Here is a 115,343-nt window from a genome sequence, read left to right on the forward strand (position 1 = left end):
CGAAGCTAGTTTGCGTGATGCAGAAGCTTTAGAGCGAGCTGGGGTTGGTACGCGGTTTGATGTGTTGCGATCGCAGGTGACTTTAGCAAATGCCCAACAAGATTTGACTAATGCTAGATCGCAGCAGGCAATTGCCCGTCGTCAATTAGCAACTCGGATAAGTTTGGCGCAGACGATAAATATCAGTGCAGCCGATCCTGTACAATTAGCTGGTCTTTGGAACCCAACATTAGAACAAACCATTTTGCTGGCTTTTCAAAACCGTTCGGAATTGCAACAGCAATTGGCACAACGTAACATTAGCGAACAACAGCGACGGCAAGCACTTGCAGCTTTAGGACCTCAAGTTAGTTTGGTAGCCAGCTACAGCCTACTAGATCAGTTCAATGATAATGTCAGCGTGACTGATGGTTATTCAGTAGGAGTTAGGGCAAGCCTGAATTTGTATGACGGGGGAGCTGCAAGAGCACAGGCAGCTCAGGCAACAGCTAATATTGCGATCGCAGAAACTCAATTTGCTGAACAGCGCAACCAAATTCGCTTTCAGGTAGAACAAGCCTATTCTACCCAGCAATCTAATTTGACCAATGTTCAAACCGCTAATACTGCTTTAGAACAGGCTAGGGAAGCTCTACGTTTAGCGCGTTTGCGATTCCAAGCTGGTGTAGGCACTCAAACTGATGTCATTAACTCTGAAAACGACCTCACAATAGCTGAAGGTAATCGCGTAACAGCAATTTTGAATTACAACCGTGCTTTAGCTCAGTTACAACGGTCTGTTACCCTCAGAGCACTACGCTAGTTAGCCCAAACTCAATCGTCAATACTTTTGAGCGCTGTTGTATTTTTTAATATACTTCGCACCTATGCTCAGGGCATCACACAGTCCTGTAGTATTTTTCATGAAAAGCTCCAAGAAGCCTCATTTCTCAGTAATTACACTGAATAATGAGGCTTTCTTGGTAATAAAAGCTATGCTAAAACAAGTCTTGGCGCTAATTGTATAAATTCAATACAGTCCCGTGGGTAACAAGAGATGTTGCATTGCAACGTCTCTTATTAGGTCATTGGTGGTGCAAATGATTTTACCTAAACCGTATTGGGATAAAAGCAGCTTATCTTCAGGTAAAGTCTCGCCCCCGGAAACTGTCTGAGTCAACACAGCGCTTCTACCGTGTGTGGTTCTAAGAGATATTATTATATGTCAATTTCCGATGTGCTTCGTACAGTCTCATTCTTCCACGATTCCAGAGGCAAACAGTTAAAAGTCGGCGGTTATCGACCAGATCCTATTGATTCAAGAGATAAAAAATACAGTGTTGGACGTTATCAACCACAACAGTTACCGCCAATGGTCGATTTACGTCCCCACATGACAAAAGTGGAACAGCAGGGAGAATTGAACAGTTGTACAGCTAACGCGATGGCGGGAGCTTACGAGTATCTGGCGATGCGTCAATTTGGCTCGGCAGAGGATGTGAGTCGCTTGTTTATTTATTACAATGCCAGATTGTCTGATGGAACCGTTGAGCAGGACGAAGGAACTTATTTACGCACCTGTATTAAGGTACTGCGAAAATACGGTGCTTGTATAGAGAAAACTTGGCCTTATAGTCAAAATAGGGTGTTTGAAAAACCCCACGAACAAGCTTATGAGGAAGCAGAAAGCTTCTTGATCGATGAGGCTGAACGAATTGACTTGGATTTGTACGCAATGCGCCACTGTTTAGCAGAAGGTTATCCTTTTGCCTTTGGTTTGCAGCTGTTCAGTTCCTTTGAGCAAGTTAAAGATACTGGACGAGTACCAATACCAAATTCAAGTAACGAGAAACTTTGTGGCGGACACGCAATGCTGTGCGTGGGATATTCTGATCAAGACCGCATGTTTTTGGTTCGTAACTCTTGGGGGCCAAACTGGGGAGACAAAGGCTACTGTTATATTCCTTACGATTACATTACCAATTCTGAGTTAAACGGTGATTGCTGGACTATTAAAAGTGTAACCGACCTCGACTTAAGTCAGGATGTATGGTGCGATGAAGGCTCCTTCTTTGATATGGTTCTCTCTCGGGCTATTAGTCAACTAGGGTTTGCACAGGACGAGGATGAAGATGAATCTGAGGACGAGGATGAAGATGAATCTGAGGACGAGGATGAAGATGAATCTGAGGACGAGGATGAAGATGAATCTGAGGACGAGGATGAAGATGAATCTGAGGACGAGGATGAAAATGAATCTGAGGACGAGGATGAAGATGAATCTGAGGACGAGGATGAAAATGAATCTGAGGATGGGGATGAAGATGAATCTGAGGACGAGGATGAAAATGAATCTGAGGACGAGGATGAAAATGAATCTGAGGACGGGGATGAAGATGAATCTGAGGATGGGGATGAAGAATACTGAAGGCAGCTAAAGCCACTACCGACTTATCCATTCGTCTAAATCCATTGGCTCTGCATCTAGTTTTTGGGTCAAAATTGGACTAACATAACTGAGTGTTCGCTGGCCTTGTCAAACACTCATGACTAAAGTAACATCTCAAGAGATTGCACAGTTTCGCTCTCAATTGGCAGATGATCCCAGCGATATGGAAGCGCTGGATTTGATTGAAGACTGTGATGGAGATTTAGAAGATGCGGCGATGACGCTAGCTATCCGAGCCGGACAACAACCAGAAAGAGCAAATTCCGAGTGGTTAGACGCCTTGGCTAGAAAATGGCGTGTGGTGATTTGCGAACAAGAATATCGGGAAGATTTGCTTAATACTTCACTTCAAAAGATGATGGAACATCTAAAAGCAACACCGACTTTTCCGAAGATTTTGGCAACGCCAGTTTTGATATATGTCCTCAAGCAAGGCGTGAACAATTTTTGTGAGCCACTAGATTCCCTAAAGTGATCAGCCCATGTAGATTTAACTTGTGCGCTGCGGCGCTTTGCGATCGCGGTTTGCAATTGATTCGACCAGGACTGATACGCTGTTAGTTAAGGCAAAACTTCTATTAGACAAATTGTAAAATCAATGAATTACCTTGTTGCCGTATTACCAGATCGCATTCAAGCCGAAGCTGCTTATTTAGCTTTAGAAAAAGATGGCATAAACAGTACTATCCTGGGGAGGGGGTATAAAACGGCTGACGAGTTTGGCTTAATTGACCCCAAAGATCAAGCTAAAAAGCAAGCAAAACTAATGGCAACCTGGCTGATACCATTTGGCTTTTTTGCAGGTTTTACTTTCAGCCTGATCACTGGTTTAGATACTTTTGCCTGGGCGGGTGAAGTTGGTAATCACATCGTTGGTGGACTGCTAGGTGCTGCTAGTGGTGCTATGGGTGGTGTAGTTGTCGGTGGTGGAGTCGGTTTACTCGTAGGTAGTGGTGATGCTTTGCCTTATCGCAACCGCTTGGATGCGGGGAAATACTTAATAGCTGTTGAAGGCTCTGAAACTCTCACTCGCCAAGCAACCCGAATATTACGTCAGTTTGATCCAGAAAATATCCAAGGTTATGCTGACACAAATACCGTGTATTGAATAAATCATAGTTTACACGTCAGGACACAGCGACTTGAGTTGCTTCACTGTTCTTTGGAAGTGGCGCAAGATGAAAACCTGTTGAAATGGGAATTAAAGTTAGAATCAAGACAGTTATAGCAGATTAATTCTCAATTCATAACTCATAATTTTTAAGAATGTTGCCACGAGAAGAACTTTTAAAAGGTGTTGAAAATCGAGATAGTGTAGCTCGTGTAATTGACCAAGCCGAACAAGCCATCAAAACTTGGGAAGTGGTTTTGACTGATTTTCTATCTCCCCCAGAATTGGCGGAAATTCAACGGGTATTTAACCGATTAACAGAAGTACAATTGGCGGCGTGGGGTGGATATCCGCAAGCTGAACGCCAAAGAATAGCGATCGCTCGTTCGGAACTTCCCTTAGATCAATCTCAAGTCAGTCTTGTCGCCGTGGAAATTGCTGGTAATTTCCTGTTTGATACCGCCTCTCACCGCGACTTTTTAGGCGCAATGTTGGGTACAGGAATTGTTCGTGAAAAGACGGGAGATATTATAGTTTTGGGAGAACGAGGGGCGCAGGCGATTGTCGCACCAGAGTTAGTGGAATTTTTGTCAATCAGTCTTAAACAGGTGCGATCGGTTCCTGTGAAAACTCAGCAGATTGAGGTAACTGAATTAAAAGTCCGGGAACCCAAGAAAAAAGAATTAACTACTGTGGAGGCTTCTTTGCGATTAGATGCGATCGCATCTGCTGGTTTTGGCATGTCCCGCAGCAAAATGGTTGATTTCATTGATGCTGGTGATGTCCGCGTCAATTGGAAGGAAGTTACCCAAGCTAGTTCTCAATTGAAATCAGGCGACTTAATCGCCATTCGCTCTAAAGGACGTTTAGAAGTTGGGGAAATCGCCGTTACAAAAAAAGACCGTTACCGAGTTCAATTAACAAGGTATATCTAATAAGTGAGGAGTGAGGAATGACGAGTTAAGAGTTTTAAATTCATCAGTTTCTTTAACCCCTAACTCCTGTACAGACGCGATTAATCGCGTCTCTCCTGTACAGACGCGATTAATCGCGTCTCTCCAAACTCCTAACTATATAATTAGGCTCCAAAGTGTTTTGCTAACATATTCAGCAGAAGTTTGCGCGGTACGAGCCGAGATAATTTGCTTCTAATTTGAGTGTTAGTATCAGAACTAATAACAGTTGGATACCCTTTTTCCAAAGCCTCTAAAGATTCCCAAACCACTTTTTCACAAGAATACACTTTATCTGTAGTGCTTGCCAGCGCTGGAGGAAAATTAGCTTCTGCAAAAAAGTTTGTTTCTATTGGGCCTGGACAAGTGACTAAAATACGGACACCATACTGACGATTTTCTGCCCATAATGCTTCACTAAAGCTGAGAATAAAAGCTTTACTGGCAGCATAAACAGAAAGGTATGGTATCGGTTGAAATGCGGTAATAGAAGATACATTAATAATACTTCCTGAACGACGTTGCCGCATCAAGGGTAGAAATTTATGAGTTAAATCTACCAATGCTAAAATATTTAATTGTACGATTTTAAGTTGTCTTTCTCCATCCCCTTCAGCAAAGTCGCCATAGTAACCAAAACCAGCATTGTTGATTAATAAGTCAATGGTTAATCCCTTTTCTTTAGTGACATCAAATACAGCAGATGCTGCATTAGGTTCTGTGAGGTCTTTTACTATAACGTCTACTTGAATTTTGTGTTCTTCTTGTAGTTGTTTAGCTAATTCGCTTAGTTTTTGTTCAGAACGAGCAACGAGTACAAGATTTGTCTTGCGGGCAGCTAGTTCCTGGGCAAAAGCTTTTCCAATACCACTAGATGCACCAGTAATTAAAGCAGTTGGCATTCTACATATTAAGATAGTTTTGAACCACCATTAAAATATTAACTATCCTAGCTATAAGTTTTAACTACCCAAAGTGATATACCCAAAAGAGTAATTAAATTGCCAATTACCATTTTTCAGACCAATAAATAATTTCTGAGGCTGAACTATTAATTGCGACACCGTAGCTATCTCCATGATTCCACTTGAAGCCAGGTCTACCTTTGTCTTCTGCATTTAATACCAATATTTCATAAGTAGCTGGAAAAGATTCTGTATGAGAGTCACTGGTGTAGAAGAAAGTTGTCGGCACACCGTCAGGCTGGTTTATATGGTCGTTTGTGTTACCACCCTTATATTTGTGCTTTGCACTATTTCTGTATTGTGACAGTAATTTTTCTATTTTTTTTTGTGGCTCTTTCAGCCTAATTTGAAAAAAACTACCTGCTGGCAAAATTTCGGGAGAGTAAGCAATATGAACGTCTTGGGCATCAGTGGGAATCTCATTAGGAAAATGTTTTACTTGGTCATTATTAGACCAGAGTTGATTACGAATTTCTTTGTAGCGTGATGTATCAGTTATTATTTTAGGTTCGTTAGTATTGCTAAAAGTTGTTCTCAGAAAAAAGCTTCCTCCGACAATACTAAGGCTAGCAAGGGCTAATATAAATTGCGATCGCTTCATCAAGTTGGGTGCGTCTAACTTTCATAGTCATATACCCAACTAATAAACTAAATTCGTACTATTGCGGATATTTCATCAGAGATATTAACAGAAACTTTGCGTATCCAAGGAAAATTCGGGTTGATTGTAAAATTACTGTGAAGTTTGTCAATGATTACCTAGTTAAATACCGCAGGCTATCCTCCGGTAAGCTAGGGTAGTTATTGTTACTAAAGAAGCAAGCTACGCAAAGCGTTAACCACAGGAGAAGACAGACTTTCGACCATCAAACTTCAAAGAGGTAGAAGGAATACCGCTTGTATAGTAAGCTTTTTAATAGACTATATAGTTATTTTCGCTAACCTCCACTAGTACTAATGTTGTATATAAAAAAACAATCCTACAGCCATCCATTTTTTTTCAATTCTTCCTGATACAGCAATAACTAAGGCGGATATATAAATAGTAGATGCACCTTAATTAAATTACAGCCCTCAGCTTTTAGTTGGGGGCTTTTTTTATTGCTGATATTTTTTAATTTGGAAATAAAATAAATTTGCTTATAAGTCTAATTTTCCCGGATATGGCAATCAATAAAGCGGATTATTAAATGGTAGATGCACCTTAATAAATTACAGCCCTCAGCTTTTAGTTGAAGGCTTTTTTATTGATGATATTTTTTAAAGGGTGAATAAAATCATTTTCTACACAATTTAAATATTCCCGGATATGGCAATCAATAAAGCGGATTAATAAATGGTAGATGCACCCTAATAAATTACAGCCCTCAGCCAAAAGCTGGGGGCTTTTATTATTTAAATATAGATGGCAGCAAACTGGGAGCTAACCATACTGCATAACCAAGAAATCCAAACAACAAGGTAATCAGGACAGTAATGCCGTAGCTGATGCAAATTAATAAACCATCAGATTCGATGGTGGCAACAGTCAAAAGTAAAATACCGACAGTGGGGATGGGATTTGTAAACGGAATTGGTAATATTAGTAATATTGTTAATAAAGAGATGCAAAACCCATTAATTCGCCAAATCAAAGGATTATGGGCTATTTTTGCCAATCGGGGACGGGCGATTTTCTGTAAAACTTTGGTAAAACGTCCCAAATTTTGCAAAAGTAACTGGGCGAAGGGACGAGGAAATTTGTAGTTAGCGATTCTTTTCGGTAGCCAAGGCGATCGCTTCCCTAAAACCATTTGCATTGACAACAGTAAACAAGCACCACCAAAAGGGCCAGTTAATCCCGGTGGCATAGGAAATAAAAAGGGCAAAACTAATAATGTAATTACCAGACAGAACCCTCGTTCTGAGGTTTCTGCCAGAATATCACCTAGAGTTAGCGGTTGTTCAGCTAGGCGTTGCAACAGGGACTTTATATCTTGAGAAAATCTCAGATGCATTTGGCGTGAGTTGATACGAGTTCCCACATTTTTAGCAGAGGGAGAAATCAATCAATTTTAGATTTTGAATTTTGGATTGAAGGAAAATCTAAAATCTAAAATTTAATAATTACGCGATCGCATAACTAGCAGCTTGGGTTATTATAGCGGTTCTCGCTTGAGTGAGGTACAAGAACCCCACCCCCAACCCCCTAAGAGCAAGCGAGGAGGGGACTATGATGTACCTCATGTGATTAGGAAACGCTATATCAATACTCGACATTAGGAATCCTCGACGCAGGCACTAGAACAGTATTATTCCAGTCAAGGTTAAGAGGTAGCCAGGCTAGCTGCTGATTTGAATAAAATTGAGATTTATCAGAATATTTTCGATTTTAGATACCCTAGCGTTGCTTTTTCAACTCATTGCGTCTTATCTCTAAGCTTTCCGTCTTAAAATCACGATTTTTTCTAGGACTTACGCACTGTACAAATTTATTATCTTGTGCATCAACGAGAATACGTCGTTTCAGGCTTTTAGATATCATCCTTTGATAAATAGCGTAGGCGTAGCCCAACCCAGGCATCGCCTAAAAAGTGTCGAAAAATCTAGGTTTAATGGCTGAAATCCATACTGCATATTTAGTTTTTCCTGTCAATGCGTAAGTCCTAACCAAACAAACATTCTCGCGTGATTATTTGGTAAGTTCCCCGTTCACGTCCAAGACCTAAACCAATTTCCGGCATCCAGATTTTATCGCCTGGTTGTAAAATATATTCACCATTAACTAAGGGAAATTGGCTCTATCGCTGATAGCGATCGTTGGTTACTCATAGCCCGTTCACCTAATGTTCGGATTTTCAGTCGTTCCCACGAAGATTTCTAGTTTGTGGCAGATGCTGAGTTGACAAGAGAAAGGGAAAAACCAAAAACGATTATTTTCAAGAATGGTAACAGAGCAACTACCCAGTCCGCAATCTAAAATCTAAAAATCGCTACGGCAATTAGCTGGTTTCTGCCACGAACTATGAAGCTTGGTTGTAGGCGCATAAGCCGTTAGTACAATCTCTCCTTTTGCATTTCTCACCCACCCTTGCGCTTCCACAATCGGCGCTGGTGTCGGGCTGGTTGCCTGATTAGAAACATCTGTACTAACGGGGTTTTCACCCCTTGGGTCGAGAGTTACCCAATCTACCAGAACTGCATTAGGAGAAAGAAGATCATAGGGATTGCGGGGTAAACCGCCACGTCCAGTGATCGTAAAACTGTTTTGATTTTGTGTTGTGCGTGCTTGACAGACTTGCGACACTTGAGTATCAACTGGTACGGCTGGTAAGTTTATTAATAATCCTCGATAGGGGTCAACATCGACGGTGTTAATTTCTACAATGCCGCTTAAATTAGGACTTATTTGAGAAATTGCCGTAATATCATTTGTCTGAAGTTTACCCGGGTCTGAATCATTAGGGCGCAACCTTTTAAGGTCTTCGCTAGTTAGTGACGCAATTCCAAAAATCTTAGTAGCGTTGATTGTGACTGTTCCCCCTTTACCAGCGTAGGCATTGGCGGTGATGTCGCTGTTTTCATTTGGTTTGGCGACGATGAAGCCGTCAGGGGCATTGATGGTGATATTACCGCCATTTCCACCCTCTTGATTAGTGCCTGCGGTAGCAGATATCTGGCTGTTGCCGCTTAGTAACAATAAATCTAGGTCGTGGAGTGTAATATCACCGCCATTACCGGATGCGGTTTCAGCAGTGATTTCCCCTTGATTGTCTAAGCGAATGAAACGAGATCCTACCTGAAGGTTGCCTGCCCTCCCTGACCCTTGAGAGCGAACAAACAAGCCACTGTTAAGAGACTCATCCTCAACAAGACTCCCACGAATTCGGACACGCCGTTTGAAGGAAGCACTGCCAGATATAGTCACCTTATCAGTAGCATTAACTGTGATATTACCTGCAAACCCACTGCTGCCTTTAAAAGCATTAGCAAGGATTTGTCCACCATTAACCGCTTCCAAAGTATTCGCGTTTACCCTGATATTACCAGCATTTCCCTCACCTAAAGTGCGGGCATCTAGAACCCCATTGTCTGCTACCCGAAAAGCATTGGTATTAATAATGATGTTTCCCCCCTGTCCCCCTTGATTGGTACGTGAAAATAATCCACTTGCCGTTCTATTAATGCCAACTCCAAAAACATTAACAGCTTCAGTTGCATTAACTTCTATCTCTCCACCTTTTCCTTGACCCAAAGAACCAGTAGATATCTGTGCGCCATTTCCCACAATTAACTGCCTAGTGTTAATCGTCAAATTACCAGCATATCCAACATTTTCAGTCTGAGTAAATAAAGCGCTAGGGATTTGCTGCCCATCTATTGATATTCCTGTTCCTTGCAATTCCACCAAATCACTAGCAGCCACAAATAAATTTCCCCCCTGCCCCTTGCCTAGAGTAAAAGTTGATACTTGCGCTCCATCTTGGACACTCAAGCGTCTGGTATCAATTGTCAAGTTTCCAGCATCTCCAGCACCTTGAGTTGGGGTGAACAAGCCGCTATCAGCATCAATTAGTTCCACGGAATCGGTGGCGGTTATAGTCAAATTTCCCCCCTGTCCCTCGCCTAGAGTAGAAGTTGAAACTTGCGCTCCATTCTGAGAACTTAACCTTCGAGTGGTAATTGTCAAGTTTCCAGCATTTCCAGCACCTTGAGTTTTAGTAAATAAGCCGCTTGTTGTTCCTGCTAGTTCCACAAACTCCGAGGCGTCAACGGTAAGCTTTCCCCCCCGTCCCTTGCCGAAGGTGCTAGCACTTATCCTTGACTCATCCCCTTGGATACTCAACTGTCCAGTTTCAATCGTCACGTCTCCCCCGGTTCCAGTCGCTTCTGGATAAACATCGGCTGTAATCTGCGAACCCTCAGTGAGAGTAACCACCTTTGTTGTGTGGACAAGCACCTCTTTCCCAGACTCTGTACCTTGTGTGTCGGCATAAATCAATGAGCCTTGAGTTAAAACCAAATTATTGCTCTGAATCTGAACATCACCACCGCCAGCACCGCTAACATCAACATACCCTCGATCTTCCAGCCGAATATCGCCAAAATTATTGACAGAGGCGTACCCCAATACCCAATTGTTATCTTTCTGGTTCAAGCTCACTTCTCCAACACCAGCGACACTACCTAGCTCAATCCGTCCTCCTGGAACTGCCAAATTCGGTTGTTCTAAAGCTGCTCGTTGACCTCCCTGCAACGTCACATCACCGCCCACAAGTGCTAAAGTTTTACCAGGTTGCACTTCTAGGTCAGATCCTTCTACACGAATACCTCCTGCTGCTCCCTGAAATTGCAAGCCAATGGGAACACTTACTGTTAGCAGAGGTGTGCTTTGGGGAGGAAAAGCGCTAAACAGAGCGCCATCTGCAAATTTGAGACGGTTTGCTGTAGTTGCGATGAATGAACCCTTGATGTTCAGTTCGGCATTAGGCCCAAAAATAATTCCATTCGGGTTGAGAAAAAACAAGTTAGCAGAACCATTGGCTTTAATCAAACCGTTAATAAGAGAAGCAGAACCACCCGTGACGCGGCTGATGATATTTTGAATTTCTATTGCGTTGTTGAAGTGAGCCTGAGTGCCAGTGAGTACAGAAAACTGCTCAAAACTGTGGAAAAGATTACTTCCAGCTTGAGTTCCTCCTTCAATAATTCTGGTATTCCCCTCTAATTTGACTGTGGAATTATTGGGTAAAGTCCTATCAGGCGTAATTTGAGCAAAGGTGCAATCCCCAGCATTGACGTATGCGCCACTAATAGCTAAAGAAATTATTAGCCTTAAAAGCCAGCACGAACCGCGTAAGTTTTCAGTCATTTGATGAATTTCCCTTAACAACAGAAATAATCAGGGCTTTTTGTGCTGTTTGGACAGGATAAATTATAAAGTTTTATGAAGAAATGGTAGAATTGGCAGACAAATTTATGCCGCAACTTGGGTTATTACATAGAGGTGATTTTACCTCTAAGGAAAAACAATCAATTAGGTGATTACAATGCATCATTCCTTGAAAATAAAAATCCTGGATTTAGACCATATTGAATCAATTGTTGAGCAGGACATCACAGATGTGGAGGCTGAAAAAATTGTCGGAGGAACACTAAGTGTAAGTGACTCTTTAGTAAAATTTAAACTAAGTGTCATAGGAGCACTAAATGTAAGTAAGTCTCAAGTAGGCTCTCTGGTTAACCATGAAGTTCTAGAGTCTCATCTATTCTCTCCCCCTATCCCTCCTCGTCCTTCCTGGATACCTCGTGTTCAACCCATAATTTTGCTGCCCAAGCCAGATTTATAGTTACAAATCGCTGTGAAACTTAAAGGATAATGTGGTCGTTTTTTAACCATAAAGTGGCCGCAGGGGCAGAACTTCATACTTAAGGGGATTTGAGACATTTGAATGCGATTGGCTTTGCCCGCCCCAGGCATCGCTCTAGATCCTGCACAACGTAATAAGAAGCATTACAGCAATCTTCTGGCGGACATTTTATCATTTAAAAGCGGCCACTTTATTCTTGAAACCACAATTTTTCCAAACCATAACGCGCAACAATTGGCGCAGAGGCAAATTATGACAAATCAATAGCTTTTAACAAGCATCATATTGAAGATAAATATCAGATTTTTATAGCTGATGAGGCGTTTGAGAAAATTCTAGATTTAAATTGCCCCTACAGCCTGTAGTTCTGCGTAAGTCTTATATAAAAATTATGAAGGACTTTATAGAATGGCATTAGGACTTGGATTAACAATCAAAATAACGATTCATCTAGGCAAAAATTGGCTGTAAATTTAAAATAAAACCAGGAAGAACATCTTCTCCAGATAAACTTGTAGGAGATTGTAAAACTTCTGGTGCTTGATTAGGCCGATAAATGATTACTTGTTTATCTTTGGGATTAATTAACCAACCAAGTTGTAAACCATTTGCTAAGTATTCCAGTATCTTGGCTTGAGTGTCCTCGACATCATCAGTTTCAGAAACCAATTCTACTGCAAAGTCTGGACACAAGGGGAGATATTTTTTTCTTTGTTGTGGTGTAAGAGCATCCCACCGTTCCATCTTTACCCAAGAAGCATCAGGAGAACGAGTTGCACCATTAGAAAGTTTAAAACCAGTAGAAGAATCAAAAGCTTTTCCTAAATTGTTTTCACTGTTCCAAAACCATAGTTGACCTAACAAATCAAAATTACGGTTTCCGGTTTCTCCTCCAGTGGGTGACATGATTACCAATTCTCCTTCAGCAGTTAATTCTAAACGCAACTCTTTATTCACAGCAACAATCTGTTCAAATTCCTCATCCGTAAATTTGAGATTAGGAGGTAATTGTAAAGTTAAAGCAGTCATAATTAATTCCGCTCCACGAAATCCTAGTTGCGTTACACCCATGCGCTGCCAATAGAGAAGACTAAACCTCTACCTCTACTTTATTACCTTCTGTAGTCTATTGATTTAGGTAAATTACTGACTGCAATCTTGGTGATGTCTTAGACAAATTACTACGTATTTAGGCTCTGAGTGCAGGAGTCACTAAAAATTCATTTCTTTAGTTTATCTAAAGTCGCATCTAAGTTCTCAAATTCCCTTTCTAAGATAGAGGCAGCAACTATTATAAGTTGCCATACACAACTAAAACCCAACTAACAGCTAGTGGCTGCGGATAACACAAAAATGACTCAAGCGCCAGAATCTTTAGACTTATCTACCTACGAGGCTACAGACAAATCCTTAGATCGTGATTGTACAACCTTATCGCGTCACGTTTTACAACAACTTCAGAGTTTTTCGCCAGATGCACAAGATTTAAGTGCGCTGATGAATCGCATCGCCCTGGCTGGCAAACTGGTCGCTCGTCGCATGAGTCGCGCCGGATTAATGGAAGGCGTTCTCGGATTTACTGGGGAAGTTAATGTGCAAGGCGAATCCGTCAAAAAGATGGATGTCTATGCCAATGATGTGTTTATCTCGGTGTTTAAGCAAAGCGGCTTAGTCTGTCGCCTTGCTTCTGAGGAAATGGAAAATCCCTATTACATCCCGGAAAATTGCCCCGTTGGACGCTATACTCTGCTATATGATCCAATTGATGGCTCATCCAACACTGATATTAATCTCAGCTTAGGTTCCATTTTTGCCATTCGCCAACAAGAAGGAACTGATAGCGATCGCAAGGCAACTGACCTCCTCACCAACGGACGTAAGCAACTCGCTGCTGGATATATCTTGTATGGTCCCTGCACAATGCTGGTTTATACTATAGGTAAGGGCGTTCATTCCTTTGTCCTTGATCCCAGCTTAGGAGAGTTTATTCTCACAGAAGAAAATATCCGCATTCCTACCCACGGTTCTGTTTACAGCGTGAACGAAGGTAACTTCTGGCAGTGGGAAGAATCGATTCGAGAATATATCCGCTACGTTCATCGCACAGAAGGTTATACCGCTCGTTATAGCGGCGCAATGGTGAGCGACATCCATAGACTTTTGGTTCAAGGCGGCGTGTTTCTCTACCCAGGTACAATTCAAAACCCAGACGGGAAATTGCGCTTGCTTTATGAAACCGCTCCTCTCGCCTTTTTGATTGAGCAAGCCGGCGGTCGTGCTACCACAGGACTGATGGATATTTTGGATGTAGTGCCGAAAAAACTGCATCAGCGCACGCCTTTAATTATTGGTAGCAAAGAGGATGTCGCAAAAGTGGAGTCTTTTACTCAAAACGGACATTAGTATCCCAAGGTAGAAGACAAAAGAAAATAAGGCTTTATTTACAAGCTTTTTAACCTTTTTCAACTGGATTGCCATACAAATTAGAAGACGGTGACAAAAGCATCAAGGATGCCTCTAGCCTATGGCATTAATTAAAAGTTAATCATGGTGATTTAGGATTGGAAATGGAGAATAGCACCTCTTAAAGATGTATTAAAGATTATCTCAGCTGGCCGATGCGATAAGTGATTGGCAACGCCACAATTCAAAAGTCACCATCAAAATTTGATGGGTTTTGTCAACTTCACTTGGAAACATCACTATACAGGAGTGAAACAAATTAGAGCTATGGCTACCAATCATCTACTAGAAATTAAGCAATACGGTCAAAGTATCTGGATCGATAATTTGACCCGTGACATTATTCAATCAGGGGAACTCAAAGACTTGGTTGAAAATCAAGGCATCTCTGGGATTACTTCTAACCCCGCTATCTTTGAAAAAGCGATCGCTGGTAACGTTATTTATGATGCCGATATCGAAGCCGGAGTTCGGGCTGGCTCACCGATACAGAAAATTTACGAATCCCTAGTTTTTGCAGATATCCGTAATGCCTGTGATATTTTACGCCCTGTTTATGAAGCCTCGAATAGACTAGATGGTTATGTGAGTATCGAAGTACCACCAACCATTGCCCATGATACTGAAGCAACCATAGCCGAAGCCCGACGCTATTTCCAAGAAATTGATCGGGAAAATTTGATGATTAAAATTCCCGGTACAGAACCTGGTTTACCAGCAGTGGAACAGGTAATAGCCGAAGGGATGAATGTCAATATTACGCTGCTGTTCTCTGTAGAAAGCTACATCAACACAGCTTGGGCTTATATTCGGGGCTTAGAAAAACGGGTGGCCCAGGGTAAGGATATCAGTAGAATTGCTTCAGTCGCTAGCTTTTTCCTCAGTCGGATCGATAGCAACGTTGACGGCAAAATTGATGCTAAGTTGAAAAAAGGCGTTGATGATATTGCCGTGGAAGCAAAGCTCTTGGCTGTGAAAGGGAAAGTAGCGATCGCAAACGCTAAGGTTGCCTACCAAGAATACAAGAAAATTATCGAGAGCGATCGTTGGCAAGCCTTGGTAGCAAAAGGGGCCACAGTACAACGGCTACTTTGGGCTAGCACCAGCACCAAAGACCCCAACTACAGAGACGTGATGTATATCGAAGAGTTGATTGGCCGTGATACCGTCAACACCGTACCACCAGCGACAATTAAAGCTTGTGCCGATCATTGTAACGTAGGCGATCGTTTAGAAACAGATGTAGACAAAGCTTACACGCTGATCGAAAACCTCAAAGATCCCGACATTAACATCGATCTCGATGCCGTAATGGATGAACTGTTAGTCGAAGGTATTGACAAGTTTATCCAGCCCTTCCAGTCCTTGATGAACTCTTTAGAAGAAAAGATCAAGGTATTGTCACCAGTGTAGGGGCTAGGGAGTGGGAATTTTGGATTTTGGATTTGCGATTTTGGATTGGACTTCAATCTAAAATCCAAAATCTAAAATCTAAAATCTAAAATCGTTTCCAATGCCCCATGCCCAATGCCCAATGACGCCAGTTGCTTCAAGTCGGCAAAGCCGCCCAACGCACTGGCTCCCCAATGCCCCATCTCAAAATCCAAAATTCCTATGGTTAGTCTGCTAGAAAATCCCTTGCGCGTTGGTCTGCAACAACAAGGGATGCCCGAACCCCAGATTATAGTTATTTTTGGCGCTTCTGGTGATCTCACCTGGCGCAAACTAGTGCCAGCACTTTACAAATTGCGGCGAGAACGGCGTATTCCACCAGAAACCACCATTGTCGGTGTGGCACGTCGAGAGTGGAGCCACGAATACTTCCGTGAACAGATGCAAAAAGGCATGGAAGAGGCGCATGCCGATGTCGATTTAGGGGAACTCTGGCAAGACTTCTCTCAAGGACTCTTCTACAGTCCTGGGGATATAGACAACCCCGAAGGCTACCAGAAACTGAAAAGCTTATTGACTGAATTAGACGAAAAACGGGGCACGCGAGGGAATCGGATGTTTTACCTCTCAGTTGCCCCCTCATTCTTTCCCGAAGCCATTAAGCAGCTAGGAAGCCTGGGGATGCTAGAAGATCCCTACAAACATCGTCTAGTAATTGAAAAACCTTTTGGTCGGGACTTGGCTTCTGCCCAAAGTCTTAACCAAGTGGTACAGAAATTTTGTAAAGAAAACCAAGTTTACCGCATTGACCACTACTTGGGTAAAGAAACAGTCCAGAATTTACTGGTGTTTCGCTTTGCCAATGCGATTTTTGAGCCGTTGTGGAATCGTCAATTTGTTGACCACGTACAAATTACCGTGGCAGAAACCGTGGGAGTGGAAGACCGGGCTGGTTACTATGAAAGCGCTGGCGCACTGCGGGATATGTTGCAAAATCACCTCATGCAACTTTACTGCCTAACAGCGATGGAAGCACCCAACGCAATGGATGCCGACAGTATCCGCACAGAAAAAGTGAAAGTACTACAAGCTACTCGTTTAGCTGATGTTCACAATCTATCAGGTTCAGCAGTACGCGGTCAGTATAGTGCTGGCTGGATGAAGGGTCAAGCAGCACCAGGGTATCGGGCAGAACCAGGCGTTGATCCCAACTCCACCACACCCACCTACGTAGCAATGAAGTTTTTGGTAGACAACTGGCGTTGGAAAGGTGTTCCTTTCTACTTGCGTACCGGGAAGCGAATGCCGAAAAAAGTCAGTGAGATTTCGATTCACTTCCGCGAAGTTCCGTCTCGGATGTTCCAATCTGCCGCCCAACAGGTAAACGCCAATATTTTGGTGATGCGGATTCAGCCGAATGAAGGAATTTCCTTGCGTTTTGATGTCAAAATGCCGGGGGCAGAATTCCGCACCCGTTCCGTTGACATGGACTTTAGTTATGGTTCCTTTGGCATCCAAGCAACATCCGATGCCTACGATCGCCTATTCCTTGATTGTATGATGGGCGATCAGACATTGTTCACACGGGCGGACGAAGTAGAAGCAGCTTGGCAGATAGTAAATCCAGCCCTTTCCGTTTGGGATGCACCCGCCGACGCAAATACTATTCCCCAGTATGAAGCCGGTACTTGGGAACCAGCAGAAGCAGAATTCTTAATTAACCAAGATGGCCGTCGCTGGCGCAGACTCTAAAATTTTAGATTTTAGATTTTAGATTTTAGATTGGGGAGGGCGAAATTGGGAATAGGTAATAGGGAATATGAAAAACTATTACCAATTACTAATTACCAAATTACCAGTTTTTAATCCAAAATCTCAAATCTCGAATTCAAAATCCAAAATCCAAAATCCAAAATCCAAAATTTCCTATGGCTCCCCAAGCTTCTACAATTTTTTCACTTCAGGCACCAAAAGATATTTCGCTTGACGAATTAGATGCGGAACTGAATCAAATTTGGCAAAGCTACGGCATTAGTGGCGATACTGGCGGGCTTCCTGCTGCTACTCGCGCTACCACATTTACCTTAGTGGTTTACGAACCGGAAGAAACCCAGTATCTTTTGGCCACTTTGGGATTTTACAACGGCCCGCTTGACGGGATTTTAGGGCCTCAGATGGAAGCTGCGCTGCGGCAAGTGCAGATAAAATATGCACTGCCAAATACTGGAATCGCAACATCTCAAACCCTGGCTATCTTGAGAGAAGAATTCGCCAAACGTCAAGGGAACGCGGCTACAGGGGATAATGGTTCTGGTAGTATTCCCAGATTAAATGCCCTAAGCCCCAGAATTGCCGATGAAATCGCCCTCCGCAACCCCTGCCGCATCATTGCGCTGTTTCCCATTGCTGGCGAAGATCAAGGGGTGAAGGCTCAAGTTTCTGCCTATTGCCCCATCCAAAAGCAATCGTCAAGCACACTAATCTGCTGCGAATATATAACTCTCAGTGGAACTGCTGCTGCCTTGGAACGGATAGGGGGGATGATTCCAGCACTGTTGATTGGCGGCTTACCAAAGTTTCTCTGGTGGAAAGCAACACCAGACCCAAACAACAGTCTATTCAAGCGACTGGCAGCAGTCTGCAATAATGTGATTGTGGATTCTTGCCGCTTTAACGAGCCAGAAAGTGATTTACTCCACCTACAAGAGTTGGTAGAAAGTGGTGTTCCCCTGGCTGACTTGAACTGGCGTCGGCTCTCAGCATGGCAAGAGTTGACAGCCGAAGCCTACGACTCACCTCACCGTCGCGCGGCGCTTAGAGAAGTTGATCGAGTAACTATTGATTACGAAAAAGGCAACCCCGCTCAAGCTTTGCTATTTTTAGGCTGGTTAGCAAGTCGTCTAGAATGGCAGCCAGTTTCCTATGAAAAGGAAATCGGAGATTATGACATCACTCGCATTGCCTTCGTTGCCCAAGATCAACGGCAAGTAGAAGCCGAGTTAGCGGGTGTCCCGGTTGCTGATGTGGGTGAGATTATGGGGGACTTGATTGCCTTGCGCCTCAGTTCGACAAATCCGCAGGCAGACTGTGGTACAGTAATCTGCTCGGAAACTGGTGGTTGTATGCGGATGGAAACCCACGGTGGTGCCCAATCGGCCGGTTTGTTTCAACAAGTGACTTCACTTTCGGAACAAAAGGCAGAAGCATTGCTGAGTCAGCAGGTGCAACGTTGGGGCCGCGAGTCACTTTTTGAAGAAAGCCTGGGAGTGGCAGCGAATATTTTCAAACTTGAAACAAATAATTAGCTCCGCCTGCAAAGAATAAAAGTTACCAAAATTGCGAAAATCAAACACAAGCTCTTCAGATTTTTGGATATTTCAATAATCTGGAGGGTTTTTCTATCTAAATGGAGCCGAAAAGTTTTTCCAAAAGAGCGATGCCTGGGTTGGGCTGCGCCTACGCTAATTAAGCTTACGTATCTAGAAGTACTATATGCTACCAAAAGTATAATTAATGCTTATGATAGTCTGAAATATTTCAAAAAATGAAATGATGAAAGTAATGTGTAGCATACTGGCTGAAAAAATTGATTGTTTGATCATCAGAACTTGACTAGAGACAAAGATGATTCAGTCACATTGAATTTATGGATTATCTGCAAATATAGAAAGGGGAAACGTAAGAAGTATGGAGTTTAATACTTTGTTTATGTTGCTTACAATATCTAAACCAATTTAGATTACATCTATCAAGATTATCGAAAAGGATTTAGCATTGAAATTAGTTATAGGCTCAAAAATATTTATCGAATTAGAACAAATAATAAAAATCCAGTTTTGAGATTACTATTCGTAGGTATATCTTTTCTTCTCGTTAATATTTGGGTTAATCTTCTTTGGCTAAGAATCAGTCGTAAAAGGAAAAGTGGTCGATTAGTTTATCGCACGCTTTTCGCACTCCAACAGTTTAATTACGTTTCATACCCCATTTTTGCACTGTTTTGATTTCAATTAATCGAAAAATATAATCGGCAGCTAAACCCAAAATTGCAATTACCACTAATCCAGCAAATACGCGATCGGTTTGCAGGAAGTAGCGACTGTTATTAATCTCCCATCCCAAACCGCTAGTAGCACCTCCTGAACCAAACACTAACTCAGATGCGATCACGGTGCGCCAACCAAAAGCCCAAGCAGTTCTCAAGCCTGTTAAGATGTGAGGCAATGCAGCAGGGAGCATAATTTCTCGAATCAGTCTAAAACCATCTAGACCCAGGTTTTTCCCCACCATAAGAACCGTTGGGTTGATGGTACTGAGTCCCATTTCTGTATTCAGGGCAATAGGCCAAGTTGTAGCATGGGCAGTAACTACGATAATAGAAACAGAAGTGAACCCAAACCAAATCATCACTAGAGGTAAAATAGCGATCGCAGGTAAGGGATTCAGCATCGAACTCATTACAATTAGCAAATCTTGACCAAAACGAAAAACTTTAGCGAAAGCTGCTAAAGCCGTACCCAAAATCAAACCTAAGACCATACCAATACATAACACGGACAAAGTACTGAGTGTTGCTTGCAGCAGTTTTTGACTCATTAAGTCGTGCCACAGTACTTCTAAGACTGCTATTGGGCCAGGAATCAGTAAGGCGGGAACTTGGGCAACCCATACATACAATTGCCAAAAAATCAATAGACTGCAAAAAATTACTCCCCGCCTAAAAGTACTACTGCCTTTGAGTGAAGCATATAACTTCTCAAATTTATCGCGATTTGCTGTTGTTCGAGTCACAAATTTCATCCTCGAAAAGCCTCACGACGGGAATCATTGCTGAGTAAACTTTCTAAATAGGTAGCAACTTCGACAAACTTATTAGTATTGATGTCATTAATCTGTGCGGTATCAACAATTTCTTTAACAGTTCCAGGTTCTGGTGTCATCACTAAAACTCGATGTCCCAGGTAAATAGCTTCTGGTATGGAATGGGTAATTAAAATGATTGTCAACCCTGTATTTTGCCAAATAGTATTGAGTTCGTATTGCAGTTGAGTCCGCGTCAGCGCATCCAAAGCGGCAAAAGGCTCATCCATCAGGAGAACTTGAGGTTTTACAGCCAAAGCGCGGGCGATCGCTACCCGTTGTTTCATCCCTCCTGATAACTGATGGGGATACTTATTGATAGCTGCTGAGACTCCCACCAAGTCGAGATATCTTACAGCTTCAGCAATGGCGGCTTTCCCAGCAGCTTTACCTGTAGTCTCAAGGGCATAAACAACATTTTGCACCACAGTCTGCCAAGGTAGGAGTTGTTCAAAATCCTGAAAGACAACCATCCTGTCTGGGCCGGGAACAGAGATGCGTTTACCTGACATCAGTAATTCTCCGCTACTGATAGACTCAAAACCCGCGATCGCCTTTAACAGCGTACTCTTTCCACAACCCGATGGCCCAATAATTACAAACTTTTCTCCTGGTTTCACAGCAAAGCTAACATCTTCCACAGCCGTAAATTTCTTCTTACCTTCGCTGTAGCTAATGTGTACATTTTTTGCTAATATTAACGATTCTAAATTAACCATCAATTTAATCTCCCTCAACACCTTTGAGTGATGGTAAAATCAATTCGTCAATTGATTTCGGCTGTTTATTTAACATACCGATTTCATGCATAAATGCTCCACATTTGAGGAAGGCTCTTGGCTCAATCCCGTATGTCACTGCCTTATTCGTGAGCCACTTTTTATATTGGTTCTGTGAAACTTTTCCACTATCCATTTGTGAGAGTATTCTGGCCGCTTCATCAGGTTTTTCATTCACAAGTTTAGTGGCATCCACAATTGCAGTATACAGAGCTTTACCAAACTCAGGATATTGATTGTAAAATTTTTCAGTCGCAAATAGACTTGCTATACTAGTCTTACCAAAAATATCAGAGCTTTTAATAATTACCCTACCACCTTTTTCAACTTCCTGAAATTCAAAAGGAGGTGTTGTAAAATGTGCATCAATTTGACCAGTTAACAGAGACTGTAACCCTAGAGGGTGAGCAATCACTTGCAGATTTTGATCAAGTGCTGTAGGACTTCCCAAGTCTTTTTGTGCCACCTTCCGCAGTACAATTGCCTGTACCCCATCTAGAGATGGTAAACCAATTTTCATTCCTGGCTTAAAATCTTTGATACTTTTGATATTGGGGTTTTTCGTTATTAGCCAAAACTCACTATAGCTAAGTGAAGCTAATATTTTCCAGCCCACGCCTTTATCCCAACCTACGAGAAAGGCTCCAGGGCCACTTGCACCAACTTGTATTTGATTAGCGATAATTCCATCCCTAATAGCTGCACCATTCGATAATTCTTGCCATTGAAATTGTGTCTTGGGAAATTGTTTTTCTAAAATTTGCTGCTGCTTGACGATAAGTAGATTAGCGTAATTAATTCCAGGTTGATAAGCAATTGTTATTTTATCTGGTACTTGTGAAACAGTTTGATTACCAGAAGTACAAGCTACAAATACAAACATCAATAGAGCTGATCCAATTAATAAAACCCACGTTATAAATCTCTTGGATATCTTGATTTTTTGCATTTTATTTGTAATAGATTTATCTTGTTTTCTAAGTTAAAGTAAAGTATCACATAGTGATCAGCAAAAAACAAGGCAGTTTCACGCTATTTTTCCACGGACACACTGATTTCAGCCGAATTGCAGGCTTGAAAAGCGAAAACGCTTGTACTTTAAGCAGTCTGCAATTGCTTTCGTAATTCGTACCGGGGTTTGGTCATGAACAGTAAACCAAAAAGTTTTTCCCAAAGTGCGATGCCTGGGTTGGGCTGTGCCTATACTAGAGCCTTTGTAGCTTATGATACTTTTAAACACAGAAACTTCTAACGAGCAGACATAGTATAGATTATGAATACTTATGATTAGCTAGCCGATAATTGGTTAATGTTAACCTGATGGAATATAGATGCTTTCAACGACTTGATATTTCCTCAAAACTCCTTGGTACTTGTGCCAAAAAGCGAGTTTCTGAGAAACAAAAATCCCCCGCTACACCGTAAGGCTAGCGGGGGAGTGTTAATTTCCTTGATTTCACCAGAGAAGCTTTGAACTTAGTAGAACATTTCCGAAATTTGTAGCTTTTTTAAATGCAGAGGGGCGCTGAGTTTTGCCAATTTTAATTCGCTATGAACTGATGAAATTTTGTACTTAGCAGAAGATGTCTTTTGTTGTTGCTTTCCCCAAATCATTGAAAGGATAAGTCGTATGTGCCTCCACGCTCAAGCGCACGTTTGTAAGCAGGTCGCGCATGAATACGCAGGGTAAATTCTTTGAGCTTTGGCCGACTCTCAACCTCTTTGGGGATCATGGCGATTTGTTCCAGGGGAAAACTCATTTGAATATCGGCGGCGGTAAATTCTTCGCCTGTAAACCACGTACTTTTACCGAGTTCACCTTCTATATAGTCAAAGTGAAGTTTGATCTGGGGCGCGATGAATCCGCTAACTACGCTGCTGTCCCCTGCCCCGAAAATGTTCAATACCACCTGCATTAACAGCAATGGCATTGCAGAGCCTTCGGCGTAATGTAGCCAATAGGTATAGCGCAGATGCTCCGGTGTACCGGATGCTGGAACTAGCCGACCATTACCGTAGCGATCAACTAGGTATTCGACGATCGCACCCGACTCAGCGATCGTCAGGTCTGCATCTGTGATCACTGGTGACTTGCCGAGCGGATGGATTTGACGCAGCGACTCTGGTGCCTGCATCGTCTTTGGATCGCGTTCATAGAATTTTATCTCGTATTCGATACCTAATTCTTCGAGCAGCCATAGCACACGCTGCGATCGCGAGTTGTTAAGATGATGAACAACGATCATAAAACGTTCCTCTTTTGCAGATGTTGTTAAACACCGAATAATTTTAACAGTCAAAATTTAATTACAGCTATTTTTAGGTAAATAGACCACGCAGTAAAGGCACAGCATTACAGTGCTACTACGACAAATGTGGTTCAAATACTTGAATTCTGCTGTAATACTCAAATAGTTGCTGCATAAAAATCTTATTTGTTTTATTTATGGCTTTAGTCATTGCTGGGGAACGTAGTGGAGTAGGCAAGACAACAGTCACGCTGACCCTTTTAGCATCTTTACGTCGTCGCGATCGCCTGGTGCAATCTTTTAAGGTAGGCCCAGACTACATTGATCCGATGTTTCATCAACACGTAACTGGTCGTGCCTGTCGCAATTTAGACCCAGTACTGACTTCCCAAGCCTACGTTCAGCAATGTTTTGCCCGTCATAGTCAATTGAGTGAATATGCCCTAGTGGAAGGGGTAATGGGGTTATTTGATGGAATTGGGCATGGGCAAGAAAAGCAAAAATCAACTGACTTTGCGAGTACAGCACACATCGCGCGGCTTTTAGATTTACCTGTGGTGTTGGTGATTGATTGCAGTCGTTTATCTGGTTCTGTAGCTGCGATCGCTCACGGCTACCAGTCTTTTGATTCTCGAATTAAAATAGCTGGGGTAGTATTAAATCGCGTGGGAAGCGATCGCCATCTCTCTCTACTCAAAGATTCCCTAGAACCCTTACAATTACCCATTTTTGGCGTGCTGCGGCGTCAAGATAACATCACAATTCCCGATCGCCATTTGGGTTTAGTTCCTACAGCAGAGCTTCCTGAACTCAATGCTTTAATTGATCGCCTCGCCGATTTAGGAGATACTTGTTTCGATTGGCAACGCTTATTACCTTTGTTAAAATCCGAACCGCTTCCCCATTCTCCCTTATTCCCCTCATTTCCCTCGTCCTCAGTTAGGATTGCAGTAGCCCGCGATCGCGCTTTTAATTTTTACTACCAAGATAATCTTGATTTGCTGCAACAGCTTGGCGCAGAACTGGTTTTCTGGAGTCCATTAGAAGATGCTGACATACCAAAAGAAGTCCAGGGAATGTATTTTGGGGGTGGTTTCCCAGAAGTTTTTGCCCAGCAACTAGCAGAAAATACCAGCGTTCGTCATGCAGTGAAAACGGCAATAATTAAAGGAATGCCTACAGTTGCCGAATGTGGAGGATTGATGTATTTGTGTGAGCAAATTATCGATTTTGAGGGAAAATCTTGGCCGATGGCGGGAGTTTTACCGACATCTGCTGTGATGGGTGGACGTTTAACTTTGGGCTATCGTCGTGCAGTAGCTTTGCAAGATAATCTGTTAGTGAAGGCAAATACAACTGTTTACGGGCATGAGTTTCATCGTTCCCATTTAACCTTAATTCCCAGTCAGCCCCTGTTTGAAACTTCTCGCTACGATTGTGACGAAAATATGGGATGCGAGGGATGGGGTTTACCTGCAAATGTTCATGCTTCTTATGTTCATCTGCATTGGGGAGAAAGTGGAGAAATTCCCCAGCAGTTTCTTAAAGAATGTCTAAAAGTAGCATCTTCAGGAAGTACAGCATCAATACTGCTCGGTTAAAAATATTTGTAGGTTGGGTTAATGCATTGACTTGCATTGTTAATACATTGGCTTGCATTGTGAATGCATTAGTTTGCCTTGTGAATGCATCGGCTTGTATTGTTAATGCATCGGCTTGCATTGTTAATGCATTGGCTTGCATTGTTAATGCGTCGGCTTGCATTCCTTTAAAATGTTAATGCGTTCCTTTGGATTACAGCTATTTTCAGGTAAATATAGCGTTTCCTAACCACATGAGGTACATCATAGCCCCCTCATCGCTTGCGGGGAGGGGGTTGGGGGTGGGGTTCTTGTACCTCACTCAAGCGAGAACCGCTATAGACTACGCGGTAGGGGCACAGCAATGCTCATACGTGTCAACTTAAGCGCAAACCCTTTTAAAACCTCGTTAAAACCTTGTTTCTAGCCACTGGCTAAATGCTGCTCTTGGCGGCTCTGCCGCCAGCAAGGGAGGCGGAGCCTCTAGAACGTCATTCCCAGTCGGAGACTGGGAACGAGACAATCTAAAAGCTGGTTTTAGGCAGGTTTTCACGCTAAGTTGACACCTATGAGCAATGCTTTGCCCTTAGAACATATGTGGTTCAAATACTTGAATTCTGCTGTAAAAACGCTACGCTTTTACGCGAAACTCTATTTAGTAGTGTTTTGGAACCTACACAAGAACCAAACCGCTATTTCTCACTCTCTGCTAAAAACCCCCGGATTTGTCCGTGGGGAATTTGTTACACTCATATCGTCATTCAATCTGCGAATCAGACGGGATAACTCACGAATGATATTCACCGCAATTTCAGGAGTTTCTTCGATCGCATCATAAAGTTGCTCTTGCGTCAGTTCTAAAAATTCACAAGGTTCCAGAGTTGTTGCAGTAGCGGAACGAGGTTGAGTATCAAAGACTGCCATCTCACCAAAGTATTTTCCCTGCTCCACCTCTGCAAGTAGTTTATTCCCAATGTGAACTTTAACTCGACCTGACACAACAATATAGAGCGATCGCCCTTCTTCTCCTTGTCGAAAGATCGTGTAATTAGCTGGAAATGACAATTCGTTCATTACTGAAGTGAGCCGCACAATAAAATCATCCCGCAATTCCTTAAAAATCGGGACTCGCCGGACAAATAATAAACGGTCAACACTGGTTAGCATAATTACAAGTTAAATATCAAACATTACTGTAAATTTTAAAACTGAAGCTAGAGCGCAATTAGTCATATTAACCGATGTTAAACGCTAGCCGTCAAGAATATCTTAAACTTTACCGACATAAAACCACTTAGTACACGTCACCGTAAAAGGGGTTTGGAAATATTCAGACTTGATGTTGGGTTTCACTTCTCTACGGGACGCTACGCGAACGTTCTACCCAACCTACGAATGATTAAATTCCATACCCTTTTTATGGTGTTCTGTACTTAGTATCTCTTTAATGAAAGCGATACTAAATACAAAGCTTCTCAAACAATAGCTCAGTATTGCGTATTCTCTCGTCTCTCGTTCCCATACTCTGCATGGGAACGAGCAAAATATATAGTCAAATTGTCAATCAGTTTTATTTATCCTTTTAAGAAACAAGAGTGTTTGCTCTTATTTAGTTTAAAGCCGTAATATTCAGTTCATGAGCTCCCAAGGTACCTTGCTGAGAAAATAAATCACCAATTTGATTAGAGGCGTAGTTTATCGCCGTAGGCATCGCCTTTAAAAATTGCGTAATTAGCTAATGACTAGCGAACCTTGATCGGTTGTCGTTAACTAAAACAGTCACAAAACCTCCTTCTATGCCCTCACATTGAGAAGCAGAGAAGGATTAAGACAAACAGCATTGAATTATTGTGAGTAACAATTATGACTTGGCTAATTAGTACATTAATTATTGGAATCTCTGCCGCTTTTGCAACCACCTTTGACGACAATTTATACTTGACAGCTTTTTTCGGAAAAGTCAACCGCAGCTTTCGTCCTAAGCATATTGTTCTCGGTGAATTTCTGGGATTCACTGCCTTAGTGTTTGCTAGTCTCCCTGGTTTCTTCGGCGGTATGATTATTCCAACCACCTGGATTGGTTTGCTAGGTTTGCTTCCCGTCGCCATTGGTATCAGTAATCTCATCAGTCGAGAACAACAGGAAGAGACAGTGCAAGCTGTATCAATTGACTTAATCTCTCCTGTCAAATCTGGACGCCAGAAGAAATCACTATTAGCAACCATCCGCGATCCGCAAACTTACCGCGTTTCTGCTGTCACCATTGCCAATGGAGGAAATAACATCGGAATCTATGTACCGTTGTTTGCCAGTAGTAATCTTCCAAGTTTAGGTGTAATTGTATGTGTTTGCTATTTCACTGTTGGGGCGTGGTGCTTACTCTCTTACAATCTGACTCGTAATCCTCTGATGACTCCTGTTTTAACTCGCTATGGTCGGAAAATCTTCCCCTTTGTCTTAATTTACTTGGGACTCTCTATCTTGATTAAAAGTGAATCATATCGACTTTTACCCAGTCTGGCAATGCTTTCCAATTAGGTATGAGGCGATCGATCGCCTATGACGGGCTATGACGCTCGAATACTCGCTATCGGCGTCGCACCTACTCGGAAAACTCGAAATTATTGATGGGTGCTATGTCCCTGATATAACCAAAAAAAATCAGCGATCGTTTCCCATCCAAAAAGATTTTTCCATCACTTGAATTTATCAATTTGAATCAAAATAATATTTGATGTTATCAATCAATTTATCTAAAGTGAGAATAAAGCACATTATTGATGGCTCTTATAAAAGCAAGCACACCTCTACGAATCATCATAGGAAGGAACCAATGAATCAATCAAATTCCAAAAAATTAACTCAATGGCTCGTAACAGCAGTATTTCTGGTACTTATAGCAGGATTTTCTTTGCTTGACCAGCCCAGCGTTAGAGCTTTAACACTAACACCAACCATACCTACGAAATCTAAACTAGGTCCAGTAATGCCTCCGGTTACATCGCCAATGGAGTCTGTAACTTCTCCGGTAATATCCCCGGTAATATCTCCGGTAATATCTCCGGTTGCATCGCCAATAGTGTCTGTAGCAGAAAACGTTAGACGTTTATTACAAACTAATGAATGTGTTGGGTGTAATCTGACTGGAGCAATGCTCAAGGACGCAAACCTGCAAGCGGCAAACTTGCAGGGTGCTAACTTACAAGATGCAGACTTAGAAAGGGCGAACTTACAGCAAACAAACTTACAAGGGGCGAACTTTCAAGGTGCAGATTTAGGCAAGGTAAACCTTTTGGGAGCAAACCTATTAGGAGCAAACCTATTTGATGCAGACCTAGAGAAAGCCAACCTGCTGGGAGCAAACCTGCAAGCCGCTAACCTACAGGGCGCAGACTTGGAAAAGACAAATCTCACAAATGCAAACATCCAGGGAGTTAACCTGATGGGCGTTGATTTGGAAGATGCGATCAGACCGGAAGGATTCACTGTTCAGTAATTAAACTGAAGTTCTCGGTGCAAATTTAGTAAAAAACCTCAAAAGCCTGATTCAGTCATGAATACAGGCTTTAATTTCATATTTGAAATGCTTACTGCCTTTCCCTTGCATACGGTGTACACAGAAGTCTTTGTGAACGTAATTTACGGTTAAGTCTCACAGCCCCTGAGATACCTCAAGAAAGGTTTTACGTAGTAAAACCTGTCCCTCTCCTTACTAAGGAGAGGGATTAAAGATAGGACAGGGTAGGACTTTTGGGGAATGCAATAACTTGTGTGTACACCGTAGCTCCCCTTGCTCTAAAGGGGCTGTTTTTGTTAGGTCTGTATTTGACTCAACCCGGAAGCGCTATAATTGTCATCGCTTGCGATCGCCACAATAGTAGATAAAGGTACTTCGGCAAAATACTGTCGCTGAAATTGTTCTTCTCGGACAGCAGCTGAAAATCGCGCAACTGCTGCCTCACCAAAGTTTTCTGCATTATCGCTTGGATGCCAGGTAAATTCTAAATAACGGTCTTGTCGTTTGACTGTGAACCCTAAATTTTTTAAAGCTTTGATTCCTACAAGTAAGGTTTGGTCGCTGATGCCGATTTTCTCTAAAAGTTGGACGCGGGTAACTAGTTGATTTGTGCGACTGAGATATTTGGCAATTCCGACAAGAGTCAGCCAAATTTGATTGGGTGGTTGATGGTTGGGTTTAGACCAAGCGATCGCTAATTGTTGCTGATTGTCAAGCCCAAACGTAGAGCGGCTTGTTGTTAGACATCGCCGCAACCACGCGCGTAAATCATCCCAATTTGTGGGACAATCTTCGATAATCAGTGCTGAGTCCTGAGTCCTGATTCCTGAGTGTTCCTGATTTCGTAAGTCTAAGATGAGTGGTGAATTCCGAGTGGTGAGTGCTGAGTTAACACTAGAACGCACCGCAATTAATCTGATTTCATAACGTTTTTTGAAGGTGTTGTAGTCTAGTTCTGCTATGCAATCACACCTTCCTATGGGTAATTCATCTTTATAGTGTCCCCACCATATACCAGGAAAAACACTTCTGCTGGAATCATCCCGAATGTCAAACTCGGTTTTAATATACTGTACCTTTTTCCCTTGCCAATCCTGCTGATTGCGATGCCAAGAATTTTCAAACCAGCAGTTTTGAATTAGCAATTTCGGAACAGGGTTCCCCATTCCACAAGGTTCTAGCAGTTTCAGTTCCAAAAATAACTCTTTCCCCAAGTCTGCTACTGTTAGCGTCAAGTCTGCTTGCACTGTTGGGGTTAGGGTTGTACTACCTAAAGATTGTCGCAACTGCTGATTAATCGCAGCTGTAAATAAAGGAATGTTCTCCACTAACAAACTCAAACCTGCTGCAAAGGGATGTCCCCCAAAGCGATGTAACAAATGTGCTTGGCTTTTCACCAGTTGGTATAAATCGACGCAATTCACCGAACGGGCGGAACCACGGGCTAATGGGAGTGCTGGGTGCTGAATTCTGAGTTCTGAGTTAGAAGATAAAGGAGTAATTTCTCCCCCTGCTCCCCCTGCTTCCTCTGCTCCTTCTGTACTCAACAAAATAGTCGGGCGACCTGTTTCTTGTGCTATCTGTCCAGCGACTAAGCCCAATACACCCGCAGGCCATTGGGCATCTTCTAGGACTATGACGCTAGTGGTTGATAAGTCTAATTGAGTAAGTTTTTGTGCTACTTGCGCTTGCACATCTTTTTGTAAAGATTTGCGGCGGGTGTTTGCGAGTTCTGTAACTTCGGCTAGTTCGTTGCAACGTTTGGCATCTCGGCTGGTTAATAATTCAACGCAAAAACTAGCATCACCTTGGATGCGGCTGACGGCGTTAATTCTTGGCCCCAAACCAAAGGAAATATCTGTGGGGCGATCGCCATTTTTCTGGCACAATTCTAATAATCGCCCTACCCCCGGACGCCGACGCGCTGCTGCTGGCTGTTGAAAATCTGCTTGCAGTCGTTGAATTCCCAACTGCGCCAAATAGCGACAATCTCCGCTTAACTGCACCAAGTCGGCAATTAATCCTACTGCTACTAAATCTAATAAATCTTCTAATGGATGTTTTGCAACATTAGGCAGACTTTGATATAATGCCTCCACCAACTTATAAGCTACCGCCACCCCAGAAAGATGAAACAGCTGATGTTCCCTTGGTAAATAGCGGGGATTAATAATCGCTGCGACGGGTGGGCGTTCGGCGGGTAAGGTGTGATGGTCTGTAACTATTACATCTATGCCTAATTGTTTAGCATAGATAATTTCCTCAATGTTTGTGCTACCTGTATCGCAAGTAACGATTAATTTACAATCTTGTTTTGCTAAGTTATCAATCCCTTGATTATTAAGTCCGTGGGATTCTTTCAGGCGATTGGGAATGTAGTAAATTAACTGAGTATTTTGTTTGAAAAATTGCCCCAATCCATCCCAAAGTACAGATGTGGCGGTAATCCCATCAGCATCAAAGTCTCCCCAGATGGCAATTTTTTCTTTGGCGTTATATGCTTGTTGCAACCGTGTGATCGCTAGCTGCATTTCTTGCCCAAACTCAAAGGGACTTGCTGGTTGATAAGCTTTATAGTTAATAAAAGCTGTTAATTGTTGGTGTTCTTTAATTCCCCGTTGCCACAACAATTGTGCTGCATATATTCCACTTGATGTCGGTGTATGCTGTTTCACCGCTTCGATGAACCACTCCGGGGGTTGTTCGGTTGCTGCTATAGTCCACTGCTGTTGTTCTGCCATATAAAAAAAGTTAGGAGTGAGAAGTAGAGACGCGATTAATCGCGTCTGTGAGAAGTTAAAAATTGAAAACTGAAAAGTTAGAGGCTATTTATAAACAAAATATTAAGTAGGGTGTGTTATTCCATTTTTTTATGAGGCTGCGCTAAATTTTCTTTCTTTGTGTCCTTTGCGGTTCATTTCTCATATAGTCGCACTGACCGATATCCCGCCCAGAACTGAAGTTCCGGGCTGATAGCTGAAGTCCACTCAAGTGGACTGAAATTTTCCCTTTTAGATATGATAGTCCTCTACATAGCTGAAAATTTTGTATTTAGTCCTCTTAGGAGGACGTTAGCTATTAGCCTTGGAATTTATTCCGAGACGGAATGGCAACGAAGCGGAAGATTAAAAAAAATGTTGAATTCCAAGCCTTAAAAAGGAGTGAATTAGAGCATTTTATAAATGGTCTCTTAATAATTTTAACAGACGCGATGAGTCGCGTCTCTACTCCCCACTCCTGTACAGACGCGATTCATCGCGTCTCTTCTAACTCCTAAATTTTCTTAAATCGGAGATTGATCCTCGGTTGTTTGAGATTCATTTACTAGAGGATTGAGGACTACTTCATTAGCAGCGCTATCAGGTTTACGGGCACGAATTGCTGGACGCGATCGCTTATAACCTGCTCTTTCAGCTTTTTGATGTTCATAATCAATCAATCTGCCATAATATTCGTGCTTGCTTAAATTCATCGATAAGAAAATATGCTGGCGGATATTACCAAAACCTTTGCGGTTAAAAAACTTTAATGCTGAAGTATTGGTAGGATCAGTGTCTACCAGCATAAACCGCGCCCCATCTTCAATCATCCGGGCGACGACTTTATCAACCAACTTATCTGCAACTCCGCGACGCTGATATTTCGGACTAACTCCCAGCCATAAAATGTAACCGTAAGTCCAGGATGCTTTGGTGATGATGGTTCCCAAAATGAATCCGGCTAATTCTCCGTCTGTTTCGGCCACAAGACAGTATTCTGGATCGGTGTTGTAAAGTCCAATCACCTCCCATTCGTCCCAGGTGCGGTATAAATAAGGATATAAATCGCTGGTAAATAACCCTTCTCCCAAGTGGTAAATGGGAGCAATGTCATCAATTCCTAATTCGCGGACATAAATGGCTTCAGTTTCGTCAAAGTTTGACATAACTTGACATAAATTTAGAAGTTGTAATTTCTTTATACCCTTATTGGACTTGACAAACATCCTCTAATGTATAGGGTTGAGTGAGACTTCTTGAATGCTGTCAAAATTTGGCAATGAGTCTTTCACTGCTTCTTCAGTAGCTTGTGTGCGATGGCATCGTTTGGCAAACTGACAATAATCACAGGTTTTGCTACCCTCCACCACTTGGGGAAACTGCTGGTTATGTTGGTAATTTTCCAGCCAATTAGTTAACTGGCTTAATAGTTGATTAAGTTTCTTTGCTGTTTGTGTGTGTTGAGCAGGATTGTAATTAAATTTAATATTTTGCGGTTTACCCTCAGATTGGACAAACCAGTAAGTCATGGAAATCTTTTCTGGTAAATAGTCGCTAGTTTCTGCCAATACATACAGATAAAGCCGTGTTTGCCAATTGGATTCTAACTTGCGTTGATTGGGTGGTTTAGGATAAGTTTTCCAGTCGAGAATTTGCGCTTGTTGGTTATCTGCAATCAATAAATCATAGACAACCGTCAGCAAATAGTCCTGAACTTGCAGAGTGCGGAAGTGTTCACTTTCACGGAAAGTTTGATGATCAGATGCAGCCGTTAAAATTTCTGGGGCTGCATCAGCAAAAGCTAGCATCCAGCTTTGCAGTTTAGCATCTGCTTGCAGGAAACTATCAATTGGCAAACCCATTTCTCGCTGCTGCATTAGCAAGTGAAAGCGACTACCCAAAGTTTGCCGTTCTTCTTGTTCGGGGTTTGAGGGCGAATTGAGTTGTTCTAAGTACGTATGTTGGAATTTACGCGGACAAGCTTCTAGTAAGTTCAGTTGTCCTTGAGAAAGTCGTAGTAGTTGAGTGGGAGTTGACAGCATTCTTCTATTTTAGCTAATTCCAAAAGAAGCCTCTCGCTCTATCTTTCTTCAGATGAGTGATGAGATGAATTTTGGGGCAATGACAAAGCATCCCCGACCAATGTTGATCACGGCTCAACGAGAAAGTGGGATGCTTGAGGAATTGCCTATCTCTATGTTTGGCAATGAGTCAATCAATTCTTCTAGTACTTGGGTCATGCTTTTATCAACATGAATAGCATATAAACGAATTTTGTTTAATCTGCGTTCGGAGATTCTAATTTTCAACTGTTTATTTTTCACCAAGTTCACCCAATGAGTACACATTAATGTTATCCTAAGTGTAACAAGGAGGTGATTAAAAGTGTTGAAAGCAATTAAGGTAAGACTATATCCAACAACTGAACAAAAAACAGCATTATTTAAATCTTTTGGATGCGCTAGATGGTATTGGAACTATGCCTTAAATGCTTGTATTCAACACGCTAGACAAACTGCTAAATCATTGCCCCTGAAAATCTACAAGGGATTATTACCTGCATTAAAAGTAGAATATCCTTGGTTAAAACAAGACTGCTATTCGTCGGTTTTGCAGTGCGTAGCTATTAATCTAGACAAGGCTTATAAAAACTTTTTTGATGGACGGGCTAAGTTTCCTAAGTTCAAATCAAAATTTGATAAGCAGTCTATTCAGTATCCGCAAAGCGTCACGCTTATAGATAATAAGTTAAAAATTCCTAAGATTGGTGAAGTAAAAGCAGTATTTCACAGATTAGTTGAGGGAATAATTAAAACTGTCACTATTAGCAAAACCGCTACTGACAAGTACTTTGCTTCAATTCTAGTTGAGGTAGAATCCACTCTCCATGAATCGGGTGGAGATAGAATACTTGGTATTGATTTGGGACTAAAAGACTTTGCAATTGTCCATGATGGTGAAAAAGTTACCAAGCATTCCAATCCTAAGCATCTGAAACGTCACCAGAAAAATCTAGCTCGGAAGCAGAAAAAGTTTGCTCGTAAAATTAAAGGGAGTAATTCTAGAAATAAATTCAAAAAACTTGTAGCGAAGGTTCACGAAAGAGTATCAAATTCCCGCCAGGATTTTTTGCATAAACTCAGTAGAAAACTGGTAAACGAAAGCCAAGTTATTGTCGTTGAAAATCTCAATGTCAAGGGAATGGTACGAAACCGGAAGCTAGCAAAAAGTATATCCGATGTGGGCTGGGGAATGTTTGTCAATTTCCTTGATTACAAGTTGAATGACATTGATGGACAACTTATAGAAATAGGTCGATTTTTCCCTAGTTCCAAAACCTGTTCCTGCTGTGGTCATATTCTTGACGTGTTACCACTTGATATCAGAGAGTGGGATTGCCCCAAGTGCGAAACTCATCATGATCGGGACGACAACGCAAGCCAGAACATCAGAACAGAAGGCATTCGGATATTAAATAATGACGGAGGGAACCCCGTCATTGCTGGAAAGAGGCGGAGTAAGACCAATAAACCTCTTGGTAGAAAGGCATCTGTCGATGAAGCCAGAAGCCCGCACTTACCCGAAGGGAAGTGTGGGTAGTTCACAATTGATATCATGTCCGCTTAATTACTTATTAAACCCAAAAAACCCCTCCCCGCTTGTGAAGCTAAGGTGTACACACAACTTATCCGATTACCCAAAAGTCCTCTAAAACCTCACCCTGTCCTATCTTTAATCCCTCTCCTTAATAAGGAGAGGGACAGGTTTTACTACGTAAAACCAGGGTGAGGTATCTCAGGAGCTATAAGATTAACCGTAAATTGCGTCACCAAAGACTTGTGTATACACCGTAGGCTTGCGGGGAGGGGTTTAACCGCAGCCCAGTTATTGACGCTAAAAGCTTTAGGGGCAGTGGAAGATGGAGAGCAAAAATAAAAGGTAAAAGGATAAACTTTGTGTTTCTTTCATCCTTTTACCTTTTTTATGTACCTGATGCTTATTTCATGTTAGCCCTTGCATCCTTAACTGCGGCAAAGAAAAATAATCCGGTGAGTGGAATGCTCAATACCAGGATAATCGCCGTGGCTGGGACACCAAAATCTGGTTGTCCGTAACTGAGTTCAAAAATCGAACCTACGGCTGCGATCGCACTTACACAAGAACCACCCAGAAATAAACCGCTTTTTGGAGTTAAATACACTACTAGCCCCCTATGCTATTGGTTTCACCGCTTGATACGAGAAGCCATTCTTAGATAGCTCCTGGATTAAAGTCAAGGAGTTTTCTACACGGTCTACAAATACCACGCCGTTGAGGTGATCCATCTCGTGCTGAATGCAGCGTCCCAGGAGGTCATTAGCCTTTAATGTCCGGGGACGACCGTACTCGTCTTTATAGGCAATTTCCACGACTTCGGGGCGCTTCACATTTAGGTATACATTGGGAATACTCAAGCATCCTTCTTCGGCAACAGAGATGTCGCGGCTGACTTGTTTAATGGTGGGGTTAATCAACACCAAAGGCTGATTAGCTGCGTTCTCTGGTTCGAGATCGATGACAATTAGTTGTTTGTGAATTCCCACTTGGGGTGCAGCCAAACCAATGCCATCTTTGCTGTACATAGTTTGCAGCATTTCGCGCACCAGTTGGCGGAGTTCGTTATCTACTTTAGAAATCCGCTTTGCAGCTTGACGCAGCACGCGATCGCCTAAATAATGAAGCTCCAAAGGTGGATTTTTTAACTTTTTTTTCTCTACAGCAATTTCAGAGGGCATGAGTCTCAATGGCTAGATGGTGAAATTCGTACTATCTTAATTCTATCAAGCCGGGGAGTAGGGAGTGGGGAGTGCTGAATTATGAATTACGAATTACGAATTACGAATTACTTATTGGGGTGATGTGTGTTTAAATCTCTCACGAAACTTGACTATCTGCTCAAAGAAACTTTCCTCGGTTTATTGCGGGGAGGTTGGATGAATTGGGCAGCTATAAGTACTGTGACGGTGTTACTGTTTTTATTCGGCTTGAGTTTGCAAAGCTCTTGGCAAGTCGAAAAACTCCTGTATCAGTTTGGTAGTCAGCTAGAAGTATCAGTTTATCTGCAACCGGATACGCAAATCGAAAGCATTCAGCCAATGATCGCAAAAATGCCAGAAGTGGCGGCGATACAAACTATTACCAAAGAGGAAGCCTGGACTAAGTTAGTTAAGGAAATGAGAATTTCTGATATTGAGGGGGCTACCCAGCAGCTAGGTGAGAATCCTCTAGTTGATGAGATGAAGGTGAAAGCCCGTAATTCTCAAGTTGTATCAACCTTAGCAACGCAGTTGGCTAAGTTACCAGGAGTTGAGACGGTGCAGTATGTCGATGAAGCAGTTAAACGCATTGCCCAGTTGCACCAAGGTTTGAACTGGATTACTTTAACAATTACGATTATTCTGACTTTAAGTGCGATCGCAGTCACTAATACCACAATTCGGCTGATTGTCATGGCGCGACACCAGGAAATTGAAATTATGCAACTAGTGGGAGCAACTTCTGCTTGGATTTACCTACCGTTTATTTTACAAGGAATTACCTTTGGCTTAGTTGGTGGTGCGATCGCTTGGAGTTTCATTTCTGTGATTCAAGAGTTTGTCGGGAAGTTGCTAGTCAATCAACCTGAATTTATCCAAGTCATCACCAACAGAGTGCAACTCACTCCAGTAGAAATTTTATTATTGCCCCTGATTCTTTTGAGTTTCGGCGCAGCTGTAGGATTAATGGGGAGCTTATTTGCTGTACGGCGTTTTGCTAGATGATAGTCATTAGTTATATATAAGCCAAGGACAAAAGAACTATGACATCTCAGTGGGAATGCTTTCTGCAAAATCTCGGTGTTTGGGAAGGTTCATTCACCCAATTCTCACCCCAAGGTACACTTATAGAAGATATTCCTAGCCGCCTGACTCTAGAAGGTTTAAACAATAACCAGACAGTGCGCCTAACTCTGAGCCGTTCGGGACAAGATGTGAAAAGAGAATTTAGTTCTGTGGGAGGGGGTTTGCTGTTTTTTAAAAATGGTTCATTTTCTGAAGGTTTAATTCAGCTAGGGCCATTTTCCGAATTCGGTGCAGAACTTGCTTTGGTTCATGAAAATCGCCGATTGCGTCTGGTACAAATATTTGATAAAAACGGTCAACTAAACACATTCATCTTGATTCGAGAACATTTAACTGGAACCGAAGCAGCAGAACGTCCAACTTTGCAGCTAGATGATTTGTTGGGAGAATGGCGTGGTGAAGCAGTGACAATATATCCAGATTGGCGTTCGCCTGATACTTACTCTACAACTTTGAAATTACAACTTGATGATACTGGGCGATTAATTCAAAGTACTTCTTTTGGCGATCGTACAATTACCTCAATTGCTACGATCAAAGATCGGATCATTCTCTTTGACCAAGATCCCCAAAAGCAAGTCCAAGTATTACTTTTACCAGATGGCGCTTCTGCAACTTCTCCTCTCAAGGTGCAGTTACGTCAACCCTTATTTCTGGAAGTGGGTTGGTTAATTCAACCAAACCTGCGCCAACGGATGATTCGCAGCTACAACGAGAAAGGCGAATGGGTTAGTCTGACATTAGTTACTGAAGAAAGGGTAGGAAACTGTTAGTACAACTTACCTCTAGTAAGGAAACTTTAAATTCTCTCAATAAATAGTTCTTATGTACTATATGTATCCATTTAATTGCGGTGTGAGAGTTCTGGGTGCAGAATTTAGGATTTAACTAAATATTGCAACTATCTTAGGGCTGAATTTTACAAAAAAGTAATAGCAGTATTAGCCTAAAAGTTATATTTTTTTTCAAAATCAACACATTTTTCTTCTTTGTTTTAAGATCAAACTAATATGATGCTTAATCGAGACATTGTTTACAGAAGTTAGTGAATCCCCAGGAGTTAAATTACTACATTCAAACCTGATATTTTAAACACGAGGTAGATTATTATGACACAGCAAAATGCTGCCCGACTTTTCCAAGCCGTAAAACAAGATCAAGCATTACAGGAAAGACTCAAAGTAACAGCTGATCCAGAAGCTTTCATCAAGATTGCTCAAGAGCGTGGCTATGACTTCACCGCCCAAGAACTGGACAGTGAGATCAGCAAATTGTCTGAAGAAGATTTAGCCACCATTGTTAATCCAGGATGGGGAACTAGACGCCATATAAATCCTAGATAATTCGTGTTCTAGGAAACCGAAAGTATAGGAACAACTGAATTAACAAGTTTTGCCCCTCAAAGGGATATCGTTGCATGATCTCCTTTAGGGGCATTCCTGTTAAACCAGGGCTATTTCATTCTCATCTAGCCCGCCTCAGAATGAATTCTGAGTCTAATAGCGAAAGTCGTCTAAAGACGACTGAGACAAAGTTATAGTCCGTTTTACGGACTATAACTATAAGCCCGGAACTTTAGTTCTGGGCGGTTTATGTTTAGAACGAAATAGCCCTGCCTGTTAAACTAAGAGGATCTTTTAAAAGTCGTAAAGTATAATAAAAACCCCGCTTCCATTCCTCTCCCCGAAAGGTCAAGAGGCTTTGAAACCGCCATTCCCTCATAGGGAAGGGGGGCTAGGGGGGTTAGGTTCTTGATGCTTTGATGTTAGCAATAATACTTTTAAAATATCCTCTCCCCACCTGCTTAACTCATGAGTTAGGATGACTATATTTTAATCAGGTGATATGAAAAGAATAGAAGTTGAGCAAAGAACTATTTTAATTGGTTTGGCAGGTAGCCACGGCTATGGCTTAAATCGTCCTGATTCCGACTTTGATTATCGGGGAGTATTTATTGCACCCAAAAGGTATTACTTGGGATTTGACCATATTGAACAAAAAGATGCTGGTTGGGATGAACCAGGAATATTTCCATTCCTAGATAGCAACAAAGACACAGTTATATATGAATTAAGAAAAATCCTTCAGTTATTAGCGGGTGCGAATCCCAATGTTTTAGAATTGTTGTGGTTAAATAACTATCCTTTTTTAAACGCGGTAGGAGAGCATTTAATTAATCATAAACAGTTATTTTTGAGCAAGAAGGTAAAACATACTTACACTGGTTATGCCTTTGCCCAAATCAAAAAGATGGAAACTCATCGTAAATGGTTGTTAAAGCCACCGCACAAAAAACCAATACCATCTGACTTCGCCATAGAAGATGAAGCACCTCTAGGCAAAGATGAGCTAAATGCTTTTTTGGAGTATCTTTATAACTTAATTAGAGGACGGATTGAATTTTTGGAAGAAGCGGAACAATTATACCAATTGCTGACAGCAGATATTGATTTTAAAGGAGTGTTAAAACAATATACTTTACCCGATGAAACTTTGGAATATACCCAAAAGTTAACTAATAGCCGTAAAGATTTTATCCGCCTGCTTCAGAAAAGCCAAAGCTATCAAATAGCTTTAAGAGAATGGAAGGCTTACTTATCTTGGCAGGAAAATAGAAATCCGGCTAGGGCAGAAATGGAAAGAAAGTCGGGTTTTGACCTCAAACATGGGATGCACTGCATTAGATTGTTACGCAGTGGAGTAGAAATATTGCGTCAAGGTGAAGTGATTGTAGATAGGAGAATAACTGGCGATGTTGAGGATTTAAAAGCTATTTTAAAGGGTGAGTATTCTTATGAGCAGGTGATGAAAATGGCAGAAGATTTGGTCGCCGAAATGGAAATTGTTTATGAACAATCTGCCCTACCTCACAAACCTGATTTGGAGCAAATTAATGAATTGTGTATGGAATTGGTGGAAATGCAAAAATGGAGTCATTAGTCATTAGTAATTAGTCATTGGCTGTGAACAAAGGACAAAAGACAAATAGCAAATGACTAACTAGAGAGTGTACATTAAGTCAGCAAAGCCATAAATGCTGATGACGAGCAATAGAGATGCTGTTATTTGGGTAATTTTGGTCTGGGGTGAGGGCGCGATCGCTTCCCGCACTAAGATGGAAATAGATGCCCCAACTACTAAGCTCAAGCCTAAAATTAAATATGGTCTGTCGGGTAAAATACTGGATATTGTCAACATTGCGATCGCTAATAAGAGCATCAATAATTCTACAAATCTGGGCGGGTTATATTGGCTAGATAGAATAAAGCTGTTGAACCAAAAAGACCAAAATCTCATAGTCAGTGTTGAATGTTGAATGTTGAGTTAAGAGTGCTGAGTTAGACTCTGCCAATTTTGGATTTTGAATTTTGGATTTTTTCCTCAATCCAAAATCCCAAATCTAAAATCCAAAATTAATTAACCCCTAGCCCCTAATTTTTGACCTGTGCCGTTTTGTTGTGTAGTATCACTTTCTGGTAGTTCGATGCCAAAGACGCGGCTAAAAACTTTGGCGACTTTGTAACCAGAATCAATCGATTCTAAAGGGTCTTTCCGCAGTCTGTGACGCAAGCATAGCGTAATTACGCGATGGATATCATCAACTGTAACTTCAGTGCGTCCTTCATAAGCTGTTAAGGCTTTGGCAGCACGGTTACTAACGATGTCACCCCGCAAACCATCTACATCCAGTTCTGAGCAGACTTCAGAAATTTTTACCCGTAGATCATAGTCAATTTTCACTTCTGGCAAAAGCTGTTGAGCATTGACAATTTGCTCTTGCAATGCTTCCTGCTGGGGTTTGTAGTTTTCGAGAAATACTGGCGGATTTTGGTCAAAATCTGCCCGTTGTTCCACGATTTGCACCCGCAAGGCTGGTTCTTTGACTGTGTGAATTTCTGCGTGCATCCCAAAGCGATCCAGCAGTTGGGGGCGTAGTTCGCCTTCTTCGGGGTTTCCAGAACCCACAAGAACGAAACGCGCTGGATGACGGATAGAAATACCTTCCCGTTCTACAGTGTTCCATCCACTGGCAGCCGAGTCGAGTAGCACGTCTACAAGGTGGTCATCTAGTAAGTTGACTTCATCCACATAAAGAATGCCCCGATTAGCCTTTGCCAGCAGTCCCGGTTCAAAGGCTTTGACGCCTTCAGATAAAGCTTTCTCGATGTCGATTGTGCCACAAACTCGGTCTTCTGTAGCTCCTAGCGGCAGGTCTACCATTTGGACTTTTTTCTGAGTTACAGGAATTTCGGCCCCTTGTTCTAACAGTTGGCGGACTTCATCGCTCATCAAGTCGGGGTCGCTAGGATCACTACTGAAGGGGTCATTGGCAACCACAGAAATTTCTGGCAGCAGATCCGCCAGCGCCCGGATAGTTGTGGATTTCCCAGTGCCGCGATCGCCCATAATCATTACACCACCAATTTTGGGGTCAATCACGTTCAATAGCAGCGCCAGTTTCATTTCTTCCTGGCCCACAATTGCCGTAAAAGGAAATACTATGCGACGCACACTTGCCGTGGATTGAGCAGTTGGACTCACTAAATTACCTTAACAATATTTTTCTTATTACAATTCTTTATTGTGACACAGGTAGGGCATGGAATAGTTTAGTAAATTTAAAAGTATTATTAAACACATATCATTTAAGCATATATATTAAAATGATAATCATTTAGTTAAGTATATAACCGAGAAACTAATCAATCAAAATAGAGTACAACCTGGTCTTTTTTGATTAGTTATATCTAATATAAATTTCTCTCAACCTAATACTTGGGGATAAAATTAATCAAGTATTGAGATAATATTTTATAATATTATAAGTAATCTAGAGAGATTTGATTAAAATTAAAAAATATGTGAAATTAAAATATGAAAGAAAAATATAGAGATGAGATAAAAAGCTCTTCATTTAGAGTTTTAGACCTTTTCGCAGGTTGTGGAGGGTTATCTTTAGGGTTTCAAAATGCTGGATTTAATATTTTAGCAGCATTTGATAATTGGAAACCAGCTATAGATGTTTATCAAAAAAACTTTAGCCATGAAATTTTTGATTACGATCTTAGTAATTTGAGGACAAACTATGAAACTTTTAGAGAAATGAGTCCTGAAATTATTATTGGTGGACCCCCATGCCAAGACTTTTCTAGTGCTGGTAAACGTAATGAAGATTTAGGAAGAGGCGATTTAAGTATTAAATTTTCTGAGATAGTTACAAGTGTTCTTCCTCAGTGGTTTGTGATAGAAAACGTAGAACTATTTCGTAAAAGCAATAAATATAAAGAGGTTAGACAAATCTTGAAAGCTGCGGGATATGGTTTAAGTGAAATAATTTTGGATGCTAGTCTGTGCGGTGTACCTCAAAAGCGAAAAAGATTTTTTTGCTTTGGAGAGTTACAAGGAAAAGATGGAAGTCTAGAACCTTACCTGAAAAAAAGGTTAGCAGATAAACCAATGACCATTAGAGATTATCTGGAAAATAAATTAGAAATTCAATATTACTACAGACATCCAAGAAGTTACCAAAGAAGAGGAATTTTTAGTATTGATGAACCTAGCCCAACAGTAAGAGGAGTTAATCGTCCTATTCCTAAAACCTATAATAAACACCCTAAAGATCCAGTTCCCGTTACAGAAAACTTGCGCCCCTTGACTACAATTGAAAGAAGCTATTTGCAGACTTTCCCTGAAACATTTATTTTTGAAGGAACAAAAACAGACCTGGAACAAATGATCGGAAACGCTGTCCCAGTCAAGCTTGCAGAGTATGTAGCTCAAAGTATCCTTGAATATATTAAAGATAATTTAAATAAATCTATAAGGATTACAGAAAAAACTTATGTTTCATAATTCAGTTAAAATAAATAAATTGAACAACTGTATCTTTTGGGAACATCTCACTTTCGTAGAAAGCCTAAACCTCACCCCAGCCCTCTCCGTGAGTTCGCAGAGGGAGCAGGAATCTTGTTTCTCCTATGGTGTATTTGCAAAACTGAGATGCTCCGTATCTTTTCTAATGGTTCATTGAAGGTGATATCTAATATGCTAAAAAAATTAGATGTCAGTTATTAATATAAAATGGGAGATTCCATTAAGTAGTTTAAATGTTCCAAAGTGTTTTTACTTTAGTCATTAGTTTAACTCATACTTATTAAAGTGTACATCTAGTTATTAGCGGAACTTGATGCTTGAATGATTATTATTACTATATACTGGTGATTTTATTTTTTGAAAGTCCAATGGAATATAAAATGCCTAATGTCGTCTGTTGGGCACTAATGACTACTAACTACGTCAAGCATCTTATAGTTTGCTAGGTCTGCTTTAGTTTTTATGGTGCAAAAGTTCCATAAGCAGGGAACGAACAACTACCAACTCATTAATCCTGTAGTAAGCATAAATACTTGTAAACTATATGGTTAGTAGATTCAATTATAAAAGCAAGCAATGACGTGTGTGGGTAGCTAATGCATCATTCAAATCTATGAAATTATCTTTTATTATTCAAAGTTGGCGGCGTAGATTTACAGCAGCTTGTCGTCAGACATCGTTCAAGTATCTTTTTCCAATTCTCATTTTAATATCCTTTGTTACGGTATTGCTGGTAGACAGTTTCACCCCTGCGATCGCCGAAGATGGGGGTTTTGGCGCGATCGCACAGCTACCGCGTCAGGAAATTCGCGGGGTTTGGATGACCACCAATGATTTTGACACCCTCAAGGATCGCGCCAAAGTCCAGGATGCAGTGAGTCAACTGCGACAGATGAACTTCAATACAATCTATCCTGTGGTGTGGAATTCTGGCTATGTAATGTATCCCAGTGCGATCGCACAACGAGCAGGTATTCAACCTTTTGTCTACAAAGGTTTAGATGGACATGATATTCTCGCAGACTTGATTAACCAAGCCCATCGCAAAGGATTGCTAGTAATTCCCTGGTTTGAGTTTGGGTTCATGGCTCCCCCAACCTCAGAACTGGCATTGAATTATCCAGATTGGTTCACACAAAAGCGGGATGGTAGCCAAACTTCCATCAGTGCAGGGGGTGAGGTTATGTGGCTGAATCCGTTCCATCCACAAGTGCAACAGTTCATTACCAATCTCGTGCTGGAAACTATCACTCAATATGATGCCGATGGCATTCAGTTTGACGATCACATGAGTTTGCCCTACGAATTTGGCTACGATCAATATACAGTTGCCTTGTACACTCAAGAAACCAATAATGCTCCCCCAACCGATGCTCAAGATCCGGCATGGGTACAGTGGCGGGCAGATAAAATTACGGCGTTCATGGTACAACTTAACCAAGCTGTCAAGCAGAGAAAACCCCAGACGATTTTTTCCGTTGCTCCCAATTACTATGATTTTGCTTACAAGTTTCACCTGCAAGATTGGCTGACTTGGATACGACAAAATATTGTGGACGAGTTAATTATGCAAGTTTATCGTCCGGATCTGCAAAGTTTTGTAGCTAATATTTCCCGCCCAGAAATTCAAGAAGCGCAACAAATAATTCCAACTGGAGTTGGGATTATGACAGGGTTAAGAAATAATCCAGTTTCGATGCAACAAATTAAGTCTCAGGTGCGGGCTGCCCAAGAACGTGGTTTAGGTATAAGCTTCTTTTATTATGAAAGTCTTTGGAACGATGCCCCAGAAACTTTAAGCGAGCGACAAGCTGGATTTGAAACTCTCTTTCCATCTCCTGCACTCCGCGCCAGAAGTGAATAACTTTTGTGTTTAATATGGTGTTACTGTACTAGAAATTAAGGTTTTTACGCCTAATGGTGGTGCGATCGCTTGTTGTCCTGAAAAGCTCAGATTCCTAACTTCTGCAAAGAAGCCGGGGTGCGATCGCCTGCAATAAAGTATTTATTCATACATTTATCCTAAATAAATATCTTGGTAATTAGTTAGACATCACATTGATTTGGGAATACTGCTAAATCTTATGAACGGAACAACATAATTATTAATCATTATATTAATAATCGGGAAAAGTACAAACCTCTTCTGATTTTTGCAATCGATGTCATACACGTAATTGCACTGAACAAACTGTTTACGGATAAAAAAATTAATTCTGATTATGTTGTATCTTCAGTTAAAGATTTAACTACAGGTGCTACAGTTTCTGCCAAGGAAAACTCAGAAAAAATCAAAAAATTCAGAAATGGAGAGCTTGAGGTATTGATAAATGTAGATCAGTAAGGGGCAAGACAGTATTTTGGGCAACAAACTCCAAAAACAAAGCGAGTTGCTTTTGGGCATCACGGTGCTTTAAGCCGCTGAGAATTTCGTAATAAGTGATGATACTAATGTTGATTTGACCATAGGTTATCAAGTAAGTCTGAAACTGAGCTACTACATTGGTATTGCCCCGGAAGAACAAGGACAGGATATCAGTATCAATCAATGCTGGTTTCACGGTTTCGTCTGTAAGAAAATGCTTGTTGACGACGGATAGCAATCTCATCTGAGAATTCGCCGTATGCTTCATCTGACATATCACTCCAGCAACCTGCGAACTGCATGATAGCAGCAGCGTTGTGGTTGTTAGTTTCTGAGCTAAGTCGAAATCCGTGAATCATCTCATAGAGTTGTGCTAACTTAGCATCTGGGATTTGCTGCACTTCTTCTAAGACTTTAACTCTCCATTCAGAATGCTTCATTACCTAATCTCTCCTGATTTTCTAATTTTTAATTCTAATACAAGAAAGAGACTTATGACCCTAACCTTGAACTTACCACCAGAATTAGAACAGTATCTTGCACAAGAAGCGAAACAGCAAGGACTTTCTGTTGAAACATATACTTTGCAGATTTTGCAAGAATATATTCTGCCAAAAGAGAAACAGTCTAAGGTGATTAATGTACTTCAGTCTTGGATTGATGAAGGTGACGCTGATGAGCAGCAAGAAACAGGAGAGTACTTAATTCATGCCTTAAAGGATATCTGAGAAGTTAGTTAAGAGCGTTCCCTAAACTATGCTTTAAAATTTATTTAAATTCATTAAAGCCTTAACTTATGCTTATTACCGAACTCATACCGCTAGTTAAAGAATTATCCCACACTGATAAACTCTTACTAATACATTTTCTGGCAACCGAATTGTTGAAGGAATCAAGTTTAGTCCCATTGGATGCTCAGGATAAAGTAGCAAGCCTTGGCTTATATGATTCTTTTGAAGCTGCTGCTGTTTTAGCGAAGGCACTAGCAGAAGAAAAAACCGCAACACATGGTTGATAAAGTTAGACTTGCATTTACTGAGGTAAATCCAGAACTCGGTGCATTAAGTACCCTGCCTTATCTACCGCTAATTGCCACTTATCAGAATCGTTCTGTAAGTGTATCAGGCTTACTAGATACTGGTTCTAGTGTCAACGTATTGCCCTACGAAATCGGGTTAAGGCTGGGAGCAGTTTGGGAGCGTCAAAGGCTCTCCGTTCCATTGGGTGGTAATTTGGCTAGTTTTGAGGCGAGGGCATTGGTGTTGATAGCAAATGTTGAGCAATTTCCGACAGTGGAGCTAGTTTTTGCTTGGACAAGAGATAGAAATGCTCCAATGATTTTAGGACACATGAATTTCTTTTTAGCGTTTGATGTGTGCTTCTATCGTTCTGAATTAGCGTTTGAAATTAGCCCTAAAATAGCTTGATAGAAATAGTGAAACCCAACATTATATTAGGTTAACGCTGGGTTTCACTGCATTCAACTACCCTGATTCGGCGGTATTTGTTCCGGTGGCGTTTCTGCTGGGGGAGGGAGTACCGCATCCGGCGCAATTTCTTCTACCGGAATCGGTTGTTTGTCCTCAGTCTCTACATTAGCTTGCGCTGCTTCCACCAATTCAGGAGATGGGGGATGTGGTGGAATCGCTTCCGGTACACTCTGGGTTTTTGTTTCGGTGTCGGTAGTAACTGTCTCCTTTGCTGGTTGTTCTGGTATGACAATAGTTTTGTTGATAATCTCAACAGCAGGTTGCTCAGTCAGAACAGAGGTAATGTTTTCAGGTTTAGGAGTTGTGGGTGTTTTTTTACTCACAGTCTGTTGCACCTTGCCTTTCACGCCACTGAAGGTGCTACCAAGACCTTTTTGCAACTGGCCCAGCCGTTCCTGAAGGGACAACTTATTTACCTGTTCCTGAATGCCAGTTTTCACCGTCTCAGGACTGGGTACTTGGGTTTGTTGTGCCTGTGGGGTTAGTTGCCGACGTAATGATAGAGTTTGCCAGCCAAACCAGATCAAAAGAGCCACACTCGCCAGATGACCCAGCAATAAACCCCCAGTAATGCGTGGTGCAAATACCCATAAGACTAAGGCGTAGAACAGTCCTACGCCACTCCAGATAAAGTCATTCTTGCGGTGGATTTCTGGGAAAAAGAAAGCTGCTATATAAATGGCTAAACTACCAAAACCGACCACCAAAGCTAGGACATATGCCAGCATTATTTGGTTACTCCTTACTACGTCCTTTAATTATTTCAATTTTGCAAATTTTGCAAGTCAATTGTCGATTTAGATACAATTTAAAATTAATTATCCATGTTAGTTGTGGATTTTTGTCATTTATATCAACTCTTAAGGTCTTCTTTAGGGGAGAAGGGAAAATCTCAGACTACGCTTAGAGTAAAAGGATCTGCAAGAGTTAGCCAGAAATTTTTTATGACACTACAAAGCTTTGGTGTGATTGGATTAGCCGTTATGGGTGAGAACATCGCTCTAAACGTGGAGCGCAATGGCTTCCCGATCGCAGTATACAACCGCTCGCGCGATAAAACTGACAGATTCATGGCGGAGCGTGCGCCAGGACGGAACGTCAAAGCCGCCTTTACCTTGGAAGAATTCGTTGCCTTATTGGAACGTCCTCGCAAAATCCTAGTGATGGTGCAAGCTGGTAAGCCAGTAGATGCAGTAATTTCTCAACTCAAACCCTTGTTAGACGAAGGCGATATCATTATCGACGGTGGCAACTCTTGGTTTGAAGATACAGAACGACGCACTCAGGAATTAGAACCCGCTGGACTTCGGTTTATCGGTATGGGTGTTAGTGGTGGTGAAGAAGGTGCGCTAAATGGCCCCTCATTGATGCCTGGAGGTACAGAAAGCTCCTACGAGTATCTCTCACCAATTTTTAATAAAATTGCTGCCCAAGTTGACGATGGCCCTTGCGTAACCTATTGCGGTCCTGGTGGTGCTGGTCACTACGTCAAAATGGTACACAACGGCATTGAGTACGGCGATATGCAGTTAATTGCAGAAGCATACGACTTGCTGAAAAATGTTGCTGGACTAGACCATAATCAGCTACACGAAGTTTTTACCGAATGGAACACCACCGACGAACTCAATTCGTTTTTGATTGAAATTACAGCAAAGATTTTCCCCTACATTGACCCAGAAACAAATCTACCCTTAGTCGATTTGATTGTTGATGCCGCAGGGCAAAAGGGAACCGGACGCTGGACAGTGCAAACTGCAATGGATTTGGGAGTTGCTGTACCAACAATGATTGCAGCAGTGAACGCCCGGATAATGTCTTCTTTCAAAAAAGAGCGGGTAGCAGCATCCAAGATACTTACAGGTCCTTCTGGCAAGTATGAGGGAGATACCAAAGCCTTTATTAACATGGTGCGAGATGCCCTGTATTGCTCGAAAATCTGTTCTTACGCTCAGGGCATGGCGTTGTTGGCTACAGCTTCAAAAACCTACAATTTTAACTTAAATTTAGGTGAACTGGCGCGCATTTGGAAGGGTGGCTGTATTATTCGTGCTGGATTTTTGAATAAGATTAAGAACGCATTTAACGAAAATCCAGCGCCACCTAACCTGCTATTGGCTCCTGAATTCAGGCAGACGATTCTCGACAGACAAACAGCTTGGCGGGAAGTGTTGGCAACAGCAGCAAAACTGGGAATTCCAGTGCCAGCATTCAGTGCGTCATTAGATTATTTTGACAGCTATCGACGCGATCGCTTGCCCCAAAATCTCACTCAAGCTCAACGCGACTACTTCGGGGCGCACACCTACGAGCGGCTTGATAAGCCTGGAGCCTTCCACACCGAATGGACACCGATTTCTGAAGCATCCGTGCAAACTTCCACACCAGAACCGATGCAAGCTACACAACCTACAACACCTACAACACCTATAACTTCTCCAAAAGTTTAGAGAGTTTTAGTTTGTAAATTTGAAAGTGGCTCTGTTAGAGTCACTTTTTTTTGTCAATTATCACTGTTAATTGTTAAGCTAATGCACATTTAATTTGCAGCTTTTTCATTTTAGAGAAAAGGCATCTAGGGCAACGTGCGAATCAAGAGCGATTTAGCAAGTAATCATTAGTTAAGTATTTGGAATCAATTTGGTGTTCCCGTGGAAGATAAATCGCAACCGGAATTCCTAATATTATGCAAAGAACGACACATTAGCGGTCCTACTTCAGCCCAATTTAAGTTGCCTAAACCACAACCCAAAGCTGGCATTGCCAAAGACTGAATACCAATATCATGACAATTTTTTCTAACCCAGTCTAAGCCACCTTCAATGTCTTCTAAACGAGAGTTTTCTCGCCATTGTCTTTTAGTAGCAAACGACAAGAACCACTTTACAGCATTGGAGGACACAAGCGGAAGACTAAGATCAGCTAGTTCTTGATCTAAAGAAGCTTCCCGTTTATAGAGCCTCAACTGCTTTGTGAGATAAAATACCTCTTTGAAGTATTGAGGGCAGGTTTTCAATGTGTGCGATGTAATAGAGGCTTTTTATATCTGGTTTTCTCATTGATTTGGCGTGTTATTATTCCCAAGGTATTTGGCTTTTAATTCTTCTAATTCTGCATCTATTTGGCTTTTCGTAGAAGGCTGGATTGATTGTGTTTTCGGTTGATTTTGATTGTTATTTTGGGGTTGAGCTTTGCCAAGAAATAGAGTTTTCATTTGCTCTAATTCTAAATCAATTTGGCTGGGAGTTTTCGGGACAACCGCAGGTGGAGAAGTCGGTTGTGTAGTCAAGGCTTTTGCTGATATCGCTGGGGTGGCTACTATTTGCGACTGTTGATTTAAGTCGTTGAGAAGTTCATCTACTGTTTGATAACGCCGAATTGGAATACTTTCTAACATCTTGTTGAGAATGCGACTCAACTGATTACTGACTGGAGTTTTCAAGTATTGCTGCCAAACCCATGTACCGTTGTTGGTATCATAGGAATCGAAAGGCGATCGCCCAGTTAATAAATTAATACAAGTAGCACCCAAACTGTAAATATCGCTAGCGAAAACAGCCCTACCTCGCATTTGTTCAGGTGCAACATATTCTGGACTACCAATACTTGTACCAGTTTGATTTAAGGCAGTACCAGTAGCAGATTTAGCAGCACCAAAATCTACTAATACTAGTTTGCGATGGGCTTCGCCCTTACCGTAGGCATCGCTTTCGCGAATAATATTTTCTGGCTTAATATCACGATGAATTACGTGTCTGGCGTGGCAAAATTGCAATACTGATAATAAATCATTTAGTAATTGCCAGATTTGCGTTTCACTAAAAGCACCTCTATGTGCCAATTCCTGGGCTAAGTTTTGCCCGTCGATAAATTCTTGTACAAGATACTGCCGATCTTCTTGGGTAAAATATGCCAGTAGTTCGGGAATTTGGGGATGTTTGCCCAATTCATCTAACTGCACCGCTTCTTGGTTAAATAACTCTACAGCTTTGGCAATCGTGTTGGTACCTTGGGCTTGGGGATAAAATTGCTTAATTACGCAACGTGGTTTTGAAGGTTTATCCTCATCCACAGCTAAGAAAGTTTTGCCAAAACCACCTTGTCCGATTGGTTTAATAGCACGGTAACGTTCTTTGAGAAGTAACTTGGAACCACAAGTCCGGCAAAACTTGACATCATTAGGATTTTCAGGCTTGGGACAGTGGGGATTAAGGCAGTAGCTCATACAGGCGATCGCTCTTATATCTCTTTATTTTCTCCTGTCCCAGGCAAAAGGGTGTAATCAAGTGCGGGCTACGTCTACGCGCTGCTAACTACCCCACAGCTTCCATAACTGGATGGAAGTAGAAGGCGAACCCCAACACTGTATAGGCAGCTAATAATAAAGTGCCTTCCAGCCAATTGGATCTACCATCGGAACTAATACTGTTTGCAATCAACACTGACACAACCACAGCTACTAATTCAAAAGGTTTGAAATCTAAATCCATTGGTTTACCCAATATCCGCCCTGCTATAACTAACACGGGCGCGACAAATAGGGCAATCTGCATACTTGATCCCACAGCCACAGAAAGGGAAAGATCCATCTTATCTTTCATCGCCACGGTGACTGCTGTGGCGTGTTCAGCCGCGTTACCGACGATAGGAACCAAAATCACCCCTGTAAACAGCGTCGTCAAACCTAGCTGAGATGTGGCCACCTCCAGAGAATCAACTAGCATTTCTGACTCAATTGCCACTAGCAAGGTACATACTAGCAACACGCCAACCCACAACGCCATATTTGGTTTAGCATGAGATATTTCCTCTGTTTCTCCTTCTGCCTCCGCTAAACCCACATCATATAGATAGGAGTGAGTTTTCATTGAAAATAGGAGCGTTAGGGCATAAACCAGGATTAATACTACAGCAACAGCAATAGAAAGATTTTGCAGTGTTTCTTCGTTAATTCCTTGAGAGGTGTAATTCATCGCCGTGGGCATCAAAATGGCAATCACTGCCAAATTCATCGAAGCCGCATTCACCCGCGCCACAATTGGCTGAAATGTCTGTTCTTTGTAGCGCAGTCCTCCCAAAAGCATGGAAAAACCCATCACCAGTAGTAAGTTGCTAATAATCGATCCCGTGATACTGGCTTTGACTACATCTATTAACCCAGCGTTCAGGGCTATTAGGGCGATGATTAGTTCTGTAGCATTGCCAAAGGTGGCGTTTAACAAGCCCCCCAATGATGGCCCCACTACGACAGCAATTTCTTCTGTGGCTGTACCCATCCAAGCTGCTAAGGGCAGAATTGCTAATCCAGCTGTAATGAAAACTATCAATTCTCCCCACTCCAGAAAGTGGGCTGCTAGAGAAACCGGGATAAACAGTAGTAAAACAAGAAGAATAATGTTTTTAGTTGACATTTGTTGTCTTAGGTTGAAGGTATCTTATCGGAGTTAGGAGTGAGAAGTAGAGACGCGATTAATCGCGTCTGTACAGGAGTAGGAATTATGAGTAAAACTTCTAATCACTCTTGACTCCTCACTTTTAACTCCTCACTCTTAACTTCCGACTCATCACTTCCATAGGATACTCTCAACCGTCTGTAGACCAATTCAGAAATTGTACTGTTTTCAGTTCACTGCTACGGATGTTGTGTAAAATAAGATTACGATATAATGAGTTTTTGTAATCTTTTGTTGCAAAAGTATGAATTTGACCCAAAATTTTACACCAGAAATGGGGTTTAATTAATTAAAAGACAATTAAAATTTTGATTGGCGCTGAAGAAAAGAAAACCTCTAACTGAGGCTTTGTTCAATGGCTAATTATTTTGAGCCTTCAGGGAAAGCATTCAAATTACTCACTTTTGGTAACTTTCTTTGATAGCCCACGAATAAGCTCTCTCAATAGATCAGCGCTTCAATTAATTTGAGGCAGGCGGCCAGATCGGTCGTGTCAGCTTGTGGATTGGAGAGTGCCGACACTTCCAAGTTGAAGCAAGAAAGAAATGTGAGCAATTATTAGCATTTTTGGATCGGCTATGCGATAACGCAGATTTCCCTCTACGATAAAACCGCTTTGTCGAAAATTTGGTTAGATTCCATAGTTGTTGTTTATAAAGGATTTTGTGTGAAAACCATTGTAGAAAGGTTTACACACAACATTTTCAGTGCAACTGCAAGTTTTTTGTTTTTGGATAAATATACATGACTTCTGCTGATCAAATGCCAGCTAGCTCTGGCTCAACGTTAACATTACATTCAGATCCCAATAACACCAAAGAAACCGATCCCCTGAGAAAGGCCAATGGTGTTTATGTGACGGTGCATGGTCATTTTTACCAACCACCAAGGGAAAACCCTTATCTGGACGCAATTGAACGCCAACCGAGCGCTGCACCTTTCCATGACTGGAATGAGCGGATTCATTGGGAATGCTATCGCCCGAATGCCTTTGCCAGAGTCTTAAATGACCAAGGCGAAGTGGTGAAGATCGTCAATAATTATGAGTATTTTAGTTTTAATATTGGGCCAACGCTGATGTCGTGGCTAGAACGCTACGATGTGGAGGTTTATCAGCGAATTTTAGAGGCGGATAGGAAGAGTAGCGATCGCTTGCATGGTCACGGCAATGCGATCGCGCAAGTATACAATCACATCATCATGCCTCTGGCGAACGAACGCGACAAACATACCCAAATTCGCTGGGGTAAAGAAGATTTCCGCTCCCGCTTTGGACGCGATCCCGAAGGGATGTGGCTAGCGGAAACTGCTGTAGACTACGCCACCCTAGAAGCTCTTGTGGCTGAGGGTATTCGCTTCATTATCCTTGCACCGTCTCAAGCGCTGCGTTGTCGTCCCCTTCCCACTCAAGATCATCCCCATCCTGAATGGCACGAAGTTGGTGGTAGTCAGATTGATTCCACCCGTCCCTATCGTTGTTATTTGAAGCCCACACTAGACACTTCATCTTCACCTCTAAGTGCGATCAAGGAGGGGAGTAGGGAATTGGGAGTAGGGAGTAAGGATACTAACCACTCCCCCCCTTATATTGATATCTTCTTCTACGATGGCCCGATATCGCGGGATATGGGTTTTAGTGATGTCGTTTATAATTCGACTCGCTTTGCCGGACGTATCGGTTCAGCCGTGCGTGGGGATCATCGGCCAACACAGTTAATCTCTGTGGCAACGGATGGGGAAACCTTCGGACATCATAAGAAGGGGACTGAGAAAACTTTAGCCTACGCCTTTACCAAAGAGTTTCCTCAACAGGGTTGGACGGTGACAAACTTCGCCCACTACCTGAGCTTAAATTCTCCCGGTTGGGAAGTGGAATTGAAGTCAGTCACAGCCTGGAGTTGCGCCCACGGTGTCGGCAGATGGGAAGATGATTGTGGTTGCGGTGGGGAAGGCAGCGTTTGGCATCAAAAATGGCGTCGTCCCTTGCGGGATGCCCTAAATTGGCTGCGGGATCACCTAACTGATGTGTATGAGGAACATGGTAGGCAGTTGTTTCGTGATCCCTGGCTAGCACGAGATGAATATATCCAAGTAATGCGCGATCGCTCTGCTAGCAATGTTAACCGTTTTCTCTCCCGTCATCAAACCCACAAACTAACAGCAGCTGAACAAGTAGACGCTCTACGCCTATTGGAAATGCAGCGTCACGCTTTGTTGATGTTCACTAGTTGCGGTTGGTTTTTTGAAGAAATTTCCCGTCCAGAGGGGACGCAAATTCTGCGCTATGCCGCCCGGGCTTTGGAATTGGCAGGGGATGTAGCAGGTGTGCAGTTGGAAAAAGGCTTCGTTAAACGTCTTGCTTTAGCCCCCAGCAATGTGGATGAGTTCAAACATGGTGGCGAAATTTATCGGCAACTCGTGTTAACTGCCCAGCTTGGCTTTAAGCAAGTAGCAGCCCATTACGCCATTACTTCCCTGTTTAGCAATCAGAAACCAGCAGAGACACGTAATTCTTTGCCTAGAAAAGATGCAGCTGAGAAACAGCCTCAGCGTTACCACAAAAAGGTTTATTGCTACGCTGCCAATGAGCTAGATTACCAACTGCAACGCATGGGATCGCTAACTTTGGTTGTCGGAAATTTAAAGCTGGTATCAGAGATTACTTGGGAAAGTGAGCATTTAGTATTTGCTGTTCTGCATTTGGGAGGCTGGGATTTCCACTGCTGCATTCAACAATTTACTGGGCGGCGTGACTACAGCCAATTAAAAGAAAAGCTGTTTCGGGCACTGCAACAAGCTAGTGCGGCTCATACTATCTTGGTGATGACACAGCTATTTGGAGAAGAGGCTTTCAGCTTGCAAAATCTATTTGCTGAAGAACGCCACCGGATTATGCGGCTGCTTAGTCAGGAAACGCTGACACGTTTAGGACAGTTGTATACCCAAGCCTACCGTGATAATTATGGTGTGTTAATGGCGTTTCATCGAGATGAACTAGCCGTACCGCAAGAATTGCAGGTTGCAGCAGATATTGCTTTAGGGCATCGCTGTCTAATGACATTGCGATCGCTTGAGCAAGATATCGCTGATCCCCAAAAGAGTTGGAATCACATATTAGAATTAGAAGCGATCGCTACTGAAGCAAAACATCTGCATTGTCGGCTGAATATTCCCGACGGGAAGCAAATGTTAGAACAGTTAATTGCGCGATCGCTCTGGCAATTGTTGCACGATGCCAATGGTAGTTTTAATGCAGATATCCAACTATTGGAACGGTTGATTGATGTCGGGGATCAACTAAATATTGACATTTCTTTACAGCGATCGCAGGAACTATATTTTAGTTGTCTGCAAAGTCAGATAGCGCCGGTGTGTATTACTAGCATTGGGAATCAAGCAGAGAATCAGTGTCTTCAGTTGCTCAAGTTGGGCAAAAAGTTAGCCGTTGATGTCAGCATGATTTCAAATCAGTTGGGATAGATGTAGAGGCGCACAGCCGTGCATTGGTGTCAACTTCAGTTAAAAAACCTCGTTTTCAGCCTCTGGCTGGAAATGCTCCTCATTGTGGCTCTGCCGCCAGTAAGGGAGGCGGAGCCTCATAGAAAGCATTCCTAGTCTCCGACTAGGAACGAGGTTTGAACCGTTATAAATCAAAATGGCGTCGGAAACGGGGATCAATGTTGTCTGTTTTCTGCTGATTGCAGTTGAAGCAGAGGGTTTGGAGATTGCTGATATCGTTTTGACCACCACGGGCAAGGGGAATGATATGGTCAATACTAAGGTTAGTTTCTCCAGTAGTTTTACCACAGCTTTGGCATTGGTATTTGTCACGTTGAAAGACATATTTCTTTACTTCCGGCGGGATACGAATGCGGGGAGTTTTGCTCATTTCCTTAGTTGCTAAGAAATCCTTCCAAGCTGGGTACATCTACCCAACTTGCTTTTGTATGAGATTCATGGGATAAATCCATCAACAACTGAGAATAAATTCCTTCTCGCAGCGATGGTGTAATTTCCTGATTGCGCTCAATTCCTTGCACCCATTGGTCTACTATGCGGATAAATGCACAAATGCGCCCATCAGCATAATTTTTGGGAAAAATTAACCGATTCGGTATTTCTATTTCCGTTAAAGGTTTACCTAGCTGGGAACCCCAAACACGAAAGCCGTGTATATAATCTTTTTGATTTTCACTGCCTACTATTAATGTACCGCGATCGCCATATACTTCTACCCAATGGGTTCTTGGTGCATGAACAACCGCACTGATAGAAAGTTGGCAAGGTGTGCCATCCGCCAATTCCAGGGTTAATATACAGTTGTCATCTGTATTCACTGGCTGAAATTCCCCATTAACAGGGTCAACTCGTGAGGGAATAGCAGTAGTCAAATGGGCGTTTAATCTACGGACTGGCCCGAATAACCAGTGAATGTAATCGAAGGCGTGGGAACCCAAAGATCCTAATGCACCGCCTCCTTTATCCTTGTCAGAATACCAATTCCAAGGGCGTGAAGTATCAGCACGAGAAGAACCTAACCAATCAATTTTAATTAAGCGCAACTTACCCACATAGTCTTCTGACAATAATTCAGCAAATAACTGCCATGCTGGTACAAAACGAAATTCAAAATCTACAGTCGCAATCACGCCTTTTGCTTTAGCTAACTGATAAAGTTCTTTAGCTTCAACTGCATTTAAAGTTGTCGGTTTTTCTAGTAATAAATGTTTCCCAGCTTGCAATACAGTTTTTGCCATTTCATAGTGTAAAAATGGCGGCGTAGAGATGCTGACTGCTTGCACTGCTGGCAATGCCACAATATCTGTAAGTGAGTCGGAAGCGTGGGGAATATTATGGGATTCTGCTATGGCTTTGGCTTTATTTATATCTCGGTGATAAACAGCAACTACCTCAGTTTGAGGATGTGCTTGAAATCCAGGGATGTGGACTTTTTGACCAAATCCAGTCCCAGCGATCGCAATCCCAATCATATTATTATTTAGTCCCATATTTATACAAGTTACTATTTGCTCAATAGGATTTTATCGAAACAGAATTCAATAGTCAGTAGTCAGTAGTCAGTAGTCAGAATTCAGCAATGTTTTCTGACCGAAAAAGCAAATGAATAAATGGGTTTAAGACTCCCACAAAACTAGAATTTTTGGTGGTGCAACAATTCAGTCGCGGGTCTAAGAACAAAGTTGCTCCTCTTGGGGAGACCCCAAGACCGCACTTTGCGCTGAATCTGTGACTGATTGATTCTGACACCTCGGCGGAGCTTTCCTTGCTCCGCTCCTGAATTCAGAATAGCTGAATTCTTCTTCAACTATCATATCTAATATATCCGAGTCTTAATCATTTTTTATCGTAGAATTCTAATTGTCCAAGGATAACGATAATGGCCACCATTGTAAGCTTTGATAGCGGCAAAAGTAACTACAAATGATTGTACTATGAGAATTAATAAGATTAATGACATGAATACAATTACTAAACTGTCTAGAGTTATTTTCGCTTGATTAACTGAACTATTAGTAATCACTGCCAAGGTAAAACTAGTTAATACCACACACAATGAGATTACCATGATAATTAAAGTATATAATGTCCAAGTAATTTGAAAATTTAAGGATTCCTTTCCTTGAAAATCAATCCAGGGATATTGTGCTTTTTTAAATCGCCAAATCAGGAGCGGAGCCAAAAGATTTAAAGGTAAATATAAAGGGATGCCAATAAATACCAAAATAAACAATAATATCCACCCTAACAAAGCCGAGAAATGACACAACATCGCCCAGATACGCATTTTTTGTTTAGGTTTTTCTCTCACGGCTTTTTATATGTAAGTGGATTTAACAAATAATTATCCACTGTAATTATCTATAAAAAAGCCAAACAAGAGCTTAAAATCTGAGTATTTCTGGGTCATAATTTTCGGGAAGAGGTTCTATTTCCCAGACTATGCCTTCTCCTGGCTCCAAAGCAACTTCTATGTCGTAAGCTTAATAAGACTAACGGATTTTCAATATGCTAGTTCAAATAACTGTAGTTGCGATCGCAGTAATGTTAGTGGGTACGGAAAATCGGGAAGCCCTTGCAGACTTGCAATCTTCTACTCAGGATGGGGCTAGTGGTATTGTGACACCGGAAGCTACGATCCAGGTAGAGGGAGGCTATGCCAAATATGGCGATTATGTCCGAGCCACTTCAGTAGATACCCAGGCGCTGGAATTTTCCAAAAAAGTTGTCAAAGATATCCAGATTCGTTTTATTAATCAAAAAGGTGAATTGCTTGATGACAAAGGTCAGCCGATCAAAGGGCGGACTCAGAAAAATTTTATCATGGGTCTGCTGAGACTCAAACCTGGTCAGGTATTTCGTGAGGATTTACTTGAAGCAGACTTGCAACGATTGAGGAGATTAGAGTCATTTAATCAAGTTAATGTTTACCGAGAAGAAGATACCTCCAGCGTTAATATCATCTATGAAATCAAAGAGCGTAGCTTCCCTTCTCTAATCTTAGGAGGCGGTAATAACGATGATATTGGGCTATACGCTCGGGTAGGTTATAAAGATGCAAATATCAGTGGTGTTAACGATAAATTAGATACAATTGTGCAGATAAGCACTAAAGATGTCCAATTTAATGGTCAATTCACTAGCCCTTATCGTCGTGAAGAACCAAACCGTTTAGGCTATACCATCAGAGCTTTTCGTCATCGAGATATATCGGGAACCTTCAACGAAGATATCAGATTAGCTAACGGCGACAAAGTGCGGGAGGGAAGATTTGGCGGTTCTGTGGGAGTTTTAGGAGCTTTTGATGACTGGGATACATCAGTGGCACTCAACTATACCAGAATTAGCCTACGCGATCACGAATATAACGTTGCACAGGTCGATAGCTTAGGGAGTCCTCTATCTGTGAGCGGTACTGGCATTGATGACCTATTTACAATATCATTTGCTGTATCCAGAGATCAACGCGATCGCAAAGACAATCCAACTCAAGGATCAATCCTCACCCTCAGCACAGAACAAGCGATTCCCATTGGATTGGGCAATATTTCCAGCAACCGCCTACGCGGAGACTATATTCAGTATTTACCAGTCAGTTGGATAGGTAAAGGTAAACCAAGCGATAATCCCGAAATGTTGGCGATTAATTTACAAATTGGCACGACTCTTGGAGATTTTCCACCAGCTGATGCCTTTAATATTGGTGGGCTAGATTCTGTCAGAGGTTACGGTTATGGTAAAGTTGCCAGTGGTCGGAGTTATGGTTTAGCTTCGGTGGAATATCGGTTCCCAATTTTTCAGTCAATCGGAGGAGTTTTCTTTACTGACTTCGCCTCAGATTTCGGATCTAGCGAAACTGTGTTAGGAGAACCAGGAGTGCTGCGAGACAAACCTGGAAGTGGCTTTGGTTACGGCTTAGGATTACGAGTAAACTCATCCTTTGGGCTGATTCGAGGCGACTTAGGAATTAGCGACCAAGGAGAAGTTAGATTTGAAGTTACCACAGGTCAGCGATTTTAATCTATTAGCTTTTACTTTGCGTTCCTTTGCGTTAACCTCCCCGTTCCTTTGCGTTTAAATCCTCTCTCAACCTCAACATGAAAAACTTGCAAGTTGTAGAAAAAGGGTTTTCATCCGTCCCAATTATTGATATTCAGGCACTAGTTTCTGGAAAAGATGATCGCTATTCCGTCGCCTCTCAAATCAAACAAGCGTGTCGAGAATCGGGGTTTTTCTATATTATCGGACATGGCGTGGACGAAAATTTGCAGCAGCGACTCGAAGAACTCAGCCGCCAGTTTTTCGCCCAGGATTTAGAAACTAAACTTAAAATCCGCATGGCTTTGGCAGGTATTGCATGGCGAGGTTATTTCCCGGTTGGTGGCGAACTGACATCCGGTAAACCCGACTTGAAAGAAGGTATTTACTTTGGCGCCCAACTGGGAGAGTCACACCCACTAGTACAAGCTGCTACTCCTATGCATGGTTCCAACCTCTTCCCCGCCAACATCCCCCAATTTGGCGAAACAGTGCTTGAATATATGGAGGCGATGACAAACTTGGGACAAACTCTGATGATTGGTATAGCCCTGAGTTTAGGATTGGAAGAATCCTACTTTGCTGACCATTATACCTCAGATCCCCTAGTGCTGTTTCGCATCTTCAACTATCCTCCGAATTTATCACCGTCAGATGGTGAACCGATATGGGGCGTTGGTGAACATACTGATTATGGCGTTCTGACTATTCTCAAGCAGGACGATTCAGGCGGATTAGAGGTTAAATCCAAGTCAGGTTGGGTTGCTGCGCCTCCCGTTCCCGGTTCCTTTGTGTGCAACATTGGCGATATGCTAGACAAGATGACGGCAGGTTTGTATCGTTCTACACCTCATCGTGTGCAGAACCAGTCCCAAAATCATCGCCTTTCCTTCCCCTTCTTTTTCGATCCCAATTTCGATGTTGAAGTGAAGCCGATTGAATTAGATAATATCGTAGCGAATGATCATATAGCCGATCGCTGGGATCAAGCTAACCTTGATGATTTTCGCGGAACCTATGGTGATTATGTGTTGAATAAGGTGTCTAAGGTTTTTCCAGAGTTGCGGCGATCGATATTATAGAGTTTCAAAATCTCTATCAGGGATTGAAACTCTCTTTGCAGATAGCTTGCTTGTTAAGCTGATCCGTGGTTTGATTTAAATACGGCATCTCTATCAACTTATCGTATTTTGTTGACGACTCAATTACCTGAATTAACTTGTCAGCCACAAAGTAAATATAAAACTTTCCATGCCTATCCAAACTATTGGTATTTTAAGTCCAGGTGATATGGGACAGGCGATCGCAGCTGTTCTCAATCAACATGGATTGAAAACTATTGCAGCCCTAGACGATCGCAGTGAACGAACTCGGCAATTAGCAGCCGCAGCTAACATCCAAGATGTGGGTTCCCTGACACAGCTAGTAATTGAATCTGATGTAATCTTATCAATTCTAGTCCCCGCAGCCGCCACCCAAGCAGCAAAGCAAATAGCTGAGGCGATCAGCAATGTTGGTAAACAGATTCTCTACGTTGACTGTAATGCGATCGCACCCCAAAAAGCCATAAATATCAGCCAACTTATCGAATCAGTTGGCGGAACATTCGTAGATGCATCAATTATTGGTCCACCACCGCGAGTTCCCAATCGCACCCGCATTTATACTTCGGGAAAACAGGCCAGTCAACTCCAACAACTGCGAGATCATGGCTTGGATGTGCGGCTGATTGGTGATGAAATTGGTCAGGCTTCCGGGTTGAAAATGTCCTACGCAGCTCTGACAAAAGGACTGACAGCAATCGGCACAGAATTACTAATTGCAGCCCATCGTTTAGGGTTAGATAAGGAACTATGGGATGAAATGTCTAATAACCAACAGGAACTTGCTAGCATCTTAACCCGTTCCATTCCATCGATGACACCGAAAGCGCATCGTTGGATAGGAGAAATGGAAGAGATTGCAGAAACCTTTAAAGAGTTAGGTCTGACTGAGCGCATTTTTTACGGAGCCGCCGATGTTTACCGCTTAGTGAAAGACACCTCCTTGGGTAAGGAAACACCAGAAGAATGCGATCGCGATCGTTCGTTAGATGAAATCATTACAATCCTCTCTAATGAAGCAATCTCCGACACCTAATCTTGAGTATTTTCTAGCGGTTCCCAGGTGCATAAAGTAGATCACAAAACCTCACCCCCAACCCCTCTCCTTACTAAGGAGAGGGGAGATAAAGCGGGGTGAGGTTAGCTGTATGTCACTAGATTAGGAAACACTATAGATGGGGAAAAAAGCGAGAATCTATGACTCAAGAGCAATGGACTGCGGTTGATCGTTATTTTACCGATCTGTTTGTGCCGCCCGATCCCGCGCTGGATGCGGCACTCCAGACCAGTGCTGCCGCCGGACTGCCACCACACAACGTTTCGCCAAACCAGGGCAAGCTGCTGCTGCTGTTGGCGCAAATCCAAAGGGCGCGAACCATCCTGGAGATTGGCACGCTGGGCGGCTACAGTACTATCTGGCTGGCGCGGGCGCTACCTAGTGACGGGCGTCTGATCACGCTGGAGGCTGACCCAAAGCACGCCGAAGTCGCCCGCGCTAACATCGCCCACGCTGGTCTATCCGACATTGTTGACCTCCGCCTCGGACAGGCACTCTCTACGCTGCCACAGATTGCCGCCGAGGGTAACAGCCCATTTGACCTGATCTTCATTGACGCTGACAAGCCAAACAATCCGCATTACTTCGCGTGGGCGCTCAACCTTTCTCGTCGCGGCAGCCTGATCATCGCCGATAATGTTGTGCGTAACGGAGCGGTAATTGATCAAAGCAGCAGCGATCCTAGCGTCCAGGGAGTGCGCCGCTTCAACGAACTGCTTGCCTCTGAGCCGCGTGTCAGCGCCACCGCAATCCAAACCGTGGGCAGCAAAGGATACGACGGCTTTGCGATCGCGATCGTCACCACTGACCAATAGGGCATCCAGTTAATAATTGAAAATTAGACCTCTTCCAAAAGTCCCCAACACCCCAGCCTTAATCCCCTCCTCGCTTGCGGGGAGGGGAGACAAAGCATAGCTTTGGCGGGGTGGGGTTCTTATTTCTGATTTATGCAAGAAGTCTATTGAAAATTCAAAATTCAAAATCGGTACGTCAACCAATCGGGCGATTACCAGGATTGACCGCATGAATATATTCACTACCCGATCGCGGTCTTCCTCGTTTATAATGAGCCTCTTCTGGTTTACCCCATCCTAGCTGCAAAATCATTTCCAAAAAGCTAGAATTTTCCCACTTACACAAACTTGCCCATTCTGTTCTTTGAACAATCCTTTCTACATCAAATGTGACAATTTGTTGGTATTGTTTACTATTATTGAAACTCAAGTATAAATCCATCCCCATAGAGACTTCATACCAAAATTTTACGATGGAATTTTTAGCAGCTTTTAATATCTCTAAGTCACTGATGAGGGCTATTAACTCGGTGTCTACTTGGGGATAATTCAAATTTTTACCTTTGACTGTTACCTGCCGCCAGATAATACCTGAAACTTGATTTTCCCTCTGATAGTCATGAATTGCAGTTTTGAAATCTTGATAGGCAGTGAACTGTTGCAGTCCATCAGTTCTGAGAAACTGGTCAATTAGAGGATTGCCAGAGACTGTTATTTCTAATTTTAGGCGTTTTCCATTGAGGCAAGCTTGGCGTTCAGCTGCCAAAATTTGAATTAGCTCCTGGGTCGTGTAAACCTTTGACATCAGAATACACTCTATTTAGTCATTGGTCATTGGTCATTAGTCATTAGTCATTGGTCATTTGTTATAGACTATAGACTAGAGATTAATTTTCTAAATGGTTAACACAGATATTTAAATATTATCCTTTGGCATCGGCAGAAATGTCGTAACAGATCGCACTAAAAATTAGGGCAGACCAATTTGGTCTACCCCATAAGTTATCTAGCTAACTCACTACTGAACTCATTGAAGGCTCGCCGCTTTAGCTTTGCCGTTTCCGTGCGTGGTAACAAATCAAAGATTTTGCGAAATTCATCGTCTATCTCTTCAAAAGCTACTTGACCCTTCTTATTCAAAACTACCTGACCGGATTTATTAAACACCACGACTTGAGGAACACCCCCAGAATAGTAATATCCTGGTTCTGTAGGGTCGTAGCTCTGTTTAGACGGGATAGTATCTACATTAATCGGCATAATCTCTGCTACCCGACCATAGAATTCCTGTACCCGTGAAATCGAAATAGCGTATCTTTTGGAATCGCTGCTGTCATCCACATAAAAAGCCAAAAATATGGGTTTATGTTGCGCTAAAGTCTGAGCCAATGTCTGTCTGGGAGGAACCAATGAACCATTGCCAGCATAAACGACAAAGATGTTGCCATCATATAAATCATTATTAAGACCAGCATAGGCAGGTTGCATACTGATAATGAACAGACTTGCAAGCAACAACAGGCATTTTGACAACCACCTTCGCCAGCCAGTAATTTGTTTATGTAAAAAAAGAAACTTTGTGCTATTCATCAAAAGGAACCTTGCAAGCTACTACTTGTCGTGAGTTTGTGCTGAATTCAGCAAACTGGGCTGGATATGTAATTACGCCCACGCACTATTTTTTAAAATAACGCCTACTGAGATTATCTCTCGCAAGCGCCTGGTATCGCTACGCAAAAGTCAAAACAGAGGTAAAGTAGCGCAACTGCAAGGCTCAACAATCCAAAATCCAAAATCTAAAATTGGTATGGCTGGCTTTTTCAGCCAGGATTCGCTAAACTCACGCATATTAAATTTGCAAGTTCAAGACTTCAATTAGCAACCGCCAGAAGACTAGGGTACCGATGTGGGAAACAAAATACAATTCATAGATAGGCTGCGATTGGCTTTCGCAGTGTCAGTGGCAAAAAGTGTAACGTTTATTGTGCAATTTTTGCGTCTGGGTGCTGCTAGTGTATTACCAGGCTCGATTGCTCGTCGCATTCAACCCCGACTTTTAGAATTATTGAGTCAGCAAGTTAAAAACGGGGTGATTTTAATTGCTGGTACTAACGGCAAAACCACTACAGCCCTACTTTTATGCACGATACTAGAACGCAAGGGTTATCGCATCGCTCATAATTCTACAGGTGCAAATCTGGAAAATGGCTTGATCAGTGCGTTGTTGGAAAACACCAACTTACTAGGTACACTAGATGTTGATTACGCCATTTTGGAAGTTGATGAAAATATTGTACCAAAAGTATTAACGCCACTCCAGCCGCGAATTATTCTCTGTTTAAACTTATTCCGCGACCAACTCGATAGGTACGGCGAAGTAGACACAATTAGTAAACGTTGGACAAAAGTTATTTCTACCCTACCACCAGAAACAGTGGTAATTCCCAATGCTGATGACCCAACTTTATCTAACCTCGGTCAGCAGTTACCCCAACGGGTGTTATTCTTTGGCTTGAATGAACCAGAACATTATTTAGAAGCTATTCCTCACGCTGTTGATTCTATCTATTGTCCCAGATGTGGACATTCCCTAGATTACAAGGGTGTTTATTTGTCTCATTTGGGAGATTTTACTTGTCCCCAGTGTGGTTTTAGTAAAAGTAAACCGACTCTGGAAAGTAGTGAATGGTCGCAAATTCTGGTTGGTTTGTACAATAAATATAATACTTTGGCAGCTGCTACTGCGGCTATTGAGTTAGGAGTTGATGAAGTAACAATCAGAGATACTATTAATAATTTTCAAGCGGCGTTTGGTCGGGCTGAAGATTTAGTAATTAACGGTAAACGGGTGCGGATATTGTTATCAAAAAATCCTGTGGGAACCAATGAAACAATTCGCGTAGTTACTCAAAGCACAGATAAAACCACACTGCTGGTATTGAACGATCGCACGCCTGATGGTACTGATGTATCCTGGATTTGGGACGTGGATACGGAGAAATTAGTCGAACGCGGCGGGACTTTAGTAGTGAGTGGCGATCGCGTCTATGATTTGGCTCTACGTCTACGTTACAGTGAAAAGTCCCCTGAGAGTACGTTAAATTTAATTGTGGAAGAAGATTTGCGACAAGCGATCGCTACTGCATTAGAGCATACACCAGACAATGAAACTTTGCACATACTACCTACCTATTCAGCCATGCTAGAAGTGCGAGAAGTATTGACTGGGCGGAAAATTCTTTAAATTGGGGAGTGGCGAGTAGAGAAATGTCCTATAGCGATATCAGAGTTTCAGCAGATTGGCCCGGTGCATGACGAGAGCGAAGATGCAAGGTGATTTCCGTATCGAGTCGCTTGAGGAAAATCAGGAGTTTGCCCTCACTGAACCGTTGAAACTCTCCTTTCATCAAATGAGCTACTTCTGGCTGGCGAATGCCAAGAAGTTCGTTGATTTCGCGCTATTTCAGGTTGCGTTGTTTCAGAAGGCGGAGTACCTGAATCCCTATCTTACCCCGCGTAAAAAGTTCATCCGCATCCTCTAAACCGAGGTCAGCGAATACGTTACCACTGCTTTCTTCAAAAACGGGTTCCTGTGTCATTCTTGTTTCTGCCTTGCCACTGCGTCCTTATAGCGTTGTTTAATCATATTAATGAAGAGTTATTTATGAGTTCTCAAAATTTAGAATTAACAATTGGTTGGTTGTACCCAACACTGATGAGTACCTATGGCGATCGCGGTAATGTAATTACTATAGAACGTCGCGCTCAGTGGCGGGGATACGATGTTAAGGTGTTACCCCTGGATCAAAATACCACAGCCGCAGATATTAAAACTGTAGATGTCATAGTTGGTGGTGGCGCACAAGATCGTCAGCAAGAAATTGTCATGCGTGATTTGCAAGGTACAAAAGCTGACGCCATGCGCGAGAAAATCGAAAATGGGACTCCGGGAGTATTTACTTGTGGTTCACCCCAATTACTGGGACATTATTATGAACCAGGATTAGGACAACGGATTGAAGGTTTGGGAATACTCGATTTAGTTTCCGTTCATCCTGGTGAAAATACTAAGCGTTGTATTGGCAACTTGGTAATTGAAGTGACAGCTTCACGTTTGGCGCGAGATTTGCAAGAGATGACGGGTAGTACACCATATTTGGTAGGCTTTGAAAATCACGGCGGACGTACCAAGTTGGGGAAAGTGGAAGCTTTGGGGCGCGTGGTATATGGTTTGGGAAATAATGGTGAAGATGGGACAGAAGGAGCATTTTATCAGAATGCGATCGCAACTTATTCCCACGGACCATTGTTACCGAAAAATCCTTTTGTCGCCGATTGGTTAATTCAAACAGCATTGCGGCTAAAGTATCAGCAGGAAATTACCTTGCAACCTTTAGATGATAATCTTGCTGTCCAAGCGCGGGAAGCGATGTTTAAGCGGTTGAAAGTGAGTTTACCAAGTGTTGCTGCGGCTAAGGTATAACCTTAGTTCGCTTATCTGCTGAACAGATTTTTTGGGCTGGAGAAGTCGCGTAAAAAACGACTAAAGAAGTAAAAAAGTCAATACAACTCATTAATGAGTTAGGGACTTCCAAGAAATAAATTACTCATCTTGTGGGGTGGGCATCCTGCCCGCCCTGAATATGGGACGGGTGAGGACACCCATCCCACAAGAAAATTTGGGATGTTTTTTTATTTGGAAGTCCCTTACAAACACTCGTGCGCGAGTCTGAAATATTCATCCACAAGGCTCAAATACTAATTTACAAGTTCCAAGTGTTCGTGAGGGAGTCTCAAAGACTCGTCCATGAGTATTTGAGATTTATCGACTACAACCAATTAACGACACTGCCAGAAGCGATCGCTCCACTGCAACATCGGCACTAATACTTGCGTCTATTGCTACAACCGAATTATCCTAACGAAGCAAATTTATGCTGCATCAATGGTTGTTACAACATCGGCAACTCGTATTTCCATTACTACTATTAAGTGCAACCATCAGTCCGCTAGCGCTGAATTTCTATGTAAATGCAGTTACCAGCGATCGCCGCTATACTAAACCAGTAGAAATTCCAGCCCAGCGCGTTGCCATCGTCTTTGGTGCGGGAGTTTATCCAGATGGTACACCAACGCCGATGCTAGGCGATCGCGTTTCTGCTGCTGTAGAACTTTACAAATTGGGGCGAGTCCAAAAGCTCTTGATGACAGGTGACAATAGCCGAGAAGACTACAATGAAGTCCTAGCAATGCAAAGTTACGCAGTGGAACGGGGCGTACCTATGCAAAATATTACCTTAGATTATGCTGGATTCAGCACTTATGAAAGTTGCTATCGAGCCAAGGATATTTTCGGAGTCAAGCAAGCAGTTTTAATTACCCAGAAATTCCATTTACCCCGCGCTGTTTATACCTGTAATCAACTTGGTATAAAAGCCATCGGCTTGGGAACACCAGATTGGGAAAGCTACGCTTTTGCAACTGTTATGTACTCGACGCTGCGGGAACAGTTTTCTACTCTCAAGGCATTGTGGCAAGTTCATATTACTCACCCTCAGCCAATTTTCCTCGGTTCATATGAAGGAATTAAATGAAGGTATCAAAGGAATTACGAATTATTCTTGACCTTTTTCCTGAAGGAGCGATCGCCAATCTGCGATCGCTTTTTCTGTCCACAGCCAATTTTTAGCTAATTTATCTACCTGGAAATTTACTGGATCAGACATGATTACCGTTTGTCGCAACTTGATCGCTTCATTCAGATATTGTGTCTGCTTACCATTAGGTTGACTAAGTGCAGATTTTTTATATAGTCCAAGAGCTAAACCAGCATAGGAAGTTAAACCATCTTTAGGGAGTGCTTTCTTTGAATGGGTGTTCTGTTCTTTGAGAGCTAAACTCAAAGCCTTGAACCAAGAATCATTGGCTCGATTTAGATTGCCTTCTGTGTAATAGGCAAATCCCAAAGCATTATTATATAAAAGCGATTCTGGTTTAGCTTTTACAGCAGTTTCCCAGTAACGGCGGGCATCATCGACGCTATAGTTATTGTCTCCAGTTTGGATAGATTGCCAAGCTAATCGTCCCTTGTAAAAGTTCACAGATGCGTCATCAGCTTGTTTATTTGGAATCAGTTTCAGGGCAGTGTCAGCCGCAGCCAGTGCGCCACGATTGAGTAGTTCTTCTACAGTTAACAACCCACCTTGCAAGTCACCCTGGCTCAATTTTTCTGTAGCGGTGGCGGCGACAATTCCAGTTGGTGCTGTCTGTAAATCGATATTTTGTTGCTTTTGAATGGGTAGAGACTGAGTGGGAATTACTGGTATGTTAGGCATTGCTTGGGGTCGATTTTGCCACCAATTTAATGCGATCGCAGCTGCTAACGCACTAATTCCCACAATACCCACAATCGGCCACAGCTTGCGGCGACGGGTACGATTTCTTGGTGGGGCTGGTTGCGATGCCTGGGTTGGGCTACGCCTACGCAAAAAATCAGCCGAATTTTGCCAATTTCCTTCAAGGTTCCCAGCAGCTTGAGGTGGCGGTGCTGGGGCTTCTCCCCACAAATCTACTTCCTTTTGCAAAGAAGTAATTTCCTCTGAAACCTGCCTTTGCTGAAGACTATTTTCGTGAATTTGTTGATCCAGTTCAGTTGGAGCTTTTTGGTTATCTAGCTGACGAAACAAATCCGAAACGATCGCAGAATCTTCTTCATAGCTTGGGTCATCATACTCAATTTCATCAACGAGATCGCCCCAAGTATCTTCACCTAGCCAGTCCAACCCAGAAGAGTCACGCGCCAAACCAGAAGGAATCATTTCCTCCATTCCTAAAGGTATCTCGGAATCATCTGCCATACCAGAGTACATCGTGGAAGTTGACCCTAAAGGCGAACTATACTGATTCCGCGACTCTGCACTTTCGGATACCTCAGTTTCCTGGCTCAAGAAACCGTCAAATTCTGGCTGGAGATATAAAATCGGTAATGCCCAGTACATCTGGTGAGAACCATAGGCAGAAATTAATCCTTGGCGTACCCGACTTACGCACAAATCTACTGGATATCCCTGACTCAAGTTGCGATAAAATAATTGTGTGAGTGTCAGCGCCACTTCATCAGGAATTCGTTCTGACATCGCCAAAACGCTTCTGATTCCGCGCTTCACCAGACTTTCTGCCAGATTCCGTTCGCCAGTATCTCCAGAGGCATCAGACGCAGCTGTGTATGCCCCCAAGCAGGAGTTAAACACTGCCATTTGGATGTTATTGTTGACGAGCAAACCTGCCAGATCGTCTCCAGTTAAGATTTCCGTTAAGCCAGTTCTGCGACTAGCAAGATAAATTTCTCCGCCATTAGAGCCGAAATTACTATGACCAGAGTAGTGGAGAACGTGGAATCTGCCTTGTTCTAGAGCTTGTGTCAGTTCTTCCCGTCCTGGTTGGTCTAAGACAGTGAGTTCAATTTCTGGGAACCGATTACTACCTTCAGCAAGTCGTGGGACACGGTGAAGTTCTGCTTGCAGTTTGATAGATTCCTGTTTCAGCAAGTCCAGACGGACTTGATCCGAGGGAGAAGCAATTACCATCAATACTTTTACACCACCTTCTTCTCGTGGTGTGGGCATATTTGGTGTAGGCGTAGCCCCCCGCAGCGATCGCAAAGGCGAAGCCCCTAAAATTCCACTTTGGAAGCGAGAAAAAGCCACATAAGGCCCAGTAGCCAGAGGGCGATCGCCTGCGTGCATCACTTCCCAAGGCAGACGAGCTAACCTAGTGTCTTTTAGCCCCAAACGCAAGCGTAGTACTTGTTGGTGGTTTTGGGCAATACCTTGGGCAGTAATCCAACTATCTCTGAGAGTGCCTTGAAATAGGGCGTTATAAAATTGTTGACCCAACGCCACCAAATTCACAGAGTTTCTGGCGATATCGCTTTCATTCCCGCCAGAAGCGAATATATCTCCCTCCAACACCGACTTCAACGGGTCATTCATCAAATGGCCAGCAGCCATCAACCAATCAGCTACAGGCCAACTCACCAATTCTTCTGCCAATGGCACCCCAGGCGCAACTTGTTCCGTCCGCACCAAGTAGTCATTTTGCCCTACAGGAGTTACCGAAATGTGGAATTCCTGAGTCACAGTTTCTCCTGTCCGCCTCCTAAATCTGGTTTGAAACGCGAAAGTTTCAAGTCGATTTTTCGCTCCCTCTGATAACTTAGATGCATCCCACCCCTGAATGTTTCTGATTCAGTGTTGTTTTGCTTTTTCTGCCTTTACAACTTTATCCGGATCGGATTACTTGAGACTAGAACATTTAATTGGTAGATGCACCTTGATCTTCAACTCCCCTAGTTGGCTAACACCACTGGGGGTTTTTTTCAATTTTGGCAAACAACAGCAACTTCTGACGCAGATATTCTCTACCTAAAAATAGTGCTTAACCTAGAATACTTGATTAATAGATGGATGTACCTTGATCTTTAGCTCCCCTAGTTCAGTTAATATCCACTCTTGTTTTTTATGACACACGACAACAATCAACTTTCTAATAAATTTATCCGGAGCATGGTGATTAAACCTAGAACATTTAATTGGTAGATGCACCCTGATAACTAGCTCCCCTGGTTGGCTAAAACCCACTGGGGGTTTTTTTATTACTCAATAAGTACAAAACTTACGCACTGAAAACCGGAAATCTATATCTGAATAAGTCCACGCCATTGCTTCTCCTATTCAAAGACGCTCTTGCTATAGCGTTTCCTAGATGAAGTACATCATAGCCCCCTCCTCGCTTGCGGGGAGGGGTTGGGGGTGGGGTTCTTGTACCTCACTCAACCGATAACCGCTATAGCAAGCTTTAAGAGTCGGGAAATCCTTTAAGTAATTCCTACCCTGCGCGTTCCTATGTTGCTACCGCTACGCTAACAGCAAGGCACTGGCTCCCCTCAAAAAGGGAACTCTAACGAACTTTTTCAGGGGTTTGGGGATCTCTTCTGCATAAGAAAGAAAGCAGTAATCATCTCTGACACACCCATTTTGGCAGCGCACCGGTCATTTAATTGGTAGGTCTGTCCTGATAACTAACCCCTCTGAGGTTTTTCTCTGATAAACAATAACAACTTCAACCTTTGCTAGTTTATCCGGTAGCTACCCATTTGCCTGAGAAAAGATTATTGATAGATGCACCCTGATAACTCACTCCCCTGGTTGGCTAACACCCACTGGGGTTTTTTATTAAAAATAATAACTGACCATTGTACAAATTTATCCGGACTATGGTCTTCAACCTGAGAACATTTAATTGGTAGATGCACCCTGATAACTAGCTCCCCTGGTTGGCTAACACCCACTGGGGGTTTTTTTATGCGATCGCCCACATAACTGGAATGCACCACTACTATTCTTACTACTGGTGGTAGACTTTGAGTATCCTCCTGTTGCCAGGATAGAGCATCACCTGCTCACTCAGTCCCTGAATCCCTTTCTTTTTATTGTGAGCTAGAGATGCCACTTCAGAATGATTGTTTTGATATTTAATCACATTCTTAATTTTTTTTCTATATTTTCACCTTTACCTCTTTGTCTACCAGCAATCCTGCTGTCAACCTCAGATTAAAGCTTCCTCGCCAACTAGATCATATTTCTCGTTCCTAGGTTCAGCACATGGGTGACAAGTTAAGATTATAAACTATTTGTCAATAAGCAATAATACTAAAAAAAATTATCATGATTTTGACAGCTTATGAACACTTAGAAAGAAAAGGCTTTGAAGTACTGAAACGACTACTGGGGGCGATAAATTGTGACTCAAGCCATACCTAAACTAGTAACCTTTGAAGATTTTGCAGCTTGGCGGCCCGAAGGCGGAAGATACGAATTATATGATGGCGTGATTGTTGAAATGGCACAACCAGTGGGGAACCATGAAGAAGTCGTTGGTTTTATAGCAAGAAAACTAACAGTAGGATTTGACCGATTAAATTTACCTTATACAATCCCCAAAACTGCGCTTATTAAACCAACTAAGTCGGAATCTGGCTACTCCCCAGACGTGCTGATATTAAATCGTCCTAATTTAGTGAATGAGCCGCTATGGAAAAAAGAATCAACTGTAAGTCTTGCAGCATCAATTCCTTTAGTAGTTGAGGTAGTTAGCACCAATTGGGATGACGACTACTACACAAAACAGGGTAAGTATGAGGGTATTGGAATTCCTGAATACTGGATTGTAGATTATCTCGGTCTAGGCGCTAAAAAGTTTACTGGCAACCCCAAACAGCCTACTATATCTATTTATCAATTAATCGATGGTGAATACCAAGTTGCTAAATTTAGAGGCGATGCCCGCATCGTCTCGCCTACTTTCCCAGAATTGAATTTAACCGCCGAACAGATTTTTCAAGCTGGAGGTCTGCCAACGTAGCCACCGACCGCGCAAGGTCAATCTTTGTGATCTTGGCGATCGTATTTCTTAACATTAAACCTCTTTAAGTATTCGTTTTTACTAGTTCTTCTGTACTATTTTATCAAACAGAATTCAGGAGTCAGGAGTCAGAATTCAGCAATGAATTCTTTCCGAGTGGCGGATGAATAACTGGGTTTAAGACCCCCACCAAATTTTCTTGTTTTGTGGTGCAACAATTCAGTGGCGGGTCTAAGAACAAAGTTGCTCCTCTTGGAGTCTCCCCAAGACCGCACTTTGCGCTGAATCCCCGACTGATTGATTCTGAATTCTTCTTCAACGATATTTTCTTGATGTGTGACAGTTGGGGTGCGGAATGTGGGCTAAAATGCAATACGCTTGGGTTAGAGCCAAAAACGTTGACCCACGTAGGTTGGGTTGAGGTACGAAACCCAACATTTCCGGGGTTTTGTTGGGTTTCGCAAAGCCTCAACCCAACCTACAATTTTTTTTAACCCAACCGTATTGGGCTAAAATTCCCTGGAAGCAGCGAATGATAAGGGAATGAGAATAGTGAGAATGGAGACATTATAGAGGAAAATGGCTAGGATGCTTATGGTATAGGACTTGTGCTAGATTTAAAGTATTATTTCAATAACTTTAGGCAACTAAGGGAGATCGGAAGATAATAAGAACTTGTAGTGTAGTTCCCACTCAAATGCTGACAACAAGTGTTTCGAGTATTATCTGAGCATTCATTTATAGAGATAAAGATGGCTGAAAGTACTAATTTTAATTTATCTAGATATAACCCAGCAGCGATTGAGGAAAAATGGCAAAAAACATGGCTAGAACTTGGCTTAGATAAGACACCTACAGCTAGCAACAAGCCAAAATTTTACGCTTTATCGATGTTCCCTTATCCATCCGGCAGCCTACACATGGGTCACGTCCGTAATTATACGATTACAGATGTGATTGCCCGCCTCAAGCGAATGCAAGGGTATCGAGTAATACACCCAATGGGTTGGGATGCCTTTGGCTTGCCAGCAGAAAATGCCGCCATTGACCGTGGTGTACCTCCAGCAAAGTGGACTTATCAGAATATTGCCCAGATGCGGCAGCAATTGCAGCGTCTTGGTTTATCCATCGATTGGGAATGCGAACTTGCCACCTGTTCACCTGATTATTACAAATGGACACAATGGATTTTCTTACAGTTTTTGCAAGCGGGGTTAGCTTACCAAAAAGAAGCAGCTGTAAACTGGGACCCCATTGACCAAACTGTATTGGCAAATGAGCAAGTTGATAACGAAGGACGTTCTTGGCGCAGTGGGGCAATAGTTGAGCGCAAATTATTGCGGCAGTGGTTTTTTAAGATTACTGACTACGCCGAAGAATTGCTCAATGACTTAGATAAGTTGACAGGTTGGCCGGAACGCGTCAAATTGATGCAGGCAAACTGGATTGGTAAATCTACAGGCGCTTACTTAGAATTTCCCATCGTTGGGATAGATGAAAAAATCGGCGTATACACCACACGTCCAGATACAGTTTATGGTGTCAGCTACTTAGTATTAGCACCAGAACATCCCTTAACAAAGCGCGTCACTACAAAAGAACAACAAGCGGCGGTAGAAGTCTTTATAAAAGAGGTTTCCAATCAAAGTGAGTTGGAACGTACCGCAGAAGACAAACCTAAGCGGGGTATCTCCACAGGTGGGGTGGCAATTAACCCGTTTACAGGGGAAGAAGTGCCTATTTGGATTGCTGACTATGTACTTTATGAGTATGGTACTGGGGCAGTGATGGGTGTACCAGCACACGATGTCCGAGATTTTAAGTTTGCGAAAAATTACGATTTGCCAATTGATTTTGTCATCGCTTCCCCAAATGATGTTGCAGGTTTTAACTTAACTCCAACATCAGAGATAAATGAAGTTACACAACTCATTCAAATTGACTATAACGGGGCATACACTGAACCAGGAATTTTAATTAATTCTGGGGCTTTTACTGGTATGGCTTCCACAGATGCTAAACAAGCAATAATTGAATACGCCGAACAACAAGGTTTTGGTAAAGTGCGGGTGCAATATCGCTTGCGGGATTGGTTAATTTCGCGGCAACGATACTGGGGCGCACCGATACCTGTAATTCACTGTCCCAACTGTGGGATAGTGCCAGTTCCTGATAAAGATTTGCCAGTACAGTTGCCGGAAGAGGTGGAATTTACTGGACGTGGCGGTTCACCTTTGGCTCAGTTAGAAAGCTGGGTAAATGTGCCTTGTCCAACTTGTGGCACTCCAGCAAAGCGGGAAACTGACACGATGGATACTTTTATTGATTCCTCGTGGTATTTCTTGCGTTTCCCTGACGCTAAGAATGAACAACAAGTTTTTGATTCCAGTAAAATTAATGACTGGATGCCAGTTAATCAGTATGTGGGTGGGATTGAACACGCGATTTTACATTTATTATATTCGCGGTTCTTTACTAAAGTGTTGCGGGACAGAGGGTTACTGAACTTTGACGAACCCTTCCAACGCCTGTTAACTCAAGGTATGGTACAGGGTTTAACTTACACAAATCCCAATAAAGATGGTAAAGATAAGTGGGTTCCCTTTAATCTTGTAGATCCAGCCGATCCACGAGATCCAAAAACAGGTGAACCACTGCAACTCGTTTATGCCACCATGTCTAAATCAAAGGGTAACGGTGTCGCACCAGAAGATGTAATTTCCAAATATGGTGTAGACACAGCGCGGATGTTCATCTTGTTCAAAGCGCCGCCAGAAAAAGACCTGGAATGGGATGAAGCCGATGTGGAAGGACAATTCCGCTTTTTAAATCGGGTTTGGCGTTTGGTGACAGATTATATTGCGGCTGGGGTATCTCGTAAGAAAGCCCAATCTGATTTAACTAAGGCAGAAAAGGAATTGCGGCGGGCGATTCATACGGCTATTCAAGCGGTGACGGAAGACGTGGAAGACGAATATCAATTCAACACAGCTATTTCTGAATTGATGAAGTTGAGTAATGCCTTAACTGATCCCGACGGGAAAAATTCACCAATTTATGCAGAAGGTATTCGGACTTTGGTGGTATTGCTAGCACCTTTTGCACCACACATTGCTGATGAATTATGGCATTTGTTGGGTGAAAGTGATTCAGTTCACACTCAAACTTGGCCATCATTTGACCCTGCTGCTTTGGTAGCTGATGAAATCACTTTAGTGATTCAAATTATGGGTAAAACTCGCGGCTCGATTCAAGTACCGGCACAAGCAGATAAAGCAGGGTTGGAGAAATATGCGCGTGAATCAGAAATTGCCCAGCGTTACATTGAGGGTAAAGAGATTAAAAAGGTCATTGTGGTGCCTGGAAAGTTGGTGAATTTTGTAATCAGCTAAGTACAGGTTTGCGTAAAATCGTGGCAAATTGTGGGGTGAAATTTTAACGCAAAGGGACGCAGAGGGAAGCGCAGAGGGACGCTGAGAATTGAGTTAAAGCGATCGCGGTTATCGTTTTTGGTGGAGACTCGGCTAGCAGTTTACTGCCAAGCGTTAATTTAGGTTGCAGCTATGCGATCGCTCTGCTACTTTGCTGGTAAATGGAAAAGCGCAAACGCGAATATGATCGTCCAGAGAGTAAGACTGTTTTATTTATACACGAAAAAGCGCTTGAGAGTTTTGCTCACTCAAGCGCTTTCCCGTAAAAGCTTATACCAACTCACTCGTTTGATGTAACATTTGAAATCTGCAACACTCCCTTAGGAGAGAGCATTACGGGGATAACTTGTGACAAACATGTGGTGAAATGGTATCACTCCTTGCACTAACTAAGAATATCTCTTTTGCAAGAATACCGGGGATCTGGTGAGTGACAGTTTATGAACTGAACACTAGTTAAAAACGACTCATCGTGAATGGTAACTAACAAAACTAAGCACGATTGTAGCAATTTTGTAAGTATAGTATAAAAACTTATAGTTTCTTAGCGTAGGCATCGCCGACCTCTAAGTGTAGTTTCACAATGTGCAGCAATTAGTAGCATAAATATCTCAACTTCGGCGGCAAATAAACATTCATCATACCAGTGCTTAAAATTGCGAGAGTCTAGATAGACGCTTCACCATTAGCTAAAATAGTCACTTCCCTACCAGCAGATGCCTTAACCTGGCCATCTAGGTGTGTGGTAAGATTGCCTAGAACAGAGGTTTTATCTGAGTTGGAGTCTCGTATAAATTGCAAAGGTCAAGCTGACCACTGATTAACTCCCACGATACTTTTCCTATAGATTTGGAAAATATACAACAAGGCTGGTGACAAACTGAGTGGAATTTGTAGATGAATATCTAGGATTTTCTCCCAGACTTAACCAACTTCCCACAATTTTGACTTTTATTTGACTTTTAGGATACACACATGAACGATAAGCTGATGCTGATGATTCCAGGCCCAACCCCGGTGCCAGAAGCTGCCTTACTGGCATTAGCCAAGCATCCAATTGGGCATCGTACCAGTGAATTTAGCAACATATTGGCTGAGGTGACGGAAAACCTCAAGTGGCTACACCAAACTCAAAGTGATGTGCTGACGCTGAATGTCAGTGGTACGGGTGCTGTAGAAGCCGCAATAATTAATTTTCTCTCTCGGGGCGATCGCATTTTAGTTGGTTCTAATGGTAAATTTGGCGAACGCTGGGTAGAAGTTGGTCAAGCCTACGGTTTAAATGTAGAAGAAGTTAAGGTGGAATGGGGAAAACCCTTAGACCCCACAGTATTTGCCGAAAAACTCCAAGCAGATACCCAAAAGCAAATCAAAGCCGTAATCATTACCCACAGCGAAACCTCGACGGGTGTGTTGAATGACCTAGAAGCCATCAACCGCCACGTCAAAGAACACGGTGAAGCTTTAATTATCGTTGATGCTGTGACGAGCTTGGGTGCGTTCAATCTCCCCGTGGATGCTTGGGGTTTGGATGTAGTCGCCTCCGGTTCCCAAAAAGGTTATATGATTCCGCCAGGATTGGGTTTTGTCTCTGTCAGCCCCAAAGCTTGGGAAGCTTACAAAACTGCGAAGCTACCAAAATATTATTTGGACTTAGGCAAATATCGCAAAGCCACAGCCAAAAATACAACTCCATTTACTCCGCCTGTGAACTTGATTGTAGCGTTGCACACCACGTTACGAATCATGAAAGAGGAAGGTTTGGAGTCAATATTTGATCGACACGAACGGCTCAAGAATGCTACCCGCGCCGGTATTCAAGGGTTAAATTTACCCCTGTTTGCAGCAGATAGTTCCGCTAGTCCGGCGATTACGGCTGTAGCACCACAGGGAATTGAATCGGATAAGATTCGCTCAGTGATGAAAAAACGCTTTGATATTGCCCTTGCAGGTGGTCAAGACCATTTGAGTAACAAGATTTTCCGCATTGGTCACTTGGGTTTTGTGAGCGATCGCGATATCCTCAGCTGTATAGCATCCTTAGAAGTTACCCTAACAGAACTTGGCTACGAAGGCTTTACCCCTGGATCTGGTATAGCAGCAGCAGTGAGAGTGTTTAGTCAGTCCTGAGTACCGAGTGCTGAATATTATTATTTATACTCAGCACTAAATCAAAAGAGCGAGTTGATAAGCTAATCTGATTAATTTGCATACAATCAATAGCTAAGAGGCTAGCACGATTGGGTTTCCCCATTTTGAATTTTGAATTTCTTACCTATGCTGTCTCTAGCCAATCATAAATTTTTTCTAACTGCTCTAGAGTAATCAACCCATACTGCCAAAGAATCATTGCCAAAGGGCCTGGATCTTGCTCCCGATGGCGAAGCGCCACCGCCAGTGATGCTGTGGAAATTGCCAAATCTTCTTGCAAAAAATGAATCATTCGAGAATATTTTGATGGTGACATTTGTATCTCACCTCCTTGTAGAGAATGTATTGTCATATATCAGTTCACCATTGCTCGGTAGCCAGTAGCCAGTAGTCAGTATTTCATCTGTCACTGTGCGGTTATCGGCTATACACCTTAGCACAGTTTTTTTGATCTGCCTTTAGTAAAGGCTTTTGATAGAGGGTCTGAGAAATAGAAATTTTCGTACAAATCATCTGCTCGCTTCTTAAGCAGTATTTTTATTCAGTTAAGCTGGCTCCATCTTGTTTACTTTTGTGCCTTATTTAATTACACATGTAGTAACAAAGATTCCATAGCCTATACTCTCTTATTGGCAACTATTTACACTTGCGCCCAAGGGAATATTTTTGCAACCAAACCTAAGACCGCGATTTCAGGTTAGAGACAGTAGAATTTTAGATTATTACCACAGTTTTTAAATGGTAGCGTTACAGATGACTTTTTACCACAATACGTGATATTTTTTACAAAAAAAATATAGATTTCGATAGTATAAGCTCTGAACAGAGAAACTACCCAAATCTTTATCCCCGCAAAGCTCCTAAGTCTCAAAAGTCAATTTTGACAATATCACCCACTTTCAACTTCAATTCGGCAGCTCTTCCAGAGCGAAGTTCAATCACCTTATCGATTGGTGTATTGGAACCATAGGTAGGACAAGGCTCACTTGCACAAGGAGGTGCAGCAGCCTGAATATATTTAACTACACCGTTATGTAAAAATACCATATCCAAGGACACAGGTACATTCTTCATCCAGAAACTGACTGATTGTGCTGAAGGGAAGCCAAACAGCATCCCTCGATCATCAGGCAAAGCTGGTCGATACATCAACCCCATCTCTTGCTGTTGTGGTGTCTTCGCCACTTCTAGCTGAATCTTTGTGCCATTAGGAACAATGGCTTTAGCAGAAATTGGTAGTGTTTGACCTAAAGGTGCTGGAGTTTGAGAAGCAGAGGTAGGGGTTGGAGGTTTAGCTGTTGTTGGAGCAGAACAGCCCATCAGAAATATACTCAGCAACATTGAGAGCAAACTTAGCCGACGAGTCATATAGTTTTTTGATTTTGTAATTTAGATTTCAATTTTACAGAATTTACGGCGATTTTGATTTGAATAGACCAGCTTGTAGAGACGTTTGATGAAACGCTCTCTAAGATTCTCTTAAAACGTAGCCGACACCGCGCACTGTCTGAATCAGGCGCTTTTGACCTTCATCTTCAATTTTTAACCGCAAGTAACGGATGTACACCTCAATTACATTCGACTCACCCAGAAAGTCGTAACCCCAAACATTTTCTAGAATTTGTTCGCGGGTTAACACCTCACGAGGATGTTCCATGAGGAATTTTAATAGTTCAAATTCCTTCATTGTCAAATCAATTGTCCGTCCGTTGTGTATAGCACGGCGAGTTGCTATGTCTAAAATTAAATCCCCAAAGCGTAACTGCTCCGTGGTATCTAAATCGGGTTTTAAGTAGAGGCGAATCAACTTCAAAAAGTCTTCTGAGCGGTAAGGCTTGAGGATGTAATCATCGGCTCCAGCTTCTAGACAAGCTACCCGATCATCAACTGTATCCCTTGCCATTAAAATCAACACAGGCGATCGCAGGCCAGTGCTTCTCAGATTTTTGCACAATGAGAGTCCTGATTCTCCTGCTAGCATCCGGTCTAAAACAATTAAAGCAGGCTGGCGATCGCGACAGTGTTGTAAGCCACTGGTCGCATCATGAGCCAGAATTGATTCATAGCCGGCTTCTTGCAAATCGCAAGAAAGCTGATTTGCTAGGCTCTCATCGGTTTCAATCACCAAAACACATGGACTTTGAGCAACTGTCATAACAATTTGAGATATTAGATTTGGGGTTGTAAAGATATTCCAGAGAAAATCTTTACATCAGTTAAAAGTGCAATTACGAGTTTTTAGTGATGGAGCAATCCTGATTTGACACGCTGCTAAGAATCTTTTAGCACGTTCAGGTGTCAGCCATCGAATTCTCCGATGCAATCTTAACGTATTGCTATGGGGCATGGGGCATGGGGAAGAGGGAGGAAGAATTTTCTGTTTGCTCCCTCGCTTCTTTGACAATGCCCAATACAACTCTTGGAGAGGCTAGGCCAACGGCAACTCTTAGAGACGCTGTTGGCGTTCGCTCAGTACAAGTACCCAATGCCCAATGCCCAATACCCAATGCCCAATACCCAATACCCAATACCCAATGCCCCAATACCCAATGCTTACGGCAATTCTACCGAAGTTGGTTTGGCGATATGCGGTAAACCCCAACCTAATTTTTCTCGCAAAATTCGGAAAAACTCAGGCGGTTGCAGGCGAATAAATCGGACACTATATTGCGATCGCTCCATATAAACTCTATCCTCTGGTAGGATATAGCACCCGCCATTACCATCTACCACCATCACCAGCCGAGGAATATTTACTGGGTAGATATTCACCGATTCGGTATCTGGAAATACCAATGCTCTAGAAGCTAGGGAATGAGGACAAATGGGTACTAGCTGTAAAACAGGTACGCCAGGAGTCACCACTGGACCACCAGCACTCAATGAGTAAGCTGTTGAACCAGTAGGCGTAGAAACAATCACACCATCCGCCGCAATATCTACTGGCGCATGACGCCCTATAGCAATTTCAAAATGGCACATAGAGGTCAAAGGTTCCCGGTGTAGCACCATTTCATTCAAGCACAGGGCTTCCCACAGCACTGAATCTCCCCGAAACACTTTGACGGTGAGCATAGCTCGTTCTTCAATTTCATACTCACCCGCCATCGCCTGTTCTAGTGCTTGGGGCAATTGATTCAAGAAAGTTTCTGTCAAAAATCCCATGTGGCCGGTATTCACTGTGAGCAGTGGAATACCACAGGGGGCTACTTGACGAGACGCTGCTAAAACAGTGCCGTCTCCCCCTAATACCACTGCAAACTTCATATCTGAATCAAAACCAGGAGGCGTCAGACCGTCAATCGGAGTGTGACACACAGGACTCTCAGGCGTAGAGTAGCCCAGTATTCCACCGATACTCGATGTGATACATACATTCCAACCGGCTGCGGTTAGCTTGTCTTTCAACTCGATAGCGACGCGACCCGCTATCGGTTTAATGTCATTGTAGATAATGCCTGCTTTCGGCACACTCAAATATCCAAATTTAGGCGATGCTCTTTATTATGTAATCCTTACACATTTTTGGTCATGTAGTCATTAATCTAGAGTCAAATGTCCAGAGTCTAGAGTTTAATGACTAATGGCTGTTTTGTAATGACTATTGACTATTGGCTTTTGAAGACTGTTTAAAAGGAGTTTTTTTAGGTTTCTGCTTCTTGCTTTTATTTTTCTCGTAGTCTAACTGTTTGAGCTTCTTCATGATTCGGCTGAAGTACTCTTGTAGATAGCTTTCTAGGGTTGTGGTTTGTTGCGGATCTAAGCCAAAAACTGTGTATACTTCATCCATTGAGGCATTTAATTGTTTACCACTAGCCAATACTTCTGTAAACGCTAGCCTGTCCGCTACGTTCCATCCCCACTGAAAAGACCGCATTAAGCCCCGCACAGCGCGCAGTAAGTTTATTGGCATCCGCGTTACCCTGGCGTCTTTTCCAGATAAGCGTTCGCACAGGTTGATAATTTCTTCTGCACTCCATGCACGAGTACCCACTACAGGAAAAGCTTGATTTTCCGTTTCCGGCACACTCAATGCACGGATGGCAAACTTCGCAACGTCCTGAGTATCCATATAGGCGATGGGAGAAGAATTACCAGTTACCCAAACTGGCTGTGCTTCCAAAATCGGAATCCCATACTGACCGATTAACCCTTGCATAAAACCAGCTAGCCGCAAGATGGTATAATTCAAGCCAGACTCAGCTAAGAATAGTTCTGTACACCGCTTAATTTCCATTAGCGGCACTTCTGGATATTTATCGGCATCTAAAATAGAAAAGAAGATAAAACGCTTTACACCTGCTGCTTTTGCTGCTTGAATTAATGCTACTTTGCCGTCCCAGTCCACTTGTTTGATACTCAGTGAATCTGTAGGGCGAGATGTTGACGCATCAATAACTTGGGTTACACCAACTAAACCTTCCGTTAGGCTTTCGGGATAACGCAAATTTCCTGGTACCAGTTCTGCACCCCATTCTTTGAGAAAAGCTGCTTTTTTGCTACTCCGCACGAGGCAGCGTACTTTATATCCTTCATCGATTGCACGACGAGCCACTTGTCTTCCTAATGTGCCAGTGGCACCGATGATTAATAATGTCATGAGGTTTGTAATAAATTTTAATGTTTTATGAAAAGAATGTTATCAGGATAACCTATGCAAACAAAACTTTACATCTTTTATCAGAAAATCTATTTATTTGGATAGACTCATGGGAAAATCACTGTCCCTTACCGGACAAGCTTTTTTCCCATTTCGATGAAAAAGGGAGTGGGGAGAATAATAACAGACGCGAGGAACATCGCGTCTCTACTCCTAACTCTTGTACAGACGCGATGTTCCTCGCGTCTCTCCTAACTCAGCACTCAATTATTCTTCTGAGCCTTGAATTTTCAGTAACAACGCGCCTAAAGCCCAGCCGACGAAGATTAAACCGAAGGATAATAGAGCTGCATTCAAAATTTCGCCGCCCATTGGTGTGATTCTCCTTATGCAAAGTGGTGTGTAAACTAGGTCTACCAGAAGCTTTTCAATAGTTGCTGTAGGATTAGACCTGTGTAAATAATTTTAAACTAGTTTAGCAGGTAATCCCTACTGGTTTGGGAGGCAATCCCTACTGTTGAGAGAAGGGAAGATGGGGAAATTAGGAAAATTTGATGATAATAATTATGAAGAAATTTTATGTACCAAAAGAATCAAGGTAATTTAATAAGTTTTAGCAAAGAGAATCGTCCGCGTTTGGCGCTGACCATCGGAGATCCGGCGGGGATTGGGCCGGAGGTGATTTTGAAAGCTTTAGCAGATGCAGAAATTAGTAAAAAATATGACGTTACAGTGGTGGGTAATGGGGATTTGTTGCTACAAATTTATCGCAAATTGAATTTAACTGAGAATTTAGCACCTTTGGCAAATCCAGACGAGTTATCAGTCATTGATGTGCAGTTGCATGGGAAAATTAAAACTGAAATTATCCCAGGAATAGGTAATGCGGCGAGTGGTGCGGCTAGTTTTGCGTATATGGAATCTGCGATCGCTCAAACACTCGCTGGTAAATTTGATGCCATTGTCACAGGACCCATCGCTAAATCTGCTTGGAAAGCCGCCGGGTATAATTATCCAGGGCAAACGGAACTTTTGGCAGAAAAATCAGGTGTTGACCGTTTTGGGATGTTATTCGTTGCGCGATCGCCCCATACTAATTGGACACTCCGCACCTTACTTGCTACCACACATATTCCCCTACGTCAAGTAGCCGATACATTGACACCGCAGTTGTTGACACAGAAATTAGATTTGTTGGTGGAGTGTTTGGAGAAAGATTTTGGTATAGAAAATGGGAGAATTGCGATCGCCGGGTTAAATCCCCACAGTGGCGAACAGGGACAACTTGGACATGAAGAACAGGATTGGTTAATTCCCTGGTTAGAGCAAGAGCGGCAAAAACGCCCACGATTGCAACTAGATGGGCCGATACCGCCAGATACGATGTGGGTTAAACCTGGTCAAGCTTGGTATGGAAATTCTTTAGTACAAAATCCTGCTGATGCTTATCTAGCACTTTACCACGACCAAGGCTTAATTCCTGTGAAGTTGATGGCGTTTGATCGGGCAGTTAATACTTCTATTGGTCTTCCTTTCGTTCGGACTTCACCAGACCACGGAACAGCGTTTGATATTGCGGGTAAGGGAATTGCTGATGCTACGAGTATGAAAGCAGCGATACATTTAGCGGCTGAGTTGGTTAGTCAAAGATTGGCGGTGGGTTGTGGTTAAAAGTTCTTTGTTGCAATATTTACTCTTGAGTAATGCTTACTTGAATTTTGAAATTATCGGAGACATCACCAATTTGGTAACTCTATTCGTGAACTCGAACGCTTGCGTAAAACTTATGGTTCAAGACGGTGGCGGAAACTTAAAGGCTTTGCAACCATTAGCTAAGATGACGGAAGTATTTATGAAGCTGAGTTACACTGGTATGAAGTCCACGGAATTGGTAAGAAATAAATTAAAATAAAACGCTTTCTATAGGAGTCGTTATGCAGTCAGCGAACACAGAAACTCAATATGTTGTTTGCATTAGCAACAAAGATTATCCTACTTCTTTAGAAATTTGGAAAATTTACCAGACTGTTCCTGATTCTGATGCTGTTAAGCACCAAATGATTAGAGTTATTGATGAATCAGGTGAAGACTATTTATATCCTAGCAATTATTTTGTATTGATTGAATTACCAAAAGCGGTTGCAGAAGCTTTTTCTTTGGCTAGTTAAAATTTAATTATTCGTTTCAATAACTCTAAAATCTATTTCAAAAAATAGCTGTTCCTCATCACAAAAGCTGCCTTGAATTATATTGTGCCAGCTATTCCTGTCTCATTAATCCGAAATATAATCACCGGAGCATTCGGGTAGTGCTGGCGAGATTTATTTATAGCAGCTAATACATCTGTATCAATGAAATAGTCTCCACTTTCAGGTTCAACAACTATGTACCAGTTGTAGTGAGTTTTGATTAACTCTGGTTTAATTCGGTCAAAAATAACTTTACAGCGTTGGTAAAATGCCTCTTGTTGAGCTTTTTTTCTGACCACTGAATATCAGGGAATATTCTTCCTCGGCGAACTGTGCGAATAGGCTTTGGATTAGTCATTGTTGTTTTTACCAATCTACTTCGAGATTTTATAACTTTATCATCGAAGCTATTTACTATATTAAATCTTTGTAACTTGCGCTCCCATCGGAAATACAAACTTTCCCCATCCACCTCATCCGTCTCTTCACTTTCATCAATGAGGTCTTGGTTTTTCTCTTCTAATTCGCGCATATACTGCCTGAGTATACCCCCAACAGCGATCGCTCTACTTTTATGCAGTTGACGGGTTAACTCTAAAAACCATTCTCTATCACCCACCAAATCTGACTCTTTCACCTGATACTTGAGAATTTCTGGGATGAGTAGTGAAGGGTTATGATGCTTTGCGATCGCGCTAGTATGAATAATTGGCTGGTAATCAATCCGTAAGCACTGCTGCCACAATGCTACCCATTTGGCATGAGAAAGATACCCATGACTGAAATACGAAGGCGGTACCATTGCCAAAATATGTAAATGCGGGTGTGCTGAGACTCCATTTCTACCTTTAGTTACTTCTATGGATTTCACCCAACCTTTTGCAGGCCATGCTTTCAATTCAGTCAATCGCTTAAAAGCTTTATTTATCGAATCCAAGTTTTCCTTGAGTTCCTCAATCTGGCAATTCTTTACAGTCAAGGTAACAAATAGCCAACGGTGCTTGGGATAATCAGTGACAACCTGTGGGAGAATTTTGTAAGCTCTTGCTTTCCACATGAGCGATCGCCGCCACTGACAAACCGGACAATGACGAACCCGACAAAATCGGGCATCTAAAAGCTTTAACTTGAGAATACCTTCGGATTCGTCTGGCACTAATCGAAATTCCAGCAACTCGGAACAAATTCTCATGCGCCAAGCATACTGCTGAAAATAATGTTCGTCTGCTTTGGCGTAATAATGTAAGACTTTATCAGTATTAGCTCTGTGCTTGTCCCAAATTTTACCTATAGGCGAAACTTCGGATAAACTCTGTACATTTCGATTTTTCTGAAACTTATCTTGAGACGATATATTAAAACCAATAAAGTTACTGTCTGAGGCTTGAGCAGACACAAAATCACCAAATCAGTTTGTATCAACGCCCCAAATTAACGCAAGTTATACACTTAAGCCTCAGTAAAAGTATTTAGGTAAGTCAGATGTCATGATAATTCATAATTATTACCCCATGCCTAAATGCTATTTTTTGCCTTCATTAATAAACAATGGTGCAAGTACTCATTAATTACGAATTACGAATTACGAATTAGTAATCTCGTCTGGCACTTCAAACTTGTAGCCATAGCCCCGCACAGTTTTAATAAACTCCGGTATGCTGGTATCGACTTCCATCTTCTTACGCAACTGACCAATATGCACATCAACTACCCGTCCATCTCCTATGTAGTCGCAACCCCAGATTTTTTGGATTAGCTGTGGGCGACTCCAAGCCTGATTAGGATGACTTGCCAAAAAATGTAAGATATTAAATTCCAGCGCTGTTAAAGTAAGAGGCTTGTTGTTAAGTGTTACCTCTCGACCCTCTGGGTTAATTGCTAGCTGCTTGAAGATAATACGTTGTGATGGGGAGGGATTGATGTAACGTATGCGTCTCAAAAGAGCTTCTACTCTAACTTCAACTTCTGCCAGACTAAATGGTTTAGTCATGAAATCATCAGCACCTGCGCTTAAGATTTTAATTTTATCAGCCTCGTCAGTCCTACTAGTTAGTATTAGCACTAAAACATTAGTACGACTCTGCATTTCTTGGCAGAGGCTATAACCATTAACATCCGGCAAATTCCAATCCAGAATCACTAAAGCAGGATCGAATTGCTCAAACAACGATAACGCAGTCTTACCATCTGCTGCCGACTCTATTTGATATTTCCGACTTAAAAAACGATAGACGAGATTTCGCACGCCGAAGTCATCGTCAACGATCAGAATTTTGGGAGTAGTAGCAGTAACCATAACCATAATGTTGCCTATTGTAGATTGGGCGATTCGCTGTTGCACCAATTTTGCTTTACGTGTTTCTGTTGAAAGTGTATTCACGCGCGTCTGTGCTGAGTGCGATCGCTACTGTAGTACTTGTATACAATTAATTTTCCATGAAGTTTATCAAAACTTCAGCCATCATAATGCTTATAAGATGTATGAGTATTGTATGATTTTTGTATAACTTTGAATTTATATTTTCTGATTTTGAACTTTTATACTTAAGATCAGTGTAATTGCAGACTATCTTCATAACCGCAAATAGTTCAGAAAAACACGAAACACCACGGCAATTGCTACAACTTTGTCAGAGCAAGGCACTCCCTGATTAATTAGGTATCTACAAAGGCTCACAAACTAAGCTATAAACCAATCTAGATTCTAAACTCCTCCTTTACCCAAATTTACTCTAGCCAATGGGTATATCTTATTGAAAATAACCTACGAAAATTTACTTGCACTGATTTACATATATCTACTCTCTTAAGCATATACTATACTACAAGTATCAGCCTGAGACTATGACAATCCAAGGACTGAGAGCATCACCAGAAGGTATAAGGGCAGCAAAAACAGCTTTAACAGACAAAACTTGGAGTCAGCATAAATTAGCAACAGCTTTAGGCATTACACGTCAACCAGTTTCCAAATTTTTTGCAGGTGAGTCGGTTTCACGCTCTTGTTTTGTGCAAATTTGCCAACAGCTAGGATTATCTTGGCAAAAAGTTGCTGGCTTAACTGAAGATGTGGCATTTGAGGTAACTACTAAGGCGCAATTCAAAGGTGCTGACTTCGATACACTGGTGCCGGAAGTGCGTCAAAAGCGTCAAGATAAAATCCAAGACCAATGCAACATTTTGCAAATGTTGGACATTGCCCAGACAGTCCAACTGATGGACATTTACACCAATATTAATGTCTTAGAGGAGATAACCAGTCTGCAATGGCGAGAAGTTTCTGACCTCTTGAAAGACCTAAAATCTGAAGCGGACTTTAATCAAATTGGAGGATACAAGCGTCAGAAAAGATTACCGGGATTGGAAGCAGTATTACGGCACTCAAAACTGATGGTAGTGGGTAAACCAGGGTCAGGTAAAACTACATTTTTGCAATATCTGGCGATTGAATGTAACAAAGGCGAACTTCAACCAAATCGCATAGTAACTTTTATTAGGGTGAAAGAATTTGCTGAAGATGCCAAAAGTGACAGCGAATTCAATCTATTGAACTACATCAGCCAAGAATTTCTCAGTTGCTGTGTTGAACAGGAATCAACTAAAATTCTGCTGGCTGAGGGCAAACTGCTGATTTTGCTAGATGGATTAGATGAAGTCCCAGCAGAAAAGGCAGATAAAGTCACAATAGAAATTCGGAGATTTACCCAAACTTTTTACAAAAATCAGTTTGTTATTAGCTGTCGGATTGGTGCCCAAAAATATAGATTTCAGGGATTTACTGAAGTTGAAGTAGCAGACTTTGACCAAGAGCAAGTAGAAGTTTTTGCTAAAAATTGGTTTGTTGCAGTTGCTCTGAAGTCCAGGGAAGATAGGGAAGCCATAGGAAATTTATTTATTAATCAGCTGCATCTCCCAGAAAATCAGCATATCCGAGAATTGGCAATCACTCCACTACTGTTGCATTGGATTTGTTTGGTGTTCCAAGTAAAAGATGAATTTCCTTTAAATCCAGCCAAGTTATATGAGCAAGCACTGAATATTTTGCTGGTAAGATGGGATGAAGTCAGAGGAGTTAAACGCGATCGCATTGCTCATAATTTGACTTTGGTAATTAAGAAAAAACTGCTTTTTCAACTTGCAACTATCACTTTTGAGCAAGAAGATTACTTTTTTGAACAAGAAAGAATTCTGCAAATTATTGCTGACTATCTAAAACCTTTACAAATAGATAACGAAGCAGTGATGAAAGCAATTGAGGTACAAAATGGGTTATTGGTGGAAAGGGCACGGGGAATTTACTCTTTTTCTCATCTAACGTTTCAAGAGTATTTCACGGCTCGAAAAATTGTTGAAAGTTACCCAAACTATGCTTTGAACAATCTGGTCAGTCACATAACTGAAAAGCACTGGTATCAGGTATTTTTGCTAACTGTTAGTATGTTGCCCAATGCTAATGAAATACTACAGTTAATGAAGCAAAAAATTGATTTGCTAGTGGCTAGCGACGAAAGATTACAGTATTTTCTCACCTGGCTGCATCAAAAATCTAGTTCAGTCTCTACCCGCTACAAAGCAGCAGGCGTTCGCGCCTTTTACCTCGTTTGGGTTGAGCGAAGCTCTTGCCATAGGTCTAACGCCTTTGTCTATACTTCTGGTTATGACCTTGAGTGCGCTCTTGTTGGTAACATCGCCTTTGACTCTGACCTCGTACTTGATGAGTTTCTATTCAGTACTGTTGGCTGCATTAACGAGCTTGACTTTGCTTTTGAGCATACCCTCAACGATGCCCTTGATCATGCAGATGCCCTGATTATTGCCTTTGATAAAGCTGTTGACCTTGTTGTTGATTCTAAATTGAAGCAAGTGCTGCAAAAACTCAAAAAACAACTACCAAAAATAGACAGCAATCCAGAGAAGTTTAGGGACTGGTGGCAAGCTAAGGGTAAAGCCTGGGGTGAACAATTAAGAGATATACTGATTAAGTATCGCAATATTGGTTACAACTGGCAGTTCAACGAACAGCAAAAAGAATTGCTTCAGCAATATTACGATGTCAATAAATTGCTGGTAGATTGCCTTAATAGCGCTACTTGTGTAACTCCAATAGTGCGGCAAGAGATTGAAGAGACATTATTGTTAGCGATCGCAGATATTGAAAATGTACGTAATTCCTATACTAATGCCTGAATATTTAGACTATTTTTTTATTAATTAGGTAGCGATTTTAATAAATTTAAATTTATTTACCATGTGTCTAAATAATTAAGATTAGAAATATAAATTTAAAACATATTTAATTAAATTAATCGAAAAAATTACTTCAGATAGTCTAAGTTGACTGTATTTGCAATGTATTAAATGGTAGAAAATATTTTAATTAGCCACTCTATCTTAAGAGAGAGTTTGAGGATATTCATCCCAGAGAAAGAGCAATTAAATATGCTTAGTCCGTTAAATTGCTATTAATATCGTCTCAGAGGAAGAGTTATGACTAACAATTTAGTAGGCGGCATCATTCCCCCACAGCCACCAATAGAAGCACAAACTGATGTTCATGTCCTGAAGACTCGTCTAGAATGGGGCGAACCAGCTTTTACAATACTGGATGTGCGCGATCGCAACACCTTCAACCAAGGTCACATTATGGGAGCGATGCCCATGCCAAAAGATGAATTGGTAGAGCGTGCAGTACCTTCTTTGGATAAAAGCCGTGATATTTACCTTTACGGTGCTAATGAAGAAGAAACTGCCCAAGCCGCACAACAACTGCGTTCTAATGGATTTGAGCATGTCTCCCAACTCAAAGGTGGTCTTGCCGCATGGAAGGCGATCGGTGGCCCAACAGAAGGCATTGTTGAATCAAAAACTCCCGCAGGTCCAGACGACTACAATATCGTAGATCGGCTAAAAAAGAACGAAGAGATTCAGCAAAAGGGAGGCAGTAGCGCGACAGAAGCCATTAAAAAGGGAGCTAGTAACCTCAAAGAAGGCATTCAAGAGGGAGCCAGTAATCTAAAGGAAAGCATTCAAGAGAAAGCCAGTGACATCAAGCAAGGCATTCAAGAGAAAGCCAGTGATGTCAAGCAAGACATTCAAGACAAAGCTAATGACCTGAAGTAAGACATTAATGAATCTAGAACTCCTACAGGTTCAGATGATTCGAATGTTGACTCTTAGGCATAAAATAACTTAGCAAATCAGCAATAGACTTCTTGCAAAATATCAATTTCTCGTGAGGAAATAAGTCAGAATTCACAGAGAACTCTCAACTGCGGCTTTTGTCATTCTCCGTACCCCTACGAGGAAGCAAGCTAAGTGATAGCGTGTAGGAGAAGGAGTTGCCATTCGCCCTTGGCATATGAGAAGTTTGAAGAGTCAGGAGACAAAATATTCTGCCTCCAGAGGCTTGTCCAGCAGAAATATAACTTTTGCAAGAGGTTTGCTGTTTGATCAATGTTCAAACAAATCTTTAAATTGCAACAAATCTAAGGAAACAATTACTGGTAGAAATTTAAAACATTCCTGAGCAATTTCCCAACGTTCTTCTCGTTTGAGCATTTCTATTAGCTTCTGCTGCACACTAAGTAAGTATCGCACATCATTGGCAGCATAACTTAGTTGAGCTTCAGATAAACTAGCGGCGTTACCCCAATCAGAACTTTGAGAGCTTTTATCCAGTTCCACTTGTTCTAACTCTTGCACCACATCTTTGAGTCCGTGGCGATTTGTGTAAGTACGGGCTAATTTACTGGCAATTTTGGTGCAAAAAACAGGGACAACCTGAATCCCCAGATTGGCTCGCAAAGTGGCAAGATCAAAGCGAGCAAAGTGAAACACTTTTACGACATTTGACGCTTCCAAGAGTTTTTTTAAGTTGGGGGCGTCAGTTTGTCCTTTGGCTATGCGGATTGCAGTCACTTTCCCTTCTAGATTGCACAGTTGGACAAGACATAAGCGATCGCGCTGCGGCAATAATCCCATCGTTTCTGTATCAACTGCGATCGCTGTAGATTCTATATACTGGCTAAGGGCTGCATCACTGAGATCGCGATCGCTCACCTGAAAATCTTGTAATGTCATGAATTTTTTAAAAAAAATAGCAGTGTCTAGCAGACAAAAGTCTTGTCAGACACTACATCATTATTGTGGCAAAAAACCAGAAATTAAATCTACCTAGTGTGAAAGAAAAGTTGTGTCAGGTAGACTTCGCCTTGATTATTAGTAGCAACACCAATTCCAGTCAGGTTGTAATTTCCTTTAAGATTCTTTAGATGTCCGGGACTATTTATCCAACCAGTAACAGCTTCCTCTACAGGGTTGCTATATCCCCGGTTGAAAGCAACATTTTCTGCCGCACTGTTGTAGCGAAGAGGGATAGCTTTGACTCGCCGTTCAAATCCCTGATGACTAAATGGGATTTTACCTTTAGCCATATTTTGACTATGAATTCTTGCCTGTCGAGTGATATTTGCATTTAGCGTCAACTTTGGCAGTCCTTTAGAAGCCCGATATCGATTAATTTCGTCAAAAACTGATTTTTCTAACTCCGTAGTTTTAAAAGTAGGAGTCGATATTGCAACCTGACTCGAAAAAAGCGACAACAGCTTATTACGGGTGGATGTATTCGTAGAAGAATAATTTGGTATCGGAACAGTCGTTAATCCACTAGCAAGGACAAGCGCACTTAAAGCGATGCCAAAAGCAGTTTGTCGGAACATGGAGAATTGCGTAATGTGTAGAGATATAAGACTTCTACTCTACCTTATTGTTCCGACAATATATACCACGATCCTATTAAGGATTGATGAATTTCGGCAATCTGCCTATATCCTTGTTTTGTAAGTACAAACAATAGACTTCTTGCATAAATCAAAAATTAAGAACCCCACCCCGCATTTGAGTAAAGCAAACGCTCTCCTCCCCGCAAGCTCTTAGGGGTTGGGGGTGGGCTGTTAGGGACTTTTGCAAGAGGTCTAATCATTTCCAATTGTCAATACTTCAATCGGTCAGCTTCATGAAATAACGATTATTTTGGCTGATAATTTCAAATTTTCATGAATTACTAAAAAAACAATGTAGTATTCAATAGACAAATGTCATTGAAACTACATTATTCAACATCTAGCAAAAGCTTTGCTAAGAAGCTGAAGTCAGGGAATTTGAGAAAAAAACCTAAATTTTACCAAATCTATCAGCGAAGGAAAATTTGTGTGAAGTAGATTTCGCGTCCATCCTTGCTAGAGACACCAATCCCCGTCTTATTATAATTACCTCTGATATTGGCTAAATGCCCTGGACTATTGAGCCAGCCTTGAACAGCTATTTTCGCAGGGTTACTATATCCCCCGTTGGAAGCGACATTTTCACCAGCTGCACTGTAGGGAATACCGATTGCGTTAACACGTTCTAAAAATCCCGTATGTCCAAAGGGAACTTTACCACTAGCCATGTCCTGACTGTGAATCCTGGCTTGATTATCGATGGCAGAATTACGAGTCAGCTTTGGTAGCCCTTGGGAAGCTCTGTAGTCATTAATTTGATTGAAAACCGATTCTTCTAGACCAGCAGTGTTAACGCTAGATGCTGCGATGTGAACACCATTATTTGATACATTTGAAGATATTGGCGTAAAAGTTGGATTTGTTACAGAAGTAGCGATCGCTCCACTACTGAGAGCAATAGTGCCTAAAGCAACGGCGTAGATTGTTGTCTTCATCATTTGCTAAAAGTAAAGTTGTCAACAATCTAACTAAACTAATATCAGTATGACAAATTGATTATATGTCTATATACTTCTGTTTATGACGTTTTATGTTCAAAAACTACTAGCGAACGTTGAAATTCACGACTTTACGAAAAATTTTCATGTTTATAAAAAATTTCCCTCTACCATCATCCGTGAATTTTTTAAAGAATGTTCTTTCTGTAAATTAGTAATTACACTTAATTCCTAAGTGATATCTAGGTATTAAGTTAACTCTTAATATTAAAATTATGGGGCAAAAATGTAAGTTAATGCCTAAGTATCACTTAACAAAAAATTGTGTTTTAACCTCGAATTCAGTAATCTTTTAAGTATTAATACATAGTTATAACTAGTATATAATAATACTTATATAAATATTCTACTAATAGTATGGTAAAAATTTGCCTCTATCCATTCGGGACATTTAAAGACTAAATTACTTTTATCAATTAATAACTGTACTTAAATTATCCTGGAAACAGGGTATAAAGTTAATTATTATACGGCCTTTTCCGAGTAAGTATGAACGATACTTTCTCTGCGTTTAAAAACGCTACGATTTTACGCAAAGGTGTACTTAGCGTGTTGGAATTGTTGATCAATTATTTATTGCTTTTTTCCGAAAATTTTATGTATATTTACGCATCATTTAATAACTTGGCTACCGTTTGTACATCCTTATCACCGCGTCCAGAGCAGTTAATTACAATCCGGGGACTGCCGGTTAGTTGGGGACAGAGGGTTTCGAGGTAGGCGATCGCATGGGCTGTTTCTAATGCCGGGATAATTCCTTCCAATTTCGACAATCGCCCAAATGCCGCTAAAGCTTCTGCATCCGTCACACTATAGTATTCGGCGCGACCAATATCCTTCAAATAGCTATGTTCTGGCCCGACACCGGGATAATCTAACCCCGCACTAATTGAGTGTGCCTCAATTATTTGCCCATCCTCATCTTGCAGCAGATAGCTCATTGCTCCGTGCAATACACCAACTCGTCCTTTTGTCAAGGTTGCTGCGTGTTTTTCGGTATTGACACCTTCTCCGGCTGCTTCAACCCCAATTAACCGTATAGAAGACTCATTAATAAACTCATAGAATAGTCCCATAGCATTGGAACCACCACCGACACAAGCCAAGAGAATATCAGGCAATACACCCCACTTTTCTATTGCTTGGGCGCGAGTTTCTTTGCCGATTACTGCATGAAAATCACGTACCATCATCGGGTAAGGATGGGGCCCGGCTACCGAACCGAGAATGTAGTGAGTCGTTTCCACATTTGTTACCCAATCTCGGATTGCTTCGGAAGTGGCATCCTTCAAAGTTCCCGTTCCCGCCTCGACTGGACGCACTTCTGCCCCCATTAGCTGCATCCTGAACACATTCAAAGCTTGGCGTTCCATGTCGTGAACGCCCATGTAAATTACGCATTCCAGCCCAAAACGAGCGCAAACTGTGGCTGTGGCAACACCATGTTGTCCAGCACCCGTTTCGGCAATAATCCGTTGCTTGCCCATGCGCTTTGCCAATAATACCTGACCGAGGGCATTATTAATTTTGTGAGAGCCAGTATGATTTAAATCCTCGCGCTTTAAGTAAATTTGTGGTCCGGTGCGATCGGGTCGGGCATAATGATCAGTCAAGCGTTCAGCGAAATACAATGGTGTGGCACGTCCTACATAATCTCGTAATAACTGCTGTAGTTCTGCTTGAAAACTAGGGTCATTACGGTATTGCTGATAAACTGTTTCTAGTTCAGTAAGAGCAGGCATCAGCGTTTCAGGTACATACTTACCGCCAAAGCGTCCAAAGCGACCTAGCGTATCGGGAACCTGAGCAGTTGAACTTGGAGACAGGGGAGTGGTAGTCACGAGTTGATTTTGATGACGGGAATGACTTAATTATTATAGAAAGTCTGGGGCACATCTGGGGACTGGGAACTAAATTTTTTGTTAATGCCCCATGCCCAATTACTTTGAATCCCTGGCAATGGATTTGTGATGTTAGCCTAGAAATTGATATCCCAGCAGAATGGTTGCGTAGAAGTTTCCACTGCCTTTGAAATCTTTCTTAAACATTCATTTTATGTCTTCTTCCAATCCCAAATCTTCCGATAAAGGCTTTGTCTACCGCGAATTTGGCAACGACAACTCTGCCGCCATAGAAAGACCAATTCCAGAACTGCCGCCACAACAACAAAATCTCAAAGTACAAGCTTCCCGCAAAGGACGCAAAGGCAAAACCGTCACAGTAATTAGCGGTTTTCAAGGCAAAGCGGAAACCTTGGCCGATTTGGTGAAGCAGTTGAAAACCCAGTGTGGGACAGGTGGGACAATTAAAGACAATGAAATTGAAATTCAGGGCGAACACAAGCAGAAAATTGTCGAGATTTTGACCAAGCTAGGTTATAAAGCTAAAATTAGCGGTGGCTAATCTTCAGTGCGGTTTACTGCATCTGAAGCGTGGCCTCGATTGAGAGAATAAATGTTATCTTTGAAAAGTCCAAATATGCTTGAATAGTGGTGAATAACTTCGCCAACAAGCTGTTTTTATGAGATTAACAGGAGGTTCAAATGGATTTAGTTCGTCTTCTGTGTGCCATTTTCTTGCCGCCTTTGGGAGTTTTTTTGCAAGTAGGTTTTGGTATAGACTTTTGGATTAATATAGTTTTGACGCTTTTTGGTTACATTCCTGGGATTATTCATGCAGTGTGGATAATTTCTAAGAAATAATTCTTTGTCGGGATAGCTTGAGTGTACCAATCTCGGCGTTACTGATTCTGAGTAATATTTGCATAGAGGCAATTCATGAATTGCCTCTACGAAAAGAGCTATTATTTAGATATCCGCAACTTCTTAATTAAAAATAAATTGCAATACTGTTCAGTTAGAGTCAAAAACCTTAACACGCGTAGGTTGGGTTGAGGAACGAAACCCAACATTTTGCAGGGTTTGTTGGGTTTCACTTCTTCAACCCAACCTACAATTATCCTTAACTGAACTGTATTGAAATAAATTGGGGATTTACAATTAAATAAATATCCAACTTTTAAAGTGTTACTTTGTTAATCTAATCTGTCACGGTACGTTAGCCAGAGCCATAACAGACCCTTGTATTAGTAAGATTTATTAGTAACTCTAATTGAACAAAAATATAAAAAATAATTTATAACTTTGACGTAAAATTTACAAGAGTGTGACAAAAAACACCTACTTATTTCACTTCAAATAAAAGTTGTAAAGGCACGATTGCTCCCCTCCCAAATGTATATTGTTGTGTGGCGATAAATTACCAAATTAACTCTCATTTTTTAACATAGCGTAGAGCCTAAACTCTAGAAGTAAGGGGCAGATGTGCAATTGCCATTGCACAGTTGAAACGTTCAAATCTTTAATTAGCCCAGTGCGTATATCTAGTACCCAGCCATGAACAATAGGCGCTTTTCGTTCATGGAGTGCCTGACGCATCATCGAAGTTTGGTAAATATTTTTTACTTGCGCCACAACATTGATTTCCGCCAAACGATTCAGACGTTCTTCTCTTGTTGGCAAGGCATCAATTTCTTCTTGTTTCTGTAAGTAGAGTTCCCGAATCGGATTTACCCAATTATCAAGAATTCCGATGGTTCTTCCTTCTAAAGCCGCCTTAATTCCGCCGCAATCGTAGTGACCACAAACGATAATATGTTCCACCCCAAGATGTAAAATTGCATATTCTAAAACGGCTAAAAAGTTAATATCCGTCAGAGAAACTTGATTGGCAATATTACGATGTACAAATAACTCTCCTGGTTCAGTACGGGTAAACTTTGTTAAGGCTAGACGACTATCAGAACACCCAATGTATAGAAAAGGTGGTGTTTGTCCGTTAGATAATTCTTGAAAGTAAGTTGGGTCTATAGCTAGTTTCTCGGCAACCCAAGCCTGATTATTTCTGAAGATTTCATCAATGCTGTTATATTTCATCTTTCGTCAAATTCGAGAGAGAATATGATCAATATTTTAGCTGCTCTACAGTTTCCTTTAAATCAATATGAACTTCTTCAGGGCTAAAATCTTATAAAGATGACAAGATTACAATTTTTTTCTCCGATGCCAAATTTGAGGTTTAGATATTAAGTTATCAGCTTCAATCAGGGGCAACAACTTTGCTACCGTTATGATGGTTGATCGACCAACGGTGATCAATAGTTACAGAGGAAAACTCGCAAATTTCTTCTAGTCGTTTTTGCTGCACAGCAGCTTTACGGAGAGTAATAATTAGCTGATTCACTTGATACCGTAAATCTGGATTATCATTTACCGCTAACATGGTTTGTCTTTCTAAAAGTTGAAGTATAAGTTCGTAGTGAATAGGTGAAGGTAGAGGAATTTGCTCCATGAAGTTAAATTTTGATTTCATATTTGGGATTTTGTATTAGTCAGAGTTTGTCTCTTGTTAATGAATTGTTACATAAGAAATAACTAGTTGCTTATGGCTTTTATTTGATTAGCAATGAAGATTTGGCAAAGATATTGATGATAACTTAACAGCAAAGTGCTGCGTATCTACGCATAGTGTGACCGCTCGGTTATTGTGTGCAGTTAGTTGCCCTACGCCCCTCCGCGCAGGGACGGTGTTGCTTTCAGAAATTCGTCGGCAAGATACGGCCTATCGCTGCGCCGGGATCTGCTTGTTTTACCAAAGATTCTCCAATGAGTACAGCAGATGCACCTGCTGTAAATACCAAACTCAAATCATCTGGGTTGTATAGTCCTGACTCGCTGACAACAAGGATGTTTTTCTCCTGCAATTGGCTACCTCTTGCAGCTAAAAGTTGACAAGTAGTTTGCAGGTTAACAGAGAAATCTTCCAAATTGCGATTATTAATTCCTACTAAGGAGACCCCATCTAAGGCTAACACACGGTCAAGTTCTACTAAATTATGGACTTCAATCAAGGCTGCCATTTTCAGTTTGTTAGCAATTTTCAGGAAGTATTGCAAATCTTGATCGCCCAGGATAGCTGCAATCAACAAAATTGCATCTGCACCGTGAACCCGCGCCAAGTATATCTGGTAAGCATAAATGATAAATTCTTTGCACAGTAGCGGCAAATCTACGGCAGCCCGAACCTTGGCTAAGTTGTCAAAACTACCTTGAAAGAACTTGACATCTGTCAGTACAGAAAGACAAGTAGCTTTGGCTTGTTGATAAGAAAGAGCGATCGCTACTGGGTCAAAATCTGCTCGTAAAACGCCTTTACTGGGTGAAGCTTTTTTAACTTCGGCAATCAATGCTGGCTTAGTCTTACCTTGGCGCAAGGCGGCGATAAAATCACGAGTTGGCGGCGCAGTTAGTACCTGCTTGACCAATTCCTGCAAAGGAACTTTTTCCCGCATTTGGTCATATTCTACTTCTTTCTGCCAGACAATTTCCTCCAAGATGTTCTTTGGCGCTGCATCAGGCACGGCAGTCTGATAACACAATATCGATACATTAATAGCTGGGTTAGGTGAACGGCGGCGAATTTGCATAATCAGTGCTGAGTTAGGAGTTAGGAGTTAGGAGTTAGGAGTTAGGAATTATTAACTCCTAACTCCTAACTTTTAGATGGCGATCGCTCGTTTATAAGCTTCGTCCAAGACTTCGGAAAGTGTCGGGTGGGCGTGAACTAGATGTGCAAGGCTTTGCACAGATTGACGGTTAGCGATCGCGGCTGACGCTTCATGAATTAAGTCTGAGGCGTGCAGTCCGAAAATGTGAACGCCTAAGACTTCTCCGGTGTCTTTGCGATATATCACCTTGGCAATCCCGTCGGCTTCATTTTCTGCTAACGCCTTGGAATTCCCTTTGAAGTAACTTTTACTGGTGGCGATTTCAAAGCCTTCGGTTTGTCCCAACTCCTTCGCTGCGGTTTCTGTTAAGCCCACATAGCTGATTTCTGGATGGGTAAACGCCGCCGCCGGGATGCTGCGATAGTCTACTATTCTTTCCCTACCAACTATGTTTTCTACCGCGATGATGCCTTGAGCAGAAGCCGCATGTGCCAACATCATCTTTCCATTCGCATCGCCAATTGCCCACAAATGCGGTACTACTTCACCGGCTGACAACACTGCCATGCGATCGTCAACTGGGATAAAATTCCGCCGATCAATTTCCACACCCACAGACTCTAAACCGAGATTTTTGGTCGCCGGGATGCGTCCCGTAGCTACCAAGCAAGCATCTACTTCGATGACATCTACATCTTCTTTGGTTTTGAAATCTGCTAACTCAATCACCACAGGTGAACCGGGAATAACTTTTTTGGCGTATATTCCTACTTTCGTTTCAATATCGCGGGGAGTAATCAGCACTCGTTCGGCAAGTTTGGCAATATCGCGGTCAAATCCTGGCATTAGCTGATCTAGGGCTTCAATCATGGTGATTTCACAACCCAAAGCTGAGTAAATATCAGAAAATTCTAAGCCGATGTAACCACTGCCAATAATCGCCACCCAGTCTGGTAATGACTCTAACTTGACGCCTTGATCGCTGGTAAAGACAGTTTTGCCGTCTACTTCAATCCCTGGAGGCACAAAAGGAATTGAACCAGGAGAAAGGATGATGTCTTTAGCTGTGATGGTTTTTTCACCACCGTCTGTGGTAATGGAGACTTTTTGCGCCCCAGCGATTTTTCCCCAACCCCTGATGATATCTACTTTTAGACGTTTGAGGCTGTTGGTTAAGTCGCCTTGAATTTTCGATACGAGATTACTAGCATGATTAGCGATCGCTTGGCGATCGAATTCCACGCTCCCAATTTGAATTCCCAGTGACTTGAGGTGGTGGGCATTGCGTAACTCCCGCACACGTCCAGATGCTGCCAGCAGTGCTTTAGAAGGAATACAGCCCCGATTAACACAGGTTCCTCCCATATCAGCAGCTTCAATAATCGCTGTTTTCAGACCGCAACTTACGGCGTGTAAGGCTGCGCCATGTCCGCCTACACCAGCGCCGATAATTACTAAATCGTAATCATATCCTTGACTCACGTTAGTTTCCCCGTGTGCTTCGCCTATTTATTCTCAACTTGACCGACAATCAGTGCAACCCCTTTAACAGTTATCAATTTTATCCCTTAACTCTAAATCACTTACCATACACTATCAGGACTGTTTACTGTTGACTGTTCACTGATTTAAGGTTCGGGTGTTGCTAACTCAAATTATTATTCACTTACTTCTGGCGAAAATATGGATCTTTTCATTATATCTGAGCTAGTTAATGAATAGAAATTGTAATTTCATCCAGACTCCCCATTCCTCCTTATCCCCACGGTGTACACACAAGTCAAAAAAAGCTCGATTTCCAATTGTTCTCTCGTTCCCATACTCAGTATGGGAACGACCAAAGCCTCATCAGGCTAATTGCTTTATAAAAATGCCTGATTACTTTCTCAAAATACTTAAATGCTTTCACAAAATGACTTTTGACTTACTCAAAATGACCTTTGACTTTCTAATTTCAGTGTTTTCCGCAAGTCAAATCACCTTTGACTTATTCAAACCCCAGTTTGCTTTCTCATTTGGGTGTTTTCCGCAAGCAAAAGGCAGAGCGAAAGTCAAAATTATTTATAAACAAGTTGATAAATTCAAAACCTTGCCAATATACGGCTTGTACCTTACTAGGCAAGAATTTTAAGACTTGTGTGTACACCGTAGCTTATCCCCAAAGAGGCCCCACCTTCCCCACTCCCACACCTTTGAATTTCTTTACAGTGCGTTAGCCTAACACCTAAGCTGGATTTAAGATTTATCCAGAGGATTTACACAGGCGATCGCTCGATGTCTATTCCCCAAATTAGTGAATTTACTATCCGCCGTCATGCTAACGCCAAATCTTTCCAGCAGGGCGAGGCATACTATGCGGCTGGTGCTGTCAATGCTGTTAGCCAACGTGGTCATCTGGTTCAGGCAGATGTTATGGGCAATCAAACTAGACCTGATCATGTCAATCTGAGTTTCGATAGCAGTGGGTTAACCTCAGTCAACTGTACCTGTGGTTACAACTTTGAGGGTTGGTGCAAACACATTGTAGCGACGATGCTCGTTTGTGCGCGTAACTCAGAAAATATTGAGCAGCGCCCTACCTTAGAACAACTACTTGATCGCTTGGATCATACCCAAACTCAAAAGCTGCTGCAAAATTTGGTAACAGAATACCCACCACTAATCGAGGCGATTAACCGCCATGTTAATTGGATGATCAATCCGGCTCTTGAGGAAACAACCACAAAACCTCTGCGCCGTATTACTATTGATCCGGCTCCCTTTCGCAAACAAGTCCGGCAGATTCTCCGGGATGCCGTGCGTTACTTTGAGGAGGGGTGCGAAGAAGACCCGATTGCCGGGGAATTGCTGAGTGTAGTCCAAACTGCGATAGATTTTAGCGAACAGGGAGAGGGTGAAAATGCGATCGCTATTTTAGAAGTGATTACCTCTACCTGTGTGGAAAATTGGCATGAGGTTGCAGAATACGGCGTTGAAAATGATCAAATTGTCGGAGAATTGAATAATGCTTGGTGTGAAGCAATTCTCAGTGTGGAGCTGACCCCAGAAGAAAAAGTTGATATTCAAATAAATTTGGAAACCTGGCAAGATGAATGGAATGCTGATTTTGGCCTAGTTATGGAGGCTTTACGCCAAGGTTGGGATTATCCGCCACTGGTGCAAGTTCTCCAAGGTAATATCACCGAAAGGGGGGCTTGGGAAGAAGACGTGCCAGACTATGCAGATGATTTGGCACTAATTCGGCTGAAAATTCTCGAACGTCAGGAACGTTACCAAGAATACCTATATTTAGCAGAAGCGGAAGGACAAACCCAGCAGTATCTCACAATGCTAGGGCGTTTAGGTAGAGTGGAAGAAGCAATTGATGCTGCTCAAACCCAGATGAACTCAATGGAAGAAGCCTTTGCTTTAGCGAAAACACTCAGCGTTCAGGGGGCATTACAGCAAGCACTAGATATAGCCCAGAGTGGATTAAATTTACCGGGTAATTGTCAGTACGAATTGGGAATTTGGACAAGTGATTTGGCTCTGGAATGGGGTAATAGTCAAGCTGCTTTATTAGCAATCAAGGCGGCTTTTCAAGTCAAATCTTGCTTTGTAGACTACCAAAAGATGACAGAATTGGCTGGGGAAAACTGGGAAAGCCTGAAAACAGACTTGCTGAAAATTATCCGTACTGATAGTGGTTGGGGAACAGAATCAGACAAGGTGGATATATTTTTATATGAAGGGCTAATTGATGATGCAATTGCGATCGTTAGTGAACTCAGTTCTTATTATTCCGAGTTGATTCACCGAGTCATGGATGCTGCCATCCCTCATAATCCGGGTTGGGTGATTGCTAATGCTCGTCACCGTGCCGAAAAGATTATGGATGCAGGTAAAGCCGAATACTACTACTATGCGGTTGAATGGTTGAAAAAGGCACGTAATGCCTACTTGGAATCTGGGAAGAAAGCAGACTGGTTAAGTTATCGGGAAAACTTGATGCAAACCCACGCTCGGAAACATAAATTGATGGGAATGTTTAAGCAAAGGGGTATGGATCTTTAGGCTGTCTACCCGACAGCATCTTCTAATTATTTGCGCCTACTTGCTTACCTTCAGAAGTAATAAGTGTAACCTGGATCGCGTCATACGCAAAATCCTGATTTATCCAAATACTTTAGGTCTATTCTCCCGCAGTCACAGATAATTCCAACATATCTGCTTGTTTATGCGGCTCAAATACCATCAATACTTTTAAGTCTGCATTGATACTTCCCTAGCTGAACAAATATGACATTTACCTTACTCAGTGCTGAATAAATTGAGAATTGCCCAAGATATCAACTTTAGCAACAGTAAGATTCACATCTGAAATAGTCGCCGTATAATCCCACAGTTCCTAACAAAAAATAGTCCAGTGCGATGATTGATAAATATCCTCAGAATCTAATAGTCTCCTGCTTACCTCTGAGTATCCTTCTATCACTCAGTAGCATATCTTCTAGTCCAGAGAAAGCTCAGGCTATTGATACTACAGAATTGCGAACTAGTAATTTCATCCTGTCGCAAAAACTCCCACCACCACAGGATGTCCAACCACCTGCACCTTCGCCACTTCCCTCACCGGAACTGCCACAGCCACTTCCGCCACCAGCAGAACTATTTCCCCCCTCTGCCCCAACTCCCACACCAGAGGAACCACTACCTGGTAACTTTCCTCAAACTATTGTTGTTGAACGGTTTGAAGTTATTGGTAGCACAGTCTTCAGTGCCCAAGAGTTAGCCAAAGCCACTGCTGAATTTACGAAACGACCGATCTCACTGACCCAAGTGTATCAGGCACGTTCTAAAATCACTGATCTATACATCAAAAATGGTTACATTACTTCTGGTGCCTATATTCCACCCCAAAGAATCCAATCCGGTGTTGTCAAAATTCAGGTGGTGGAAGGTAAATTAGAAGATATCCAGGTAACTGGGACTCGGCGGTTGAATCCGAATTATGTCCGCAGCCGACTAGCAATAGCGACATCACCGCCTCTGAATCGTCAGCGTCTACTAGAGGCGCTGCAACTTTTGCAACTTAATCCTTTGATTCAAAACGTGACTGCTGAACTCTCAGCAGGATCGCAAAATGGTGTGAGTCTCTTAGAAGTTAAGATCAGTGAGGCAAAAACCTTTAGTAGCCAAATAATTCTTGATAATGGGCGATCGCCTAGCGTTGGCAGTTTCCGCCGCCGATTACAATTGAATGAAGCCAACTTATTGGGACTGGGAGACGCTCTGGGTGTAGCTTACACTAATACCGATGGTAGCAACTCCTTTGACGCCAGCTATACATTACCACTCAATCCCCAGAACGGAACCCTGAGTTTCAACTATGGCACTACCTCAAGTAATGTCATTGAACCTCCTTTCAACGTTTTAGATATCCAATCGGCTTCTCGCTATTACGAACTAACATTTCGCCAGCCCATAGTTCAAACTCCGACACAAGAATTCGCCGTGGGGTTGACAGCTTCCCGACGGGAAAGTGAAGCCTCCTATTCCCCATTGGGAGAGCGACTAGCTTTCCCCGGTTTAGGCGCTGATGAACAGGGACGCACCAAGGTATCTGCGTTGCGATTTTTTCAAGAATGGACTTCTCGTAACAGCCATGAAGTCATCGCCCTCCGCTCTCAATTTAGTTTGGGCATAGATGCGTTGAATCCCACGATTAATCAAAATCCTCCCGACAGCCGTTTTTTTGCTTGGCAAGGGCAAGCGCAGTGGGCACGCCTTTTAGCTCCTGAAACCTTACTGTTACTTCGTTTAAATACCCAACTCGCATCCAGAACACTATTACCTTTAGAGCAATTTGGCTTAGGTGGGCAAGATAGCATTCGAGGCTACCGTCAAGATTACCTGCTGACGGATAATGGCACTTTTGTTTCTGCTGAAGTTCAAGTACCGATTCTGCGCTTACCCCAGATAGATAGCACGTTACAGGTTGTCCCCTTTGCGGATTTTGGTATTGGCTGGAATAGTTCTGGTGTAGAGAATCCCGCTCATAATATTCTAGCTGCTGTTGGTCTGGGTTTGCGTTGGTCACAGAGCGATCGCTTCACCGTTCGTCTTGACTGGGGCATTCCTTTAGTATCTGTTGACTCAAATGAGAGAACATTACAAGAAAACGGTCTGTATTTTAGTTTATTCTATAATCCTTTTTGAATTTTGAATTTTGAATTGTTAATCTGGGTATCCTATGAAAGACAAGGTTAGATGATATAGACCAAGGGACAAAGTTTATAACTTATGTATGAGTGGAGAAAACAGCTAGAACTTCTACCGCAAAAACTGATTGAACAATTAGCCATCTCATTCCAGAAGATGAAGAGTGCTGAATTTCGTTAGCGGATAGCTATACTTTAGCCCGTGTGGAATGTGGGTTAAAAGACCGCCTCCAAGGGGAGCAACAGAACAGCAGGGTATGTACCAAGCACATAACTACTGAGTAATTTTTAATTGACTCAGGACTCAAGATTGAGTGCAGTTAATCATGAAGAGAAAGGCTAGTTTGCACCCTCAAACTAATTTTGAAATCACCGACAGTGGCAACTTTGATTGAGCAAATCTCCCCAGAAGTGTAGGCTGAAAGTCTGCACTTCTGGGAGTAGTATTTTTCAGACTAAGACATAAGGATATAAGAATTTGAGGAACAGCCATGCTAGGAAATGAGCGGGAAAAAATACGCCATCTGTTGGTCATTCAAGACCTGGAAGGGCAGCGAACTGTCCCCTTGGAAGAAACTACTTATTCTCTGGGGCGGCATCCCGCAAACACTATTGTCTTGGCTTCCCGGTCAGTATCAATGCAACATGCAATTTTATTGCGAGTAACTGTTCCACAGACTGACCAATACGGTTTCCAGGTTATTGATGGCAACTACAAGGGAAAAGCAAGTACTAACGGCTTATTTGTCAATGGGACTAAATGCTTTTCTCATAATCTCAGAAACGGAGATATCATCGCCTTTGGCGGTAATCAAGCTCAAGCTAAATATTATGCTATTTCCAACCTCTCAGAAGAAGCATTTTCTGAATCTCGTGATGTTGAAGACTTATCTGGTTTCTTATCAGAGCAAGCCAGTCCTGCCAATCCTTTTCAAACCCTAGCTATCGATCCCAGCTTTGAAGCAGCTAGTGAGTCCGCCCTAGCTCGTCTAGCATCCTTCCCTGAACTGATCCCCAATCCAATTATTGAGATGGATTTCGAGGGAACAGTTACTTATCTCAATCCGGCTGCAACTCTCAAGTTTCCCAAACTCAGGGAAGTTGGGACGCAACACCCGATATTAACAGGACTCTTGAGTGGAGTTAAGAATCTAGAAAAAAATTCTTTTGTGCGGGAGGTGGAAGTAGGCGCAGAAGTTTTTGAACAATCGGTTCTCTACCTTCCTGAAAGTGATTTAATAAGAACTTTTATTATTAGGGATATTACAGAGCAAAAACAGGCGACAGCTGAACTGCGTCAGCGCGATCGCTTGCTACAAGCAGTTGCGGAAGCCGCTAATTATTTGCTAGGGGAAATAAATTACGAAACTGGTATTGATCGAGCTCTAGCTGTATTGGGCGAAGCAGCCAAGGTAGATCGTGTCTATCTTTTTCAGAACCATCCCCATCCTATTACAGGGGAAATGGCAGTCAGCCTACGGTTTGAATGGACACACTCCTTTCTTGAATCTACCCACCAGCATTGGCAGAATCAGCCTTATCAAGCTTCTGGATTAGCCCGTTGGTATACTGTTCTCTCTAGCGGCCAGTCGATTAGCGGACTCACCCAAAAATTTCCGATCGCCGAACAAGAATTCCTGATTAGAGATGGCATTCAATCCCTTCTCTTAGTCCCTCTTTGCTTCGAGAAGGAGTTTTGGGGTTATCTTGGCTTGGCAGACTGCACCTTTGAGCGTCATTGGTCTAAGCACGAAGAATCTACCCTTTTGACAATGGCCGCCAGTATCATTGGTACGCAACAGCGTCGGCAAGTAGAAGAAAAGATTCGCTATCAAGCCCTCCATGACCTGCTGACAGGGTTGCCCAATCGCTTACTATTTAATGAGCTGCTCAGTAAAACCCTGCCCAACGCCACTCGGAATGGGGAAAGTTTAGCTGTGATCTTCCTCGATCTGGATCGCTTCAAGGTGATTAATGACACTCTGGGGCACACTCTGGGAGATCAATTGTTACAAAGCGTCGCTCAAAGATTACAAGACTCACTCAGAGGCGGAGACACCATAGCCCGTTGGGGAGGTGATGAATTCACTATTTTACTCCCGCGAGTCAATGATATTGAAGAAGTAACGCTGGTGGCGAATAGAATGTTACAAGCCTTAGAGGATGCTTTCCATCTCCAAGGGCATGAACTTTATGTGACTGCCAGCCTCGGTATTGCGTTGCTTGATAGCAATAGTCCTGATGCCGAAACACTAATCCAGCACGCAGATGCCGCTTTATACTACGCCAAGGACAAAGGGCGGAATAACTACCAATTCTACAGTGTTTCCCTGAGCGCCAAAAATCCTGAACTCCTGACTTTAGAAAAGAGCTTGCGCTATGCCCTAGAACGTAAAGAATTTACAATATACTATCAACCTCGTGTGAACATTGCCACAGAAGAAATTACTGGTATGGAAGCTCTGTTGCGTTGGCAGCACCCAGAGATGGGGTTGATCGCACCCAGTGTCTTCATTCCCCTCGCCGAAGAGAGTGGATTAATTATCCCCATCGGCGAATGGGTGCTGCGGACAGCTTGTATCCAAAATAAAACCTGGCAAGATGCAGGATTGCCACCCATAACGATCGCTGTCAATCTTTCTCTGAAGCAGTTCCGCCAACCAAAATTGCTGGAGATTATAGCCGAAGTGTTAGAGCAAACCGGGCTGGAGCCACGCTTTTTAGAATTAGAAATTACTGAAAGCATAGCCATTGAGAATTTAAATTTTACCAAGATGGTGTTAGAAAATCTACAGCAGATGGGTGTTTACATCTCCATTGATGACTTTGGTACAGGTCATTCATCGCTCTCGCGCCTACAGCTTTTGCCACTCCACAATCTGAAAATTGATAAGTCTTTTATTCAAGATTTGACGCACGATGTCAAAGTTGCTCATATTATCAAGGCCATAGTTGGCTTGGGACAGAGCTTGGGATTGAAGTTGACAGCCGAAGGGGTAGAAACAGAAGAGGAACTGGCGTTCTTGAGATCGATCAACTGTGACGATGTACAGGGCTTTTTATTCTACCGGCCACTTTCTGCAAAGATTGCAACAGAAATCCTCGAAAGTAAACGCCCAACACTCTAGTACTTTATGAAAGGGACAGGGAACCTGACTTTTGACGCTATGTAGAAAAACCAACGCGAAACCTAACCCCCCAGCCCCCAACCCTGTAGGGTTGGGGGAGAATTCAAAGCCTCTCTCCTTGCATGAGAGAGGAATGGAAGTGAGGTTTTCCAGATCCCGTGAAAAGTCAGACAGGGAACAGGAAAACTGCTTGTACCAGTGAGGATACAATAGCATTGATTGTTTTGCTGCCGACCTTTTTCGTTTTATGCTGCCAGTCATTTATTCCGACGAATTTTTAGATCACAAGACTGGAAAATACCATCCCGAAAAACCAGAACGCTTGATAGCGATCGCTACTGCCCTAAAAACAGCTACATTCGCAGATAAAATTACCTGGTGTGAGCCGACACCAGCATCAGAACAGCCATCACTGATGTCTGTGTTAGTGAAAGCCCATAGCCCAGCCTACATCAAAAAACTTTGGCAAATCGCTTCTAGTGGCGGCGGTCCTTTGGATGGAGATACGCCAGTTTCCCCGCGCAGTTATGATGTGGCATTGTTGGCAGTCAGTGCCTGGTTAGATGGAGTTGAGGCTGTCCTAAAGTCGGCTAATCCGGCTTTTGTATTGGCGCGTCCCCCAGGACACCATGCAGAAAGTGATGCGGGGATGGGCTTTTGCCTATTTTCTAATGCAGCGATCGCCGCTTTATTTGCTCTGGAACAACCTGGAATTAACCGCGTCGCCATCCTCGATTGGGATGTGCATCACGGTAATGGTACTCAGGCGATCGTTGAAACTGAAGCACGCATCGCCTACTGTTCCCTACATCAGTATCCATGCTATCCCGGTACTGGAAGAGCGACAGAATGCGGCTTTCATAATAATGTCTTAAATTTACCTGTACCCCCTGGTAGTGATATTGCAGTATATCAGCCACTATTTGAAAGACAGGTCGTACCGTTTTTAGCTAACTTTCAAGCGGATTTACTGATTGTGAGTGCTGGCTATGATGCCAATGCCGCAGATCCTTTGGCAAGTATCAATTTGCAGCCAGAAGACTACGCTTTATTTACTGATTATTGTCTAGGCGTAACTCGTAAAATTGTATTTGGCTTAGAAGGTGGTTACGATTTTGAGACTCTTTCTCGATCAGTTGTAGCGACGATTGAACGCTGTTTACTTTAAGCTTTCTTTGTTTACCTCTATTATTTCTGTAAGAATTCACTCCGTCAGAATTCAGCAATGAATTCTGACTCCTGACTTCTGAATTCTTCTTCATAAATTCTGACTTCTGACTTCTAGGTACTGAATTCTTACTTATTTCTAGTAGCTCCAAGCAGCAGTTTATAAAGTATCATATTGTACAAATAATTCCTGACTTTACTAGAAGTATTGACTTGCCTGAAAAAGTTTAGACAAAATCCCAGCATTCTAGAAATTTGATTGCTATATTAGATTAAATAACTATTCTGGCAAGGGTTGAAAAGCTGTGCGGCATGATTTACAGGGCTTGGAAATTAGTCAGGATGAACTACAAAAGCTGGCTAATTTGCCTGTCAATGAGGAACTTTTAATCATCACAAATCCTCTGAAACTATTAGCAAATATATATATCCAAAAGCTGAAAAGCTCTGAAGGTGCAACTGTAGTTTTTATTGGATTTTCTACATTTGTTTTTGTCTATATTTTATTTGATATAATTATTAAATTTTTTGTGACGTGGATCACAATTCCATCTTGGATATTGTTAATTATCTTAGGTCTTTGGGTTGGCGGACTTACGCAAACTATCTTATATTTAATCTGGAAAACTAGAAAGAAAATTGTCAAAATTAATATGACAAAATCTCTGCAAACTCTGTTAAATGAGGTAAGTAGATATAATACTGTTATTAGAGTAATAGATATTAATGACCAAATAGAAGAAGCTGGTAATCCAGAAGTAGTTATAAAGGAAAGGGAGGGTGTGATAGAAGCGCTTAAACTCACCAAAGCTGATTTAGTTCGCGCTTTGAAGACAGAAAGGATTTTGAGGGAGCATAAGAGCTTTATCCTTAGTAATACAGAATTATTCGTCAACAATTTAGCAACTTTAACAGCCATGCAAGTAACCGAACAGGCTACCGAACATGGAAGGTTGCTCAATGAAGCATTACAAATTGCATTAGATGTGCAAGACGAAATGAAAAGATTACAGACTCGGCGTTAAAATAATTCGTAATTCGTAATTAAGTTTTGTAATGGAGATTTAGAAAGTACTCCTGAATTTATTCAGTACGGGCTAAACCATAGCTATCCGCTAACAGCACTCAATTAGGAACGTGGATTAAATAAAAAAATCCAAAACTTTATCCTGTCTCTAACTTCCCTCTCCAATATATCGGAGAGGGATTGAGGGTGAGGTAAGCCAGGGACAACGTAACCGACTCACCAGATATTCTCAATGGCTTTTTCCATAATCCTTCCCACGGTTGCGATCTCCGGTCTAACATAAAGAATATTCGTAAAGCGATCGCTTATCCGCATGGACTGGAAAGAAGTTAGAGGCAACTGGGTAATCATTCCCCGAAATCCCATAGGTATCATCCATTTTTTAGGAGGTGCATTTGTCGCCACTGCACCGCACATCACTTATCGCTGGTTACTGGAAGAACTGGCAAGTAAAGGTTATGTTGTAATTGCTACGCCTTTCGTCAATACATTGGATCATACTGCGATCGCACAATCCGTACTGCTAAACTTTGACCGCACTCTCGAACGTTTACATGAGTCTGGGGCATTACGCAAGCTTTACTTCCCCATCTACGGCATTGGACACAGTATGGGTTGTAAACTTCACTTGCTCATTGGTAGCCTATTTAAAGTAGAACGCGCAGGCAATATTTTAATATCCTTCAACAACTACGCCGCAAAAGAAGCTATCCCCCTAGTAGAACAGTTCAATTCTACTTTTACGATCGAGTTTACCCCCTCACCTTTGGAAACTAACAAGCTTATCCAAGATCGTTACAATATCCGGCGCAATTTATTAATAAAATTTAGCAATGACACAATTGATCAATCGGCAGCTTTAACCAAAATCTTACAACAACGCTTTGATGAGATGGTGACAACACAAACGTTACCAGGAACTCACACAACACCTCTAGGTCAAGATATTAAATGGCAAACTGGAACATTTTTCACTCCCTTTGATGCCTTAGGGCAATGGTTCAAGCAAGAAGCATACCGCGACTTGAATCAGCTAAAAAGCAATATCCTCTTGTGGTTAAATCCTCTGGCAGCGCCATAATGTTTTATGACTGTTAAACAGTCATAAAATCGACGTAAAAAGATAAATTAGTTAGTATTATATCTGGATATACTACTAACTAATTAGTCGATATCATATTTTTATTTACTATTTTACAGCCAACTATTAATGAGTGTTTCATCCAACTTTATATGTTTCAAATACTAGTAATTGATGACGACTATTCAATAAAAACACTCCTGAAAAGGATGTTAGAAAAACAGGGTTATGAGGTAGTTACTGCCAGTAGCGGCGAGGAAGGAATAGAAAAGGCACTGGCTTACAATCCAGCATTAATTATTTGTGATTGGATCATGCCGGGGTTGAGTGGACTGGAAGTTTGCCATCGCATTAAGAAAGACCCCAAATTTTATACCACATTCTTTATTTTATTAACATCCTTAGATTCCGTTGCCGATTGCGTCAAAGGTTTAGATGCTGGTGCTGATGATTTTATCTCCAAACCTATCGAACACAATGAATTACAAGCACGGGTAAGAGCGGGATTACGCTTGCATCAATTGAGTAGAGATTTGCAAGCTCAAAAGTTGCTTTTAGAATCAGAAATGTCAGAAGCCGCAGAATATGTGCGATCGCTGCTGCCTCTTTCCATGACTGAACCCTTCAATATAAATTTCCGATTCATTCCCTCACGGCAACTTGGCGGTGATTGTTTCGATTACTACTGGCTCGATGCTGATTATCTGGCAATTTACTTAATGGATACTGCCGGACATGGACTCAAAGCTACTCTTCCCTCAGTTTCAGTGCTGAATCTGCTGCGTTCTCGTGCGCTCAAAAGTCTGGATTATTATCAACCTAGTGATGTATTGAAAGCTTTGAATGATACCTTTCAGATGAATTATCAAAATGACAAATACTTTACGATTTGGTACGGAGTTTACAACCGAATCAATCGCCAGTTAATTTATGCTAGTGCAGGTCATCCACCAGCAGTTTTAGTAACCGGCACATCTCCAAGGAAGTCTGAAGTTAAACTCTTGAAAACGCCCGGTATGCCAGTTGGGATGTTTCCAGAGGCAAAATATGTTGATGGGTTTTGCAATATTGAAAAATTCAGTACCCTTTACATTTTTAGTGATGGCGCTTATGAACTCACTAAATCAGATGGCACACTTTGGAGCTTGGATGCTTTTATTCAGCTACTAGTTAGCTTACAAGATCCTGTTGATTGCCAACTTGAGCGCGTACTGAGTTATTTAATCGCTCTGAACTCCAAAGATGCTTTTGATGATGATTTATCTATTTTGCAAATGAACTTTAATTAACTAATTATTTGAGACTAAAACCTGATTAAATGCGTCTTGGCTGGGGAAGATTTCAAATACTTTATCCATATTAGTCAGTTCAAATAATATCCTGACTTGCTCATTAATTGAGCAGAGAACGAGCTTAGTATCTGCGGCTCGCAAGGTTTTGAAAGCTAATACTAAAGCTCCTAAACCTGAGCTATCCATAAATGTTACATCTTGAAAATCAACTAATACAATTTTCGCACCAGTTACTAAAACATCAGTAATATTTTGTCGGAAGTCTTGTGAAGTTGTGGCATTTAAATTACCGATGAGCTTAATAACTTTTACTTGTTCTCTCATAATACCTCACTCTGATTTGTGTAAATAATACTCTGTTGTCGTTAGTATATCCCAATCATAGATCATTTAAAAATGCTTACCAATTGAAGAAGTTATCGCATTACTAAAGCCCATAATTTTGAGGATATTTTACCCCAAATCCTGATGAGTAAAGGATTTAGCATTAGCTCCGGTGTAAGTAGCTACAATATGACCATCGCCAGTCATTTGATATTTGTATGTCACTAATCCTTCTAAACCAACGGGGCCGCGAGGAGGCATTTGTTGTGTACTAATCCCTACTTCTGCACCGAAACCATAGCGGAAGCCATCAGCAAAGCGAGTGGAACAATTGTGGAATATATTGGCTGAATTTACCAGTCCAAAAAAACTTTCGACAGCCGTTAAATCTTCACTAATAATGCCGTCAGTATGACGAGAACCATATTCGTTAATATGGGCGATCGCATCTTCTATAGAATCTACAATCTTAATCGACAAAATAAAATCGCTGTATTCAGTTTCCCAGTCTGTTGTTGTTGCAGTTGCAATGTTAGGCAAAATTGCTAAGGTACTTTTATCACCTCTTAATTCCACATGGCGTTCTTGCAAAGCATCGGCAACTTTTGGTAAAAATTCTGTAGCAATCGAGGAGTGAACTAGCAAAGTTTCAATTGCATTACAAACAGCAGGATATTGCGCTTTGGCATCAACAGTAATCGGAACTGCTTTAGAAATATCAGCTGCTTTATCTATATAAAGATGACAAATTCCATCGGCGTGACCTAGTACCGGAATGCGCGTATTTTCCTGCACAAACCTCACAAAGGAATTAGAACCTCTAGGAATAATTAAATCTACATATTTATCTAATTTCAAAAGTTCTAGAGTTTCTTCTCTAGTTGTTAGCAACTGTACCGCATCAGGATTAACAGCAGTATGAGATAATCCTTGCTTAATTGCCTTAACGATCGCTTCACAAGAACGCACCGCTTCCTTTCCACCTTTAAGGATTACACCATTGCCCGATTTGATCGCCAAGGAAACAATTTGAATCGCCGCCTCTGGACGTGCTTCAAAAATAAT

At 42.0% G+C, this 115,343-nt stretch carries 100 protein-coding genes and 4 pseudogenes (2 of these 104 running past the window's edge); 52 read left to right on the forward strand and 52 right to left on the reverse strand.

Features of this window, described 5'->3' with window-relative positions:
• From V7K31_RS30090 to V7K31_RS30110, 5 genes are all read left to right on the forward strand, one after another.
• Positions 1–802, forward strand: partial view of a TolC family protein gene (locus V7K31_RS30090; protein WP_335099952.1) — the 3' portion only. The gene continues 1,544 nt to the left of window position 1, outside the view; only the last 802 of its 2,346 coding nucleotides appear in the window; the start codon falls outside the window, past its left edge; the stop codon is at positions 800–802.
• A 399-nt stretch (positions 803–1,201) separates the two neighbouring features.
• Positions 1,202–2,407 carry a C1 family peptidase gene (locus V7K31_RS30095; protein WP_335099954.1) on the forward strand — a complete coding sequence of 402 codons (1,206 nt, stop codon included), beginning with the start codon at positions 1,202–1,204 and terminating at the stop codon, positions 2,405–2,407.
• 118 nt (positions 2,408–2,525) lie between these two features.
• A complete protein-coding gene (locus tag V7K31_RS30100) occupies positions 2,526–2,903 on the forward strand; it encodes a hypothetical protein (protein ID WP_292770842.1) in 378 nt (125 codons plus the stop codon).
• A gap of 123 nt (positions 2,904–3,026) precedes the next feature.
• Positions 3,027–3,536, forward strand: a complete 510-nt coding sequence (locus V7K31_RS30105; RefSeq protein WP_335099957.1) for a hypothetical protein — start codon at positions 3,027–3,029, stop codon at positions 3,534–3,536.
• A 158-nt stretch (positions 3,537–3,694) separates the two neighbouring features.
• Positions 3,695–4,474 (forward strand): photosystem II S4 domain protein, encoded by a 780-nt coding sequence (locus V7K31_RS30110; protein ID WP_335099960.1) that lies wholly within the window; start codon positions 3,695–3,697, stop codon positions 4,472–4,474.
• 143 nt (positions 4,475–4,617) lie between these two features.
• On the opposite strand, the gene V7K31_RS30115 is transcribed toward V7K31_RS30110, so the two are convergent.
• The 5 genes and pseudogenes from V7K31_RS30115 to V7K31_RS30135 all read right to left on the reverse strand — a co-directional run bounded on the left by V7K31_RS30115 (position 4,618) and on the right by V7K31_RS30135 (position 11,308).
• Positions 4,618–5,394 carry an SDR family NAD(P)-dependent oxidoreductase gene (locus V7K31_RS30115; RefSeq protein WP_335099963.1) on the reverse strand — a complete coding sequence of 259 codons (777 nt, stop codon included), beginning with the start codon at positions 5,392–5,394 and terminating at the stop codon, positions 4,618–4,620.
• A gap of 106 nt (positions 5,395–5,500) precedes the next feature.
• The gene (locus tag V7K31_RS30120) at positions 5,501–6,058 is read right to left on the reverse strand and encodes a hypothetical protein (RefSeq protein WP_335099966.1); all 558 of its coding nucleotides are present in this window, start codon (positions 6,056–6,058) and stop codon (positions 5,501–5,503) included.
• A gap of 790 nt (positions 6,059–6,848) precedes the next feature.
• A complete protein-coding gene (locus tag V7K31_RS30125; protein ID WP_335100545.1) occupies positions 6,849–7,454 on the reverse strand; it encodes an exopolysaccharide biosynthesis protein in 606 nt (201 codons plus the stop codon).
• A gap of 654 nt (positions 7,455–8,108) precedes the next feature.
• Positions 8,109–8,231 (reverse strand): annotated as a pseudogene (locus tag V7K31_RS30130) (Uma2 family endonuclease); the annotation flags it as partial.
• 188 nt (positions 8,232–8,419) lie between these two features.
• A complete protein-coding gene (locus V7K31_RS30135) occupies positions 8,420–11,308 on the reverse strand; it encodes an S-layer family protein (RefSeq protein ID WP_335099968.1) in 2,889 nt (962 codons plus the stop codon).
• A 178-nt stretch (positions 11,309–11,486) separates the two neighbouring features.
• Here V7K31_RS30135 and V7K31_RS30140 point away from each other — a divergent pair, with 178 nt between their 5' ends.
• Positions 11,487–11,786, forward strand: a complete 300-nt coding sequence (locus V7K31_RS30140) for a hypothetical protein (RefSeq protein ID WP_335099971.1) — start codon at positions 11,487–11,489, stop codon at positions 11,784–11,786.
• A gap of 471 nt (positions 11,787–12,257) precedes the next feature.
• On the opposite strand, the gene V7K31_RS30145 is transcribed toward V7K31_RS30140, so the two are convergent.
• Positions 12,258–12,836, reverse strand: a complete 579-nt coding sequence (locus tag V7K31_RS30145; RefSeq protein WP_335099974.1) for a Uma2 family endonuclease — start codon at positions 12,834–12,836, stop codon at positions 12,258–12,260.
• A gap of 324 nt (positions 12,837–13,160) precedes the next feature.
• Here V7K31_RS30145 and fbp point away from each other — a divergent pair, with 324 nt between their 5' ends.
• The 5 genes and pseudogenes from fbp to V7K31_RS32015 form a co-directional block, all read left to right on the forward strand.
• Positions 13,161–14,210 (forward strand): class 1 fructose-bisphosphatase, encoded by a 1,050-nt coding sequence (gene fbp, locus V7K31_RS30150; protein WP_335099977.1) that lies wholly within the window; start codon positions 13,161–13,163, stop codon positions 14,208–14,210.
• Between the two features lie 327 nt (positions 14,211–14,537).
• Entirely contained in the window at positions 14,538–15,683 is a 1,146-nt protein-coding gene (gene tal / locus V7K31_RS30155) for a transaldolase (protein WP_335099980.1), read from the forward strand.
• A 201-nt stretch (positions 15,684–15,884) separates the two neighbouring features.
• A complete protein-coding gene (gene zwf / locus V7K31_RS30160) occupies positions 15,885–17,414 on the forward strand; it encodes a glucose-6-phosphate dehydrogenase (protein WP_335100547.1) in 1,530 nt (509 codons plus the stop codon).
• Positions 17,415–17,590: 176 nt separating this feature from the next.
• Positions 17,591–18,967, forward strand: a complete 1,377-nt coding sequence (gene opcA, locus V7K31_RS30165) for a glucose-6-phosphate dehydrogenase assembly protein OpcA (RefSeq protein ID WP_335099983.1) — start codon at positions 17,591–17,593, stop codon at positions 18,965–18,967.
• Positions 18,968–19,270: 303 nt separating this feature from the next.
• Positions 19,271–19,627: pseudogene (locus V7K31_RS32015) on the forward strand (ISH3 family transposase); the annotation flags it as partial.
• A 1-nt stretch (position 19,628) separates the two neighbouring features.
• Here V7K31_RS32015 and V7K31_RS30170 read toward each other — a convergent pair.
• The 4 genes from V7K31_RS30170 to V7K31_RS30185 all read right to left on the reverse strand — a co-directional run bounded on the left by V7K31_RS30170 (position 19,629) and on the right by V7K31_RS30185 (position 23,547).
• Positions 19,629–20,453 carry an ABC transporter permease gene (locus tag V7K31_RS30170; RefSeq protein ID WP_335099985.1) on the reverse strand — a complete coding sequence of 275 codons (825 nt, stop codon included), beginning with the start codon at positions 20,451–20,453 and terminating at the stop codon, positions 19,629–19,631.
• A gap of 5 nt (positions 20,454–20,458) precedes the next feature.
• A complete protein-coding gene (locus V7K31_RS30175) occupies positions 20,459–21,241 on the reverse strand; it encodes an ABC transporter ATP-binding protein (protein WP_335099987.1) in 783 nt (260 codons plus the stop codon).
• A 4-nt stretch (positions 21,242–21,245) separates the two neighbouring features.
• Entirely contained in the window at positions 21,246–22,250 is a 1,005-nt protein-coding gene (locus V7K31_RS30180; protein ID WP_335099990.1) for an ABC transporter substrate-binding protein, read from the reverse strand.
• A gap of 661 nt (positions 22,251–22,911) precedes the next feature.
• A complete protein-coding gene (locus tag V7K31_RS30185; RefSeq protein WP_335099993.1) occupies positions 22,912–23,547 on the reverse strand; it encodes a glutathione S-transferase family protein in 636 nt (211 codons plus the stop codon).
• 200 nt (positions 23,548–23,747) lie between these two features.
• Between V7K31_RS30185 and V7K31_RS30190 the strand changes: the two genes are divergently transcribed.
• Positions 23,748–25,151 carry a cobyrinate a,c-diamide synthase gene (locus V7K31_RS30190; RefSeq protein ID WP_335099995.1) on the forward strand — a complete coding sequence of 468 codons (1,404 nt, stop codon included), beginning with the start codon at positions 23,748–23,750 and terminating at the stop codon, positions 25,149–25,151.
• A gap of 388 nt (positions 25,152–25,539) precedes the next feature.
• On the opposite strand, the gene V7K31_RS30195 is transcribed toward V7K31_RS30190, so the two are convergent.
• Complete coding sequence (locus tag V7K31_RS30195; RefSeq protein ID WP_335099997.1) at positions 25,540–25,683, reverse strand: hypothetical protein; 144 nt, start codon at positions 25,681–25,683, stop codon at positions 25,540–25,542.
• 146 nt (positions 25,684–25,829) lie between these two features.
• Positions 25,830–26,297 carry a cyclic nucleotide-binding domain-containing protein gene (locus V7K31_RS30200; protein ID WP_334830660.1) on the reverse strand — a complete coding sequence of 156 codons (468 nt, stop codon included), beginning with the start codon at positions 26,295–26,297 and terminating at the stop codon, positions 25,830–25,832.
• 696 nt (positions 26,298–26,993) lie between these two features.
• On the opposite strand from V7K31_RS30200, the gene V7K31_RS30205 reads away from it, so the two are divergent.
• A complete protein-coding gene (locus V7K31_RS30205; RefSeq protein WP_335100000.1) occupies positions 26,994–27,668 on the forward strand; it encodes a cadmium resistance transporter in 675 nt (224 codons plus the stop codon).
• Positions 27,669–27,963: 295 nt separating this feature from the next.
• Entirely contained in the window at positions 27,964–28,626 is a 663-nt protein-coding gene (locus tag V7K31_RS30210) for a pentapeptide repeat-containing protein (RefSeq protein WP_335100003.1), read from the forward strand.
• A gap of 317 nt (positions 28,627–28,943) precedes the next feature.
• Here the strand turns inward: V7K31_RS30210 and V7K31_RS30215 are convergent, their stop codons facing one another.
• The 3 genes from V7K31_RS30215 to V7K31_RS30225 form a co-directional block, all read right to left on the reverse strand.
• Positions 28,944–31,388, reverse strand: a complete 2,445-nt coding sequence (locus V7K31_RS30215; protein WP_335100005.1) for a single-stranded-DNA-specific exonuclease RecJ — start codon at positions 31,386–31,388, stop codon at positions 28,944–28,946.
• 542 nt (positions 31,389–31,930) lie between these two features.
• Positions 31,931–32,572, reverse strand: a complete 642-nt coding sequence (locus V7K31_RS30220) for a GNAT family N-acetyltransferase (protein ID WP_335100008.1) — start codon at positions 32,570–32,572, stop codon at positions 31,931–31,933.
• A 63-nt stretch (positions 32,573–32,635) separates the two neighbouring features.
• Entirely contained in the window at positions 32,636–33,448 is an 813-nt protein-coding gene (locus V7K31_RS30225) for a PD-(D/E)XK nuclease family protein (protein ID WP_335100010.1), read from the reverse strand.
• Positions 33,449–33,791: 343 nt separating this feature from the next.
• Here V7K31_RS30225 and V7K31_RS30230 point away from each other — a divergent pair, with 343 nt between their 5' ends.
• Positions 33,792–35,006, forward strand: a complete 1,215-nt coding sequence (locus V7K31_RS30230; RefSeq protein WP_335100013.1) for an RNA-guided endonuclease InsQ/TnpB family protein — start codon at positions 33,792–33,794, stop codon at positions 35,004–35,006.
• 397 nt (positions 35,007–35,403) lie between these two features.
• Here V7K31_RS30230 and V7K31_RS30235 read toward each other — a convergent pair whose 3' ends face one another.
• Together V7K31_RS30235 and def are read right to left on the reverse strand one after the other, a co-directional pair.
• Positions 35,404–35,607, reverse strand: coding sequence for a hypothetical protein (locus V7K31_RS30235; protein WP_334830677.1), 204 nt, complete (start codon positions 35,605–35,607; stop codon positions 35,404–35,406).
• 10 nt (positions 35,608–35,617) lie between these two features.
• Positions 35,618–36,181, reverse strand: coding sequence for a peptide deformylase (def, locus tag V7K31_RS30240; protein ID WP_334830678.1), 564 nt, complete (start codon positions 36,179–36,181; stop codon positions 35,618–35,620).
• Positions 36,182–36,307: 126 nt separating this feature from the next.
• On the opposite strand from def, the gene V7K31_RS30245 reads away from it, so the two are divergent.
• The 4 genes from V7K31_RS30245 (at position 36,308) to V7K31_RS30260 (ending at position 40,228) form a co-directional block, all read left to right on the forward strand.
• Entirely contained in the window at positions 36,308–37,207 is a 900-nt protein-coding gene (locus V7K31_RS30245) for a cell division protein FtsX (protein WP_335100015.1), read from the forward strand.
• Positions 37,208–37,245: 38 nt separating this feature from the next.
• Positions 37,246–38,061 (forward strand): DUF3598 family protein, encoded by an 816-nt coding sequence (locus V7K31_RS30250; RefSeq protein ID WP_335100016.1) that lies wholly within the window; start codon positions 37,246–37,248, stop codon positions 38,059–38,061.
• Positions 38,062–38,397: 336 nt separating this feature from the next.
• Positions 38,398–38,631 (forward strand): Nif11-like leader peptide family natural product precursor, encoded by a 234-nt coding sequence (locus V7K31_RS30255; RefSeq protein WP_335100019.1) that lies wholly within the window; start codon positions 38,398–38,400, stop codon positions 38,629–38,631.
• A 502-nt stretch (positions 38,632–39,133) separates the two neighbouring features.
• Positions 39,134–40,228 carry a nucleotidyltransferase domain-containing protein gene (locus tag V7K31_RS30260; protein WP_335100022.1) on the forward strand — a complete coding sequence of 365 codons (1,095 nt, stop codon included), beginning with the start codon at positions 39,134–39,136 and terminating at the stop codon, positions 40,226–40,228.
• A gap of 60 nt (positions 40,229–40,288) precedes the next feature.
• Here V7K31_RS30260 and V7K31_RS30265 read toward each other — a convergent pair whose 3' ends face one another.
• Together V7K31_RS30265 and bchI are read right to left on the reverse strand one after the other, a co-directional pair.
• A complete protein-coding gene (locus tag V7K31_RS30265; protein WP_335100024.1) occupies positions 40,289–40,585 on the reverse strand; it encodes a hypothetical protein in 297 nt (98 codons plus the stop codon).
• A 120-nt stretch (positions 40,586–40,705) separates the two neighbouring features.
• A complete protein-coding gene (bchI, locus tag V7K31_RS30270; RefSeq protein ID WP_335100026.1) occupies positions 40,706–41,830 on the reverse strand; it encodes a magnesium chelatase ATPase subunit I in 1,125 nt (374 codons plus the stop codon).
• A gap of 333 nt (positions 41,831–42,163) precedes the next feature.
• On the opposite strand from bchI, the gene V7K31_RS30275 reads away from it, so the two are divergent.
• Together V7K31_RS30275 and V7K31_RS30280 are read left to right on the forward strand one after the other, a co-directional pair.
• A complete protein-coding gene (locus V7K31_RS30275) occupies positions 42,164–43,141 on the forward strand; it encodes a DNA cytosine methyltransferase (RefSeq protein WP_335100028.1) in 978 nt (325 codons plus the stop codon).
• A gap of 634 nt (positions 43,142–43,775) precedes the next feature.
• Complete coding sequence (locus V7K31_RS30280; protein WP_335100030.1) at positions 43,776–45,026, forward strand: glycoside hydrolase family 10 protein; 1,251 nt, start codon at positions 43,776–43,778, stop codon at positions 45,024–45,026.
• Between the two features lie 436 nt (positions 45,027–45,462).
• Here the strand turns inward: V7K31_RS30280 and V7K31_RS30285 are convergent, their stop codons facing one another.
• Positions 45,463–45,723: a hypothetical protein gene (locus V7K31_RS30285; RefSeq protein ID WP_335100032.1), complete on the reverse strand. Its 261-nt coding sequence runs from the start codon at positions 45,721–45,723 to the stop codon at positions 45,463–45,465.
• Positions 45,704–45,967 (reverse strand): hypothetical protein, encoded by a 264-nt coding sequence (locus V7K31_RS30290; protein WP_335100034.1) that lies wholly within the window; start codon positions 45,965–45,967, stop codon positions 45,704–45,706. Before V7K31_RS30290 ends, V7K31_RS30285 begins: the two co-directional genes overlap by 20 nt.
• A 54-nt stretch (positions 45,968–46,021) precedes the next feature.
• On the opposite strand from V7K31_RS30290, the gene V7K31_RS30295 reads away from it, so the two are divergent.
• The 3 genes from V7K31_RS30295 (at position 46,022) to V7K31_RS30305 (ending at position 46,954) form a co-directional block, all read left to right on the forward strand.
• The gene (locus V7K31_RS30295; RefSeq protein ID WP_335100036.1) at positions 46,022–46,255 is read left to right on the forward strand and encodes a hypothetical protein; all 234 of its coding nucleotides are present in this window, start codon (positions 46,022–46,024) and stop codon (positions 46,253–46,255) included.
• A 68-nt stretch (positions 46,256–46,323) separates the two neighbouring features.
• Positions 46,324–46,542: a hypothetical protein gene (locus V7K31_RS30300; protein WP_335100038.1), complete on the forward strand. Its 219-nt coding sequence runs from the start codon at positions 46,324–46,326 to the stop codon at positions 46,540–46,542.
• On the forward strand, positions 46,535–46,954 hold the full coding sequence (locus V7K31_RS30305) for a hypothetical protein (RefSeq protein ID WP_335100041.1): 420 nt from the start codon (positions 46,535–46,537) through the stop codon (positions 46,952–46,954). The genes V7K31_RS30300 and V7K31_RS30305 overlap by 8 nt, the downstream gene beginning before the upstream one ends.
• A gap of 53 nt (positions 46,955–47,007) precedes the next feature.
• Here V7K31_RS30305 and V7K31_RS30310 read toward each other — a convergent pair whose 3' ends face one another.
• Positions 47,008–47,745 carry a Ycf66 family protein gene (locus tag V7K31_RS30310; protein WP_335100043.1) on the reverse strand — a complete coding sequence of 246 codons (738 nt, stop codon included), beginning with the start codon at positions 47,743–47,745 and terminating at the stop codon, positions 47,008–47,010.
• Positions 47,746–47,961: 216 nt separating this feature from the next.
• Between V7K31_RS30310 and gndA the strand changes: the two are divergent.
• A pseudogene (gene gndA / locus V7K31_RS30315) lies at positions 47,962–49,383 on the forward strand (NADP-dependent phosphogluconate dehydrogenase); the annotation flags it as partial.
• A 269-nt stretch (positions 49,384–49,652) separates the two neighbouring features.
• Here the strand turns inward: gndA and V7K31_RS30320 are convergent.
• From V7K31_RS30320 to cax, 4 genes are all read right to left on the reverse strand, one after another.
• On the reverse strand, positions 49,653–49,982 hold the full coding sequence (locus V7K31_RS30320; RefSeq protein WP_335100046.1) for a macro domain-containing protein: 330 nt from the start codon (positions 49,980–49,982) through the stop codon (positions 49,653–49,655).
• Positions 49,969–50,076 carry a DarT ssDNA thymidine ADP-ribosyltransferase family protein gene (locus V7K31_RS32020; protein WP_442941418.1) on the reverse strand — a complete coding sequence of 36 codons (108 nt, stop codon included), beginning with the start codon at positions 50,074–50,076 and terminating at the stop codon, positions 49,969–49,971. Before V7K31_RS32020 ends, V7K31_RS30320 begins: the two co-directional genes overlap by 14 nt.
• Complete coding sequence (locus V7K31_RS30325; protein ID WP_335100049.1) at positions 50,073–51,242, reverse strand: serine/threonine-protein kinase; 1,170 nt, start codon at positions 51,240–51,242, stop codon at positions 50,073–50,075. Before V7K31_RS30325 ends, V7K31_RS32020 begins: the two co-directional genes overlap by 4 nt.
• An 88-nt stretch (positions 51,243–51,330) precedes the next feature.
• Complete coding sequence (gene cax, locus V7K31_RS30330; RefSeq protein WP_335100051.1) at positions 51,331–52,428, reverse strand: calcium/proton exchanger; 1,098 nt, start codon at positions 52,426–52,428, stop codon at positions 51,331–51,333.
• Between the two features lie 786 nt (positions 52,429–53,214).
• Between cax and V7K31_RS30335 the strand changes: the two genes are divergently transcribed.
• Positions 53,215–55,950, forward strand: a complete 2,736-nt coding sequence (locus V7K31_RS30335) for a DUF3536 domain-containing protein (protein WP_335100053.1) — start codon at positions 53,215–53,217, stop codon at positions 55,948–55,950.
• A gap of 163 nt (positions 55,951–56,113) precedes the next feature.
• Here the strand turns inward: V7K31_RS30335 and V7K31_RS30340 are convergent, their stop codons facing one another.
• The 3 genes from V7K31_RS30340 to V7K31_RS30350 all read right to left on the reverse strand — a co-directional run bounded on the left by V7K31_RS30340 (position 56,114) and on the right by V7K31_RS30350 (position 58,300).
• Positions 56,114–56,359 carry an HNH endonuclease gene (locus V7K31_RS30340; protein ID WP_335100055.1) on the reverse strand — a complete coding sequence of 82 codons (246 nt, stop codon included), beginning with the start codon at positions 56,357–56,359 and terminating at the stop codon, positions 56,114–56,116.
• Positions 56,360–56,363: 4 nt separating this feature from the next.
• Positions 56,364–57,479: a Gfo/Idh/MocA family protein gene (locus V7K31_RS30345; RefSeq protein WP_442941419.1), complete on the reverse strand. Its 1,116-nt coding sequence runs from the start codon at positions 57,477–57,479 to the stop codon at positions 56,364–56,366.
• A gap of 353 nt (positions 57,480–57,832) precedes the next feature.
• A complete protein-coding gene (locus tag V7K31_RS30350) occupies positions 57,833–58,300 on the reverse strand; it encodes a DUF4870 domain-containing protein (protein WP_335100057.1) in 468 nt (155 codons plus the stop codon).
• Between the two features lie 197 nt (positions 58,301–58,497).
• On the opposite strand from V7K31_RS30350, the gene V7K31_RS30355 reads away from it, so the two are divergent.
• The 4 genes from V7K31_RS30355 to V7K31_RS30370 all read left to right on the forward strand — a co-directional run bounded on the left by V7K31_RS30355 (position 58,498) and on the right by V7K31_RS30370 (position 63,002).
• The gene (locus tag V7K31_RS30355) at positions 58,498–60,009 is read left to right on the forward strand and encodes a BamA/TamA family outer membrane protein (protein ID WP_335100060.1); all 1,512 of its coding nucleotides are present in this window, start codon (positions 58,498–58,500) and stop codon (positions 60,007–60,009) included.
• A 77-nt stretch (positions 60,010–60,086) separates the two neighbouring features.
• On the forward strand, positions 60,087–61,109 hold the full coding sequence (locus tag V7K31_RS30360; protein ID WP_335100062.1) for an isopenicillin N synthase family dioxygenase: 1,023 nt from the start codon (positions 60,087–60,089) through the stop codon (positions 61,107–61,109).
• 169 nt (positions 61,110–61,278) lie between these two features.
• On the forward strand, positions 61,279–62,166 hold the full coding sequence (locus V7K31_RS30365) for an NAD(P)-dependent oxidoreductase (protein WP_335100064.1): 888 nt from the start codon (positions 61,279–61,281) through the stop codon (positions 62,164–62,166).
• 161 nt (positions 62,167–62,327) lie between these two features.
• On the forward strand, positions 62,328–63,002 hold the full coding sequence (locus V7K31_RS30370; RefSeq protein WP_335100066.1) for an O-methyltransferase: 675 nt from the start codon (positions 62,328–62,330) through the stop codon (positions 63,000–63,002).
• Between the two features lie 175 nt (positions 63,003–63,177).
• On the opposite strand, the gene V7K31_RS30375 is transcribed toward V7K31_RS30370, so the two are convergent.
• On the reverse strand, positions 63,178–63,786 hold the full coding sequence (locus tag V7K31_RS30375; protein WP_335100069.1) for a hypothetical protein: 609 nt from the start codon (positions 63,784–63,786) through the stop codon (positions 63,178–63,180).
• 197 nt (positions 63,787–63,983) lie between these two features.
• Entirely contained in the window at positions 63,984–64,571 is a 588-nt protein-coding gene (locus V7K31_RS30380) for a thylakoid membrane photosystem I accumulation factor (RefSeq protein ID WP_335100071.1), read from the reverse strand.
• 316 nt (positions 64,572–64,887) lie between these two features.
• Here V7K31_RS30380 and V7K31_RS30385 point away from each other — a divergent pair, with 316 nt between their 5' ends.
• Positions 64,888–66,225, forward strand: a complete 1,338-nt coding sequence (locus V7K31_RS30385) for a Mur ligase family protein (protein ID WP_335100073.1) — start codon at positions 64,888–64,890, stop codon at positions 66,223–66,225.
• Between the two features lie 28 nt (positions 66,226–66,253).
• Here V7K31_RS30385 and V7K31_RS30390 read toward each other — a convergent pair whose 3' ends face one another.
• On the reverse strand, positions 66,254–66,388 hold the full coding sequence (locus tag V7K31_RS30390; protein ID WP_335100076.1) for a hypothetical protein: 135 nt from the start codon (positions 66,386–66,388) through the stop codon (positions 66,254–66,256).
• Between the two features lie 51 nt (positions 66,389–66,439).
• The gene (locus tag V7K31_RS30395; RefSeq protein WP_335100078.1) at positions 66,440–66,580 is read right to left on the reverse strand and encodes a hypothetical protein; all 141 of its coding nucleotides are present in this window, start codon (positions 66,578–66,580) and stop codon (positions 66,440–66,442) included.
• A 65-nt stretch (positions 66,581–66,645) separates the two neighbouring features.
• Between V7K31_RS30395 and V7K31_RS30400 the strand changes: the two genes are divergently transcribed.
• From V7K31_RS30400 to V7K31_RS30410, 3 genes are all read left to right on the forward strand, one after another.
• On the forward strand, positions 66,646–67,464 hold the full coding sequence (locus V7K31_RS30400) for a type 1 glutamine amidotransferase (RefSeq protein WP_335100081.1): 819 nt from the start codon (positions 66,646–66,648) through the stop codon (positions 67,462–67,464).
• 236 nt (positions 67,465–67,700) lie between these two features.
• Positions 67,701–67,868 (forward strand): hypothetical protein, encoded by a 168-nt coding sequence (locus V7K31_RS30405; protein WP_335100083.1) that lies wholly within the window; start codon positions 67,701–67,703, stop codon positions 67,866–67,868.
• Between the two features lie 47 nt (positions 67,869–67,915).
• On the forward strand, positions 67,916–68,575 hold the full coding sequence (locus tag V7K31_RS30410; RefSeq protein ID WP_335100086.1) for a SanA/YdcF family protein: 660 nt from the start codon (positions 67,916–67,918) through the stop codon (positions 68,573–68,575).
• Between the two features lie 21 nt (positions 68,576–68,596).
• On the opposite strand, the gene hetF is transcribed toward V7K31_RS30410, so the two are convergent.
• Positions 68,597–71,119, reverse strand: a complete 2,523-nt coding sequence (hetF, locus tag V7K31_RS30415) for a cell division protein HetF (protein ID WP_335100088.1) — start codon at positions 71,117–71,119, stop codon at positions 68,597–68,599.
• Between the two features lie 1,663 nt (positions 71,120–72,782).
• Here hetF and V7K31_RS30420 point away from each other — a divergent pair.
• The 3 genes from V7K31_RS30420 (at position 72,783) to V7K31_RS30430 (ending at position 78,964) form a co-directional block, all read left to right on the forward strand.
• Positions 72,783–73,403 carry a Uma2 family endonuclease gene (locus V7K31_RS30420; protein WP_335100090.1) on the forward strand — a complete coding sequence of 207 codons (621 nt, stop codon included), beginning with the start codon at positions 72,783–72,785 and terminating at the stop codon, positions 73,401–73,403.
• A gap of 752 nt (positions 73,404–74,155) precedes the next feature.
• Entirely contained in the window at positions 74,156–76,795 is a 2,640-nt protein-coding gene (gene leuS / locus V7K31_RS30425) for a leucine--tRNA ligase (RefSeq protein WP_335100092.1), read from the forward strand.
• Between the two features lie 1,014 nt (positions 76,796–77,809).
• Positions 77,810–78,964: a pyridoxal-phosphate-dependent aminotransferase family protein gene (locus V7K31_RS30430; protein WP_335100094.1), complete on the forward strand. Its 1,155-nt coding sequence runs from the start codon at positions 77,810–77,812 to the stop codon at positions 78,962–78,964.
• 145 nt (positions 78,965–79,109) lie between these two features.
• Here V7K31_RS30430 and V7K31_RS30435 read toward each other — a convergent pair whose 3' ends face one another.
• From V7K31_RS30435 to nblR, 3 genes are all read right to left on the reverse strand, one after another.
• The gene (locus V7K31_RS30435) at positions 79,110–79,337 is read right to left on the reverse strand and encodes a DUF2949 domain-containing protein (RefSeq protein WP_334830755.1); all 228 of its coding nucleotides are present in this window, start codon (positions 79,335–79,337) and stop codon (positions 79,110–79,112) included.
• 515 nt (positions 79,338–79,852) lie between these two features.
• Entirely contained in the window at positions 79,853–80,353 is a 501-nt protein-coding gene (locus tag V7K31_RS30440; RefSeq protein ID WP_335100096.1) for a DUF192 domain-containing protein, read from the reverse strand.
• 100 nt (positions 80,354–80,453) lie between these two features.
• Entirely contained in the window at positions 80,454–81,140 is a 687-nt protein-coding gene (gene nblR, locus V7K31_RS30445; RefSeq protein ID WP_334830759.1) for a response regulator transcription factor NblR, read from the reverse strand.
• Between the two features lie 197 nt (positions 81,141–81,337).
• Between nblR and V7K31_RS30450 the strand changes: the two genes are divergently transcribed.
• Complete coding sequence (locus tag V7K31_RS30450) at positions 81,338–81,580, forward strand: hypothetical protein (RefSeq protein WP_335100098.1); 243 nt, start codon at positions 81,338–81,340, stop codon at positions 81,578–81,580.
• On the opposite strand, the gene V7K31_RS30455 is transcribed toward V7K31_RS30450, so the two are convergent.
• The 3 genes from V7K31_RS30455 to petM all read right to left on the reverse strand — a co-directional run bounded on the left by V7K31_RS30455 (position 81,539) and on the right by petM (position 83,957).
• Positions 81,539–82,456 carry an NAD(+) kinase gene (locus V7K31_RS30455; protein WP_335100100.1) on the reverse strand — a complete coding sequence of 306 codons (918 nt, stop codon included), beginning with the start codon at positions 82,454–82,456 and terminating at the stop codon, positions 81,539–81,541. The two genes, V7K31_RS30450 and V7K31_RS30455, sit on opposite strands and share 42 nt — an antisense overlap.
• Positions 82,457–82,586: 130 nt before the next feature.
• Entirely contained in the window at positions 82,587–83,585 is a 999-nt protein-coding gene (locus tag V7K31_RS30460) for an SDR family oxidoreductase (protein WP_335100103.1), read from the reverse strand.
• A 267-nt stretch (positions 83,586–83,852) separates the two neighbouring features.
• The gene (gene petM / locus V7K31_RS30465; protein ID WP_334830765.1) at positions 83,853–83,957 is read right to left on the reverse strand and encodes a cytochrome b6-f complex subunit PetM; all 105 of its coding nucleotides are present in this window, start codon (positions 83,955–83,957) and stop codon (positions 83,853–83,855) included.
• Positions 83,958–84,164: 207 nt separating this feature from the next.
• On the opposite strand from petM, the gene pdxA reads away from it, so the two are divergent.
• The 3 genes from pdxA to V7K31_RS30480 are packed head-to-tail and all read left to right on the forward strand — an operon-like array spanning position 84,165 to position 85,753.
• Positions 84,165–85,256, forward strand: a complete 1,092-nt coding sequence (gene pdxA / locus V7K31_RS30470) for a 4-hydroxythreonine-4-phosphate dehydrogenase PdxA (protein WP_335100105.1) — start codon at positions 84,165–84,167, stop codon at positions 85,254–85,256.
• The gene (locus V7K31_RS30475; protein WP_335100108.1) at positions 85,249–85,497 is read left to right on the forward strand and encodes a hypothetical protein; all 249 of its coding nucleotides are present in this window, start codon (positions 85,249–85,251) and stop codon (positions 85,495–85,497) included. The genes pdxA and V7K31_RS30475 overlap by 8 nt, the downstream gene beginning before the upstream one ends.
• A gap of 22 nt (positions 85,498–85,519) precedes the next feature.
• Positions 85,520–85,753: a hypothetical protein gene (locus tag V7K31_RS30480; protein WP_335100113.1), complete on the forward strand. Its 234-nt coding sequence runs from the start codon at positions 85,520–85,522 to the stop codon at positions 85,751–85,753.
• Between the two features lie 241 nt (positions 85,754–85,994).
• On the opposite strand, the gene V7K31_RS30485 is transcribed toward V7K31_RS30480, so the two are convergent.
• Together V7K31_RS30485 and V7K31_RS30490 are read right to left on the reverse strand one after the other, a co-directional pair.
• Positions 85,995–87,170 carry a protein rep gene (locus V7K31_RS30485; RefSeq protein WP_335100116.1) on the reverse strand — a complete coding sequence of 392 codons (1,176 nt, stop codon included), beginning with the start codon at positions 87,168–87,170 and terminating at the stop codon, positions 85,995–85,997.
• A 186-nt stretch (positions 87,171–87,356) separates the two neighbouring features.
• Entirely contained in the window at positions 87,357–88,076 is a 720-nt protein-coding gene (locus V7K31_RS30490; protein WP_335100551.1) for a response regulator transcription factor, read from the reverse strand.
• 542 nt (positions 88,077–88,618) lie between these two features.
• Between V7K31_RS30490 and V7K31_RS30495 the strand changes: the two genes are divergently transcribed.
• Together V7K31_RS30495 and V7K31_RS30500 are read left to right on the forward strand one after the other, a co-directional pair.
• The gene (locus tag V7K31_RS30495; RefSeq protein ID WP_335100118.1) at positions 88,619–90,961 is read left to right on the forward strand and encodes an NACHT domain-containing protein; all 2,343 of its coding nucleotides are present in this window, start codon (positions 88,619–88,621) and stop codon (positions 90,959–90,961) included.
• 300 nt (positions 90,962–91,261) lie between these two features.
• A pseudogene (locus V7K31_RS30500) lies at positions 91,262–91,708 on the forward strand (rhodanese-like domain-containing protein); the annotation flags it as partial.
• A 516-nt stretch (positions 91,709–92,224) separates the two neighbouring features.
• On the opposite strand, the gene V7K31_RS30505 reads toward V7K31_RS30500, so the two are convergent.
• The 4 genes from V7K31_RS30505 to trpB all read right to left on the reverse strand — a co-directional run bounded on the left by V7K31_RS30505 (position 92,225) and on the right by trpB (position 96,394).
• Positions 92,225–92,854, reverse strand: a complete 630-nt coding sequence (locus V7K31_RS30505; protein ID WP_335100120.1) for a ribonuclease H-like domain-containing protein — start codon at positions 92,852–92,854, stop codon at positions 92,225–92,227.
• 89 nt (positions 92,855–92,943) lie between these two features.
• Complete coding sequence (locus V7K31_RS30510) at positions 92,944–93,492, reverse strand: CAP domain-containing protein (protein WP_335100122.1); 549 nt, start codon at positions 93,490–93,492, stop codon at positions 92,944–92,946.
• A gap of 473 nt (positions 93,493–93,965) precedes the next feature.
• Positions 93,966–94,493, reverse strand: coding sequence for a CAP domain-containing protein (locus tag V7K31_RS30515; RefSeq protein WP_335100124.1), 528 nt, complete (start codon positions 94,491–94,493; stop codon positions 93,966–93,968).
• A 665-nt stretch (positions 94,494–95,158) separates the two neighbouring features.
• Positions 95,159–96,394, reverse strand: coding sequence for a tryptophan synthase subunit beta (gene trpB, locus V7K31_RS30520; protein ID WP_335100125.1), 1,236 nt, complete (start codon positions 96,392–96,394; stop codon positions 95,159–95,161).
• 214 nt (positions 96,395–96,608) lie between these two features.
• Between trpB and V7K31_RS30525 the strand changes: the two genes are divergently transcribed.
• Together V7K31_RS30525 and V7K31_RS30530 are read left to right on the forward strand one after the other, a co-directional pair.
• Positions 96,609–96,956 (forward strand): translation initiation factor, encoded by a 348-nt coding sequence (locus V7K31_RS30525; protein WP_335100127.1) that lies wholly within the window; start codon positions 96,609–96,611, stop codon positions 96,954–96,956.
• A gap of 140 nt (positions 96,957–97,096) precedes the next feature.
• Complete coding sequence (locus V7K31_RS30530) at positions 97,097–97,255, forward strand: YqaE/Pmp3 family membrane protein (protein WP_334939939.1); 159 nt, start codon at positions 97,097–97,099, stop codon at positions 97,253–97,255.
• A gap of 564 nt (positions 97,256–97,819) precedes the next feature.
• Here the strand turns inward: V7K31_RS30530 and V7K31_RS30535 are convergent.
• From V7K31_RS30535 to lpdA, 4 genes are all read right to left on the reverse strand, one after another.
• The gene (locus V7K31_RS30535; RefSeq protein ID WP_335100130.1) at positions 97,820–98,488 is read right to left on the reverse strand and encodes a carbonic anhydrase; all 669 of its coding nucleotides are present in this window, start codon (positions 98,486–98,488) and stop codon (positions 97,820–97,822) included.
• 163 nt (positions 98,489–98,651) lie between these two features.
• The gene (locus V7K31_RS30540; protein ID WP_335100553.1) at positions 98,652–98,903 is read right to left on the reverse strand and encodes a DUF5340 domain-containing protein; all 252 of its coding nucleotides are present in this window, start codon (positions 98,901–98,903) and stop codon (positions 98,652–98,654) included.
• A 244-nt stretch (positions 98,904–99,147) separates the two neighbouring features.
• The gene (gene trpC / locus V7K31_RS30545; RefSeq protein ID WP_335100131.1) at positions 99,148–100,038 is read right to left on the reverse strand and encodes an indole-3-glycerol phosphate synthase TrpC; all 891 of its coding nucleotides are present in this window, start codon (positions 100,036–100,038) and stop codon (positions 99,148–99,150) included.
• 72 nt (positions 100,039–100,110) lie between these two features.
• A complete protein-coding gene (gene lpdA, locus V7K31_RS30550) occupies positions 100,111–101,541 on the reverse strand; it encodes a dihydrolipoyl dehydrogenase (RefSeq protein WP_335100133.1) in 1,431 nt (476 codons plus the stop codon).
• Between the two features lie 792 nt (positions 101,542–102,333).
• Between lpdA and V7K31_RS30555 the strand changes: the two genes are divergently transcribed.
• From V7K31_RS30555 to V7K31_RS30585, 7 genes are all read left to right on the forward strand, one after another.
• Entirely contained in the window at positions 102,334–104,112 is a 1,779-nt protein-coding gene (locus V7K31_RS30555) for an SWIM zinc finger family protein (protein WP_335100135.1), read from the forward strand.
• Between the two features lie 357 nt (positions 104,113–104,469).
• Complete coding sequence (locus V7K31_RS30560) at positions 104,470–106,257, forward strand: ShlB/FhaC/HecB family hemolysin secretion/activation protein (protein ID WP_335100137.1); 1,788 nt, start codon at positions 104,470–104,472, stop codon at positions 106,255–106,257.
• 493 nt (positions 106,258–106,750) lie between these two features.
• Entirely contained in the window at positions 106,751–109,387 is a 2,637-nt protein-coding gene (locus V7K31_RS30565) for an EAL domain-containing protein (protein WP_335100139.1), read from the forward strand.
• Between the two features lie 247 nt (positions 109,388–109,634).
• Complete coding sequence (locus V7K31_RS30570; protein ID WP_335100141.1) at positions 109,635–110,555, forward strand: histone deacetylase family protein; 921 nt, start codon at positions 109,635–109,637, stop codon at positions 110,553–110,555.
• Positions 110,556–110,859: 304 nt separating this feature from the next.
• Positions 110,860–111,579, forward strand: coding sequence for a hypothetical protein (locus V7K31_RS30575; RefSeq protein ID WP_335100143.1), 720 nt, complete (start codon positions 110,860–110,862; stop codon positions 111,577–111,579).
• Between the two features lie 315 nt (positions 111,580–111,894).
• Entirely contained in the window at positions 111,895–112,662 is a 768-nt protein-coding gene (locus V7K31_RS30580) for a DUF1350 family protein (RefSeq protein ID WP_335100145.1), read from the forward strand.
• 152 nt (positions 112,663–112,814) lie between these two features.
• Positions 112,815–113,951: a SpoIIE family protein phosphatase gene (locus V7K31_RS30585; RefSeq protein ID WP_335100146.1), complete on the forward strand. Its 1,137-nt coding sequence runs from the start codon at positions 112,815–112,817 to the stop codon at positions 113,949–113,951.
• Here the strand turns inward: V7K31_RS30585 and V7K31_RS30590 are convergent, their stop codons facing one another.
• Together V7K31_RS30590 and V7K31_RS30595 are read right to left on the reverse strand one after the other, a co-directional pair.
• Positions 113,952–114,278, reverse strand: a complete 327-nt coding sequence (locus tag V7K31_RS30590; RefSeq protein WP_335100148.1) for an STAS domain-containing protein — start codon at positions 114,276–114,278, stop codon at positions 113,952–113,954. It abuts the gene before it with no gap.
• A 129-nt stretch (positions 114,279–114,407) separates the two neighbouring features.
• Positions 114,408–115,343, reverse strand: the 3' portion of a protein-coding gene (locus V7K31_RS30595) for a glutamate-5-semialdehyde dehydrogenase (RefSeq protein WP_335100150.1). The gene runs 372 nt beyond the window's last position; only the last 936 of its 1,308 coding nucleotides appear in the window; its start codon lies beyond the right edge, outside the window; the stop codon is at positions 114,408–114,410.

Origin of the sequence: Nostoc sp. (assembly GCF_036917675.1) — a bacterium.
Taxonomy (GTDB): Bacteria; Cyanobacteriota; Cyanobacteriia; order Cyanobacteriales; family Nostocaceae; genus Nostoc.

Excerpts from the sequence above, each read along its gene's own strand:
- leuS (WP_335100092.1), top strand. The coding sequence starts at position 74,156 with ATGGCTGAAAGTACTAATTTTAATTTATCTAGATATAACCCAGCAGCG.
- V7K31_RS30345 (WP_442941419.1), bottom strand. The coding sequence starts at position 57,479 with ATGGGACTAAATAATAATATGATTGGGATTGCGATCGCTGGGACTGGA.
- V7K31_RS30255 (WP_335100019.1), top strand. The coding sequence starts at position 38,398 with ATGACACAGCAAAATGCTGCCCGACTTTTCCAAGCCGTAAAACAAGAT.
- V7K31_RS30140 (WP_335099971.1), top strand. The coding sequence starts at position 11,487 with ATGCATCATTCCTTGAAAATAAAAATCCTGGATTTAGACCATATTGAA.
- V7K31_RS30200 (WP_334830660.1), bottom strand. The coding sequence starts at position 26,297 with ATGCTAACCAGTGTTGACCGTTTATTATTTGTCCGGCGAGTCCCGATT.
- V7K31_RS30525 (WP_335100127.1), top strand. The coding sequence starts at position 96,609 with ATGTCTTCTTCCAATCCCAAATCTTCCGATAAAGGCTTTGTCTACCGC.
- V7K31_RS30505 (WP_335100120.1), bottom strand. The coding sequence starts at position 92,854 with ATGACATTACAAGATTTTCAGGTGAGCGATCGCGATCTCAGTGATGCA.
- pdxA (WP_335100105.1), top strand. The coding sequence starts at position 84,165 with ATGTACCAAAAGAATCAAGGTAATTTAATAAGTTTTAGCAAAGAGAAT.
- V7K31_RS30410 (WP_335100086.1), top strand. The coding sequence starts at position 67,916 with ATGCTGCATCAATGGTTGTTACAACATCGGCAACTCGTATTTCCATTA.
- V7K31_RS30095 (WP_335099954.1), top strand. The coding sequence starts at position 1,202 with ATGTCAATTTCCGATGTGCTTCGTACAGTCTCATTCTTCCACGATTCC.
- V7K31_RS30290 (WP_335100034.1), bottom strand. The coding sequence starts at position 45,967 with ATGAAGCATTCTGAATGGAGAGTTAAAGTCTTAGAAGAAGTGCAGCAA.
- V7K31_RS30395 (WP_335100078.1), bottom strand. The coding sequence starts at position 66,580 with ATGACACAGGAACCCGTTTTTGAAGAAAGCAGTGGTAACGTATTCGCT.
- V7K31_RS30590 (WP_335100148.1), bottom strand. The coding sequence starts at position 114,278 with ATGAGAGAACAAGTAAAAGTTATTAAGCTCATCGGTAATTTAAATGCC.
- V7K31_RS30225 (WP_335100010.1), bottom strand. The coding sequence starts at position 33,448 with ATGCTGTCAACTCCCACTCAACTACTACGACTTTCTCAAGGACAACTG.
- V7K31_RS30365 (WP_335100064.1), top strand. The coding sequence starts at position 61,279 with ATGCCTATCCAAACTATTGGTATTTTAAGTCCAGGTGATATGGGACAG.
- V7K31_RS30400 (WP_335100081.1), top strand. The coding sequence starts at position 66,646 with ATGAGTTCTCAAAATTTAGAATTAACAATTGGTTGGTTGTACCCAACA.
- V7K31_RS30380 (WP_335100071.1), bottom strand. The coding sequence starts at position 64,571 with ATGAATAGCACAAAGTTTCTTTTTTTACATAAACAAATTACTGGCTGG.
- V7K31_RS30370 (WP_335100066.1), top strand. The coding sequence starts at position 62,328 with ATGACTCAAGAGCAATGGACTGCGGTTGATCGTTATTTTACCGATCTG.
- V7K31_RS30215 (WP_335100005.1), bottom strand. The coding sequence starts at position 31,388 with ATGGCAGAACAACAGCAGTGGACTATAGCAGCAACCGAACAACCCCCG.
- V7K31_RS30295 (WP_335100036.1), top strand. The coding sequence starts at position 46,022 with ATGACCCTAACCTTGAACTTACCACCAGAATTAGAACAGTATCTTGCA.
- def (WP_334830678.1), bottom strand. The coding sequence starts at position 36,181 with ATGCCCTCTGAAATTGCTGTAGAGAAAAAAAAGTTAAAAAATCCACCT.
- V7K31_RS30440 (WP_335100096.1), bottom strand. The coding sequence starts at position 80,353 with ATGACTCGTCGGCTAAGTTTGCTCTCAATGTTGCTGAGTATATTTCTG.
- V7K31_RS30530 (WP_334939939.1), top strand. The coding sequence starts at position 97,097 with ATGGATTTAGTTCGTCTTCTGTGTGCCATTTTCTTGCCGCCTTTGGGA.
- cax (WP_335100051.1), bottom strand. The coding sequence starts at position 52,428 with ATGTCAACTAAAAACATTATTCTTCTTGTTTTACTACTGTTTATCCCG.
- V7K31_RS30310 (WP_335100043.1), bottom strand. The coding sequence starts at position 47,745 with ATGCTGGCATATGTCCTAGCTTTGGTGGTCGGTTTTGGTAGTTTAGCC.
- V7K31_RS32020 (WP_442941418.1), bottom strand. The coding sequence starts at position 50,076 with ATGAGAAAACCAGATATAAAAAGCCTCTATTACATCGCACACATTGAA.
- petM (WP_334830765.1), bottom strand. The coding sequence starts at position 83,957 with ATGGGCGGCGAAATTTTGAATGCAGCTCTATTATCCTTCGGTTTAATC.
- V7K31_RS30205 (WP_335100000.1), top strand. The coding sequence starts at position 26,994 with ATGACTTGGCTAATTAGTACATTAATTATTGGAATCTCTGCCGCTTTT.
- V7K31_RS30430 (WP_335100094.1), top strand. The coding sequence starts at position 77,810 with ATGAACGATAAGCTGATGCTGATGATTCCAGGCCCAACCCCGGTGCCA.
- V7K31_RS30495 (WP_335100118.1), top strand. The coding sequence starts at position 88,619 with ATGACAATCCAAGGACTGAGAGCATCACCAGAAGGTATAAGGGCAGCA.
- V7K31_RS30390 (WP_335100076.1), bottom strand. The coding sequence starts at position 66,388 with ATGAAAGGAGAGTTTCAACGGTTCAGTGAGGGCAAACTCCTGATTTTC.
- zwf (WP_335100547.1), top strand. The coding sequence starts at position 15,885 with ATGGTTAGTCTGCTAGAAAATCCCTTGCGCGTTGGTCTGCAACAACAA.
- opcA (WP_335099983.1), top strand. The coding sequence starts at position 17,591 with ATGGCTCCCCAAGCTTCTACAATTTTTTCACTTCAGGCACCAAAAGAT.
- V7K31_RS30180 (WP_335099990.1), bottom strand. The coding sequence starts at position 22,250 with ATGCAAAAAATCAAGATATCCAAGAGATTTATAACGTGGGTTTTATTA.
- V7K31_RS30490 (WP_335100551.1), bottom strand. The coding sequence starts at position 88,076 with ATGGTTATGGTTACTGCTACTACTCCCAAAATTCTGATCGTTGACGAT.
- V7K31_RS30275 (WP_335100028.1), top strand. The coding sequence starts at position 42,164 with ATGAAAGAAAAATATAGAGATGAGATAAAAAGCTCTTCATTTAGAGTT.
- nblR (WP_334830759.1), bottom strand. The coding sequence starts at position 81,140 with ATGACAGTTGCTCAAAGTCCATGTGTTTTGGTGATTGAAACCGATGAG.
- V7K31_RS30210 (WP_335100003.1), top strand. The coding sequence starts at position 27,964 with ATGAATCAATCAAATTCCAAAAAATTAACTCAATGGCTCGTAACAGCA.
- V7K31_RS30280 (WP_335100030.1), top strand. The coding sequence starts at position 43,776 with ATGAAATTATCTTTTATTATTCAAAGTTGGCGGCGTAGATTTACAGCA.
- V7K31_RS30305 (WP_335100041.1), top strand. The coding sequence starts at position 46,535 with ATGGTTGATAAAGTTAGACTTGCATTTACTGAGGTAAATCCAGAACTC.
- V7K31_RS30580 (WP_335100145.1), top strand. The coding sequence starts at position 111,895 with ATGGACTGGAAAGAAGTTAGAGGCAACTGGGTAATCATTCCCCGAAAT.
- V7K31_RS30135 (WP_335099968.1), bottom strand. The coding sequence starts at position 11,308 with ATGACTGAAAACTTACGCGGTTCGTGCTGGCTTTTAAGGCTAATAATT.
- V7K31_RS30110 (WP_335099960.1), top strand. The coding sequence starts at position 3,695 with ATGTTGCCACGAGAAGAACTTTTAAAAGGTGTTGAAAATCGAGATAGT.
- V7K31_RS30175 (WP_335099987.1), bottom strand. The coding sequence starts at position 21,241 with ATGGTTAATTTAGAATCGTTAATATTAGCAAAAAATGTACACATTAGC.
- V7K31_RS30115 (WP_335099963.1), bottom strand. The coding sequence starts at position 5,394 with ATGCCAACTGCTTTAATTACTGGTGCATCTAGTGGTATTGGAAAAGCT.
- V7K31_RS30100 (WP_292770842.1), top strand. The coding sequence starts at position 2,526 with ATGACTAAAGTAACATCTCAAGAGATTGCACAGTTTCGCTCTCAATTG.
- tal (WP_335099980.1), top strand. The coding sequence starts at position 14,538 with ATGGCTACCAATCATCTACTAGAAATTAAGCAATACGGTCAAAGTATC.
- V7K31_RS30355 (WP_335100060.1), top strand. The coding sequence starts at position 58,498 with ATGCTAGTTCAAATAACTGTAGTTGCGATCGCAGTAATGTTAGTGGGT.
- V7K31_RS30450 (WP_335100098.1), top strand. The coding sequence starts at position 81,338 with ATGGGGAAGAGGGAGGAAGAATTTTCTGTTTGCTCCCTCGCTTCTTTG.
- V7K31_RS30250 (WP_335100016.1), top strand. The coding sequence starts at position 37,246 with ATGACATCTCAGTGGGAATGCTTTCTGCAAAATCTCGGTGTTTGGGAA.
- V7K31_RS30510 (WP_335100122.1), bottom strand. The coding sequence starts at position 93,492 with ATGTTCCGACAAACTGCTTTTGGCATCGCTTTAAGTGCGCTTGTCCTT.
- trpC (WP_335100131.1), bottom strand. The coding sequence starts at position 100,038 with ATGCAAATTCGCCGCCGTTCACCTAACCCAGCTATTAATGTATCGATA.
- V7K31_RS30265 (WP_335100024.1), bottom strand. The coding sequence starts at position 40,585 with ATGAGATTTTGGTCTTTTTGGTTCAACAGCTTTATTCTATCTAGCCAA.
- V7K31_RS30555 (WP_335100135.1), top strand. The coding sequence starts at position 102,334 with ATGTCTATTCCCCAAATTAGTGAATTTACTATCCGCCGTCATGCTAAC.
- V7K31_RS30340 (WP_335100055.1), bottom strand. The coding sequence starts at position 56,359 with ATGAGCAAAACTCCCCGCATTCGTATCCCGCCGGAAGTAAAGAAATAT.
- V7K31_RS30375 (WP_335100069.1), bottom strand. The coding sequence starts at position 63,786 with ATGTCAAAGGTTTACACGACCCAGGAGCTAATTCAAATTTTGGCAGCT.
- V7K31_RS30220 (WP_335100008.1), bottom strand. The coding sequence starts at position 32,572 with ATGTCAAACTTTGACGAAACTGAAGCCATTTATGTCCGCGAATTAGGA.
- V7K31_RS30585 (WP_335100146.1), top strand. The coding sequence starts at position 112,815 with ATGTTTCAAATACTAGTAATTGATGACGACTATTCAATAAAAACACTC.
- V7K31_RS30185 (WP_335099993.1), bottom strand. The coding sequence starts at position 23,547 with ATGATCGTTGTTCATCATCTTAACAACTCGCGATCGCAGCGTGTGCTA.
- V7K31_RS30570 (WP_335100141.1), top strand. The coding sequence starts at position 109,635 with ATGCTGCCAGTCATTTATTCCGACGAATTTTTAGATCACAAGACTGGA.
- fbp (WP_335099977.1), top strand. The coding sequence starts at position 13,161 with ATGACTCAAGCGCCAGAATCTTTAGACTTATCTACCTACGAGGCTACA.
- V7K31_RS30300 (WP_335100038.1), top strand. The coding sequence starts at position 46,324 with ATGCTTATTACCGAACTCATACCGCTAGTTAAAGAATTATCCCACACT.
- V7K31_RS30190 (WP_335099995.1), top strand. The coding sequence starts at position 23,748 with ATGGCTTTAGTCATTGCTGGGGAACGTAGTGGAGTAGGCAAGACAACA.
- V7K31_RS30540 (WP_335100553.1), bottom strand. The coding sequence starts at position 98,903 with ATGGAGCAAATTCCTCTACCTTCACCTATTCACTACGAACTTATACTT.
- V7K31_RS30125 (WP_335100545.1), bottom strand. The coding sequence starts at position 7,454 with ATGCATCTGAGATTTTCTCAAGATATAAAGTCCCTGTTGCAACGCCTA.
- V7K31_RS30120 (WP_335099966.1), bottom strand. The coding sequence starts at position 6,058 with ATGAAGCGATCGCAATTTATATTAGCCCTTGCTAGCCTTAGTATTGTC.
- V7K31_RS30335 (WP_335100053.1), top strand. The coding sequence starts at position 53,215 with ATGACTTCTGCTGATCAAATGCCAGCTAGCTCTGGCTCAACGTTAACA.
- V7K31_RS30565 (WP_335100139.1), top strand. The coding sequence starts at position 106,751 with ATGCTAGGAAATGAGCGGGAAAAAATACGCCATCTGTTGGTCATTCAA.
- V7K31_RS30325 (WP_335100049.1), bottom strand. The coding sequence starts at position 51,242 with ATGAGCTACTGCCTTAATCCCCACTGTCCCAAGCCTGAAAATCCTAAT.
- V7K31_RS30535 (WP_335100130.1), bottom strand. The coding sequence starts at position 98,488 with ATGAAATATAACAGCATTGATGAAATCTTCAGAAATAATCAGGCTTGG.
- V7K31_RS30460 (WP_335100103.1), bottom strand. The coding sequence starts at position 83,585 with ATGACATTATTAATCATCGGTGCCACTGGCACATTAGGAAGACAAGTG.
- V7K31_RS30515 (WP_335100124.1), bottom strand. The coding sequence starts at position 94,493 with ATGATGAAGACAACAATCTACGCCGTTGCTTTAGGCACTATTGCTCTC.
- V7K31_RS30480 (WP_335100113.1), top strand. The coding sequence starts at position 85,520 with ATGCAGTCAGCGAACACAGAAACTCAATATGTTGTTTGCATTAGCAAC.
- V7K31_RS30145 (WP_335099974.1), bottom strand. The coding sequence starts at position 12,836 with ATGACTGCTTTAACTTTACAATTACCTCCTAATCTCAAATTTACGGAT.
- V7K31_RS30260 (WP_335100022.1), top strand. The coding sequence starts at position 39,134 with ATGAAAAGAATAGAAGTTGAGCAAAGAACTATTTTAATTGGTTTGGCA.
- V7K31_RS30435 (WP_334830755.1), bottom strand. The coding sequence starts at position 79,337 with ATGACAATACATTCTCTACAAGGAGGTGAGATACAAATGTCACCATCA.
- V7K31_RS30560 (WP_335100137.1), top strand. The coding sequence starts at position 104,470 with ATGATTGATAAATATCCTCAGAATCTAATAGTCTCCTGCTTACCTCTG.
- V7K31_RS30360 (WP_335100062.1), top strand. The coding sequence starts at position 60,087 with ATGAAAAACTTGCAAGTTGTAGAAAAAGGGTTTTCATCCGTCCCAATT.
- V7K31_RS30105 (WP_335099957.1), top strand. The coding sequence starts at position 3,027 with ATGAATTACCTTGTTGCCGTATTACCAGATCGCATTCAAGCCGAAGCT.